This is a genomic window from Pseudomonas sp. lyk4-R2A-8, from assembly GCF_030209095.1.
Taxonomy (GTDB): domain Bacteria; phylum Pseudomonadota; class Gammaproteobacteria; order Pseudomonadales; family Pseudomonadaceae; genus Aquipseudomonas; species Aquipseudomonas quebecensis.
In genome coordinates, this window is sequence record NZ_JARVSS010000011.1 from 227468 (window position 1) to 341077 (window position 113610).

Genomic DNA, 113610 nt, shown 5'->3' on the forward strand with positions numbered 1-113610 from the left:
ATTCAATCGCGATGCGCTGACGGCCCGTGACGGCAATGGCAAGGAAGTGGAAATCGGCATCGGCAAAGTGGTGCACGCTTACCAGCCCAACGCCATGGGCACCATGACCAAGATCGGCTTCTACTTCAGCAAAGTCTGGGAATTTCTCAGCGATGACCCGCGGGAAGCCAACACCGAAGGCGGGATCTTCCCGGCTATTTTCGGCACCGTAATGATGACCCTGATCATGGCGATGATCGTCACCCCGTTCGGTGTGCTGGCGGCGGTGTACCTACGCGAATACGCCAAGCAGAACACCCTGACCCGCATCATCCGCATCGCCGTGAACAACCTGGCGGGTGTACCGGCCATCGTCTACGGCGTGTTCGGCCTGGGTTTCTTCGTGTATGTATTGGGGGGCTCGGTCGACCGCTTGTTCTTCGCCGAAGCACTGCCGGCGCCGACCTTCGGTACACCGGGCCTGCTGTGGGCCTCGCTGACCCTGGCGCTGCTGGCGGTACCGGTGGTGATCGTGGCCACCGAAGAAGGCCTGGCTCGGATCCCGCGCACCGTGCGTGAAGGTTCGCTGGCGCTGGGCGCGACCAAGGCGGAGACGCTGTGGAAGATCGTACTGCCGATGGCCAGCCCGGCCATGATGACCGGCATGATCCTCGCCGTGGCCCGCGCCGCCGGTGAAGTGGCGCCACTGATGCTGGTAGGCGTGGTGAAACTGGCGCCGTCGCTGCCGCTGGACGGCAACTACCCGTACTTGCACCTGGACCAGAAGATCATGCACCTGGGCTTCCATATTTATGACGTCGGCTTCCAGAGCCCCAACGTCGAAGCCGCGCGACCGCTGGTGTACGCCACCGCGCTGTTGCTGGTGCTGGTGATCGCCACGCTCAACCTGTCGGCGGTGTGGATTCGTAACCACCTGCGCGAGAAGTACAAGGCGTTGGACAGCTGAATCTATTAGCCACAAGCGGCAAGCTACAAGCCGCTTTTGCTCAAATCTTGCAGCTTGCAGCTAAAAGCTTGCAGCTTCGAACGGAGTGAGACCATGCAACACGAAACCCATTCCCACGGCATCAACATGTCTGCCCTGGGTCGCGACAAGCAGAGCCTGAGCCTGGCCCAGGAAACCGTGGCCATCGAAGTGCCGGGCCTGAGCCTGTACTACGGTGAAAAGCAGGCGCTGTTCGATGTCAGCATGAACATTCCCAAGCAGCGCGTGACCGCCTTCATCGGCCCGTCGGGCTGCGGCAAGTCCACGCTGCTGCGTACCTTCAACCGCATGAACGATCTGGTGGACGGCTGCCGCGTGGAAGGTGCCATCAACCTCTACGGCAGCAACATCTACCGCAAGGGCGAGGACGTGGCCGAGCTGCGTCGCCGGGTCGGCATGGTGTTCCAGAAGCCCAACCCGTTCCCCAAGACCATCTATGAAAACGTGGTCTATGGCCTGCGCATCCAGGGCATCAATAAAAAGCGCATCCTTGACGAAGCCGTCGAGTGGGCGCTCAAGGGCGCGGCGCTGTGGGACGAGGTCAAGGACCGCCTGCACGATTCGGCGCTCGGTTTGTCCGGCGGTCAGCAGCAACGGCTGGTGATCGCGCGAACCATCGCCGTGGAGCCGGAAGTGCTGCTGCTGGACGAACCCTGCTCGGCCCTTGACCCGATCTCGACGCTGAAAGTGGAAGAACTGATCTACGAGCTTAAATCCAAGTTCACCATCGTCATCGTGACCCACAACATGCAACAGGCGGCGCGCGTTTCCGACTACACCGCGTTCATGTACATGGGCAAGCTGGTGGAGTTCGGCGACACCGATACCCTGTTCACCAATCCGGCAAAGAAACAGACCGAAGACTACATCACCGGTCGCTATGGCTAGTTGGGGCAGCTGCAAGCCGCCAGTTTCAAGCGGCAAGTAAAAGCAGTTCAACGGAACGACACACATCAGCTTGCGGCTTGTAGCTTGCGGCTTACAGCTTTTGCGGAGCAAACGCATGATTAGCAAAGAAGGCCTTACCCATCACATCTCTGCGCAGTTCAACGCCGAGCTTGAGGAAGTGCGCAGCCACCTCCTGGCGATGGGCGGGCTGGTGGAGAAGCAAGTCAACGATGCGGTCACCGCGCTGATCGAGGCCGACTCGGGCCTGGCCCAGCAGGTGCGGGAAATCGACGACCAGATCAACCAGATGGAACGCAACATCGACGAAGAATGCCTGCGCATTCTCGCCCGTCGCCAGCCGGCGGCATCGGATTTGCGTTTGATCATCAGCATCTCCAAGTCGGTGATCGACCTGGAGCGCATCGGCGACGAAGCCACCAAGATCGCGCGTCGTGCCATCCAACTCTGCGAAGAAGGCGAAGCGCCGCGTGGTTACGTAGAGGTGCGGCACATCGGCGACCAAGTGCGCAACATGGTGCGCGATGCCCTGGACGCGTTTGCTCGCTTCGACGCCGACCTGGCACTGTCGGTGGCCCAGTACGACAAGGTCATCGACCGCGAATACAAGACCGCCCTACGCGAGCTGGCTACCTACATGATGGAAGACCCGCGCTCTATCTCGCGGGTCTTGAGCATTATCTGGGTGCTGCGTTCGCTGGAGCGCATCGGCGACCACGCGCGCAATATCTCGGAGCTGGTGATTTACCTGGTGCGTGGTACCGACGTACGGCACATGGGGCTCAAGCGCATGAAAGCCGAAGTTGAGGGCTCAGCCGACCAAATCCCTAATGTTCCGGGCGAACCTGACGATAAGTAAGTTGCCCGAGAAATTAACGCCCGGCCTTTGGTCGGGCGTTTTTGTTTGTGGCATCTGAATTATTTGCGCGGCGGGTGAAAGAAAGTCCCGACGTGACTGCAGAGTTTTTGGCAAAATGCCATCAGTCAGGCGTTCTGCGTGCCGCGGTTTTTATAGGATAAAGGGTCGATGAGTAAAGTCAGTGTATTGGTGGTGGATGACGCCTCGTTTATCCGCGACCTGGTGAAGAAGTGCCTGCGTAATTACTTCCCCGGGATCAAGCTTGAAGATGCGGTGAACGGCAAGAAGGCCCAGACCATCCTGATGCGCGAGTCGTTCGACCTGGTGCTGTGCGATTGGGAAATGCCGGAAATGTCCGGGCTGGAGCTGCTGACCTGGTGCCGCGAGCAGGCCCATCTGAAGGCCATGCCGTTTGTGATGGTGACCAGCCGGGGTGACAAGGAGAACGTAGTCCAGGCGATTCAGGCCGGCGTGTCCGGCTACGTCAGCAAGCCGTTTACCAACGAGCAATTGTTGAACAAGGTCAAGCAGGCCCTGCACAAGGTTGGCCGTCTCGATGCTTTGGTCGCCAGTGCGCCAACCAAGATGAATTCGGCGTTCGGTAATGACTCGCTCAGCGCCCTGACCGGCGGTAAGCCCGAAGCCGTCAAGGGCGCCGCCCCCGTCGCCGCTGCCGCGCCCAATCGTGGCCTGCTCAACACGCCACCGGTACAAGCGCCGGCCGCATCGCCGGCCCAGTCCGGGCGTGGCCAGGGCCAGTTGCGGCTGTCCAGCGGCACTCAGCAATGCGTCATCAAGGCGCTGAGCATCAAGGAAGCGCTGCTGGTAGTACGCCGTGGCGAGATCCTGCCACAAGTGCTGGAAAGCGCAGTGCTGGACCTGGAACAAGGCGAGAACGCCGAAGTGGCGCGCCTCAACGGCTACCTGCACGCCATCGTCGCCTTCGAGCCCAAGCCGGACAGCGATTGGCTGCAACTGACCTTCCGCTTCATTGACCAGGACGCACAGAAGCTGGACTACATCTCGCGCCTGATCGCACGGGGCACGGCGCAGAAGCATTTTGTGCCGGGTGCCTGATTCTCAAGCGGCGCACGTGTGAGTGTGAGAGCCGGCTTGCTTGCGCATAAGGGGTGTCAGTCCCGGATCAGTGGCTGACACACCGCGTTGCGAGCAAGCCCGCTCCCACATTTGATTTTCATTGCAGCATACAACGTTGCCATGAGTGCTCAGCCCGTCGGCGGCCTAAGCCGGCTTTGCGTCGGGCAACTGACGGTCAATCCAGCAGCAGCACCTTGGCCAGTACGATCTTCGGCCCTTTCATCTTCTTGATGATGATCCGCAGGCCCTCAACCTCCAGCACCTCTTCTTCCTCCGGCACGCGCTTGAGCGTGTCGTAGATCAGCCCGGCCAGGGTCTCGGCTTCGATGTGGTCCAGGTCCACGCCCAGTAGGCGTTCTACCTTGAACAGCGGGGTGTCGCCGCGCACCAGCAGCTTGCCCGGCTGGTACGCAAGAATGCCGCGCTCGGCCTTGCGGTGTTCGTCCTGGATATCGCCGACCAGCACTTCCAGCACGTCTTCCATGGTCAGGTAGCCGATGATCTTGCCATCAGCTTCTTCCACCAGAGCGAAGTGAGCACCGCCCTTGCGAAACTGCTCCAGCAACTGCGACAACGGCATATGCCGAGACACGCGTTCCAGCGGACGGGTCAGCTCGGCCAGGTTGAAGGATTCGGGGATGTGGTCCAGTGCCGCCAGTTCCAGCAGCAGGTCCTTGATGTGCAACAGGCCCACGAACTCATTGCGCACCGCGTCGTATACCGGGTAGCGACTGAACTTGTGGCGGCGGAACAGCGCGAGAATTTCCTTGAGCGGAGCGTTGAAGTCCAGTGTCACCAGGTCTTCACGGGAATTGGCCCAGTCCACCACTTCCAGCTCGCCCATTTCAACGGCCGATGCCAGTACCCGCATGCCTTGGTCGCTCGGGTCCTGGCCACGGCTGGAGTGCAGGATCAGCTTGAGTTCTTCGCGGCTGTAATGATGCTCGTGGTGCGGGCCTGGCTCGCCTTGGCCGGCGATACGCAGGATCGCGTTGGCGCTGGCGTTGAGCAGGTAGATCGCCGGGTACATGGCCCAGTAGAACAAGTACAGCGGCACGGCCGTCCACAGCGACAGCAACTCGGGCTTGCGGATCGCCCAGGACTTGGGCGCCAGCTCGCCGACCACGATGTGCAGGTAGGAAATCACGAAGAACGCCGCAAAGAACGACACACCCTTGATCACTTCCGGCGACTCTACGCCCACCGCGCCCAACAGCGGCTCGAGGATGTGCGCAAACGCAGGCTCACCGACCCAGCCCAGCCCCAGGGAGGCGAGGGTGATACCCAGCTGGCACGCCGACAGATAAGCGTCGAGCTGGCTGTGTACGGTGCGCAGGATCTGCCCGCGCCAACCGTTGGTGTGGGCGATGGCTTCAACGCGGGTCGAGCGCAGTTTGACCATGGCGAATTCCGCCGCAACGAAAAAACCGTTGAGCAGTACCAGGATCAGAGCAAAAAGAATCATGCCGAAGTCGGCGAAGAGTGTGGCGAAGGTGATACCAGGGGAAGGGTCCATGATGGGGTTTTGCAGGTTCCATGTGTTCAATAAGGGGTGACATGCACGCCTGAAAGGCAGGCGCAAGTCGGCCAATGTAGCGGCTGACGGGGCGCTTGCCTAGTGCCCGCCGCCGGGTGGGACATGGAATGTATTTCCCGAGACGCTGAAGATCCACCGTGGAAGGGGGCTTGCCCACGATGGCGGTGGATCAGTTATGGATAAGTTGACTTCACTCCCGTCATCGGGGGCAAGCCCCCTCCCACATTAGTCTTATGGTGTTTTTGGGTTATTCATCTAGGCCGATCGCCCGCGAGCGGGTCATCTGAGCGGGCGGAAAGTGGCAGGTGAACGTACTGCCATGCCCCAGCACGCTGCTGATCTCCAGGCGCGCGCGATGGCGCAGCAGCACGTGCTTGACGATGGCGAGGCCCAGCCCGGTGCCGCCGGTGTTGGAGTTGCGGCTGGAGTCGACGCGGTAGAAACGCTCGGTCAGACGCGGCAGGTGCTTGGCATCGATGCCGATGCCGGAGTCCTGCACGCTCAGGTGCGCGCCTTGCTCGTCGGCCCACCAGCGGATGCGAATGGTGCCCTGATCCTGGGTGTATTTCACCGCGTTGAACACCAGGTTGGAGAACGCGCTGCGCAACTCGCCTTCGCTGCCCTTGAGCAGCACCGCCGGGTCGGCTTCCAGACTGATCTGCTGCCCGCGCTCGCCCGAGAGGGCCTTGGCGTCATTCTTGATGGTCTGCAGCAGGCTTTGCACCGCCACCGGATGGTTGTCGGAGGGGTAGTCGGTGGCCTCCAGCTTGGCCAGCAGCAACAGGTCGTTGAGCAGGGTCTGCATCCGCGAGCCCTGCTGCTGCATCTGCTGCAGCGCGCGGCTCCAGCGTGGGTTGATCTCATCGACGTTATCCAGCAGCGTCTCCAGGTAACCGCAGATCACCGTCAAAGGGGTGCGCAGCTCGTGGGACACGTTGGCGACGAAGTCCTTGCGCATCTGTTCCAACTGGTGGATACGCGTGACGTCACGCACCAGCATCAGGTGCTCGTTGTTGCCGTAACGCGTCAGGTACAGCTGGATACGCACACGGTCGTTGGTGGGTGAGGGGATTTCCAGCGCTTCGTCGTAATTGTCCTGCTCGAAATATTCCTTGAAACGTGGGTGGCGTACCAGGTTGGTCACCGGTTGGCCGCTGTCCTGGGGCGTCTTGAGGCCCAGCAGGGTTTCGGCGGCGCGGTTCCACCATTCCAGGTTGCCGTCGCTGTCGAGCATGATCACAGCGTCTTTGAGGGCCGCGGTGGATTCCTGCACGCGGTCGATCACCGCCTGCAGGCGCCCGCGTACCCGCTGGTCGCGACGTTGCAGGTGGTAGATGCTGTCGAACACTTCGCCCCACAGGCCGTAGCCGTCGGGTGGTGCTTCGTCGGGTTTGTGCTGGCGCAGCCATTCATGCAGGCGTAGCAGTTGCTTGAGGGTCCAGGCCAGGTACAGGCCGATGCCGATCGCCAGGCTCCAGCCGTAATAACCACTGATCAGGCCCACCAACAGGCAACCGGTGACCAACAGGAGCATGTGGCGGATCAAGGTGCCATGCCAATTCGAATTCACTTGAAAATACGTCCTTGGGGCAGCTTCAAGGTGCAAGCTGCAAGCTTCAAGTTAGAGCGATGCGGCGTTCTCTTGCCGCTTGTAGCTGACTGCTTGCTGCTCAACTTTTGGTCGAAAACCGATAGCCGGTACCGCGCACGGTTTGTACCAGATTCTCGTAGGCATCACCCAAGGCTTTGCGCAGGCGGCGAATATGGACGTCCACGGTGCGTTCTTCCACATACACGTTGCCGCCCCACACCTGGTCCAGCAGTTGACCGCGGGTGTAGGCGCGTTCCTGGTGGGTCATGAAAAATTGCAGCAGGCGGTATTCGGTGGGGCCCATCTCGGCCGGTTTGCCGTCGATGGTCACGCGGTGGCTGATCGGGTCCAGCAGCAGGCCGCCGACTTCAATCGGCGCTTCGCCGTCGGTAGGGCCGGCACGGCGCAACACAGCCTTGAGCCGTGCGACCAGTTCCCGTGGGGAAAAGGGTTTGGTGATGTAGTCATCGGCACCGACTTCCAGGCCCTGGATTTTGTTGTCTTCTTCGCCCTTGGCGGTAAGCATGATGATCGGGATATCCCCGGTCAGTTCGTCACGCTTGAGGCGTCGGGCCAACTCAATGCCGGACGTGCCGGGCAGCATCCAGTCCAACAGGATCAGGTCCGGCTTGCGGTCGACGATAATGGCATGGGCCTGCTGAGAGTTCTCTGCCTCCAGGCAGTCATAGCCGGCCATTTCCAACGCAACGGCGATCATCTCGCGGATGGGCGCTTCGTCGTCAACAATCAGAATGCTCCTGCCAACCATGCTCAAAATCCTCTTGTCATTTAACTGTCTTGCGCCGCATTAGATAACGGAATTATTGCAGTCGTGTGACAGTAATTTAGTCGCCTGGGCAATTAGCGGCACTCTGGACTACCCTTTGGGTCCGAATCCTGACAACCACAAAAGGAAGGTTCCGATGACTTACAGCACTGTTTCCTGGAAAGCCCTGATGGTAACGGCAGCGTTGACCCTGCCAGGCCTGGCGTTCGCGGCGGAGCCGGCGATGACCCAAGGTGGGTTGTTGGTGGATCACAAGGGGTTGACCCTTTACACCTTCGACAAGGACGCCGATGGCAAGTCCGTGTGCAAGGACCAGTGCGCGACCAACTGGCCGCCGCTGAAGGCAGAGTCCACTGACAAGTCGACAGGCGATTGGACGGTCATCACCCGCGACGACCAGACCAGCCAGTGGGCCTACAAAGGCAAGCCGGTGTACACCTACAAGGATGACAAAAAGGCCGGTGACAAGTCCGGCGATGGCAAGGGTGGCGTGTGGCATGTAATCAAGCCCTGATTTCTGGGCGCTGCTCAAACCATCGGGGGCAAGCTCCCTGCCACATTTGAATGTCTTCACACATCAAAAGGTGGGAGGGGGCTTGCCCCCGATGAGGCCCGATCAGACAGCGCAAAAACCTCAGCGAAACGCGTAATCCGCCACAATCCCGAGAAAAATCGCCAGCCCGGCCCAATGGTTGTGCAAGAACGCCTTGAAGCACTTCATGCGATCGCGATCGCGGGTGTACCAGGACTCCCAGGCAAAACACCCAGCCGCCGCCAATAAGCCCAGGTGGAACCAGCCCCCCAGGTCAAACCGTGCGCCGGCCAGCAACAGGCACGCCAGTGAAAGGCCTTGCAGCGTCAGGATGATCACGCGGTCAGCATCGCCAAACAGAATGGCGGTGGATTTCACGCCGATCTTCAAATCGTCATCGCGGTCAGTCATGGCGTAGTAGGTATCGTAGGCCACCGTCCACAGCAGGTTGGCGATATACAGCAGCCAGGCCGTGGCGGGCAGATGACCGGTCTCGGCAGTGAATGCCATGGGCATGCCCCAGGAAAACGCCGCCCCCAGCACCACCTGCGGGTAATAGGTGTAGCGCTTCATGAACGGGTAGCTGACCGCCAGCGCCAGGCCGCCCAGCGACAGCCAGATGGTGGTGGCGTTGGTCAGCAATACCAGCAGGAAACTGATCAGCATCAGTACCGCAAAGAACACCAGCGCCTCTTTGGAACTGATTTTGCCGCTGGCCAACGGGCGCTGCGCGGTGCGCTTCACATGGCCGTCGACCTTGCGATCAGCCCAGTCGTTGATCACGCAACCGGCAGCGCGCGTCAGCGTAACGCCCAGCACGAAAATCACGATATTGATCAGCGAGGGCGAGCCCTTGCCGGCAATCCACAATGCCCACAGTGTCGGCCACATCAACAGGTAGATACCGATGGGCTTGTCCATGCGGGTCAACTGAACGAAGTCCCAGGCCCTGGGATTCAGGCGGTTCAGGGATTGGAGGAGGCGTTGGTACATCAGCGGTTCTCCGAAGGGGCGTGCAGTGCATCCCAGAAGCTCGGCAGGAAGACTTCCGCCACCAGCACGCTCAGTGCGCCCCGGTCGAAACGTGAGCGGCGGGCCCATAACCCATCGACCTGATCCACCGTAGGCAGCCAGTGCCGGGGGTAGTGGCACACTTCAATGGCCTGGCGGGTGAACGCGCGGTCGCAGAACAGCAATTCACCCAGCGAACGGCTGCCCAATTCGTCCATCTGCAGCCCGTCGCCCTGCAAGGCACTGCGCGCCGCCACGCTGCGGGCAAATACCCAGGGCTGGCCATGCCCGCGCAGATACACCTCGCGTACCCAACCGATACTGGCCGGGGGCAGCTCCAGCGCGGCGCACTCGTCCTCGCGCAGCGGCTGCCAGCCCTCCAACAGCGGCGTCACGCTGAAGCCACCGTTGGACAACCCGGTCAACCGCCGCGTCAGTGAGCCTTCGTCGAACAACCAGTCGAGGGTCGACGGCGCGGGCGCAGGGTTCAGAAGGCTCTGGGGCAGCCATCGGCAGACAGCGGGGCGGGTGAGTGAGTGCGGCACGGCGAGTCAGTATTGGCAGCAAAAGAGGCGGCGAGCTTACCATGGCGTCCCGGTCTTTTGCCGGGCTCAACCGTCCCGTTGAGTCGATCGCGCTTGCATCTGCAGGCCCCGATCAGTACAAAACGCCCTGAGCCGCGTGGCAACGCTGGATCCATCGACCGCCGGCCAATATGCCTGGACCCTGAGGAAGCGAGTAATGAAGAAGTGGCAATGTATCGTCTGTGGCCTTATCTACAACGAAGCGGACGGCTGGCCTGATGACGGCATCGCGCCGGGCACTGCTTGGCAGGACGTCCCGGAAGACTGGCTGTGCCCGGATTGCGGCGTGGGCAAAATGGATTTCGAAATGATCGAAATCGGCTGATCTGAAAATTAAGAAACGTACTACAAGGAGAAAGGAATGAACGCACCTGTCGTGATCATCGGCACAGGGTTGGCCGGTTACAACGTGGCCCGAGAGTTTCGCAAGCTCGACAGCGAGACCCCATTGCTGCTGATCACCGCGGATGACGGGCGCTCCTACTCCAAGCCCATGCTCTCCACCGGTTTTGGCAAGAATAAGGAAGCCGATGGCCTGAGCATGGCTGAACCTGGCGCCATGGCCGAGCAACTTAAGGCCGAAGTGCGTACCCACACCCGCGTCAGCGGCATCGACCCTGGCCACAAGCGCCTGTGGATCGGCGAGGAAGCGGTAGCCTACCGTGACCTGATCCTGGCCTGGGGCGCCGAAACCGTGCGCGTACCGGTCGAGGGCGACGCCGCCGAGCTGATTTTCCCGATCAACGACCTTGAAGACTACGCGCGCTTTCGCGCCGCTGCCGCCGGCAAGCGCCGCGTGCTGGTACTTGGCGCCGGCCTGATCGGCTGCGAATTCGCCAATGACCTGATCCTGGGCGGCTATGAAATCGACCTGGTCGCGCCGTGCGAGCAAGTCATGCCGACCTTGCTGCACCCGTCAGCGGCGGCGGCGGTGCAAGCCGGCCTGGAAAGCCTTGGCGCGCGTTTCCACCTGGGCCCGGTGCTCAACCGCCTGCAACGCACGGCTGACGGCCTGGAAGCGCACCTGTCTGACGGCGAAGTGATCCACTGCGACCTGGTGGTCTCGGCCATCGGCCTGCGCCCACGCATCGACCTGGCCGCCGCCGCTGGCCTGCAGATCAACCGCGGCATCATGGTTGATCGCCACCTCAAAACGTCCCACGCCAACATCTACGCCCTGGGCGACTGCGCCGAGGTCGACGGTCTTAACCTGCTGTACGTCATGCCCCTGATGACTTGCGCCCGCGCCCTGGCCCAGACGCTGGCCGGCAACGCCACGGCCGTCAGCTACGGGCCGATGCCCGTCACCGTTAAAACGCCGGTCTGCCCGCTGGTGGTCTCCCCTCCGCCACGCGGCGCCGAGGGCGTGTGGAGCGTCGAAGGGCAGGGCGCTGATATCAAGGCGCTGTGCCGCGACGCCAGCGGCCGGCTGCTGGGCTACGCGCTGACGGGCACCGCCGTGATGGAAAAACTCGCGCTCAACAAAGAACTTCCGCCGTTGCTGGCATAAATACCGGTCGTTCTGTCGGATTCAGCACATTTTTCCACTTAGAAAGGTCGCCGCCAGACTGGCGCGGCGTTCGAGGGCATGCCATCCTCACTTCCGTCTGCCGCAGAGTAGAGCCTGCGGCGCTTTGGGCGCCGCTCCGTCAGAGAGCGGCACGGACATAACAACAAAAAACCGTCAAAGAGGCTTCACTTATGCGTAAACCAGAACTCGCAGCCGCCATCGCTGAAAAAGCCGATCTCACCAAGGAACAGGCCAACCGCGTCCTTAACGCCGTTCTCGAAGAAATCACCGGCGCCCTGCACCGCAAGGACAGCGTCACCCTGGTGGGCTTCGGCACCTTCCTGCAACGCCACCGCGGCGCCCGCACCGGCAAAAACCCGCAAACCGGCGAGCCTGTGAAGATCAAGGCGAGCAACACCGTTGCGTTCAAGCCGGGTAAGTCGCTTAAAGACACTGTTAACGCGTAAGGGCGTTACCGTCTCGAAGGGGGCGGGGTGGTAGGGAAAAATGGGCACGCCGACTGGGTTGGGTGCCCATTTTTTGTGGGGTGCTGTACGGCGTTGGGCTTTTGATCTGGAGATAAAGGGGCGAATTATTTTATTGATCAAATAGATCCTTCCCGTTGGGACGCACTCAGACTTGAATACCCTTGGAGCAGTCTATAAATCGAAGACCCTTTAGCTGGGATGCTTCGCACTGCTGCTTGAACTGTTGGGAAACAAAGATGCGTTGTGAACTTTCCTTCGCCCTTACGATATGGTGACTGCCTAAAGTCGCAGACGGCAAGCTTTGAAGGGTCGTGAAGGCCAGCGGACCGTCAGGCATAAAGCTGAAAATGGGACCATGCTGAGAGTTATTCAAATCAATACAAGGTAATGTCTGGACCACGTTGAATACATAGTAGCCGTCCAGCTTCTCTTCTTTTAGGTAAACGTCAGCAGGAAAAAGCTGGACGTCTTCAGGAAAGTCACGTAGCACGTTAGCCAGTGCCTCACTTACAAATTCGATCGTGTCACTTTGAAGAAGATCGAAAGACAGCAGGCGAGACGTGCTGACCTTTTTTTTATTTCTAAAGGTTGGAGTTTTAGTGATTGATAATTGTTGTTCCCCGCTGATGAAAAATAGATGGTCGGGAGAAGCTTTCTGGTCGTATTTGAACCAGTAACTTTCCGAGTATTGTTCACTGATTTCTAATAAGTGCATATTATTTCCCGCAAGAACCTAAGGGGTAAGATTTATTTAAAGTCCCTATCCGGATTAAATAGATTCGTCCCCTTTATTGTTAACTTTATGCCTGGTTTTTATAGGGAGTAAATGATTGATTGGCGATGTAGAAGCCTAGCCCTTTGTCACCTTTGAACCGGTTTTCTATCATGGCATCAGCCAAATCTTGGGAAATCAAAAGGTCGCCAGAATCACGCTCACGGGCAATCCCATCCATTCCTGCGGCGGTATCACGAAGCCAAATTTCATTGAAGTACAGTATTGAGCCACTGTCAGAGAGCTCCGGTACCGACTTGCTGTGATCAACAGCGCTAATCGCTTGGGCAGCATTGACGATGTAATAGCCGTCATCCACGGCCTCTCCGTTTGCAGTAATACTAGCGGGTTTCAAGAGCTGAATATGATGGTTAGCTTTCTGCATGAGAAAATCTGCCAACCTCTGGCTCACCAACGGTATGTCACCCAGCAACCATAAGCAGTCATACGCCAATAGCTTTTTCTTTTGGCATGGGAAAAATATTTTTGGTCTATCCATGTCGGCGGGATAAGGCTCGCCTGACAGTAGCGATAAATAATCAAAGTTCGATCCCGCAGTCTCATACGAGCCGATCTCGGCATCGTATGAGCCCAGCAGTTTTTCGCTGTGATAGATAGGCGCTTTCCAGCTTAAGATCATTTCTAGATATCCTAATTATAATGTGCGCCTGGGCGCGCATTTTTATTCAATTGTCTCTCGCCAGAGCGGAGTAATCTTCGCTCATCGGACACGATTTTATCTAGGGCTTTGCGGTATTGGGCCTGATCCCAGTTTTCACGTTTGCCAACCTTTTGTACTCGATCCATTTTGCTTCCAAGGTTTTGATTGACCCTGGCTGCATGGCGTCCTTGGTGAATAGACCGACGTCCGTCAGTCATCGCCCGAGTCTTGTTGGGCAGGAATATTTTATTTTGCCGACTTTGCAAATCGAATCCTGCCAATTTAAGCAGAGGGTGATTTTTAGTACTGGCATGCTTGTCGCTCAGTATGTGGTGGTCTTGGTATCCCTGTTTTTTCAGGCGTCCAATGCGTCGGTTTATGGATGAGGTACAGCTCCAGCCCAGTGGGTCAACCCATCCATATGGATTGGCGGCATACAAATAAAGATTGATGCCCCCCTCCAACCCAATCGGATCCGGCGTAGTAAACCGCCCCACATCCGGATCATAAAACCTGAACGTGTTGTAGTGCAGCCCCGTCTCCCGATCCAGGTACTGCCCCTGAAACCTCAGGTTCTGCTCTTCAATGTAATAAGGCTCGCGCACCTCTTCCAGCGTGTTGCCCCACACCCGATATGTCGCCTGCCAAACCGTGTGTCCATCCGCTTCGGTGAGTTGTTCCGGCAAGCCGTTCAGGTCGTTGTGGTAATAGCGGATTTTTTGCAGAGGCCCGGTGCCGTCAACACGGGCAATAGGCTCGTAGCCTTCGTCTTGGTAAATGTAAAGACTGGTCTGACTGTGTCTATGCTCCTGCAACAACCGCAGGCCATCCCACACAAAACGCGTTTCCCCCAGCGGATACCCGTCACCGCCGTGCTCGGTTTTCGCGATGCGTCGGCCCAGCGGGTCGTAGGTCATTCTGACCACGCTGCCGTTTTCATTGCGTACTTCGATCAGACGGCTTTCGGCGTCGTAGGCAAAGCGTTGCAGGCCGCGCGCGGTGCTGCGTTTTTCGATTGTGCGGCCAAAGGCGTCATAGCGATAACGCTTGTCTTGGTAGGTCAGCAGCTTGTTGTGCACCACCAGCCCGGCACCCGCCTGCGGGCCGTCCAGCAGGTTGGCGGCGGCGTCGTAGGCGAAGGTTTCGCGTTGGCCGTGCAGGCTGTCCTGGCTGGCGATGATGCGGCCGGTGGCGTCGTAGTGCAGCAGTTGGCGGTGTTGTGTGGCGGGCTGCTGGTCGAGTTTGCCGATCAGGTTGTCGGCGGGGTCGTATTCGAATTGTTTCTGTGCGGCTGCCGGTAGCAGCGACGGTTGGCCCGCCAGACGACGTTGACGTGCGCGCAGACGGCCGCTGCGGTCGTATTCGCTGCGGGTGCTGAGCTGGCCTTGGGTGCGCAGCACTTCGCGGTGCAGGCGGTCGCGTTCGAAGTCGCTGATCACCTGACCGTCGAGGTTGATCTGATGCAGGTGGCCGCTGCCGTAGTACAGGCGGTTGAGCCAGCGGGCGTCGGGCAGTTGGGTCTGGATCAGGTTGCCGAGTTCGTCGTAGTGGTGGTGCAGGCTGCCCGCCGAGCTCTGTTCGGCGAGTAACTGGCCAAGGGCGTCATAGGCGAAACTTAGGGCCTGGGTATTGCCTTGCAGGTCGGTGAACGTCACCGCGGTCAGCTGGTCCACGGCGTCGTAGCTGTAATCGGTGCGGCCATCGTCGGTGGTCTTGGCGATCAGGCGGCCAACCGCGTCGCGCTCCAATCGATGCACGATGGGCGCGGGCGGTGTCTCGGGGACGACGGCCAAGCCGCTGCCATACGGGGCCGGAACAGCGGTCACCGCAATCACATTGTCCAGCGGATCGTAGTGGTAGCACTTGGCGCTGCCATCCAGGTCCTGCTGCTCGGTCAGTCGGTCCCCGGCGTCCCAGGCAAACCGATAACGCTCGCCGTTTTCGTTGATCAGCGCTTGCAGGCGCCCATAGCTGTCATAGCCGAACTGCACCTGCCGACCATGGGCGTCGATGCGCTGGCGCACCTGGCCGCGACGGTTGTGCTGGTACAGGGTGGTATGCCCGGCCGGATCGGTGTAACCCACCAGTTGGCCGCTGGCGTTGCGCTGGTACTGCTCGGTGCGCCCGTCCGGCAATTGGCTGCTGAGCAGGCGCCCCTGGGCGTCATAGCTGAACAGGGTGCGCTCGCCGAGGGCGTCGGTGATGATCTGCAAGTTGCCGCGCTCGTCGTAGCTGAAGCGCGTTGGATAGCCGGAGCAATCCACGTGCTCGACCAACTGCCCGAACGGGTTCCAGCGCAGCGTCTTGCTTTTGCCGGTGGCGTCGATGATTTCTACGGGCTGGCCGTGATCGTCATAGCGATAGCGGGTGACATAGCCCAGCGGGTCGGTTTCGGCGATGCAGTTGCCGCGCTGATCGTAGCGATACGCCCAGCTATTGTCGGTGGCGTCGGTCTCCACCAGTGGCAGTGCCCAATGCTCAAGCCACAAGGTCGAGTCGCTGCGGCCCAGCGGGTCAGTCTCGCCGATCAGGTTGCCGGCGTCGTCGTAGCTATACGTATAGCGCCCGCCCAGCGGATCGGTGGCACTGAGCAATTGGCGCTCGTCGTTCCACTCGAACAGCCAGGTTTGCCCGAGGTTGTCGCTGTACCGAACGATCTGGTGCTGGGTGTTCCAGTGGCGGGTACTGACGCGTTGCAAGCCGTCGGTAATCCGCGTGATACCGGCCTGCAAGTCATAGTCGAACTGGTAGGTGTCGCCTTCATCGGTCCAGTGCCGGACCACGCGCCATTCCGCGTTTTCAACCAAGGCCCACTCGTAAAAGCAGCGCAACCCGGTCGGTAACTGGTGTTCCACCATGCGCCGGCCAGCATCGTAGCTGAAGCGCCGCTGCACCTGGCCAGTGGCATCGCGGACCTCAGCCAGGTTGCCGATAGCGTCGTAGCCGTAGCTGACCAGCACTTCGCGGCGCTGGTCGGGGTACAGCCGTTCGAGCCGCACCACGTGGCCTTGATCGCGGATCAACTCCACTTGCACCAGATCGAACGTATCGCGCAGCCGGATCAGCCGCCCGGCGTCGTCATAATCGACGTGAATGCGGTTTTCGTTACGGTCGCCGAGTTGGCTGAGGCGCAGCAACGCCGGGTTGGCAGAGGGTTCAAACAAGCGATACAGCCCGTCATCGCTCTCGATCAGCAACTGCCCGTTGAGATGTCGGCGCACGGCCAGCCCCTCACCGGCGCTGAACACCGCGCCGCCCAGGGGGATGCTGCCCATGTCGATAGGCCGGCCCTGTTCATCGGTGTAGATCAGTGTTTCACCGCCGTCGGGGTGAGGCTGGATGGCGACGCACACTTCATACGGCACGCTCCAGCCTGGGCCGAACAGGCTGCCCGTGCGTTCGTCACGGCTGTTGTAGAACCGCTGCCAATCAATCGGCAGGATGCCGGGCAGGACGAAGTCCAGCTCATCATCGCCGCCCAACACCTTGGCGCCGGTGGCCGCATGCACCGGGTTCGACGAGCCCATCGCCGCGTTGGCCATCGCCCCCATCGCACTGCTGACGGCCATCGAAGCCGCGCCGCCGATCAACATACAGGGCAACTTGCTGAAGAACTTGCCCTTGCCGCCCTTGAGCATCAGCAACGCCGTCACCGCCAGCCCGACGCCCGGTGTCTTGCCGCTGCGGATCTCACGCACCACCACCGAGCCGCCGCCAATCGTCACGTTGGAGGAGATCAGCCCCGACGACACCACCGTCGCGTCGCACGTACTGCGGTCACCGCTGCGCACCGCCGGCTGGCCATTGATGGTGACTTTTTCCGAACCCTCGGCCAGAAACTGCGGCGGCATCGGCGGATGCTTTGTGCACGTCACCTGATCCAGCGGCTTGGGTTCGGCGCCGGGGGCGGGCGTGGCCACCGTGGGGCGCCACATCTGCGAGAAGAAACTCTCGGCCATGTCCAGGAAGCTGGCTTCCGGCTCGGGCGCGGGCTCTTCCAGCTCAGTGCCGGCGGGTGCGACGTGAGAGGTGATCGCCCCGGCGGCGCGCGCGGCCGGAATATTATTGGTCAGGGTGTTGGTGGAACCGGTGAGGATGTTCGCCTGCACCGTGGGCGGAAACAGGGCGTTGCTGAAGCTCTCGCATAAATTCGATAAGCCTTTGTCCGCGCCGGTCTTGCTCATGGCCAGGCCGACAACCGTGCCCACCACGGCGCCCAACAGGAAACAACCGAGCCCGCCGGTGGCCACGGTAATCCCGGTGGCGGCAACCACCGCCGCGGTCGCCACCGCCGTGATCGCGATGTTAGCCGCCACTTCCAGCACACCGCCGAGGATGTCGGCCATCATCGAGGTGTGGGAGAGCGCATCGCCCATGCGGGCGGCCCAGAGTGCGTCAGACATGCAGGCAACTCATCAGGAAATAGCGTCGAACGACAGCGAATTTTTAATCAGCGCCCAATGCGCCGCCTCGGCATCCCCAAGCTTGTCCGCCTTCACATAACTCAAGGCGAGCATCTTGCGCGTGCCCGGTATCACCAGCGCCAGCTGATACTGGAACACCTTGTCGTTGCCCTTGTTGAACTGGCTGCGCAGCTCGATGCCTTCCACTTCCTGCGCGGCGCCCAAGCGCACGTCCACGCCCGGTTGATAGCGCAGCTCCTGCACTTGTTTTTCCAGGCGCTGGAGTTGGTCGTTGAAGTTGCTGTGCAGGGTTTCGCCGTCGGCCAGCAGGCTGCGGCTGACGATCAGGGATGTGCCCAGCTCAGGGAATTTGAGGATATTGATCGTCGCGTCCTGCAGCTCGCTCGCCGGCAGTTGGAACTGGAATTCGTTGATTCGGTACGTCATGGCAAACGGGTCTCGTCAGGAGCTTTTCGGCGCGGGGAACGCGGCTTTGATATTGGCGTCGATGCTGGCTTTCTGGCCCTGTCCATCGGGCGTGGCGCCAGGGCCGCCGCCGTTATTGAGGTGCAGCACGCCCTTGGTATTGAACTCGGCGTCGCCGCTGGCATAGAAGCTGATGTTCACGCCGGTGAGGTTGATCTGCCCGCTGGCATTCAACTCCAGGATGCTTTCGCCGCAGACCAGGCGCAGGTTTTCGCCCACCTCGATCACATAGCTCTGGCTGATGCTGTCGGTCTTGCGCTGGCCCACCGAGAGGATGTCTTCCTGCTTGACGATGCGCAGGCGGTTGTTGCCGATGGTCACCGTCTCGTTATGGCCGATGCTTTTGTTGCGGTCATGCCCGACGGAGTGGCTCTCATCCACCTCCACCACAATGTCCTGGTTACGCTCGGCATGGATATACAACTGCTCCAACCCCTTCTTGTCCTCCATACGGATTTCATTGAAGTTGGCTGGCGTGCCGCCCTTGCTCGAACGACTTTTCATGCCGCTCTGGGTCGCGTTCTCGGGCAAGTCATAGGGCACGGTCTGCTCGGCGTTGTACACGCGGCCGGTGATGATCGGCCGGTCCGGGTCGCCTTCCAGAAAGCTCACAATCACTTCCTGGCCAATCCGTGGAATCTGCATCGAGCCCCAGTTCTTGCCGGCCCAGGATTGCGACACACGAATCCAGCACGAGCTGTTTTCGTTGGATTGGTCGTGACGGTCCCAATAGAAATGCACTTTCACGCGGCCGTACTGGTCGGTCCAGATCTCCTCGCCTTTGGGGCCGACCACCAGCGCGGTCTGCGGGCCTTTGACGATGGGCCGGTGAGTGGTGGCCAACGGGCGGAAGCTTTGCTGGGCGTCGATGCAGGTCAGGCTGCTTTCGAACTGCGCCGAGGCCGAGCCGCCGCCGCTTTCGAGGTTTTCCTGGACGATGTAGTAGCGGATGCCAACGATCAGGTATTCGCGATTCTGGTCCTGGCGGCTGAAGCCGGTGAGGCTGAACAGGTGGCCCGAACCCAGGCCGCGCGCATTACCGGCAAACTCGATTTGTTCGTGCAGGGTTTGCAGCGCTTCGATGCGGGTGCGCGCGTAGTGTTCGCCGTCTTCGCTTTGCACGTAGGTGCCGGGGTAGTCGTACAGCGGATAGTCGCCGGCAGTGTGCGGGCGCGGCATGGCCGAGCGCACGTCGATGCTGGCGCTGGGGCGCTGGAAGTCATAGTCGTTGAGCTCCAGCGAGCCCGGCTGCACCTCCTGCGCCAGGTGCCAGTTATGCATGTGGTCGCGTTCGCGCTGTTGCTCGTCCTTGGGGTAATACGGCACCGACGCGTAGCCCGGCACCGTGGTGTGGGCGCCGTAGGCGTCGGCCAGCACCAGCACATGGCGGTCCTGTTCATGGCGGAAGAAGTAGTAGATGCCTTCCTGTTCCATCAGGCGGCTGACGAAATCGAAGCTGGTCTCGCGGTACTGCACGCAGTATTCCCACTCGCGGTACGGCCGGCTCAGGGCGTCTTCGAAGTCGGAAAAGCCCAGGTCGCGGAACACCTGCTTGATGATCTGCGGGATGCTCAGGTTCTGGAAAATCCGGCAATCCGAGGTGCGGGTCAGCAGCCACAGCCACGGGCGCAGCGTCACCTGGTAACTGGCGAACTGGCCTTGGTCGATGTTCTGGCTGCAGCGCGCGACGATACCGTGGAAGTGCCGCTCGCCGCCGTCCGCCAATTGCAGGCCGACGCTCATGGGTTTGCCGAGCAACTGGTTGAGGTCGATGTTGGCGTCCAGGGACGTCAGCTGCAGCTCGTAATTGAACAGGCGGCCAAGCTCTTCACCGCCGCCCATTTCATTGAGCAGCAGCACATCCGGCCCGAGAGGGCTGGTGATCTTGGCCAGGCGTGAGGCTTGGTTGAATAGCATCGAAGTACCCTAATAACTGAAGGAACCCAGTCCAAATGTGGGAGGGGGCTTGCCCCCGATAGCAGTGTGTCAGTTGATGCATGCAGTGACTGATTCACCGCTATCGGGGGCAAGCCCCCTCCCACATTTAAACCTTATTTCAACAGTCGTTATTCGGCGTCGTTGAAGTCGTAGTGCAGCTCATTATCCCGACTGCTGATCCGCACCCCCGCCAGTGCCTTGCCTTCGAGCATGCGCGTGAGGAACTCACGGCTCATGTCCGGCAGCAGGCTGTTGGTGAGGATGGTGTCGATCATGCGTCCGCCGCTTTCGGTCTCGGTGCAGCGCGAGACGATCAGGTCGACCACCGCGTCGTCGTAGTCGAAGGCAACCTTGTGGGTATTCTCCACGCGCTTTTTGATGCGGTTCAGTTGCAGGCGGGTGATCGCCTTGAGCATTTCATCGCTCAGCGGGTAGTACGGAATGGTTACCAGACGGCCGAGCAAGGCAGGCGGGAAGATCTCCAGCAGCGGCTGGCGCAGGGCCTTGGCGATTTCTTCCGGCTCGGGGATGTTCGCCGGGTCTTTGCAGACCTGGGAAATCAACTCGGTACCGGCGTTGGTGGTCAGCAGGATCAAGGTGTTCTTAAAGTCGATCACACGGCCTTCGCCGTCTTCCATCACGCCCTTGTCGAACACCTGGAAGAAGATCTCATGCACGTCCGGGTGGGCTTTTTCCACCTCGTCCAGCAGCACTACGCTGTAGGGCTTGCGCCGTACCGCTTCGGTCAGCACGCCGCCTTCGCCGTAGCCGATGTAGCCCGGTGGCGCGCCCTTGAGGGTCGACACGGTGTGGGCTTCCTGGAACTCGCTCATGTTGATGGTGATCACATTCTGCTCGCCGCCATACATGGCTTCGGCCAGGGCCAGGGCGGTTTCGGTCTTGCCCACGCCGGAGGTGCCGGCCAGCATGAACACACCGATCGGCTTGCTCGGGTTGTCGAGGCCGGCGCGGGAGGTCTGGATGCGCTTGGCGATCATCTGCAAGGCATGGTCCTGGCCGATGATGCGTTTTTTCAGGTGCTGATCCAGGTTCAGCACGGTTTCCAATTCGTTGCGTGCCATGCGGCCCACCGGAATGCCCGTCCAGTCGGCGACCACCGAGGCTACGGCCTGGTAATCCACGGTCGGCAGGATCAACGGAGTTTCGCCTTGCAGCGCAGTGAGGCGTTGTTGCAAGTCGACCAATTGAGCGCGCAATTCGTCGTTGCCACTGTCCACCACCCCGGCCTTTTCACGCAGCGTTGCTCGGGTCGCGAGCAACTCATCCACCAGGGTTTTTTCTTCGGCCCAACGGCTTTCGAGAGTGGCCAGACGCTCACGTTCGGCGCTCAGCAAGGCTTCGCTGTTGCTCTGGCGCGCGCCGGTGTCGATGCCGATGGCGTGCTCGCGGGCGATGATCTGCAGCTCGGTTTCCAGGGCTTCGATGCGACGACGGCTGTCGTCCACTTCCGCCGGTACCGCGTGCAGGCTGATGGCGACGCGGGCGCAGGCGGTGTCCAGCAGGCTTACGGATTTGTCCGGCAACTGGCGCGCCGGAATGTAGCGGTGGGACAGCTTCACCGAGGCTTCCAGGGCTTCGTCGAGGATCTGCACCTGGTGGTGCTTCTCCATGGTCGAGGCCACGCCGCGCATCATCAGCAGCGCCTTGTCTTCCGACGGCTCGGCCACCTGCACCACCTGGAAGCGGCGGGTCAGGGCCGGGTCTTTCTCGATGTGCTTCTTGTACTCGGCCCAGGTGGTGGCGGCCACGGTGCGCAGGGTGCCGCGCGCCAATGCGGGTTTGAGCAGGTTGGCCGCGTCGCCCGTCCCGGCGGCGCCACCGGCACCCACCAGGGTGTGGGCTTCGTCGATGAACAGGATGATCGGCTTGGGCGAGGCCTGCACGTCTTCAATCACCTGGCGCAGGCGCTGTTCGAACTCGCCTTTCATGCTGGCGCCGGCTTGCAGCAGGCCCACATCCAGGCTGCGTAGTTCCACGTCCTTGAGCGCGGGCGGCACGTCACCGGCGACAATGCGCAGGGCGAAGCCTTCGACTACGGCGGTCTTGCCGACGCCGGCTTCACCGGTGAGGATCGGGTTGTTCTGGCGGCGACGCATGAGGATGTCGACCAACTGGCGAATTTCTTCGTCACGCCCCACGATCGGGTCGAGCTTGCCGCTGCGCGCCTGCTCGGTCAGGTCCACGGTAAAACGCTTGAGCGCTTCCTGCTTGCCCATTGCGCTGGGTGCCATGGCGCCGCTGGCTTCGCCTGGGACGGCTCCGGCGTTGAAACCGTCGCTGGCGGTCAGGGCGTTTTCCGGCGAGTCGCCGACGTATTCGTCAAAGCGCTCGCTCAGGGCCTCGGCCTTGATTTTGTCGAACTCGCCGGACAGGCCCAGCAACGCATGGCGCAGGCTCGGCGTCTTGAGAATGCCCAGCACCAGGTAACCGGTGCGCACCTGGCTTTCGCCGAACATCAGGCTGCCGTACACCCAGCCGCGTTCCACGGCTTCTTCCACGTGGGACGACAGGTCGGTGATCGAGGTCGAGCCGCGCGGCAGGCGGTCCAGGGCTTCGGTCAGGTCGCGGGCCAGGCGCGCCGGTTCGACGTTGAACTGGCGGATGATGCGGTGCAGGTCCGAGTCCTGCAGTTGCAGCAACTGGTGGAACCAGTGGGCCAGTTCCACGTAAGGATTGCCCCGCAACTTGCAGAACACGGTGGCGGCTTCGATGGCTTTGTAGGCCACGCTGTTGAGTTTGCCGAACAGTGCGGCGCGACTGATTTCACCCATGCTCTGGATTCCTTGAGGTGGTGGCTTGATCGGCGTAATGCCGGGCCAGGATTAAGTCGTTGGCGTCAACCGCAGGTTGGCCGAGCCACGTGTTGAAGCCCAGGCGGAACTGGCCGTTAAGCCGCAGCGCCGGGACTTCGGGTTGTTGCAGGACCAGGTTCAGGTCCCAGTCCAATTCGTGGCCCAGGTACTCGGCCACCCATGCCACCAGTTCGTTGAACGGCTGGTGGCCGGGCAGCATGCCCATGTAGTCATCGAGCGTGAGCGGGCCCAGGCGGATACGGAATTTATGCTGGCGGTCCCATACATGGCTGCCCAGGCACAGGTCCACGCCCAGCCGGGTGGCGTTGACGCCCACACGGCTGCGTTCGGGCAGTTCGAGCCATTGGCCGACGTATTCCTCGATCTCTACCGGCAGGCCGAAGTACTCGCTGAGGATGGCTTTCAGCCCGTCCGGATAGCGGGTCTGTGCCGACAGGTGGCCGCTGTAATGCAGCTTGGCCGTGTCGGGAATCAGCCCCTGGTTGAGCAGGCTCGGCATGCCGCGACCGCTCAAGGCGGCGAGGCGCGCGGACCAGTAGTCATCGTCCGGGCGGTCGTGGCTGACCGTCGGCCGCGCCTCGGCCCAGGCCCGGTAAAACAGGCTGAGCAGGCGATGGTGGAACACGTCCAGGAACGCTTTGCTGGTGCTGTCGGCGTTGTTGCGCTGACGCTCGCGCACGTATTCGGTGATGTGCAGCGGCAGCGGGCCGTTGGGGCCGCCGAGGCCGAAAAAGAACTGCTCCAGCCGCGCCGGCCGGCCATCGCCGCCCGGCGCCACCGAGGCCAGGGTTGCCGGGGCGAAGGTGCAGTCGGCCTGTTGCCCAAGGCGCAACGGGTCGTCCGCCAGACGCAGGGAATGGCCCAGGCGCGGCAGGTGCGGTGACTCGCATTCGATGCGCCGCAGGGCCTGGAAGAAATCGTATTCCCAGGGCTCCTGGTGCATCGCTTCCAGGGTACTCACAGGGTCGGACGACGTCCGGGCTTGGCTTTCCATCGCATGATCTCGCCGCGTTCGGTGGTACGGATCACCGTCTCGGTAAAGCTGTTGATCGACACGTAGCGTGCCAGGAAGCGCTCCAGTACCGCACCGAGCAGGAATACGCCGGTGCCACGAAACGCGTTTTCATCGAATTCCAGTGTAATTTCCAAGCCTCGGCCAAACACGATCGGGCCGGGCATCGGCAGGCGCCGGGTCACCGCTTTGCTGCTGACTTCGCGCAGGCCTTCGATCTGCAACTGCAGGGCGGCGTCGTTGCTGTCGCCATACAGGCGCAACAGTTCGCGTAAGGCGCCGGCGCCCTGGCCCTGTTCGCTCAGGGACAGGTAATTGAGCGACAGCTGGCTGATCAGGCGCCACGCCTTGGCGTCATGGGCATGGCTGGCACGCGGGCGGCTCGGGCCGGCAACGCAGCGCACGGCCAGTACCGGCGCGCTGTCGGCCAGGGTGAAGTCGGTCTTGCCGTTGCCCACGCTCATGAACAGCGGCAGGTCGCGGTTGGTGCACAGCGCGGTCACGCCGAGTTGGCGCAGGTCGTGGCGATACGGCGCTTGTTGGCTGTCCACCAGGCTGACGAAGGTCTCGCTGCCCACATACGTGGAGCGCGGGCCATTGCGGCGCTGGTCGCTGGAGAGCACGCGGGGCTCGCGCCGCACCGTGTAGTAAGCCTTGTCACGGCCATAGCGCGATGGGTCGCGCACCGCATAAAACGGCAGGAACGGCTGCTCCGGCCCGGTGCCATGGCCGGTCAGGCCGGTGAGGGAATGCACCTCGAAATCCATCGGCCGGGTGCGGTCGGCGATCACGTGGTGTTCGTTGACGCGGTCGGACAAGTGAATACGGTCCAGGCGCTTGGGGAACAGGTTGATCGCCGGGGTGCAGAACGGCAGGAACTGCGCCGCGCCGACGCTGCCTTCCAGGCTCGGCTCGTGACGGTCAAACAGTACGATCAATTCCAGCTCCTGGCCGTCGCAGCGCTTGACCGCACGGCTCAGCTCGGCGAACTCCACGAACAGGAACCGCTGGGGCAGGGCGAAGTATTCCTGCAACAACCGATAACCCTGGAACGCTCGCGCCACTACCGGCATGGCCGCATCGGCGTCGTCGAACCCGCGTGAGCGCAGTGCGTCCTGCGGTAGACGCTCGACCCAATCGCCACCGGGCTTGCGTGCGAATACCGCGCAGGCGTTGCCCAGCAGTTGTTCGTAAAGGCGGAACGGTTGCTCGTCGGCACCGCTGAGGTACAGCGGCAGGCTGTCCAGATCGAGGCTGTTGAACGGCAGTTCGGCGCCGGTGCGCAAGGTCAGGCGCAGACCGGCCTTGGCCTTCGGCTCGCTGGCGGCCAGGCGCCCGAGCACGGTGGCCGGGTTGCCGAAGTACTCGGCGTTGCTCACCTGCAGTGGCCACAGCGTTACCGGGTGCGCGGTGCGGTACTCGCAGCAGGTCTGGGTCTCGCGGCCCAGGGCGGCGCGCAGGACGGTGTCGCGCGGCAGCGGGAAACCACCGACCAGGGAACCTTCGTCGGGGTCGGTCTGCAACTGCACCACGGTCATCGACGGCGTCGGCGCCAGGTAGTGCGGGTAGGCGATTTCCAGCAGGTTGTGGGTGAACGTCGGGTACTCGGCGTCGAGCTTGAGCTGCACGCGGGCGGTGAGGTAGGCAAAGCCTTCGAGCAGGCGTTCGACGTACGGGTCGGCGCAGTCCATACCGGACAGGGTCAGCCGACTGGCGATCTTTGGGTATTCCTTGGCGAACTCGGCGGCGCTTTCGCGCACGTGGTGCAATTCCTGGTTGTACAGCTCCAGCAGGCGCGGGTTCATGGGCGCCTCCGCTGGTCGGCATTGACCACGCGTACATGGCCGGATTCCAGGTCCAGGTCGGTCTGCAGCAGCAGGCGCAACGGCACCGGTTGAGCCCACAGGTCGCCTTCGATTTCGAAACTCAGGGCGTTGTGGTTCATCTCGCCCTGGCCGACCCGGGCTTTGACGCGCAGGGTATGGCGCAGAATGCGCGGTTCGAATGTGGCGATAGCCTGATAAATCAGGGCCTCCAGCGCTTTGATATCCACGCTGGACACGCTGTTGCCCGCCAGCGCCGGCAGGCCGTAATTGACCACGGAGGTGCCGGCCGGGGTGTGCAGCGTTGCATCGGCGTCGAGCAACGACGTGGTGTTAAGCAGCCACGCCAGGTCGCGCAGCACCGAGGCTTTCAATTGAGTCAGGGACAGCACGCGTTTGTCGGCGCTTTCCTTGGGGTTGGTTGGGTCGTCGTCGGTCAGCCGATCCAGCAGGGACGGTTGCAGACGGTCGCGGGAAGCGATTTCAGTTACCACCAAAGCAGCTCCACGGACGGATTGCGAGAGGAACAAGATGCTGCATGTGAGGCTGTAGTGCCGTGGCGCGGGGCCACGGCACAAGGGCTATCAGCGCTTGGTGTTGGAACGGATGTTCCAGCCAAACTTGACCGCGCCGCCGTCTTTGGTGCCGTCGGCTTTCTGCGGCTGGTAGTCCACCATCACTTGGGCGAAGTTCAGGGTGACGTTCTCGGTCAGGCGGTCATCGGTGCCCGAACCGCCGGTGCTCAGCGACGTTACCAGCACTTCTTCCAGGTTGATCACCATGTACTCGACCTGGCTTTCACCACCGGCCTTGCGCACGGTCAGCTTGACCTTGTCGATGTGCTTGCCGCTGGCGCACAGCATCATCAGGTTTGGCGACGCCTTGTCGACGTACTTGGTCAGCGACAGGTCCTGGATGTTCACCTTGCCCGCGCCGCCGCCACCGCCAACGTGCATGTTGCCGGACTGGGACATGCCCCAGCTCCAGTTCAGCACGTCGATTTCGTCTTTGTGGGCCTTGTCCATGGACTCGCCCTTGATGTCGCCGATCTTGATGAAAATATCAACAGCCATGTTTTCTCCCTGTGTGGCTCTTGCCACTGAATTTGAGTGACTCCAAATGGGCAGTGCTTTTGTGTGGGTGGGGCTTGCCCCCGATGCAGGCACCTCGGTGTGTCAGTCACACCCCAGTGATGCTATCGGGGGCAAGCCCCCTCCCACAGAAGAGCCAGCTCATCCGTGGGTCAGGCGCTTTTCGCCGAAGGCAGCTTCGACACCAGACGCAACGACACGGTCAGCCCTTCGAGCTGGTAGTGCGGGCGTAGATAGAACTTGGAGTTGTAGTAACCCGGGTTGCCTTCTACTTCTTCGACGATCACTTCGGCGGCTGCCAATGGGTGCTGGGCCTTGGTGGTTTCGGTGGAGTGCGCCGGATCGCCGTCCACGTAGTTGAGGATCCAGTCCTGCAACCAGCGCTGCATCTCGTCCTTCTCTTTGAAGGAACCGATCTTGTCGCGCACGATGCACTTCAAGTAATGAGCGAAACGGCAAGTGGCGAACAGGTACGGCAGGCGCGCGGCCAGGTTGGCGTTGGCGGTGGCGTCCGGGTCGTCGTATTCGGCCGGTTTCTGCAACGATTGCGCGCCGATGAAGGCGGCGAAATCGGTGTTTTTCTTGTGCAGCAGCGGCATGAAACCGTTCTTCGCCAGTTCCGCTTCACGGCGGTCGCTGATGGCGATCTCGGTCGGGCACTTCATGTCCACGCCGCCGTCATCGGTCGGGAACGTGTGGGCCGGCAGGTTTTCCACTTCACCGCCAGATTCAATGCCACGGATGCGCGAGCACCAGCCGTAGTGTTTGAACGAACGGTTGATGTTCACCGCCATCGCGTAAGCGGCGTTGGCCCAGGTGTACTTGGAGCTGTCGGCGCCGTCGGTGTTTTCTTCGAACGCGAAGGCTTCCACCGGGTCGGTCTTGGCGCCGTACGGCAGGCGCGCCAGGAAGCGCGGCATGGTCAGGCCGATGTAGCGCGAGTCTTCCGATTCGCGCAGCGAACGCCAGCCGGCGTATTCCGGAGTGGTGAAGATCTTGGTCAGGTCGCGCGGGTTCGACAGTTCCTGCCACGAGCCCATGCCCATCACGGTCGGCGACGCCGCGGCGATGAACGGGGAGTGCATGGCCGCGCAGACTTTCGACAGCTCGCCGAGCAGTTCGACGTCGGGTGGCGACTGGTCGAAGTAGTAGTCGCCCACCAGGCAGCCGTATGGCTCGCCGCCGAACTGGCCGTATTCTTCTTCGTACATTTTCTTGAAGATCGGGCTCTGGTCCCACGCAGTGCCCTTGAATTTCTTCAGGGTCTTGTGCAGGTCCGGCTTGGAGATGTTGAGCACACGGATCTTGAGCTGCTCATCGGTCTCGGTGTTGTTGACCAGATAGTGCAGGCCACGCCAGGCGCTTTCCAGCTGCTGGAAGTCCGGGTGGTGGATGATCTGGTTGACCTGGGCGGTCAGCTTGGCATCGATCGCGGCGATGATCGATTCGATCGACTTGATCGCATCGTTGGACACCAGGTCGGTCTGCGCCAGGGCTTGTTCGGCCAAGGTGCGCACGGCGGTTTCCACGGCTTCGCGGGCACGTTCGGTCTTGGGTTTGAATTCCTGCATCAGCAGGGATGCGAACTCGCTGGTTTCTTCAGTAGCGCCCAGGCTCTGGACGCCTTCGCGTGCGGTGTTGTCGGTCATGATTACTGATCCCCTGCAGGCTTCGGCGCGCTGGCAAGTGCCTGAAGCAGTGCCGGGTCCTTGATTGCCTTCATGATGATTTCTTCAGCGCCGGTCTTGCCGTCCATGTAGGTCAGCAGGTTGGCCAACTGAGTGCGGGCTTCGAGCAGCTGGTTCAGCGCGTCGACCTTGCGGGCCACGGCGGCCGGGCTGAAGTCGTCCATGCTTTCGAAGGTCATGTCCAGGCTCAGGTTGCCTTCGCCGGTCAGTTCGTTCGGCACGTGGAATGCCACGCGCGGCTGCATGGCCTTGAGGCGGGAGTCGAAGTTGTCGACATCCACTTCAAGGAATTTGCGGTCGGCCACCGGCGCCAGAGGCTCGGCAGGCTTACCGGCGAGGTCGGCCATCACGCCCATCACGAAGGGCAGCTGGACCTTTTTCTCGGCGCCGTAGAGCTCGACGTCGTACTCGATCTGCACTCGAGGCGCGCGGTTGCGCGCGATGAATTTCTGAGAACTTTGCTTCGCCACGTTGCTGCTCCTGGTCGCTTGAGCGACGGTGTTGTTACTGCACAGCCGGGCGGTTTATTCGCCGTCCGGGCCACGCAGGTTTTCAAATTGGGACATGCCGTCGGGAATCAGGTTGCGCACGATTGCTTCGAAATCGGCATGGACCAGATTTTTGGCCCGGTTCAATAACACCGGCAGCGGGCTCGAGGGCTCGTGCCGGGTGTAGTACGCGAGGATCTTGTCAAGGCTGCGCAGCACGTCGTCGCGGCTGGCGATATCGCCGACCGGGCGTGGCGCCGCTGGGGCAGGGGCGAAGTCGGCCGAGGGGGCATTGTCTTCACTGACGGCCTCGGGTTCGCTGCTGCTGTCGGTGCCCGGCACCGCTTGATTGAGTATTTGCAGCGCTTGCTTGAGCGGCTGCTTCAACGCGCTGAGGTCCACGCCCTGGGCGGAGCCGACCTGCTCGTTGACCTGTTGTTCAATGGCTTCGCAGGCAGCCCGCGCGGCGCTCAAGGCCTCGCGGGTGGCTTGCAGGTGATCGGGGTCGCTGTCGAGGAACGCCGCGTTGAGTTGCTGGGCGCCCAGTTGTTCATCCGGGAAGTGCATCAGGCCGCTGGCGTTGAGCGCCGCGCGCAGGCTCACCGGGCCGAACGTGCGCGAGCGGGTGAGGATGCTTTCGCGCAGCAGGCGGATGGTTGCGTCGCTGGTCAGGCCGGCCAGTGCATTGATGCGCACGGTGGGGTCGTTATCGTCGTCGGCGTCCAGGCGCGGGTGCAGGTCGGCCCAGTATTGGCGCAACAACGCGTCGATCAGCGTGAGGACTTCGGCCAGCCCGGCCACGCCTTGCAGGGCCAGGGAACTTTGCAGCAGAAAGTGAGTGATGCGCAGGTCTTTGCTGCGCTGCAGCAAGTCGAGGCTCTGCTGCTGGATGCTGCGCCATTCCGGCGGTTCGGCGGGCAGGATGGCATCACCCATGCTGCGCTCGGGTTGCCCCTTGGCGTCACGCTCAAGCTGGAGAAAGTCCGCGTCATATTCCATGTCTTCGCCACACGGCGAGTTCGCGGAAACGGCGGCGAGCAGCAAAGGCACATCCACTGAAATCGATCTCCCTATCCGCCCGTTAAGATGACGGGCTATTCATGCATTAGTTGCGCAAGGAACTTTGCATGTTTTCTTGGTCATATAAGCACAGTGCTATTAATGTGCCATCATTGGTGTTCAAGAAGTTGTGCATTTTTGGTGTAGTACTTATGCCTTGTCAAGGTAAGCTATTCGCCCTCTGTGACAGATGTGCGGTGCTTAACAACCTGTGCGACTGACGGGTCGAAGCACGCACCGAGGCAGGATTTTTGTCAGGCGGCCCAGTTAACATCAGCGATCATGCTGACAACAGCGGGTTGTAAAGGGTCGATTGCATGGCCCGATGGGATTTCCCGGGAATGTTCAGCCCGGGAATCGACTGCGCGCGAAGTATCAGCAAGGAGGCAAGATGTCGCTGTGTTTGACTATCACTAGTTATCACAAGATTACCCCCGGGCAGTGCCCCGAAAAGTCCATGAACCAGGGCTCGATGGCGATCGGCCGCAGCTCGGATAATGACTGGGTATTGCCCGACCCCGAGCGCCTCGTGTCTTCGCAACACTGCGTTATTCAATACAAAGACGGCCGTTATTATTTAACCGATAACAGCACCAACGGCGTGGAGTTGGTCAACGCCGGCATCCGCATGCGCCGCGGCAACAGCGAGCTGCTGCAGGATGGCGAACTGATCCGTATCGGCGATTACGAAATCCAGGCACGCATCGATTTCAGCGTGCAAGCCGTTGAAAGCCAGCCCTTTGCCGGTGAGTCGCCGAACAGTTTCGAAGCGCTGATGGGCGCCGTGGCCGGCCCCGTGACGCCCGCGCCGATGCCGCAGCCAGCGATCGCGCCGCAGTTCCAGGGTGCGTCGTCGATGGACACCCTGCCGGACCTGTTCGACTTCCTCAGCCCCACCGCCGTGCCGCCGCCGACCGTGGCCGATCATGTGCCCAGTGAACAACACGACTTCCGCCCGCCGACGCCGGTGAGCGTGCCGGTGCCCGAGGCGCCGGTGGCGTCCGGTTCAGTGATCCCCGAAGATTGGGACCTGCTCAGCGACGCGCCGCCGCCGATTATCAGCGCGCCGGCACCGACTCCATCGCCGCCACCGCCAGTGACGCCATCCGCGCCCATGCCCGAGGTGGCACCGCCGGTGGTCAATGCCGGGCAACCGGACCTGCTGCAAGCCTTCCTGCGCGGTGCCGGCCTCGACCAATTGCGCCTGGATAAGGCCGACGCCTGCGCGCAGATGGAAAGCATCGGTCGCAGCTACCGGCTGATGGTCGAAGGCTTGATCGACGTCCTGCGCGCCCGGGCCAGCCTCAAAGGCGAGTTCCGCATGCAGCAGACCATGATCCAGCCCGCTGAAAACAATCCGTTGAAGTTCGCACCGAATGCCGACGAAGCGTTACTGCTGCTGCTGCGTCACGGCAACCAGGCGTTTATGGCGCCCGATGTCGCGGTAAAGGAAAGTTTCGACGACCTGCGCGCCCACCAACTGGCGGTGATGGCCGGTGTGGAAGCGGCGATCAAGCACCTGCTCAAGCGCTTCGAACCGGCGCAACTGGAAGAACGCATGGGCAAGCCCGGTGGGCTGTCGAGTATTTTCAACGGGTCACGCCAGGCCCAGTACTGGCAGCAGTTCACCGAGCTCTACGGCAATATTTCCCGTGAGGCCCAGGAAGACTTCCAGGACCTGTTCGGCCGCGAGTTCAGTCGGGCCTATGAAGAACACAGCGCACGACAGCGGCGCTGAACCGCACACACGGATTAACGGATAGCTAAGTACGTCATTGAGGACGCAGGATGATTCCCAGGTTTTTACTCGCAGTCGCCACCGCGCTTCTGCTGACGGCGTGTGCCAAAGACGCCGCCAAACCCGAAGCCGCCGCCGAGGCTGAAGCGGATACGGCTGCGGTCGAATTGCACTTTCACGCCATTGCCGGGCTCAACCCCGGCGCCAATGGCCAGGCCGCCCCGGTGCGCGTGCGGATTTTCGAACTGAAGAATGCCGCCACCTTTGCCCGCTCCGACTATTTCGCCCTGGCCGACCGTGCGCAATCGACCCTGGGCCTGGACTTGTTGGACCAGGACGAAGTGATGGTGCAGCCCGGTCAGCAACTGAGCATTCAGCGTGACCTCGACCCGTCGACGCGCCAGATCGGCTTGCTGGTGGGCTACCGCGAACTCGATCGCGCGCAGTGGCGCACGGTGATCAATGTGCCGGCGCGTCAGTACACCGAATACCAGATCAGCCTCGATGTGCGCGCGGTGCGCGCCGACGTCGTGGTTACCCCATCCAGCCCTGCCCAATAAGCAATCGGAGCCCCCATGTCCTGGAACAATCGCGTGGTCTGGTCGGAAGGCATGTTCATCGGAACGCAGCACTTCCAGCAGCATGACCGTTACCTGGAAAACCTGATCGACGCCCGCAGCCGCCCGCTGTCCGCCGGTGCCTGGGGCTTTTCCGAGTTGCTGATCGACCAGGGCCTGTTGGCCCAGGGCAAGCTGGCCATCGTCTCGGCGCGGGGCCTGCTGCCTGACGGCACACCGTTCAATATTCCCCAGGACGACCTGGCGCCCAGCCCGCTGAACATCGATGACAACCTGCGCGACGGCCTGGTCTACCTGGCCTTGCCACTCAAGCGGGCCGGCGTGCGCGACACCGTCGACGAGGGCGAAGCCCTGGAAGCCGCGCGTTACGTGAGCCAGGTGCGCGAAGTACGCGATGACAACGCACCGTTCGAAAACCGCGCGCCGGTGGCCGTGGGTTCTCGGGCGCTGCGCCTGCTCACCGCCCAGGATGGCATCAGCGATTACGCCGCCATCGGTGTGGTACGCATCAAGGAAAAACGCGCCGACCGCGCGCTGGTGCTCGATGACAGCTACATCCCACCGGTGCTGGACGTGGCCGCGAGCAAACCGCTCACCGCGTTTCGCAGCGAATTGCTGGGCCTGCTGCACCAGCGTGGCGAGGCCCTGGCCGGCCGCGTGGTGGCCTCGGGCGCCGGCGGCGCCTCGGAGATCGCCGACTTCATGCTGCTGCAACTGGTCAACCGCGCCCAGCCGCTGATCCAGCATTTCAGCCAGTTGAGCCCGCTGCACCCGGAGCGTTTCTTCAGTGAACTGGTGAGCCTGGCCGGGGAGTTTTCCACGTTCTCCACCTCGGGCCGTCGTCCTCAGGAATACCCGCAATACCAGCACGACGATCTGGCCGTCAGCTTCGCCCCGGTAATGGCGGCATTGCGCGAAGCGTTGTCGATGCTGATTGACAGTAAAGCCACGCCAATCCCGATTGTGGAAAAAGCTTATGGCATCCACGTGGCAATGCTGGCCGACAAAACCCTGCTCGACAACGCCAGTTTCATCCTGGTGGTGCGTGCCGATGTACCCGGCGAAACCCTGCGCGCGCGCTTCGGCCAGCAGAGCAAGGTAGGGTCGGTTGAACACATCCGCGACATGGTCAACCTGCAGTTGCCGGGCATCGGTCTGGTGCCGTTGCCGGTGGCGCCACGCCAACTGCCGTATCACGCAGGCTCGACTTACTACGAGCTGGACCGGGGCAGCGAGCACTGGCAGCAACTGAGCAACTCCGGTGGTTTTGCTTTCCACATCGCCGGGCAGTTCCCGGGCTTGAACCTGGCCTTCTGGGCGATCCGAGGATAATCCGCGATGCATCCCAATGATGACGACCGCACCCAGTTCATGCCGCGCCCGGGGGGCCGTGCGCCGGAACCCGCGCGTGCAGAGCCCGCGCCTTTGTCAGTGCCGGCCGCGCCGATGCTCACCGGCAAGAGCCAGGGCCTCAACCCGCTGGAAAGCGCCGCCGGCCCGTTGCTGGCATTGCTGACGCGGCTGCGCAACACCATCGCCCACCCGGCGCCGGCCAGCCTGCGCGCGCAACTGTTGGCCTACCTGCGCCAGTTCGAAGAGCGTGCCGAGGCCGCCGGCGTGGCGCGCAACGAAGTGCTGCTGGCGCGCTACGCGCTGTGCACCGCTCTGGATGAGGCGGTGTTGAGCACGCCGTGGGGCAGCACCAGCGAGTGGGGCAAGCAGAGCCTGTTGATCACCGTGCATAACGAAGCCTGGGGTGGTGAAAAAGTCTTCCAGCTGCTCGACCATTGTCTGCAAAGCCCACGGGAGCGCCTGTACCTGCTGGAGCTGTTGTACCTGTGCATGTGCCTGGGCTTCGAAGGTCGCTACCGCGTGATGAATGACGGCCGCAGCCAGTTGGAAGCCCTGCGCGAACGCACCGCCGCAGCCATTCGCAGTGCCCGTGGCGAGCACGAGCGCGAGCTGTCGCCGCATTGGCGCGGTGTGACCGTGGCGCGAGATCGCCTGGCGCAATTCATGCCGCCGTGGATCGCCGTGGCCATCGGCCTGGCGCTGCTGCTGGCGCTGCTGTTCGTGTTGCGCATGCTGCTGGCGGCGCAGGCCGAACCGGTGTTCAAGAATATCCATGCCCTGGGCGAGATCCCGGTGCAGGCCATCGACCGTCCGGTGGCGCAGCCCAAGGTCATTGAGCGGCCGCGTCTGGCCGGCTTCCTGGCGGAAGACATCAAGGCCGGGCGCGTCGCGGTAGAAGACAAGGTCGACCGCTCTGTGGTGACCATTCGTGGCGACGAGTTGTTCGCGTCCGCCAGCTCCAGCATCGTCGATGACTACCAGCCGTTGATGCTGCGCATTGCCGACGCCGTGCGTAAGGTCAAGGGCCAGGTCCGCGTCACGGGCCACAGCGACAACCGTCCGATTGCCACGCTGCGCTTCCCGTCCAACTGGGCGTTGTCGGAAGCGCGGGCCAAGTCGGTGCTGGAGATTCTTGCCGCCAAGACCGGCCAGGCCGAACGCTTCAGTGCCGAGGGCAGAAGCGACACCGAGCCGCTGGCCACCAACAGCACAGCCGAAGGCCGCGCCCGCAATCGTCGGGTTGAAATCACCGTATTGGCGGAGGGCGTCGAGTGAAGGCGTTTTTCAGTTTCATGATTCGCTGGGTGATCCCGGTGCTGGGCCTGATCGCCCTGAGCCTGATCATCTGGTTTGTCGGGCCGCTGCTCGACGTGCTGGTGCCGGAAGGCCGCCGCTGGGCGTTGATCGTCCTGATGTTCGCGGTGTGGATCGCCTACCGCGTGTTCCGCATTATCCAGGCGCGCCGCCAGGCCGCCGAAGTGATGCGCAGCCTGGCGGCGGATACGCCGGTGGACCCCAACAGCGTGGCCACCGCCGAAGAACTCGCCACCCTGCGCCAGCGCATGGACGAGGCCCTGACGCTGCTCAAGAAAGCCAAACTGGGCGGCGACGAGCGGCGCAACCTCTACGAACTGCCGTGGTACGTGATCATCGGCCCGCCGGGTTCGGGCAAGACCACCGCGCTGGTCAACTCCGGCCTGCACTTTCCGCTGGCCGCGCAGCTGGGCGCCGGTGCGGTGCGCGGTGTCGGCGGTACGCGTAACTGCGACTGGTGGTTCACCGACCAGGCCGTACTGCTCGACACCGCCGGTCGCTATACCACCCAGGACAGCAACTCCACGGTGGATAAAGCTGCGTGGCTGGGCTTTCTCGACCTGCTGAAAAAACAACGCTCGCGCCGCCCCATCGACGGCGCATTCATTGCGATCAGCCTCTCGGATCTGCTGCTCGGCACCGACGCCGAGCGCGCCGCCCACGCGGCGGCGATTCGCCTGCGGATCCAGGAGCTGTATACGCAATTGGGCGTGCGCTTTCCGATCTACCTGATGCTGACCAAGCTCGATCTGGTCCCCGGCTTCATGGAGTTCTTCGACAACCTGAGCAAGGAAGAGCGCGCCCAGGTGTGGGGCATGACCTTTGCCCTGGACGACGGTAAAAACAATGACAGCCCGCTGGCGCACCTGCAGAGCGAGTTCGCCGGACTCGAACAGCGTCTCAACGAGCGCCTGGTGGAACGTCTGCAACAAGAGCGCGACCCGGCGCGGCGCGACCTGATCTACGGCTTCGCGCAGCAATTCGGCGCCTTGAAGGATTGCCTGCAGAGTTTCCTTGAGGGCGTGTTTAAACCCAACGCCTTTGAAGAGCGTGTATTGCTGCGTGGCGTGTACTTCACCAGTGGCACCCAGGAAGGCAGCCCGATTGACCGCCTGATCGGCGCCATGGCCCAGAGCATGAACCTGGACCGCCAGCACCTGGCGCGCCAGAGCGGCACCGGGCGCAGTTATTTCATCGAAAAACTCTTTACCGCCGTGGCCTTTGCCGAGCGTGGGCTGGTGGGTGTGAACCCGAAAGTCGAACGCCGGCGCAAGTGGATTGCGCGCGGTGTACTCGCGGCCACCGTGGCTTTGGTGATCGTGGTCAGCAGCCTGTGGTGGGTGAGCTATCGCGCCAACCAGGCCTATATCGCCCAGGTCGACCAGAAGGTCGCGCCCCTGGGCCAGACCGTACAGAACCTCAGCCCGGCGCAGCGCGACGTGCTCGCGGTGCTGCCGCTGCTCAATGCGGTGAAAAACCTGGCGGGGGATTCGCCGAGTTGGTCCGAGGGCCTGGGGTTGTACCAGGGCGACATGCTCGAAGCCGAGTCCGCCAGCGTCTACCGCAAATTGTTGATCGCCGTATTCGCCCCGCGACTGGTGACGCGCATCGAGGAGCAACTGCACGGCGGCGGCAACTCCGACTTCCTCTACGAAGGCCTCAAGGCTTACCTGATGCTTGCCGACAGCGAGCATTACGACCCGGATTTCATCAAGGCGTGGATCGCCCTGGACTGGGACCGCAACCTGCCACGGGATCTGCCGGCCGATCAACGCCAGGCACTGGCCGGGCATTTGCAGGCCCTGTTCGAACGGCATCCGCCGAACGCACGCCTGGACCCACGCCTGATCGACGACCTGCGCCGCCAACTGCAACAGTTGCCGGTGGCGCAGCGTGTGTATGACCGGGTCAAACGCCAGAAACTGCCCGAAGGCATCCCGGACTTTCGCATCAACGAAGCCGCCGGGCGTGATGCCGCGCTGGTGTTCAGCCGCAAGAGCGGCAAGCCCCTGGGCGAGCCGTTGAGTGGGTTCTTTACCGCCAAGGGTTATCGTCAGGCATTCCTGCTGAGCAGCCTGAACCAGACCGGCACGCTGGCCGAAGAACAGTGGGTGCTGGGCCGCGAGCAGGCCGATCAGCAGAACGTGGTGAGCCTGGCCGCCGATGTGCGCCGCCTGTATTTCCAGGACTACCAGCGCCAATGGGACGCCTTGCTCGCCGACATCGACTTTGTGCCGATCACCAGCGTGGCCCAGGCCGCCGATGTGCTGCGGGTGATTTCCGGGCCGACCTCGCCGCTGAAAAAGCTGCTGGTGGCGGTGGCCAAGGAAACCGACCTGCAAGCCGAAGAACGCCAATTGGCGGCCAAAGGCGCGCCGGTGGAAGGCGGCGTCGACAAGCTCAAGGAGCGCCTCGGCAGCTTGCTGGGTCAGGAGCAACCCACAACCAACGCGCCGGCGGCGACGGACGATCCGGTCACCGCGCACTTCGCCGAACTCAACAGCATCGTCAGTAAAAATGAAGGCGAGCCGGCGGCCATCGACGGCCTGTTGGCGGACATGAATGCGCTGTATGTGCAGGTCAGCGCGATGGTCGGCGCCAGTGGCGACGCGCTGCTCGGCGAGGCCAAGAACCAGGCAGCGGCTGCGGCTACGCGCGTCAGCCTGAATGCCGAACGCCAGCCGCCGCTGGTGCAGGGCATGGTCAAGTCGGTGGTCAACTCCACCACCAACAGCATGATGGGCGGGGTGCGTAACCAACTGAACGCGGCCTGGGTCAGCGAAGTGGTCAACGTGTATCGCCAGTCGCTGGCGGGGCGTTATCCGATGTCGCCCGGCAGCGCGCGGGACGCCACGCTGGATGATTTCGGCCAGTTCTTCGGCGTCGGCGGGGTGATGGACAATTATTTCCGCAAATACCTGCAGCCCTACGTGGACACCTCCGCGCAAACCTGGCGCTGGCAGCCGGGCGCGGCGCAGAAACTGGGGATCGCGCCGGGCGTGCTGCAGACCTTCCAGCGCGCCGCGACGATTCGCGATGCGTTCTTCCGCTCCGGGGGCACCCAACCGATTGTGCGTTTCGAGCTTAAGCCGGTGTCGATGGACCCAAGCATCACCCAGTTCCTGCTCGACCTGGACGGCCAGCAACTGAGCTACGACCATGGCCCGAGTCGTCCGGTGGCGATGCAATGGCCGAACCCCGGCAGTATTGGCGTGGTGCGTATCTCCATCATGCCGCCGTCGGCCAGTGGCCGTTCCGGCGTAACCCTCGACGGCCCGTGGGCCTGGTTCCGCCTGCTGGAACAGTCGGACCTGACCCCCGGCAACTCACCGGACCGTTTCAACCTGCGCCTGCGCGTCGATGGCGCGAGCATCGCTTACGAGCTGCGCGCCAACAGTGCCTTCAACCCGTTCAAGAGCCGCGTGCTCAGCGGCTTCAGCCTGCCGGAGCGGCTATGACGACGTTGGGCTTCTACGGCAAATTGGCCAGCCGTGGCGATTTCGTCAGCCGCGCCTTGCCCCAGAGCTTTATCGGCCCGTGGGACAGTTGGCTGGCGGCGGGGTTGCTCGCCAGCCAGAACAGCCTGGGCGCTGGCTGGCTCAATGCGTACCTGGTCAGCCCGCTGTGGCGCTTTGTGCTGGCGCCGGGCGTCTGCGGGCCGGACGCCGCCGCCGGGGTGGTGATGCCGAGCATCGACCGGGTCGGGCGGTACTTCCCGCTGGCGGTGGTGGCGCTGCTGGATCACAACACCAACCCCGCCTCGCTGGTGGGCGGGCCGGACGCCTGGTTCGAGCAGGTCGAAGCGTTGCTGCTGGGTACCCTGGACAGCGGCGCGACCTTTGAAGGCTTCAACGAGGGGCTCGACCGTCTGGGTGTGCCGACCGCCGAGCCGCGCGCCCTCGACGGCCGTTTCGCCGGTCTGCAGCGCGTCGTCGCGACCGAGCCCCAAGGCCGCCTGGCCGCGCTGGCCGAACAGGCATGCGAAGGCGCCAGCCTGTGGTGGGGGCGCGGCTCGCAACAGATTTCTCCTGGTTTATTGCGGTGTCAGGGCCTGCCTGCCGCCAGCGATTTTGCGCAGTTTTTGCTCGGACAAGAAGGTGTGGTGTAGATGGGGTCGACGTACAAATCCGCGAGCAAAAGCCATGTGGGCATGGTGCGGCAGGTCAATGAAGATGCGTGCCTGGACCTGCCGGAGAACCGCCTGTGGGTGGTGGCCGATGGCATGGGCGGACATGCGGCGGGCGATTACGTCAGCAGCCTGATCGTCGACAGCCTGCGCAACGTGCCGCTGGGTCGCTCGCTGGATGAATACACGGCGGCACTGCGCAACGACCTGGTCCGTATCAACGCCGCCGTGCGCGAGGAAACCGCCAATCGTGGCGTGACCATGATGGGCAGCACCGTGGTGGTCTTCGCTGCCCGTGGCCTGCGCGGCGTGTGCCTGTGGGCCGGCGACAGTCGCCTGTATCGCCTGCGCGACGGCGTGCTCGAAGGCATTTCCCGCGACCACAGCTACGTGCAGGACCTGCAAGACAGCGGTTTGCTCAGCGAAGCCGACGCTCGTGTGCATCCGCGCGCCAACATCGTCACCCGCGCCATCGGTGTGGAGGCGCACCTGGACCTGGCGGTGGTCGACTTGTTGATCGCCCCCGGCGACACTTACCTGCTGTGCAGCGACGGCCTCAACAAAACCGTCGAAGACCATGAGATCCGTGAAGTGCTGGGCCATGACGCGCCGGATGAAATCGTGCGCAGCCTGGTGCATCTGGGCCTCAACCGAGGCGCGCCGGATAACATCACCGCCATTGTCGTGAAGGTATCGGCATGAACATCCTGATTCCGGGTTATGACATCGAAGGCGAGATCGGCGAAGGCGCCATGGCCACTGTGTACCTGGCCACCCAGCGTTCGCTGGAGCGCAAGGTGGCGTTGAAGGTGATGGCGGCGGCCCTGGCGGCCGACCCGAGTTTCTGCGAGCGCTTCCTGCGCGAGGGCAAGACCCTGGCGCGCCTTTCGCACCCGCACACCGTGACCATCCATGACATCGGCAATGTCGGTGAGCTGTACTACATGGCCATGGAATACCTGCCCAACGGCACGCTCAAGGAGCGCATCGCCGCCGGCATGACGCCGGAGCAGGGCGTGACGCTAATCCGCCAGATCGCCTCGGCGTTGGGTTACGCCCATGCCCAGGGCCTGGTGCACCGTGACGTCAAGCCGGCGAACATCCTGTTCCGCGCCGACGGCACGGCGGTGTTGTCCGACTTCGGCATCGCCAAATCCCTTGACGACCGCACCCAGTTCACCCAGGCCGGTTTCGCCGTAGGCACCCCGAGCTACATGAGCCCCGAGCAGGCACGCGGGCAGGAGATCGACGGGCGCGCCGACCTCTACGCCCTGGGCGTGGTGCTGTATGAAATCCTGGTTGGCGAGCTGCCGTATAACGGCACCGATGCGCTCTCCACCGCCCTGGCGCACCTGACCGAACCGTTGCCGGAGTTGCCGGTGCACCACGGACGTTATCAAGCGGTGTTGCGCAAACTGTTGGCCAAGGACCCCGCCGATCGCTTCCCGGATGCGGCGGCGTTGCTGCTGGCGCTGGATCAACTGCCGGCCGATTCGCCGGAGGCGACCCTGGTGCGCCCGGCGCCGTTGCCGCTCAGTTTCGATCTGGCGGGGATTACGCCGCAATCCATCGAAATCCCCACCGACAAGCCCCAGCCCGCGCCGCCTCCGGTGCGTCAGCCGGTGGTCACGCCAACCCAGCACGGCGAGCAGCGGCGTGGACCGGTGCTGGCCTTGGCGGCCGTGGCGGTCGCGGTGGCATTGGCCATCGGCGGGGGCAGTTACTGGTGGATGAGTCGCAGCGATACGCCAGCGGCCGCGCCCACCGCCAGCCTGCCGAAACCGCCAGCGACGCCGACCGCGCCGCCAGAGGCGAAACCGGCAGTGGCCGAAGCGGACGGCGGCGGCCGCCCGTTGCTGATGGCGGGCAAGAAAACCCTGTTCCAGCGCGTGCTGAGCAAGCCTGGCGCGAAACTCTCCAGCGATGCCGGCGGTGCACCGGGCAAAACGCTGCCGGCGTTCTCCGTGCTCTACGTGTACCAGCGTAAAGACATCGACGGCCAACCGTGGGTGCGCGTCGGCGCCGCCACCGATGGTCGCAGCGACGGGTGGTTACCGGCTGCCCAGGTCAGCGACTGGAAGCAGAGCCTGGTGCTCAAGTTCACCGAACGCTCGGGCCGTGCGCCGGTGATGTTCCTGCGTCAATCCGGCGAAGTCGAGAAGTTGCTCGCCGACCCCGCCGCCGCCAAAGGCGTGCTGGTCAAGGCGCAGAAAAACCGCGAAGACAACGGCCAGGTGCTGGCCCTGGAACCGTCCGCCAGCGCCGTGCCGCAGAACCAGTTCTACCTGCTGCCGATCTTCGATTCCAAAGAGAGTTTCGACGAAAACGGCCAGCCGGTGCAGTTGCTTAACGTGGCCTCCATCGACCCAGGTAGCAGCCCGGTGGCCAAGCCGTCGACGCCGGTGCTCAACGCCAACGCCGATGCATTTCGCACCGCCGTGGTACTGGTGGTGGACACCACCGTGTCGATGCAGCCCTATATCGACCAGGTCCGCGACGTGGTGCACGAACTGCAAACCCGTATCGCCGAACGCGGCGAGCTGGACAGCGTCAGCTTCGGGCTGGTGGGTTTTCGCAACAGCATCAAGAAAACGCCCGGCCTGGAATACGTGGCCAAGACCTTGATCACCCTCGACCAGGGCCGCGACCCGCAGCGTTTTCTCGACATGGCGCGCCAGGTCAAGGCCTCGACGGTTTCCAGCCATTCGTTCAACGAGGACGCGTTTGCCGGGGTGATGCAGGCGGTCGAAGGCATGGACTGGTCCGGCTACGGTGGCCGCATCATCCTGTTGGTAACCGACGCCGGCGCGCTGCGCAAGAACGACCCGTTCGCCGCCACCCAGATGAACGAAGCCGAAGTGCGCCAGGCCGCGTTGGGCAAGCAGATCAAAATCTACGCCCTGCACCTGCGCACCGACGCCGGCAAGAAAACCCACGCCGGCGCCGAAAGCCAGTACCGCATCCTTACCGCCGACGCCAACCCACAGATCGGCGACCTTTACACACCGGTGCCCGGCGGCGATGTGCGCAAGCTGGGCGAGCGTGTGGATGAGATCGGCACGGTGTTCGCCAACCTCGTGCACCAAGTGCGCAGCAATACGCCGCAAGCGGTGCCGACACTCAGCGCCGCGCCGAGCCTGGCGGACAAATCCGCGGCGGTCGGTTATGCGATGCACATGGACTTTCTCGGCCGCAAAACCGCGAGCCAGGCGCCGCAACTGGTCAGCGCCTGGACCGCCGACCGCGACCTGACCAACCCGGCGCTGCCGGCGTTCCAGGTGTGCGTGATGCTGACCAAACTGCAGCTCAACGACCTGCAGCAATCGCTGAAACTGATCGTCGACGCGGCGCGCAAAACCCAGACCTCGCCCAAGGACTTCTTCCAGGAAATCGCCAGTGCGTCGGCTTATATGAGCCGCGACCCGCAGGCCCTGCGCAAGGGCGGCAATCTGGCCGACGGCGGCATCCTCGGCGAATACCTGGAAGGCCTGCCGTACCGCAGCAAGTCGCTGAACATGACCCAGGATTTGTGGTTGTCATTGAGCGTGGCCGAGCAGGAAGACTTCATCGACGAGCTGGATTCGAAAATCCGCCTCTACGAAACCTTCCACAACGACGTGGCCAACTGGGTCCGCTTTGGCGATGCCGAGCCGGGTGATGCGTTGTACCGCGTGCCATTGTCGACGCTGCCGTGATGCTGAACCTGAGCGCGGTGCACAAGAGCCGGGGCGCCGGCAGCCAGCGCTACAGCCTGGTGATTCCGGCACTGCACCTGCGCGCGGGCGAGCAAGTGGCGATTGTCGGGCCCAGCGGCTGCGGCAAAAGCACCTTGCTGGACCTGCTCGCACTGGTGCTGGCGCCGGATCAGGTGGGCCGGTTTGAGTTCAATCAGCAGGATATCGCCGGGTTGTGGCGCGCCGATCAGCAATCGGCCCTGGCCCGGTTGCGCAGTCAGCACCTGGGTTATGTGCTGCAGACCGGTGGGCTGCTGGGGTTCCTGGATGTGCGCGGCAATATCGCGTTGTCCCGCCAACTGCTCGGCCTGAAGGACGACGGCAGCGTGGCGCGCCTGGCCGAACACTTGGAGATCAGCGATCAGTTGGCCAAGAAACCCTCGGCATTGTCGGTGGGCCAGCGCCAGCGCGTCAGTTGCGCCCGGGCCCTGGCCCACGCGCCGCAACTGGTATTGGCGGATGAGCCCACGGCGTCTCTCGACCCGCTGAATGCCGAGCGGGTCATGCAAGCGTTGCTGGCCCAGGCCCGCGAACACCGTGCCGCCTGTGTGATCGCCACCCACGATGAGCCCCTGGCGCGCGCCAGTGGCTTGCAGGTGCGGCGTATTCGTTGCCGGCGCGACAGCGACGGCGGCGTCACGGCGACGCTGGGGGAGGCCGGCTGATGCGCTTTCCTTTGGTGGCGTCGCTCGCCTGGCAGGACTACCGCAACGACACCTGGCTGTCGGCCTGCTCGGTGCTGGCGCTGGTGGCGGTGATCGCGCCGTTGCTGGTGTTGTTCGGCCTGAAATTCGGACTGGTCAGCAGTTTGACCCAACGTTTGGAGACGGACCCGGCCACCCGTGAAATTATTCCGCTGGGCGGTGGTCGATTCAGCAGCGAGTTTATCGAGCAACTGGGTCAACGGCCGGACGTGGCGTTCGCCATCCCGCGTACGCGGCAGATTGCGGCGACGGCGCAGGTGGGCACTTTGGTGCTGGAGATGCTGCCGACCGCGCCGGGCGATCCCCTGCTCGGCGGCTTGCCGGTGCCTCGGGGGCTGGAGCAGATCGTCCTGAGCCACACCGCCGCCGAGAAACTTGCGGCGCGGCCCGGTGACTGGCTGGAGACCAGTTTCGCGCGGCAAGTGGCCGGGCGTGTCGAGGCCCGCCATACACGGCTGCAGGTGCTGGCGGTGTTGCCCCTGGAGGCGTTTGCCCGCGACGGATTGTTCGCCGGGCTGGGCCTGCTCGAGGCGGCGGAAGATTATCGCGACGGCCGGGCGGTGCCGGCGCTGGGATGGGAGGGCGAGGCCGTGGGCACGAATGAGCAGCGCGTCTACCCGGCGTTTCGTTTGTATGCGCGTAGCCTCAACGACGTGGAACCGTTACGGGTGTTTTTTGCCAGACAGAACATGCTGGTGTCGACCCAGGCATTGAACATTGCTCAGGTGCAATCTCTGAGTCGTAACCTGTCCATCGTGTTCTGGATCATCGCCGGGTTGGCCTTGGCCGGGGCGTTTGCGGCGATCTTTGCCGGCGCCCTGGCCGCTGTCGCGCGCAAGCGACGGGAGTTGTCGGTGCTGCGCCTGCTGGGTTTTTCCACCGGCGCGCTGTTGCTGTTTGTAGTGCTGCAGGCGCTGTACAGCGCAAGCCTTGCCGCCGTGCTCAGCGCCGGGTTATATGGCCTGGCCGAGGCGGGGTTGAATCAATTATTCGTGCAGGTGCCGGGCGAACACGCCAGCCACCTGCTGGCGCATCACTATGGCCTGGCCCTGGTTGCCGTGCTCGGCATCAGCGCCGTGGCGGCGGCGTGTGGCGGTTGGCGCGTGGCGCGTATCCAGGCTTCTGAAGGGATCAGAGATGTATAAGTTATTGGGCGCCTGTGTGGCGCTGAGCCTGGCCTCGCTGGCCTGGGCCGATGAAGCCAGCGACAAACTCGACAACCCCAAACCGTTGCCGGATGACGTGAGCCTGCCGCTGCCGTGCGAAGGCAATATGGTCTTCCGCTACGCCTATGTGCTGGCCCAAGGCACTCTGGACGACCGCGAGATCAGCCTTGGCTATCCGTTCAGTGAAGGCGAAGCGGGTTATCAACAGTCGTTTATTTCCGGCTACCGTCGCGACTTTATCAACGGTCAGTTCACCCTCAAGGACCTGCCCAAGGACTGGAGCAAGGTCATCACGCCGTTGATGCCCAAGACCGACGCCAAGACGCCGCTCAAGCCGATGCTGTACTTCATCGGCAAGTACGAAGTGACGGCGCGCCAGTACGCCCAGGTGATGGCCCAGGCGCAATCCCTGGCCAGCGGCGAACCGGCTCCGGCCTGTGATGCGCCGACCGGCATGGCCGCGCGTTTGCCCAAGGTGAAGTTATCGAGGTTCGAGGCCGAACGGTTCTCGGCGGTCTACAGCGCCTGGCTGCTCAAATATCACCGCGATGCGCTGCCGGTCAGTGGTCGCGGTTCGTCCGAGGATGATGGCGGTGTAGGATTTGTGCGCCTGCCCACCGAAGTGGAGTGGGAATTTGCCGCCCGTGGCGCCCAGGCCGTGAGCCGGCAGGACCTGGAAGGCCGCCTGTTCCCGCGCCGCGCCGAAGGCAGCGACAGTGACGGCCCGCTGGGCGACTACGCCGTCTTCAACCAAGTGGCCGGCGGCACCGGCCAGGCGGCGCGGTTGATGCCCATCGGCACCAAGCTGCCCAACCCGATCGGCATGTTCGATGTGATTGGCAACGCTGCGGAAATGGTCCAGGAATCCTTCCAGCTGGTCCACGCCGGGCGCCGCCAGGGCACCTACGGCGGGTTTGTGGTCAAGGGCGGCAACTACCTGGAAGGCGAGGGCACGTTGTTCACCGGCATGCGCCGCGAGTATCCGCTGTTCGCCGCCGATGGCACCGAGCAAAGCAACGAGACCACCGGTTTCCGCGTGGCGATTGGCGCACTGTCGGCGCCGCGTTCGCGCTACAAGGAGCTGTTTGCGCAGTGGCAGAAAGAAGGCCGCCTGGCTTCGCTGACCGACGCCATCGACGACGCTCAGGACCCGACTAAGCGCCTGGACAGCATCATCGCCGCCAGCGTCGACCCCAAGTTGCAAGCCGAATTGGGGCTGGTCAACGAGGAGCTCAAGCGCAACGTGTCGCTGATAGCCCAGCAACGCGAAGAGGCGGCGGGTAATCTGATCCAGTCGGCAGCCCTGGTGGCCGAGACCATCAGTAACTACAACATTCGTTTGATGAACCTGCAGAAGAGTCGTCAGCAGGCCGTCGACGCCAAGGACGACGCCAGTGCGCAGCTGTTCGCCACGGCCATCGATAACGGCCGCAGCGCGCTCGATGGCGCAGTGGCGATCTATATTGACAACCTGGCCACCGGCACGCGCTATACCGATGCGGTGATCCAGGCGCAGTTTCAAAGGATCAAGGAAGAGTTGGATCGCAAGCCGGTGCTCGGTAAGAGCCTGGTGACGCGCGCAACACTGTTCGTTCGCCATGTCGGCAACTACCGCAAGCAACAGCGGGCCGACCCGGCAACGATCTTGAAGGAATTGCTCGCAGCGAGCGGTCAGCGGTCTTGATCGTTGGCTGTATGGCGAGCTTGGAAGGGACTCAGGCGGCATGGGCCGTGCTGGGCAAGTCAAACTTAGAAGAGAACACAACTTATGCTTTTTTCCCGTAAGGCGGTTTCCAAGCGTCACCTGCTGCTGATCGCAGCCGGTTTCAGCACCGTGCTGACAGGTTGCGCCACGTCGCCAGCCTCCAAGGTCGCGTCCAGCACCAAGGTCGAGTATTACCCAAGCTGCTACGAGCCGGTGCAGCACCTGCGTGCGACCGATTCGGACATGACCAAGTCGGTTGTGACCGGCGCGGCCATCGGTGCCGCCGGCGGTGCACTGCTCGGCGTGTTGAGCGGTGACAAGGAAAAACGTGGCCGTAACGCGGCCATCGGCGCTGCCGGCGGTGCCCTGGCCGGCGGCGCGGCGGGTTACTACACCGAGCGTCAGAAGCAGATTGCCGACGACAACCAGCGCATTGCGTCCTACGCGGCTGACGTCAACAAGAGCGCGTCCGACATCGACCGCAGCACCGCCTACGCCAAAGCTTCGCAGCAGTGCTACCAGAGCGCGTTCACCAAGCTCGTCGCGGACCGCAAGGCCAAGACCGTCAACGACACCGAAGGCCGCAAGCGCCTGGCGGAAATCGTCGCCGGCCTGAAGGAATCCAACGACCTGATCGTGGCAGTCAACGGCAAAGCTGCTGAAGACCTGAACAACTACACCCAGGCCTACGAGAAAGACCTGCAACAGGTGGGCGTGCAGCGCAACGACGTGGTGACGGTGGCCACCGCCGATACCACCCCGGTCGTTGCTCCGACCAAGGGCAAGAAGGCTGTCAAACCGGCCAAGAAACCGGTATTGCCGGTGGTGCCGAAAGAAGCCGTCGCGACCGAGAAAACCCTGCAGACCGCGCAGACCAAGCAAGCTGAAAGCAAGCAGGTCGCCAACGCCGGTAAGGCACAGATCGAAGGCACCTGCCGCGATCCAAACCTGGCCGACTGGGCGCCGGTGCCTTGCCCTAACGTTTAAGTAACATGTTGCTATAAGCGCTAAACGCCAGCCGATCTCCCGCTAAAGCGTGAGATCGGTGGCGTTCTTCCGGCAAATCGCTACACTGCTGCGGCCATTCAATAATTACACCGAGGCCGTGTGCATGAAATTTCGTCTTCTGTTGTGGGTGCTGGGCCTGATGATGGGCAAAGCCAGCCGCACCAACCCTGCCTTTCAGCAACAGCTGGGTGACAAAGACCTGGCGTTTCAGTTGCAGACCCTCGACGGCAAGGTTGCCCGTCACTTCATTGTTAAAGACCAGCGCATCACCAGCCGTTCGGGTGTTCACCCGGCGCCGGCGTTTGCCATTGCCTTTAAAGATGCCGCCTACGGCTTCGCCACGATGCAGGCGAAGAACAAGCAACTGGCGTTCATGACGGGGATTCAGGACAAGTCGATCCAGATCAAGGGCAACCCGGCGCTGGTGATCTGGTTCCAGGGCTTGACCAAGTACTTGAAGCCGAAGAAAAAGAAATAGGGCTTTTCAGCTAGGCCGAGTTGGATTCATCGGGGGCAAGCCCCCTCCCACATTTGGAATGCATTCCTATGTGGGAGGGGGCTTGCCCCCGATTGCTATATGACAGGCGCCACATTCAACCCTGAGTGAATTGCGAGGCCAATTCGCGCAGCAAGACTTCGGCGTCCAGTACTTTACCCACCACTTCGTCAGCTTTGTCCCGGCTCAAGCCCAGACGCTCAAGCAGCGCATCCGGGATGGTTTCGTCCGGCCCGGAACCGATCCCCCGGCTGCGCAGCAGGCACACGGCCAGGCACACCAGGTTCGGGTACTCGGCGTAGTTGCCGTCGTAGGTCGGGTCATGCTGAAAACGCAGGGCCGTGGACAGTTCGTCCGGCATGTCCCAATAGCGCATCAGCCAGGCGCCGATCTGCTCGCGGCTGATGCCCAGCAGGTGCTGCTCCACATAGCTGTGGCACAGATGCGGGTTGACTTCCAGATGCCGACAGATCAGCGAGAAGTGCGGCGGGAATACGTGGGCCAGCAGCAGATAGCCGAAGTTGTGCAGCAAGCCGGCCAGGTAAGTCAGGCCGGCTTCAGGGCGCTGCGCCCTTGGCATGGCGCGGGTCAGGCCTTCGATCACGGCGGCGGTGTAGATCGATTGATGCCAGTACGGCGTGGCCTGGTGTGGGTTGTCCTTGGGCAGGCTCAGGGTTTTGCCCAGGGCCAGGCCGAGCGCCAGGTTGATCACCAGATCGAAACCCAACACGCGCACGATAGCGTCTTCCACGGAGCGGATCTTGCCCGGCGACGCGTAGTACGGCGACGCGGCCCAGCTCACCACTTGCGCCGCCAGGGCGGGGTCGGTTTCCACTACGCCGGTGATGTCGTCGATGGTCGCGTTGGGGTCGACTCGCAGCTTGATGATCTTCTGCGCGGTGTCGGCCAGCGGCGGAATCTCGATGGTTGCTTCCAGGCGTTGCTGGATACGGCGCGCAGTGAAGGCCTGCATCGCCTGGGTGATTTCCTCGCGGTCATCATTGGGGCGGTCGAGGTTCGGGCGAATATTGCTCAGTGGCTCGCCGAACTGCGCGGCGCTGGCCTTGGTGAGCAGGGTCTTGAAGGCTGCGGTGTCGATTTGCAGCAACAGCCCGGCTTCGCCCGAATGCACCAGCAGGCTCGGTTGATTGAGCAGGCTGCCTTCATACAGACAGGGCGAACTGGTGAGCGGCGGCAGGCCTGGCAGCAGGCTCAGGTTGTGTTTATCCAGCATGCGCTTGACGCGCTCCGGCGCCACGGCGGTGAGGCGACGGCCGGTGAGTTCGGCGAGGCGGTTGAGGTCCAGTAACTGGCTCTGCGGGAACAGCACCATCAATGCGCCCACCGCATCTTCGAGCAGCACGGCCTGGACCTTTTGCGCAGGATTCAGGCCCGGTTGTTCGGCGACTTCCGCGTAGCTGACGGCTAGCTTGGCGAGCAGGTCCCGAATGACCGGCGGAGCGGTCAGCGGGGCTGTGGCATGGGCAACTTCTGACATGGCCTGATCCAATTTCGTACAGTCATCGAAGTATAACCAGCTTGGTACAAGTGTTGGTCGGATAAGTGCTGTTTGTGACCAGGTTGGTGATCCGCGACGGTTTTTCCTTCGACAGCGTTAAACCTGGCCGTATTGCTGGCCGTGTCGCAGCCAGCGGTCCAGCAACGGGCTGACGTGATCCGGCCAGCGTTCCAGCAGGGCTTGGGCGGCATCGCGCACGGCGGGCAGCAGGTCGGCGTCACGCATCAGATCGGCTACCTTGAATTGCAGCAGGCCGGTCTGGCGGGTGCCGAGCATTTCACCGGGGCCGCGCAGTTCGAGGTCTTTTTCGGCAATCACAAAACCGTCGTTGGTTTCGCGCATGATGCCCAGGCGCTGGCGGCCGATCTGCGACAGCGGCGGGTGGTACAGCAGCACGCAGTGGCTGGCGGCGCTGCCTCGGCCCACGCGCCCGCGCAGCTGGTGCAACTGCGCCAGGCCCAGGCGTTCGGGGTTCTCGATGATCATCAGGCTGGCATTGGGCACGTCCACGCCAACCTCGATCACCGTGGTGGCGACCAGCAGTTGCAGGTTGCCGGCCTTGAATTCGGCCATCACCGCCGCTTTTTCCGCCGGTTTCATACGGCCATGGATCAGCCCGACCTTGAGCTCGCCCAGGGCGCTGGTGAGGTCTTCATAGGTAGTCCCGGCGGCCTGACAGGTCAGTTCCTCGGACTCTTCGATCAGGGTGCAGACCCAATAGGCCTGGCGGCCTTCGGCGCAGGCACCGCGCACGCGTTCGATCACCTCGACCCGCCGCGTGTCGGTGACCAGCACGGTGTTGACCGGCGTGCGGCCGGGCGGCAGTTCATCGAGGATCGAGGTGTCGAGGTCGGCGTAGGCGCTCATCGCCAGGGTGCGCGGGATCGGCGTGGCGGTCATGATCAGTTGGTGCGGGCTCATGCGCCCGCCCACGCCTTTCTGGCGCAGGGCCAGACGCTGTTGCACGCCGAAGCGGTGTTGTTCGTCGATGATCACCAGGGCCAGGTTCTTGAACTGCACTTCGTCCTGGAACAGTGCGTGGGTGCCCACCACCATCGGTGCGCCAGCGGCGATCTGCTCCAGCGCGGCGGCGCGGTTCTTGCCCTTGAGCTTGCCGGCCAGCCAGGCGACTTCCAGGCCCAGCGGCTCCAGCCAGCGCTTGAAAGTGATGAAGTGCTGTTCGGCGAGAATCTCGGTAGGCGCCATCAGCGCCACCTGGTAACCGGCTTCCAGCGCCTGCAGCGCGGCGAGGGCGGCGACCACCGTCTTGCCTGCGCCGACGTCGCCCTGGATCAGGCGCAGCATGGGTTCCTGCTGGCTGAGGTCGTAGGCGATTTCGTTGCCCACGCGCTGCTGGGCGCCGGTCGGCGCAAACCCGAGGTTGGCCAGGTATTGCGCGGGCAGGCGCGTGGCCTTGGGCATTGCCGGCGCGCGCAGCGAGCGCATGCTTTCGCGCAGGCGTTGCTGGGACAGTTGGTGGGTCAGCAGCTCTTCGAAGGCCAGGCGATGCTGGGCCCAATGATGACCCAGGGCCAGCTCGTCCACGTCGGCGTCGGCGGGCGGGTGATGCAGGTAGCGAATCGCATCGGCCAGCGGCGCCAGTTGATAGTCGCGGGCCAGCTCCAGGGGCAGCCAGTCCGGCAGGCTGGTCGGGCCGAGCATCGTCAGCGTCTGCATGCACAATTGGCGCAGGCGTTGTTGAGTCAGGCCTTCGGTGAGCGGGTAGATCGGAGTGAGGGTGGTGTCTACCGGCGGCGGTTCGTCGCCGGTGATTGCACGGTATTCCGGGTGGTAGATTTCCAGGCCCGAGGCGCCGGGGCGGGCTTCGCCGTAACAGCGCACGCGAGTACCGCGTTTAAGGCCTTCTTTCTGTGCATTGCTGAAATGGTAGAAGCGCAGGCTAAGGCCGCCGGTACCATCCTGCAGGCGCACCACCAGGCTGCGGCGCTTGCCCATTACCACGTCGGCGCCGCTGACCGTACCTTCGACCACCGCGTCCTGCCCAGGGCGAAGCTGGCCGATGGGCACCACGCGAGTGCGGTCCTGATAACGCAGGGGCAGGTGGAACAGTACGTCCTGAAGGTTCTCCAGGCCGACCTTGGCCAACTTCTCGGCCATGGCGTCCCCGACACCCTTGAGTGCCGTCACCGGCACCTGCGACAGCTCAGTCATACGACGGATCAGCTCGCGGCGGCAGGCGGCTTGGCCACCGAGCACAGGCGGACCGAGTCGGCGAGGATCTCAATCGCCTTGGGCCGTGGGAAACTGGCGCGCCAGGCGATCGCCACGGTACGGAACGGCACCGGTGGCGTCAGTGGGCGCACTTCGATCACGCCAGGGGCGTAATGATGACTGTCCACCGCCGACAACGGCAGGATCGAGATGCCCAGGCCCGAAGCGACCATGTGGCGAATGGTTTCCAGGGAGCTGGATTCCACCGTGGTGTGCTTGGCGCCGTCGTTGCCTTTGGTGAGGGTCGGGCAGGCTTCCAGCACCTGGTCGCGGAAACAGTGGCCTTCGCCGAGCAGCAGCAGGCTCTTGTCGTTGAGCAGAGCGGCGTCGATGGTGGCTTTTTTGGTCCACGGGTGGGAAGCGGGCATCAGCACCTGGAACGGCTCGTCGTAGAGCTGCAGGGTGAGCACATCCGCTTCGTTGAACGGCAGGGCGATGATGATTGCGTCCAGCTCGCCGTTGCGCAGTTTGTCGCGCAGTACGTGGGTGAAGTTTTCTTCGATATACAACGGCATCTGCGGCGCGACGCGGTGCAGTTGCGGGATCAGGTGCGGGAACAGGTACGGGCCGACGGTGTAGATGGCCCCGACCTTGAGCGGCGCGGTGAGCTGGTTCTTGCCGGCCTGGGCCAGCTCGCGAATGCTTTGCGCCTGTTCCAGCACCTTCTGGGCCTGGGCGACGATACCTTCGCCTACTGGCGTGAGGCGCACGGCGCTCTTGCTGCGCTCGAAAATCAGCACACCGAGTTCGTCTTCAAGCTTTTTCACGCCCACCGACAGCGTCGGCTGGCTGACATGGCAGCGCTCGGCCGCATGGCCAAAGTGTTGCTCTTGGGCGAGGGTCACGATGTAGCGTAATTCTGTAAGAGTCATAGCGGGCGTCCATGAGGTTGCGAGCCAAGCATACCGGCTGCAATCGATAGACGCACGTTATCAGAAGTTTGTAAGGGATTGAGTGGGAAGTGCCGAGGATTTTCCTGAAAGTGGCGAGGGTTACCCCTCGCCATGCTCATGTTCAGCGACGACGCTTTTCGATGTTGTACACGAACGGTGCAACGATCTCGATGCTGCCGCTCTTGACCATATCGGCCGGCGGTTTGGGCAGCGGCTGGGCACGACGGATCATGTCCAGGGTGGCGCGGTCCAGGTCGGCGTTGCCGGAGAGCCCCACCAACTCGTACGACAGCACATTGCCTTCAGCGTCGACCACGAACTTCAGGCGGTTCAAGCCTTCCTTGCCACGTGCCTGCGCGCCTGGCGGGTACTTCTTGTACTTCTGCAAGTGCGCCAGCAAAGTGCCTTCCCAGGACGCCTTGGCCGCGAGCTGTTGCGGCGACGGCCCCGGAGCAGGCTGTGCCGATTTCTGCGGTGGCGCCTGGGTCGGCGGCGTATCGCTCGGCGGCTCCTCGGACGGTTTCTCCTTGGGTGGCTCGGGCTTTTTTTCCACCGGCTTGGGCGGCTGGGGTTTGGGCTTGGGCTTGACCGGCTTGGGCACCTGGATCGTCGGCTTGGGCGCCTCGGCCATTTTCGGCAGCGGCAACTCTTCCACCGGCGCGGGCGGTTGCGGCGGCGTCACCACCTTCGGCGGGGCCGGCGGTGGTGGTGGCGCAGGCGCAGGCGCAGGCGCCAGGTCGATGACCATGGCCGCCGGCGGCAATTGCACCGTACGCGGCGCCGACCAATGGAGTGCGATGGCAATCGCGATGGCATGCACGCCCAGCACGACGGCGAGGCTGGTGCCATAACGCGTCAGTTTGTGGCGCGTCGTGATCATTTCTTGGCTGCCGTCTCAAGTCCAACCAGGCCAACCTTGAGGTAGCCGGCCGCGCGCAGGGCATCCATCACGCTCATCAGATCGCCGTAGTCCACGCCTTTGTCAGCCTGGAAGAAGATCGTCGTGTCTTTCTTGCCTTGGGTCTTGGCGTCGAGCACCGGGCCCAGGGTTTCGGTCTTGACTTCTTCTTCACCCAGGAACAGGCGTTGATCCGCCTTGACGCTGAGGAAGATCGGCTTTTCCGGGCGTGGCGCCGGTTTGGCGCTGGAGGCGGGCAGGTCGACCTTGATGTCCACAGTTGCCAGCGGTGCGGCCACCATGAAGATGATCAGCAGCACCAGCATCACGTCGATAAACGGCGTGACGTTGATTTCGTGGTTCTCGACGAGTTCGTCGTCGCCTTGATTCAAATGCAGGCCCATGGCCGATTACCCCACTTTCACCATGTGCGGTTGCGAGCTGCGCTCGGTAGGCAGGTGATCGAGGTCGCGGCTGACCAGCAGCAGAACCTCCGCCGACGCGTCCGATACCTGAGCCTTGTAGCCGGCAATCGAACGGGCGAAGACGTTGTAAATCACCACCGCAGGAATCGCGGCGACCAACCCGAGGGCGGTTGCCAGCAAGGCTTCGGCGATGCCGGGGGCAACGACGGCGAGGTTGGTGGTCTGGGTTTTGGCGATGCCGATGAAGCTGTTCATGATGCCCCACACGGTGCCGAACAGACCGACGAACGGCGCAGTTGAACCGATGGTCGCCAGCACGCCGGTGCCGCTGCTCATGTTGCGACCGCAGGCGGCCACCAGGCGCTCCAGGCGGAACGCTACGCGCTCCTTGATGCCTTCTTTTTCGCGGGTGTTGGCCGACAGGCGCATCTCTTCCAGCGCATCGTGCACCAGGGTATTGGCCAGGGTGCCTTTCTTGGTGGCGCTTTCGCTGGCTTCCTTGAGGGTGGCGGCCTTTTTCAGATGGACGATTTCAGTGCGCAGACGGCGCTTGGCGCCCAACAGCTCGAAGCCTTTGGCAATCCAGATGGTCCAGGTGATGATCGAGGCAATGGCCAGGCCGATCATCACGGCCTTCACTACCACGTCTGCGTTCTGGTACATGCCCCATGGCGACAGGTCATGGGCCATGCCCAGGGTGTTGTTCTCTTCAAGCACTACGCCGGTGTCGTCCGCGGCCGCTGCGGCCGGATCGGTGGCGGCCGGCGCGGCAACCGGTGCAGCCGGTGCGGCGGCGCTCTGCTCGGCGGCAGTGGGCGTGGCTGGCGCGGTGGCGTCGGCGAATGCGGCGGTCGGTGCCAGCAGAACGCTGAACAGCACCGCAGCAATCGCGCGCCAGGCGCGGGAAGAACTGTGAGGCTTGGTTGGCGAAGCGGGGGTTGTATTACGTGTCATGCTGGCCGGACCTGAGAGAAAGAATGAGTGATTGTCCTGCCAGACCCTGAGCAAGGGTCGAGGACAAATGGGCGGTCATTATTGCAAGTAATTCTTGTTAACAGAAGTAATACAGTAACTTTATTTGCCGTTTTTCTGGCCGTCGGTCAACCGGCAGCGCTAACCTAGACCTTTCGATACGGAGTTTTATGATGTCCGCGCCTTCTGTTGTGATTGTCGGATGTGGCGATGTGGGGAGTCGGTTAGCCAGCCAATTGCTCGCCTCGGAATGGGAGGTGCATGGTCTGCGGCGTGACATTTCGCGCTTGCCCGACGGAGTGATCGGCATTGCCGGCGACCTGTTCAAAAAGGACTGCCCGGACACCTGGCCGATCGGCGCAGTGGATTACCTGGTGTATTGCGCTGCCGCGACCGATCACGATGAAGCCGGCTATCGCGCGGCGTACGTGCAGGGGTTGCAGCATGTGCTGGAGTGGCTCGGCGATTACGGCCAGCAACCCAAACATCTACTGTTTGTGTCCAGCAGCAGTGTGTATGGGCAGCAGAACGGCGAGTGGGTCGACGAAACGTCTGAAACTCAGGCCAAAGGCTACTCCGGTCAGATCATGCTCGAAGCCGAGCAGGTCGCCTTGAACAGCGGCATTGCGGCCAGCATCGTGCGGTTGACCGGTATTTATGGCCCTGGCCGCGAATGGTTGCTGACCCAGGTGCGCAAGGGTTACCGGGTGGCGGTCGATCCGCCCTTATATGGCAACCGGATCCACGCGGATGATGCGGCGGGCTTGCTCGCATTCCTGCTGCGCCATGTGGAGCAGGGCGGTTCGCTGGATAAGGTCTACATCGGTGTGGACGACGCGCCGGCGCCGCTGGCCGAGGTGGTGGCCTGGTTGCGCGATTACCTGGGCGTGACGCAGTGGTCCGACGAGGCGAGCGTGCGGCGTGCGGGGAGCAAGCAATGCAGTAATGCGCGCATCAAGGCCTTGGGATGGACGCCGACATACCCGACGTATCGGGAAGGCTACGCGGCGATCCTCAAGGGCTGAAACACGGTCTGAAAATGGTGGGAAGGGGTTTGCCCTCTCCCACATTCACTTTCATTCAGGGCGGTTATTGTTTTTCCAGCAGCCATTGGCGAGGGCCCGGCGTAAACGAAGGTACTTCGTCCGCCTGCGCCGTATTGACCGCCTGGAAAATCTCCAACTGCTTGTCTTTGCGCATGAAAATCCAGGGGTTGCCCTGACCATTGAGTTGCAGCCAGATGCTGTCATAGCCGCCGCTCATGGAAGCGCAATCGCCGGCCAGGCACAGTGAATACCGATCGACCCTGGGCAGGCCGACAACCTTGCCATCGGCCTGGAACTGCACGATGGCGCCGTTGCCGAAGCCGTCGGTGATCTTCCAGTCGCCGCCCAGGTAGGCGGCGTACAACGCCCGTTCGAAGTTGGCGCCCAGTGGCGCGCCTTCCGGGGCGGGGTCCTTGGCGCGAGCGAACAATTGCTCGGGCTCGTTATCGTTGGCCACCTGCAGCAGTTGCTTGCCTTTGCGCTTGAGTTCGGTGGCGGAGCTGCCGTAGAAGCCCACGCTCCAGGCGCCGGATTGTTCCGTAAGCAGTTTGCCTTCCGCCACTTCAAAACCGTTGTAGTAGCGCGCTTGGGAGGCCTTGGTATTGACCTCCCATTCCAGATTCGGGCCGAAGCTTTGCAGCGCTTCACGCAAAGGGCCGCCCTTGGCTGCCGCATCGATGGCGGCCTGGTTGATCCAGGTACCGCTTACATCCTGATCGGCGGGGTTGCTGGCGCAGCCGCCGAGCAACAGGGCGAGCAATGAAGAGGCTACAAGCGCTTTGCGCATGATGAAATCCTTTTAAAACGAAGTCGGCGCAGCCTGTGGGGGCTGCGCCGGGTGTTTTACTCGATGACCAGAATCGCGTCCATCTCAACCTGCGCGCCCTTTGGCAGAGCTGCCACGCCGATGGCGGCGCGGGCTGGGTAAGGCTGTTCGAAGTACTTGCCCATGATCTCGTTGACCTTGGCGAAGTGGCTCAGGTCGGTGAGAAAGATGTTCAGCTTGACGATGTCCTTGAACGAACCGCCGGCGGCCTCGGCCACGGACTTGAGGTTTTCGAAGACTTGCACGGTCTGGGCTTCGAAGCCTTCCACCAGTTCCATGGTCTTTGGGTCCAGTGGGATCTGGCCGGACATGTAGACGGTGTTGCCTGCCTTGATTGCCTGGGAGTAAGTACCGATGGCGGCCGGGGCTTTGTCGCTGGTGATAACAGTCTTGGTCATGAATGACTCCTTGTAATAGGCAGTGGCAGGGTATGACGTACTAGGCACGCATGCGGGTGATGCGGATGACTCCCGTCAAGGCGCGCAGCTTCTTGATCACGCGGGCCAGGTGCACGCGATCGTGCACGCTGACCACCAGTTGGACCACGCTGATGCGACCATCGCGTTCGTCCATGCTGATCTTCTCGATGTTGCCGTCGGCCGCATTGACGCTGCTGGCCAGCAGAGCGATCAGGCCGCGCTGGTGTTCCAGCTCTACGCGCAGCTCGACATTGAACTCGCCGGTGACATCCTTGGCCCACGAGAGCTGGATGCATTTTTCCGGGTTGTGGCGGATTTCGGAGATGTTGCGGCAGTTGTCCAGGTGCACCACCATGCCTTTGCCGGCGGACAAGTGGCCGACGATCGGATCGCCCGGGATCGGTGTGCAGCATTTGGCGTAGCTGAGCACCAGGCCCTCGGTGCCGCGAATCGCCAGTGGGCCTTCCGGGCTTGGCAGTTGTTCGCCTTCGCCCAGCAGGCGGCGGGCGACCACATAGGCCATGCGGTTGCCCAGGCCGATGTCTTCGAGCAGGTCTTCGATGGTTTCCTGGCGATATTCGTGAAGCATCGCCTGCACGCGCTCCTGAGGAATTTTGTCCAGGGCGCTGTCGAAGCCGTTGAGCACCTTGTTCAGCAGGCGTTCGCCCAGGCTGATGGACTCGGAACGGCGCTGCAGTTTGAGAGCATGGCGAATGTGTGTGCGGGCTTTGCCGGTGACCACGAAATTGAGCCATGCCGGATTCGGGCGGGCGCCCGGTGCGCTGACGATCTCTACGGTGGAGCCGCTTTGCAGCGGCTCCGACAGCGGGGCCAGGCGCCGGTTGATCCGACAGGCTATGCAGCTATTGCCCACATCGGTGTGCACCGCGTAGGCGAAATCGACCGCTGTGGAGCCCTTGGGCAGCTCCATGATCCGGCCTTTGGGCGTGAACACGTAGACCTCGTCCGGGAACAGGTCGATTTTCACGCTTTCGATAAATTCGAGGGAGTTGCCCGCGCGTTGCTGCATTTCCAGCACGCCTTTGACCCACTGGCGAGCACGGGCGTGGGTGCCCTTGGGCTGTTCGTCGCCACTGGATTTGTACAGCCAATGGGCGGCGATGCCGTTGTTGGCCATCTCTTCCATTTCCCGAGTGCGGATCTGGATCTCGATCGGCACGCCATGCATCCCGAACAGCGTGGTATGCAGCGACTGATAGCCGTTGGCTTTGGGAATGGCGATGTAGTCCTTGAAGCGGCCGGGCAGGGGCTTGTACAAATTATGTACAGCGCCGAGTACGCGGTAGCAGGTGTCCACCTTGTCGACGATGATCCGGAACGCATACACGTCCATGATTTCGTTAAAGGCCCGACGTTTGCCGCGCATCTTCTTATAGATGCCGTAGATGTGCTTCTGTCGGCCACTGACCTCGCCTTCGATCTCGTCAATCGCCAGGCAATGGCTCAATGACTCTTCGATCTTGTTGACGATTTCCTTGCGGTTGCCCCGGGCGCGCTTGACCGCCTGGTAGATGCGCGCCGAACGCATCGGGTGCATCGCCTTGAAGCCGAGGTCTTCGAACTCGATGCGAATGGCGTGCATGCCCAGCCGGTTAGCGATGGGGGCGTAGATTTCCAGGGTTTCCTTGGCGATGCGCCGGCGTTTTTCGCCGGACAGCACTTCCAGCGTGCGCATGTTGTGCAGCCGGTCGGCCAGCTTGACCAGGATCACGCGGATATCGCGGGCCATGGCCATGGCCATCTTCTGGAAGTTTTCCGCCTGGGCTTCGGCCTTGGTCTCGAAGTTCATCTGGGTCAGTTTGCTGACCCCGTCGACCAGTTCGGCCACGGTTTCGCCGAACTGGGAGCTGAGCGCTTCCTTGGCGATACCGGTGTCTTCGATCACGTCATGCAGCATCGCGGCCATCAGGCTCTGATGGTCCATGTGCATGTCCGCAAGAATATTGGCCACCGCAAGAGGATGGGTGACATACGCCTCGCCGCTGCGACGGCGTTGGCCGTCGTGGGCTTGTTCGGCGTAGAAATACGCTCGGCGGACCAGATTGACCTGGTCTGGGCCGAGGTAGGCCGATAAGCGATCGGCGAGGGCGTCTATGCTCGGCAAAGTGTGAACTCCTGCCGATGGCTGTGACCCCGCGCCGTGCTACGTCGACCAGGCATAGGCTTAGACGGCCTCGTTGGACTCGTCCTCGAACGCTGCGAACAGCGGTTCGTCTTCAACGATTTCGGCATTGGCGATGAACTCGTAGCTCATCAGGCCTTCGGCGATTTCACGCAGGGCGACAACGGTCGGCTTGTCGTTTTCCCACTGGACCAGGGGCTCTTTGCCGCCAGTGGCCAGTTGACGGGCACGCTTGGTAGAGAGCATGACCAGCTCAAAGCGGTTATCCACGTGTTCTAGGCAGTCTTCAACGGTTACGCGGGCCATGGTATTCCTCGGAGCGAATGCAAGATGCGCGCTGCCCGGTTGGGCGAGCGGACTGAGCAGTTTAAAAAATCACCAGCGTTTAGGGAAGCGCTGATTTTTCGCGGAACCTCGCCAAACCGCTGCAAGCGCCAATGTAAAGCCCTTGCAGGGGTTTTGGAAAGCGTCAATCAGCCGAGCAATTCGGCCAGTAATTTGCCAAAACGCTGCTGTTGCCGCTTCTGCTGGAGCTGATTGGCACGGAAAATCGCCTTCAAGTCATCCAGCGCGTGGGAAAAATCGTCGTTGATAATCAGGTAATCGTAGTCGACGTAGTGGCTCATTTCGCTGACCGCCTCACGCATACGGCCGTCGATGATCTCGTCGCTGTCCTGGCCGCGATTGGTCAGGCGCTGGTGCAAGGCTTCCAGCGAGGGCGGCAGGATAAAGATCGAGCGCGCGTTAGGCATCAATTTGCGCACCTGCTCGGCGCCCTGCCAGTCGATTTCCAGAATCAGGTCGTGGCCTTCGTCCAGGGTCTGCTGCAGGTGGCTTTGCGAGGTGCCATAGAGGTTGCCGAACACTTCGGCGCGCTCCAGGAAGTCACCGTGTTCGATCATCTTCACGAACTCGGTGCGCTCGACGAAGTGATAGTGCACGCCATTCACTTCACCCGGGCGCATGGCACGAGTGGTGTGGGAAACCGAGATGCGGATTTGATCGTTGGTGTCGGTCAGGGCCTTGACCAGACTGCTCTTGCCCGCGCCCGAAGGGGCGGAAATGATGTAAAGGGTGCCGGTGCTATGGGTCATGGAGGTTGCCTTACTCAATATTCTGTACTTGTTCGCGCATCTGCTCGATCAACACTTTGAGGTTGACCGCCGCCTGTGTGCTGCGCGGATCGAAGGCTTTGGAGCCCAGTGTATTGGCTTCGCGGTTGAGTTCCTGCATCAGGAAGTCCAGGCGCCGACCAGCGGCACCGCCGGACTTGAGTACGCGGCGCACTTCCAGGATGTGGGTACTCAGACGGTCGAGCTCTTCGGCAACGTCGCTTTTCTGTGCCAGCAGCACCATTTCCTGCTCAAGGCGCATCGGATCGAGGTCAGCCTTCATGTCGGCGAAACGGTCGAGCACCTTCTGGCGCTGTGTGGCGAGCATCTGTGGCACCAGGTCGCGCAGGATCAGCACATCCTCTTCGATCGAGGTCAGGCGCTCGTTGATCAGGCGCGCCAGCTCGGCACCTTCACGCTCACGACCGGCCTTGAGCTCCTTCAAGCCCAGGTTGAACAGGGCGAGGGCCTCGGCATTGAGGGCCTGCGGGTCGGCAGCGTCGGCCACCAATACACCGGGCCAGGCCAGCACTTCCAGAGGGTTGAGCGGGGCCGGCCGCTGGATCAGGCCGGCAATGGTTTCGGCGGCGGCGACCAGTTGTGCCGCGCGGTCACGGTCGACCTGCAGCGGTTTGCCGGCAGTTTCTTCGGTAAAGCGCAGGGTGCATTCCAGCTTGCCGCGGGAAATGCCCTGGCGCAGCGCTTCGCGCACGGCGCCTTCGAGGTCGCGGAACGACTCCGGCAGGCGCAGGTGCGGCTCCAGGTAGCGGCTGTTGACCGAGCGCAATTCCCAGCTCAGGGTGCCCTGGACGCCGGCTTTTTCGACGCGGGCGAAGGCGGTCATGCTGTGCACCATGCGGGTACCTCGCGTTGCAGTCCCGCGATCACGGGCTGATGGGTAAATGAAGCAGGCAGGCTGCGAAGGCGCAGGATTGTAGCGCAGTGGGACGAATGCGCCCAAACAAAGGGCGACGGGCCGAGCATTCGTAACTGAATTTTTAGAAGTGCCCCGAAGCGGTTCGCGGCTCTATAATGCCCGGCAGTTTTCGTCCTCAGTACAGGTATCCCCTATGAAACGTCCAAGTGGTCGCGTTGCCGATCAGCTCCGCTCGATCCGCATCACCCGCAACTACACCAAACACGCCGAGGGATCCGTACTGGTCGAGTTTGGCGATACCAAGGTCATCTGCACCGTCAGCGTCGAAAATGGCGTGCCGCGTTTCCTCAAGGGCCAGGGCCAGGGCTGGTTGACCGCCGAATACGGCATGTTGCCGCGCGCCACCGGCGAGCGTAACCAGCGTGAGGCCAGCCGAGGCAAGCAGGGCGGTCGTACCTTGGAAATCCAGCGCCTGATCGGTCGCTCCCTGCGCGCCGCCCTGGATATGTCCAAGCTGGGCGACGTGACCCTGTATGTCGATTGCGACGTAATCCAGGCCGACGGCGGTACTCGCACCGCGTCCATTACCGGCGCCATGGTGGCCCTGGTCGACGCCCTGAAAGTGATCAAGAAGCGTGGCGGCCTCAAGGCCGGCGATCCACTCAAACAGATGATTGCCGCGGTGTCGGTCGGCATGTATCAGGGCGAGCCTGTGCTGGACCTGGATTACCTGGAAGACTCTGCCGCCGAAACCGACCTCAACGTGGTGATGACCAGCACCGGTGGTTTCATCGAAGTGCAGGGCACCGCTGAAGGCGCGCCATTCCAGCCGGCCGACCTGAACGCCATGCTGGCCTTGGCCCAGAAAGGCATGAGCGAAATTTTCGAACTGCAGAACGCCGCCCTGGCCGACTGAAACCGCCTCAAGGAGAAGCGCCATGAATGACAGCCAAATGCCGGTACCTACGCCTTCCTACGAGGTTCGGCAGAGTGCAATGTTGTGCCACCTCGCGGCGTTCCTCGGGTTTGTGTTCCCTTTCGGCAGTGTCGTGGGGCCGCTGATCCTGTGGCAGATGAAGAAGGAAGTGGACCCGTTCATCGACGATCAGGGGAAGGAAGCCTTGAACTTTCAGATCACCGTGGCTATCGCCTGGTTGGTCTGCATCGTGCTCGCGTTCGCCGTGATTGGGTTTTTCCTGATGATGGCCCTGGCGATTGCCACGGTGGTGCTGACCATCATCGGCGGCATCAAGGCCAACAACGGCATCGCTTATCGCTATCCGCTGACCTGGCGTCTGGTTAAATAATGACCGCCCACAAAAAAACCGACAGTGATGTCGGTTTTTTTGTGCCTGGAAAAAGACCTTAGATGGTCAGTGTCCAGTCGTAGTCCACGATCAACGGCGCATGCTGCGAGAAACGCGGCTGGCGCGGCAAGCGCGCGCTGCGAACGAACCGGCGCAGGCCTGGGGTCAGCAGCTGGTAGTCGAAACGCCAGCCCAGGTTGAGCATTTCGGCCTGTTCGTTGTCCGGCCACCAGCTGTACTGGTCGCCTTCACGGCTGACTTCGCGCAGGGCATCGACATAACCCATGTTGCCGACAATCTCGTCCATCCAGGCCCGTTCCGGCGCCAGGAAGCCTGGAGATTGCTGGCTGTCGCGCCAATTCTTGATATCCAGCTTCTGTTGCGCCACGTACAGCGAGCCACAATAAATGTACTCGCGACGTTTGCGCCGCTGCTTATCCAGGTAACGGGCGAAATCGTCCATTAGCTTGAATTTCTGGTTCAAGTCTTCATCGCCGTTCTGCCCTGATGGAAGCAGCAAGGTCGCGATGCTGACCTTGTCGAAATCGGCTTGCAGGTAGCGCCCGTAGCGGTCGGCTGTCTCGAAGCCGAGGCCGCTGATGACCGCCTTGGGTTGCAACCGCGAGTACAAAGCCACGCCACCTTGAGTGGGCACTTCGGCATCGCAGGCATAAAGGAAGTAGCCATCCAATTGGAAGGCTGGGTCGTCCAGTTCAAAGGCGGAGGCGCGGGTATCCTGCAGGCAGATGACGTCGGCATTCTGGGCTTGCAGCCAACTGAGCAAACCACGCTCGACTGCAGCCTGAATACCATTAACGTTCACACTGATGATCCGCATAAATGGCCCCAAAAATCGCGTGCGTGTATGATACACGCCGTCTACCTAATTAGCTAAATCCGTGGTATCTGAGGCTTTTTTCATGCAGGCGTATCAACGCGATTTCATTCGTTTTGCCATCGATCGCGGGGTTTTGCGCTTCGGTGAGTTCACCCTCAAGTCCGGGCGCACCAGCCCGTACTTCTTCAATGCCGGCTTGTTCAACTCCGGTTCCGCCCTGGCGCAGCTGGGTCGTTTCTACGCGGCGGCCATCGTTGAAAGCGGTATTGCCTTCGACGTGCTGTTTGGCCCTGCCTACAAAGGCATCCCTTTGGCTGCCGCTACGGCCGTGGCCCTGGCCGAGCATCATGGGCGCGATTTGCCGTGGTGCTTCAACCGCAAGGAAGCCAAGGCCCATGGCGAGGGCGGCAGCCTGGTAGGCGCGCCACTGACCGGTGATGTGCTGATCATCGACGACGTGATCACTGCCGGCACGGCGATCCGTGAAGTGATGCAGATCATCGCGTCCCAGGAAGGCGCCAAGGCCGCCGGTGTGCTGATCGCACTGAACCGCCAGGAGCGCGGCAACGGTGAATTGTCGGCGATCCAGGAAGTGGAGCGCGATTTCGGCATTCCAGTGGTAAGCATCGTGTCGCTGAACCAGGTGTTGCAGTTCCTGGAAGATGATCCGCAGCTTAAGCAGCACTTGCCTGCTGTTCGTGCATACCGCGAGCAGTTCGGCGTTCAGTAATCGCCGAACCATAAAAAAGCCCCGCTCAATCAGGTTGAGCGGGGCTTTTTGTTGTCAGCGGTTTAAGGACGCTTGCGATTACTGATCAGCGTGCCCACACCGGTATCGGTGAAAATTTCCAGCAGGATCGCATTCGGCACCCGGCCATCCAGGATCAGCGAGCTGCCAACCCCGCCCTGCACGGCCTCCAGTGCACAACGGATCTTGGGCAGCATGCCGCCGTAGATGGTGCCGTCGGCGATCAAGTCGTCCACTTGCTGGGTGGTCAGGCCGGTCAACACCTTGCCTTGCTTGTCCATCAGGCCGGCGATGTTGGTCAGCAGCATCAGCTTTTCAGCCTTCAGGGCCTCGGCCACCTTGCCGGCCACCAGGTCGGCGTTGATGTTGTAGGACTCACCGTTGGCACCTACGCCGATTGGCGCGATCACCGGGATGAAGTCGCCTTTGACCAGCAGGTTCAGCAGATCGGTATTGATGCCGATCACTTCGCCCACCTGGCCGATGTCGATGATTTCCGGCTGAGTCATTTCCGGCGTCTGGCGGGTCACTGTCAGTTTTTTCGCGCGGATCAGCTCCGCGTCCTTGCCGGTCAGGCCGATGGCGCTGCCGCCGTGACGGTTGATCAGGTTAACGATGTCTTTGTTTACCTGGCCGCCGAGGACCATCTCCACGACGTCCATGGTCTGCGCGTCAGTGACGCGCATGCCATCGATAAAGTGACTCTCGATCGACAACCGCTTGAGCAGGTCGCCGATTTGCGGGCCGCCGCCATGCACGACCACCGGGTTGATGCCCACCGCCTTCATCAGCACGATGTCGCGGGCGAAGCCGGTTTTGAGCTCGTCGCTTTCCATGGCATTGCCGCCATACTTGATTACCAGCGTCTTGCCGACGTAGCGTCGAATGTAAGGCAACGCTTCGGACAGGACCTTGGCGGTGTTGGCAGCGGCTTCGCGTTCGAGGGTCATTCAGGGCTCCGGTAAAAATCAGAACGGTAATTGGAGATCAGGGGCAACACGTTTCAACTGGGCGTGGAACACGTCCTTGATGCGCTGCAACTCAGCCTCGGTATCCGCCTCGAAACGCAGCACCAGCACCGGTGTGGTGTTGGAGGCGCGAACCAGGCCCCAGCCTTTGGCGTAATCGACTCGCACACCATCAATGGACGTCAGGTTGGCGCCTTCACCCCATTGCGCATCGTGCAGAGCGTCAATGATGCTGAATTTGCTCTCCTCGGTCACATGGATATTGATCTCTGGCGTGGAAATATCGTTCGGGAAGGTCTGAAACAGCTCTTCGGCGGTGGATTTTTCCTTGCTGAGGATTTCCAGCAGGCGCGCGGCGCTGTAAATGCCGTCGTCAAAGCCGAACCAGCGTTCCTTGAAGAACACGTGGCCGCTCATTTCGCCGGCGAGCAGGGCGCCGGTTTCCTTCATTTTCTTTTTGATCAACGAGTGACCGGTCTTCCACATGAGCGGGCGACCGCCATATTCCTTGATCAGCGGCGTAAGACGGCGGGTGCACTTCACGTCGAAGATGATCTCGGCGTTGGGGTTGCGCTTGACCACGTCGCGGGCGAACAGCATCAGCAGGCGGTCGGCGAACACGTTTACGCCGGTGTTGGTCACCACGCCCACACGATCGCCATCGCCGTCGAAGGCCAGGCCGACGTCAGCGCCGGTTTCCTTGACCTTGGCGATCAGGTCCACCAGGTTTTCAGGTTTGCCCGGGTCCGGGTGGTGATTGGGGAAGTTGCCGTCCACGTCGCAGAACAGCGGGACGACCTCGCAGTTCAGGGCTTCGAGCAATTGCGGGGCGATCACACCGGCCGCGCCGTTGCCGCAGTCCACCACCACCTTCAGGCGGCGCTCCAGTTTGACGTCGCCGGTGATTTCATCGGAGTAGCGCTGCAGGATGTCGACCTTGGTGATGCTGCCCTGACCGCTGGTCAGGTCATTGGTTTTAAGGCGTGTGTGCAGGGCCTGGATCTGTTCATTGGCCAGGGTGTCGCCGGCAATGACAATCTTGAAGCCGTTGTAGTCCGACGGGTTGTGGCTGCCAGTGAGCATTACGCCGGACTTGCCGGCCAGGACGTTTGCCGCGTAGTACAGCGCCGGTGTCGGCACCAGGCCCACATCGCTGACATGGCAGCCGCTGTCGGCCAAGCCCTGGATGAGTTGCTCCACCAGCTCCGGACCGGACAAGCGCCCATCGCGGCCGACGCAGACATTGGGCTCGCCTTGGGCCAGACTTTGGGCACCGATGGCGCGGCCAATCCAGTAAGCGGTTTCGGCGGTCAGGGTTTTGGGTACGACGCCGCGAATATCGTAGGCGCGAAAAATGCTGTCTGGGAACGTCGGGGCTACACGGGCTGCGGTACTCATCGCGGGGGGAAACTCCATCTGAAGGGGGGGCAAGGCTGGCCTAATTTGGGGTGGCCGGCAGGCTCAAGCTGAAGGGTATGACGGCGTTTTCGGCAGAGAGTTCGTGGTGCAAAAATGCCATCGCCGCTCGCCCATCGTTGCCGTATCCGCATAATGCTTTGATTTTAATGGAGAAATATTGCCATTTAACTTCACGCATTCTTCGTCCTGAATGACCTTGCCAGGGGCGTTAAGCCGGACGTCAGTGTCCGGCCCGATTCAGCTTAGTCAGTGGCTGCCGGAATGCCCAAAACCGCCCGCACCGCGTTGGGTTTCGTCGAATTCCTCTACCAGTTCGAAGTGCGCCTGCACCACCGGCACCAGCACCAGTTGGGCAATGCGCTCGCCGACGGCGATGTTGAAGGCGGTTTGCCCACGGTTCCAGCACGACACCATCAGCTCGCCCTGATAGTCCGAATCGATCAGGCCCACCAGGTTGCCCAGCACGATGCCGTGCTTATGGCCCAGGCCGGAACGCGGCAGGATCAGTGCCGCCAGGCCCGGATCGCCCACGTAGATCGACAGGCCGGTGGGGATCAGCAGGGTCTGGCCCGGTTCAAGCACGGTGTCTTGCTTGAGCATGGCGCGCAGGTCCAGGCCGGCGGAGCCTGGTGTGGCGTAGGCCGGCAATGGGAAGTCGGTACCGAGGCGGGGGTCGAGGATCTTGGCTTGCAAAGCGTGCATGGAAATTAAACCTGGTTCAGCCGTTGGGCGATAAAAGAGATCAGTTGGCGGGCAATCTTGCCCTTGCTGGTCTGGGCGAAAAGGGTGGCGTGCAGCTCGCGGTCGATCACGCTGCAAGCGTTTTCCTCGCTGTTGAAGCCGATGCTCGGGTTGGCGACATCATTGGCAACGATCAAGTCGAGGTTTTTGTCTTTCAGCTTGCGCGCGGCATAGTCCAGCAGGTTTTCGGTCTCGGCGGCAAAGCCGACACTGAACGGGCGGTCCGGGCGTGTGGCGATGGTGGCCAGAATGTCCGGGTTGCGCACCATTTGCAGGAGCAGGCCATCGCCGCTGGTAGGGTCTTTCTTGAGTTTTTGCGGGGCGACGACTTCTGGACGGTAGTCCGCAACCGCTGCCGAGGCGATGAACAGGTCACATGGAATGGCCGCTTCGCAGGCCGCCAGCATGTCGCGGGCGCTGACCACATCAATGCGCGTCACGCGATCCGGCGTCGGCAAATGCACCGGGCCAGTGATGAGCGTGACACGTGCGCCTGCCTCAACCGCTGCTTCGGCCAGGGCAAACCCCATTTTCCCTGAGCTATGGTTGGTGATGTAGCGCACCGGGTCGATGTTTTCCTGGGTCGGGCCTGCGGTAATCAGCACGTGCTTACCGGTAAGGGCCAGGTGTTGGAAACACTCGGCGGCACACAGGGCCAAGTCGGTGGCTTCGAGCATGCGGCCCATGCCCACGTCACCGCAGGCCTGGCTGCCGGAGGCCGGGCCGAACACCTTCAGGCCACGGCTTTGCAGGAGTTGAGTGTTGGACTGGGTTGCCGGGTCGCGCCACATGGCCTGGTTCATGGCCGGAGCGATGGCAACGGTGGCGTCGGTGGCCAGTACCAGAGTGGTGAGCAGATCGTCGGCGATACCTTGGGCCAGGCGCGCAATCAGGTCGGCGGTGGCCGGGGCGATCAACACCAGGTCGGCCCATTTGGCCAGCTCGATATGGCCCATGGCGGCTTCGGCGGCGGGGTCGAGCAGGTCCAGGTGAACCGGGTGGCCGGACAGGGCCTGCATGGTCAGCGGGGTGATGAACTCACTGCCGCCGCGGGTCATGACCACGCGCACTTCGGCGCCTTGGTCGAGAAGCCTGCGAACCAACTCTGCGCTCTTGTAAGCGGCAATGCCGCCGCCGACGCCGAGAACGATGCGTTTCCGATACAGACGCTGCATTGGTTTGCCTTTCCAGTTCAGTGAAGCCAGTTCAGTGACGCCTGCGATGCCCCCTCCCCAGGTGAAATCGCAGGCAAAAAAGAGGGCCTACGATAACACAGCGACCGCCACGCAACAGCGGCGCACATGCACAGGGAGGTGGGATGAGTATTCGCGATTGGCCGGCGGCAGAGCGACCACGGGAGAAACTTTTGGAATGGGGCGCAGCGAGTCTGTCGGACGCCGAACTGCTGGCGATTTTTCTGCGCACGGGGGTGGCGGGGCGCAGCGCTGTGGACCTTGCGCGCCATTTGTTGGCGCAGTTCGGCGGCCTGCGCCCGTTGCTCGAGGCCAGCCAGGCGCTGTTCAACCAGCAATTGGGGCTGGGGCCGGCGAAGTATGCGCAACTGCAGGCCGTGCTGGAAATGTCCCGGCGGCACATGGCCGAACGGCTGCGCCATGACTCGGTGCTGGAAAGTCCGGTAGCGGTGCGCGACTACCTCAAGGCGCTGTTACGGCATGAGCCCCACGAGATATTCGGTTGCCTGTTCCTCGACTCGCGGCATCGGGTGCTGGGTTTCGAGGCGCTGTCCGAAGGCACCATCGATGCGGCGGTGGTTTATCCACGGCAAGTGGTCAAGCGCGCCTTGGCCTATAACGCGGCGGCGCTGATCCTGTGTCACAACCATCCTTCCGGCAGCCTTGAACCCAGCGCGGCTGATCGAAAATTGACCAAGCTGCTGCAAAAGGCTCTGGAAGTCGTGGATGTGCGGGTGCTGGACCACATCATCGTCGGGGATGGCGACCCGCTGTCGATGGCCGAGTATGGATGGATGTGACCCCGCCCGGTAAGGGCGGGGCACAGGCTCAAGGCTTGACGCTGACCTTGGAGAAGTCCTGGCGCCCGAACGGGCTGACCTGATACCCCTCGACGCCTTTGCGCGTCAGGGCGAAGGCGGTGGGGTGCGCCAGCGGCAACCAGAGCGCCTGTTGCTGGATCTGGGCCTGGGCCTGTTGATACAGCTTGCTGCGCACGCCTTGTTCGCTGGTGGTCTTGCCAGCATTGATCAGCTTGTCCAGGGTTGGGTCGCAATAGCGTGCGAAGTTGGTGCCGGACTTCACCGCTGCACAGGAAAACTGCGGGGTCAGGAAATTGTCCGGATCGCCGTTGTCGCCGGCCCAGCCCATGAACAGCAGGTCGTGCTCGCCGGCCTTGGCGCGGCGGATCAACTCGCCCCATTCGATGACGCGGATCTCGGCCTGGATGCCGACCTTGGCCAGATCGGCCTGCAGCAATTGCGCGCCCAGGTTGGGGTTGGGGTTCAGCAAGCTGCCGGTAGGGCGCGTCCAGATCGTGGTTTTGAAGCCATCCTTGAGGCCGGCGCGGTCCAGCAACGTCTTGGCTTTGGCGAGGTCTTGTGGATAGCCCGGCAACTCCTTGGCAAAACTCCAGGTGTTCGGCGGGTAAGGCCCGTTGGCGGCTTCGGCGGTGCCTTCGAACACGGCTTTGAGGTAACTGCCCTTGTCGAATGCCAGGTTGATGGCCTGGCGCACTTCGGGTTTGTCCAGCGGTGGATGCTGGCTGTTGATGGCCACAAAGGCGGTCATGAACGCGGCGGTTTTCTCGATTTTGAGGGCGGCATCCTTTTCGGCTTGCGCCACATCCAGAGGCTTGGGCGACAGGGCGATCTGGCATTCGTCGCGGTGCAACTTCTGCAGTCGCACATTGGCGTCCGGAGTGATCGCGAAGATCAAGTTATCCACAGCCGGTTTGCCGGCGAAATAATCCGGGTTGGCTTTGTAGCGCACCACGGCGTCTTTCTGAAACCGCACGAAAACGAACGGGCCGGTGCCGACAGGGTGGCTATTGAGCTTTTCCGGCGTGCCGGCCTTGAGCAGTTTGTCGGCGTACTCCGCCGGGTAGATCGAGGCGAAGCCCATGCTCAAGGCCGCAAGGAACGTGGAGTCGGCGTGGTCCAAGGTGAAGCGCACGGTGAGTGGGTCCAGAGCATCGATCTTCTTGACCAGAGCGGGCAATTGAAGCGATTGGGCATGGGGGAAACCGCTCTGGGCGATCTTATGCCAAGGGTTGGCCGGGTCGAGCATGCGCTCGAAGCTGAAGCGTACGTCTTCGGCCGTCAGCGTCCGGCTCGGTGTGAAATACTCGGTGCGGTGGAATTTCACATCGGGATGCAGCTTGAAGGTATAGGTCAGGCCGTCGGGCGAGACTTCCCAGCTGTCGGCCAGGCTTGGCACGAGCTTGCCGCTGGCGGCGTCGTAGTCGACCAGACGGTTCATCAGCACGTCGGCCGAGGCGTTGGTGGTGGTCAGCGAGTTGTACTGCACCACATCGAACCCTTCGGGGCTGGCCTCGGTGCAGACGCTCAGATTACTGGCGGCAGAGGCCAGCGGCGCAATAAAGAGAGGGGCAAGCAAGAGAGGCAGGGCTGCGAGGCGCATATTCGGTTTCCTTTGCAGATCGTAGGCCCATCTGCGAGTGCAGTCTGGAAAAGTCCTACCGTAGAGGTCTGATTGATAAATGACTAGCCCATTTTTGCCTGTGCTTTTGCGGCAAATGCTGTTTTGATGGCGCCTCGGTTCGTTTCGCCGTGCGCTCGGCACCGTGCATGAGGGCATAAACTGATTCTGTGCGACGAGCGGTCAGCGGTAAGGGCGGCCCCTCCTGGCAGCGGTTCGGGCGCCAGTGGCGTTGAATTAAGCTGGGAAAAATACACGGGCTGTTGTTGCGCCTGGGTCTTTCTGGTATAAAGCAGCGCTCTTTTCTAGGGGCCCGGTTCCTTCGCTTGTAGGTGTAGCCGGTAAGACCCTAAAGAAACGCGGCGCCTGGCGCCAAATGACTGAGAGATTAAGCGGCCAACCCATGCCGGGTTGGGCATGTGGTTTTAGAGGGCTGAGGCATGTCGAGAGTCTGTCAAGTTACCGGTAAGGGTCCGGTGACTGGGAATAACATTTCCCACGCAAATAACAAAACCCGTCGTCGTTTCCTGCCGAACCTGCAGCATCACCGCTTCTGGGTTGAAGAAGAGAAACGTTTCGTGCGTCTGCGCGTATCCGCCAAAGGCATGCGTATCATCGACAAGCGTGGCATCACTGCCGTGCTGGCCGACATCCGCCGCGCTGGCAAGGTTTGAGGAGCTATATCATGCGTGAATTGATTCGAATGATCTCTAGCGCCGGTACTGGTCACTTCTACACTACCGACAAGAACAAGCGTACTACCCCGGACAAGCTCGAAAAGAAAATGTTCGACCCGCGCGTTCGCAAGCACGTGATCTACAAAGAAGGCAAAATCAAGTAATTGATTTGCTTCCTTGTGAAAAAAAGCCCGTATCTCACGATACGGGCTTTTTTTTGCGTCCGATTTATTGATCAGGCTTTCTGTTCGAATACCACATAGATCTTGCGGCAAGGTTCGAGCACTTCCCAGGTTCCGCTGAATCCGGCGGGGATCACGAAACGGTCACCGGCGCGCAAGGTCTTGGCGTTGCCTTCGCCATCGCGCAGCACCGACACACCCTGCACGATTTCGCAGTACTCATGCTCGGTGTAATTAACCACCCATTGCCCCACTTCACCTTCCCAGACGCCCGCATTCATCTGGCCGCAGGGGCTGTTGTAATGGTTGTAGACGGTCTGCTCGGGATCGCCCTTGAGGATTTTTTCTGCGGCAGGGCGGTAGCGGTCTGGGGCGGTGTTGGCCTGGCTGAAGTCGACGATGTCCTGGATGCTCATATGCGTGTCCCGTCTGGCCTGCGGTTGGAGAGCCCAAAGTCTATGTTTATTAAAATGAACATCGCAAGGGCGTTTGCCGCCGTTATGTCAAATATATTGAAACATCCCTGGCCGCTGGTTTAGGGTGGCAGCTGCCTTTGAGCCGAGCAGTTGGCTGGCGGGCAAGAATTCTTTGAGGCTGCCGGGCGACATCACCTGGCCCTCGTATTCAATAAGAGGAGGACACTCGCATGACCACCCTGACCCGTGCCGACTGGGAACAACGCGCCAAGGATCTGAAGATCGAAGGCCGCGCCTATATCAATGGCGAGTACACCACCGCCGTTTCCGGCAGTACCTTCGAGTGCATCAGCCCGGTGGACGGCCGCCTGCTGACCACCGTTGCCAGCTGTGACGCCGACGATGCCCAGCGCGCCGTGGAAAACGCCCGCGCCACCTTCAATTCCGGTGTGTGGTCGCGCCTGGCACCGGCTAAACGCAAAGCCACCATGATCCGTTTCGCCGCGTTGCTCAAAGCCAACGCCGAAGAGCTGGCGCTGCTCGAAACCCTGGACATGGGCAAGCCCATCAGCGATTCCCTGAACATCGACGTGCCCGGTGCCGCCAACGCCTTGAGCTGGAGCGGGGAAGCCATCGACAAGATTTACGACGAAGTGGCGGCCACGCCTCATGACCAGCTGGGTCTGGTGACCCGTGAGCCGGTCGGCGTGGTGGGCGCCATCGTGCCGTGGAACTTCCCGTTGATGATGGCCTGCTGGAAACTCGGTCCGGCGCTGTCCACCGGTAACTCGGTGATCCTCAAGCCGTCCGAAAAATCTCCGCTGACCGCCATCCGCATCGCGGCCCTGGCCGTTGAAGCCGGTATCCCGAAAGGCGTGTTCAACGTTCTGCCAGGCTACGGTCACACTGTGGGTAACGCCTTGGCGTTGCACATGGATGTCGACACGCTGGTGTTCACGGGCTCCACCAAGATTGCCAAGCAACTGTTGATTCGTTCCGGCGAATCGAACATGAAGCGCGTATGGCTGGAAGCGGGCGGCAAGAGCCCGAACATCGTGTTTGCCGACGCTCCGGATCTGCAGGCCGCCGCCGAGTCGGCCGCCAGTGCCATCGCCTTCAACCAGGGTGAAGTGTGCACCGCCGGCTCGCGCCTGCTGGTGGAGCGTTCGATCAAGGACACCTTCCTGCCCCTGGTGATCGAGGCCCTCAAAGGCTGGAAGCCCGGCAACCCGCTGGATCCGGCGACCAACGTCGGTGCCCTGGTGGACACCCAGCAGATGAACACGGTGCTGTCCTACATCGAGGCGGGCCACGCCGACGGCGCCAAGCTGGTGGCGGGCGGCAAGCGCACCCTGGAAGAGACCGGCGGTACCTACGTCGAGCCGACGATTTTTGACGGTGTGACCAATGCGATGAGAATCGCCCAGGAAGAAATCTTCGGTCCAGTGCTGTCGGTGATCACCTTCGACAGCGCCGACGAAGCGATCAAGATCGCCAACGACACCCAATACGGCTTGGCCGCGGCGGTGTGGACTGCGGACATCTCCAAGGCGCACCTGACCGCCAAGGCGCTGCGCGCGGGTAGCGTGTGGGTCAACCAGTACGACGGCGGCGACATGACCGCGCCGTTCGGTGGCTTCAAGCAATCGGGTAACGGTCGCGACAAGTCGCTGCATGCGTTCGATAAGTACACCGAGCTGAAGGCTACCTGGATCAAGCTCTAAGCACCCCTGCAGGCCAAATGTGGGAGCGGGCTTGCCCGCGAATGCGGTATGACAGTCGCCGTTGTCGCGTCTGATACAGCGCATTCGCGAGCAAGCCCGCTCCCACACTGTTTTGTACGAACCCGTAGATATCCACAGGAGCGTGGCAATGCGTTGGGCGACTTACTTTGCCGTCCTGGCTTCGGTACTCAGCGTGGGCCTGGCGCTGGGCGTCAGCATGCCGCTGGTGTCCTTGCGCCTGGAAGGCTGGGGCTATGGCAGCTTCGCCATTGGCGTAATGGCGGCGATGCCAGCATTTGGTGTACTGCTCGGCGCCAAACTCTCCAGTCGCCTGGCGGCGTGGCTGGGCACCGCCAACCTGATGCGCCTGTGCCTGTGGGCCGGTGCGGTGTCCATCGGGTTGCTGGCGATCCTGCCCAGTTACCCGGTGTGGCTGGTGCTGCGCTTGATGATCGGCGTGATCCTGACCATCGTGTTTGTCCTCGGCGAAAGCTGGATCAATCAATTGGTGGTCGAGCAGTGGCGTGGACGGCTGGTGGCGTTGTACGGCTGCAGCTATGCGTTGAGCCAGTTGTCGGGGCCTTTGTTACTGGGCGTGATCGGCACCGGGCATGACTACGGCTTTTGGGTCGGCGTGGGGCTTCTGACGGTTGCGCCGCTGCTGTTGCTGGGGCGCTCCGGCGCGCCCACGGCCGAAGCGTTCAGCGTCACCTTTGTCGACCTGTGGCGTTTTTGCCGCAGCCTGCCGGCGATTGCGTGGGCGGTGGCGCTGTTTGCTGCGTTCGAAGCAATGATCCTGACGCTGCTGCCGGTGTATTGCCTGCAGCAGGGGTTCACCGCTGAAATTGCCCTGGCGATGGTCAGCGCCGTTGTCGTTGGCGATGCGCTGCTGCAGTTGCCCATCGGCGCGCTGGCCGATTACCTGCCGCGCCGAACATTGTTTCTGGGCTGTGCGCTGCTGTTACTGGTGTCGAGCCTGGCAATTCCTGCGTTGATGCACACGCTGTTGATCTGGCCGGTGTGGGTGCTGTTCGGCGCCAGTGCCGGCGGATTGTTCACGCTGTCGTTGATTCTGATCGGCGAGCGCTATCGCGATGATGCGCTGGTGCGGGCCAATGCCCATATCGCGCAGCTGTGGGGTATCGGGTGTCTGATTGGGCCGCTGGTGGCCGGCGCCGGCAGCCAGTGGATCAGCGGACACGCGCTGCCGTTGCTGATGGCGGCCGGGGCAGTGGGGCTGGTGCTGCTGTTACTGCGCCAAGGCGCTTTCGGCGCCACACAACCGTGTTCTTAAAGCATGCGCTCCAGGCCCACTGAGGTGGCGAACCATGCGTTGAAACGCCGCCACCAACTGCCTGGCTCGCGCGTCAGGGTGTGCAGTTGGCCGTTATCCTCGGTTACCCACACCACCTGGCCGTCTTGCAGTTTCGCCTCATAACTGAGTGCTGGCGCCATGCCCTGCAGCGCCAGGTTACGCACGTGCTCGGCCAGTTCGGGGCTGTCCACCAGCACGCCGACTTCGGTGTTCCACAGCACCGACCGTGGGTCGAAGTTGAACGAGCCGATAAACGATTTTTCGCGATCAAAGATCATCGCCTTGCTGTGCAGGCTCGAATCCGAACCGCGGAACGTGCCGCGCCGGAACAGGTGCGGTCCGCTGCCGGCGCTGGGGTCGCCGGGTTGACGGCGCAATTCGTACAGCTTTACGCCGTGTTCGAGCAACGCTTTGCGGTAGGGCGCGTAGCCGCCGTGTACGGCCGGCACGTCGGTGGCTTCCAGGGAGTTGGTCAACAGGCGCACCGAAACCCCGGCGTCGGCGCGTCCAGTCAGGTACACCAGGCCGGGCTGGCCGGGCACAAAATACGCTGAGATCATCACCAGTTCGCGGTTGACTCGTTCCAGCTCCGGCGCCAGTTGGGTGGTCAGCAGCAGTTGCGGGTCCGGGTCCGCCTTGGCCAGCACCTTGCTCGGTGCGTCCCACAGCGCCTGGTTCCAGGCCCAGATCAGTTCGCGGCGCCAGATGTCCATGCGTGGCTGAGTCTTGTAGGTGCGCAAGCGGTTGTACAGCGCGTGGTTCTGCTGGCGTGATTCGGCGAGCGACGCCTCCAGGCGCACGCGTGCGACGGCCAGGTCGCCTTTTGACGGCGGGTTGGAAACGAAGTCGTCGATGGGCTTGCTCAGGGCGCTGTTCCAGTACTGATCGAAGCTGTGCCCCAGTTGCTCGGCCACCGGCCCCACGCTGAGCATGTCGATGTCGGTGAAATTCAGATTGGGCTCGGCGTCGAAATACTCATCGCCCAGATTGCGCCCGCCGACAATCGCCACGCTGTTGTCCGCCAGCCACAATTTGTTGTGCATGCGTCGGTGTTGCAGCGACAGGTTGAACAGGCGCCCCATGGCCCGCGTGGCCCCCGTGCTCCGTCCCAGATGCAGCGGGTTGAACAGGCGAATCTCGATCTTGGGGTGGGCGGCGAGGGTGGCGATGATCTGGTCGAGGCCGTCGCTGGTGGTGTCGTCCAGCAGGATGCGTACGCGCACGCCACGGTCGGCGGCCTTGAGCAGCTCGTCCACCAGCATGCGAGTGCTGATGCCGTCGTGCACGATGTAGTACTGCAGGTCGAGGCTGGTCTGGGCGTTGCGGATTAGTTCGGCGCGGGCCATGAACGCTTCGCTGCTGTTGGGCAGCAGGCGAAAACCCGAACGGCCCTGGTAAGGCGCGGCCTGGGCCTGGATCGAACGGCCGAACGAAGACGCCGTCGCGGGCAGGGCGTCGCTGGGGATGCGCGGGGCATGCACCGTTGCGCAGCCAGCCAAGGCCAGGGCGAGTACCAATGTGAACAGCTGGGCAGGTCGCAATCTCAAGGGGATGTGTCTCGCTGAGGGGGCGCGGCGTTGGACAACACGCTTTGCAAAATGTCATGGGCGTTGATTGGAACGCGCAGGCTGATCAGGCAGCACACTTGCCTTTGATTTGGAGACATTCCCTACAGATCAGCGCGGGGCGCTGCCCGGATTATTTCGACGTCGCCGATGCCCCGCGGCGCATCTGTGCCTACGGGGTGCGGCGCGTCCGACTAATCCAATCAAGAAAAAACCAACATGAAAAAACAACCTATCTTGACCGCCCTCATCATCGCGATGGCGCCGCTTGCGGCCAATGCCGCCAGTGTCGACCTGACCGTCAGCGGTACGGTCGTGCCCACCTCCTGCGTACCGTCCTTTGCGGGCGGCTCCCATGTGAACCTGGGCCAGGTCGAAGCTTCCCGTTTGAACCAGGAGCGCCAGACCGATCTGCCGCCGCGCGATATCAACCTGATCATTGCCTGCGACGCCCCGGCGCCGGTGGAAATTGCCGTCGTGGATAACCGCGCGGAAACCAAGGCCCCCGGCATGCTCTTCAAAAACAACCCGAGCGTGGGCCTGTATTACGGCCTGGGCAGTGTCCAGGGCGTGCCGATCGGCGGGTTTGGTCTGTCGGTGGGGCAGCCCACCACCGACGGCACGGCCCAGACGTTCCTGGTGCGTACGCCGGAAAACCCGGTATGGCGCGTGCCGACCAGCGGCCTGGTATCCAATTCGCCGACGTCCTACTCCTGGGGTGAGAGTGCGGCCTCGGGCCCGGTTGCAGCCCGTTTGCACGCATTTCCGATGCAGGTGCTGCCAGCGATTCGCCGTGCGTCGGCGCTGCCGGAGACCACTGATTCGTACGAGCTCTCCGGGTCCGTCACGTTTAACGTCTTCTACCTCTGAGGCAGTGCGCGCCAGGCATGACGGGGCGCTGACCCGGTCGGCCTGAATACGCGACTCAGCCAAACGAAACACGTCGGGCGGCATGGCTGTTACGCCGCCTTGACGTGCCCTGGAGCACTGCATGAAATCCCATGATTGTTTTCGCGCGTTGAGCGCCGTTGCCCTGTCGTGCCTGGCGTTTGCCAGTCTGTCGACGATGGCGGCAGGCATGGTGCCGCAAACCCCGGTTGTCATCGTGGACGAGGCGACGGGGGACGCTACGTTGATCGTCAAGAACACCGATGACCAGCCGGCGTTGCTCTACAGCAGCATCGAACACATCGCTGAGGACCCGGCACCGATCCTGTTGCTGACGCCGCCTGTGATCAGGGTCGAAGCCGGGCAGAGCCAGCAGGTCAGGTTTGTCCTGCACAGCGAAACGCCACTGACCACCGAGCGCCTCAAGCGCGCGGTATTCGAGGGCATCAAGCCGCGCCAGAGCGCCGAGGGTGCCCATGTGAGCCTGGGCGTACGGCAGAACATCCCGGTGATCCTGCGGCCCGCCAACCTGCCCATCGAGCGCGCGCCCTGGAAGCTCTTGGTCTGGCGCGTGACCGAGGGCAAGGTACAGGTGAGCAATCCCAGCCCCTATGTGGTTCGTTTATCCAAATCCGTCAGCCTGCTGCCGGGTGGCGAAGTGCTGGACCTGGGGCGCACTTATATTCTGCCGGGGGAGGTGCTGACGCCGGCAGGTGACGCTTTCCTGGGCACCCACGTGCGACTGTTCCCGGCGACCACTTATGGGTTCGCGGTCAGCAGCCATGACGCGCCGCTGAGCGCGCAGTAATGCCACGTGGGTTTGGCCCTTGGCCGGTCTCGCGCCTGGCGGTGGCGATGTTTATCGGCACAACAGCGAATGCATTCGGTGAAACAGCGGTGGAATTCGACCTCTCGGTGGTGCAGGCGCGCGGCCTTGATCCGAAGCTCGCCGAGTACTTTAGAACAGCCCCGCGCTTCACCGCCGGGCAAAGTCGGGTCGCCCTGAGGGTCAACGGTGTGTCCGCCGGACAGGTGCTGACCACCTTCGATGAGCAAGGCCGGCTGTGCCTGGATGCCGCGCTGCTTGAGCAGGCAGGTATCGATGAGGCGTTCATACCGTACGCCGCGTCGACGCAATGCGCGATGCCGGCCGAGACGCTTGCCGGCGTACAAGTGCAGCTTGATCCTGGCACCCAGCAGGTGTCGTTGCTGGTGCCCACGGGACTGCTGCGCAACGGCGCGCGCGCGTCCAAAACCTGGACGACGGGCGGCACGGCCGGGGTGGTGAACTATACGGCGCTGGTGTCCGCCAGCGCAGGGCCTGCCTATTCCAGCCAGTTTCGTCACGTGGGGGTGGAATGGGGCTTCAACGCCAATGATTGGGTGGTGCGCAGCCGCCAAAGTTACACCCGATCGAACGACGCCTCGCAGGTCGAAAACCTTTACACCCACGCCTCAAGGACCTTGGAGCGCTACCAGGCCACTGTCCAGGTGGGCCAGCTCACACTGCGCTCGCCGCTGTTTGCAGGCGGGGCCTTCACCGGGATCCAGATGTTGCCCGAAGCAGGCCTCGCCCAACGGTTCGATGGGCAGTTGGGCGATGGCACGCAGGTCGAAGGCATTGCCTACGGGCCTGCCCGTGTCGAGGTGCGTCAAAGCGGTGCGCTGATCCACACCACGCTGGTTCCCAGCGGGCCTTTCGTCCTGCGCGATGTGCCCCTGCTGAGCGGGCGGCTGGACCTTGAAGTCAGCGTGATAGAGGACGGTGCCGAGCCCCGCCGTTTCTGGGTGCCCGTCGACAGCCTGCGCCCACTGGCGATTGCGGCGTCCCCCGGGTTTGCCCTGGCGGCGGGGCATGTTCGCCGATTTGCCGACGATACGCGCGAAAAGCCGTCGTTTGCGGTCGGTAGCAAGGATTGGCTGTTGAGCCCTTCGACGTTGCTGACGGGAGGATGGATGGGCGCCGGTGACTATCAATCCCTCGGCCTTGGCGTTCAGCACGCGTTGGGCCGCGACACCACGGTGAGCGCGCAGCACCTGGGCTCTCATGTCGCGACGGCGGGGGCGGGGCACAGTCTTAACGCTGCCGTGAACACATCGCTCGGCGCCGGTGTTTCCGCCGGCTTGACCTGGACGCGACGCAGCCAGGGGTTTCGGGCTCTGGATGACGTCGCGCTGGATGCCCGCGATAGCAATCCCTATGAGCGGGCGGAGCAACAATGGGGGACGTCGTTGAGCTATTCCGATCAGGCGTGGGGTGCCCTGACGTCTTCCGTGTCGCAGTACCGCCTGGCGGGCGCCGCAGATCGCACGAGCGTGAATGTCGCCTGGTCACGCGCCTTTGCCGACGCCAGCCTGTCGTTGAGCGTTCGCCATGACAGCGGCGGCGATGACCGGGGGATCGGTGTCTACACAAGCCTGACCCTGCCGTTCGGGCATCGCCGCGTGAGCGTTTCGGCGCGCCATGACGAGCGGCAGGGCACGCGCACCGGCGCGCGTTACAACGAGCACATCAGCGATACCGCCAGCTACAGCCTTGCCGCGGATCGCAGCGATACCGGCCGCACCGATCTTTCCGCGCGCCTGAGCCTGCTGCCGCGCTACACCAGTGTTGAGCTGGGGCATGCGCGCGGCGGTCTGGGGCAACGCAGCTATGACCTGTCGCTCAATGGCGGCCTGGCGCTGCACGCGCACGGCGTGACGCCTTCGCCATACGCCGTGCGCGATACATTTGGTGTGATCAAGGTCGGCGAGGGCGCCGGCGTCAAAGTCAATACACCCCAGGGGCCGGTCTGGACCGATAGCTCGGGGCATGCCGTGGCGGCGAGCCTGCCGGCATTTTCCGCGAGCCGGTTGGAGGTCGATCCTCGCAGCCTCAAACGGAACACCGACGTGCTCAATGGGTTCCGGGAGATCGAGGCCGGGCGTGGCGCTGTGCCACGGGTCGAATTTGCCCTGGCCAGTGCCCGGCGCCTGTTGCTGCGCGTGCGCACCGACGCGGGGGGGTGGGTGCCCAAGGGCGGCGCGGTGTATGACAGTGCCACGGGTGCCTACCTTACCAACGTGGTTGACGCCGGTCTGGTGTACCTGGCCGACGCACCGGAGCAATTGAAGCTGTACGTCTCCATGGCCGACGACCGGCGCTGCGTTATCGAGTTGGATACCCGGCGCATTGCGCAAACCGCGGCGCCGTATCAAAGCGCCGAAACGACCTGTAGCCAAAGGAGCCCGTAATGGCAGGCACAACGATGAAGGGCGTCCTCTGCGCCGTGGCGCTCTGCTACGGCCCGGCTGCGCAAGTCCAGGCTGAGTGCAGCTTGCAGTTGAGTTCGCCTCAGGTGGTGTTCGAACCAGGCCCGCGTTCGGCGCTGCGACCCGGCAGCGCTGGCGGTGACCTGAGTTTTGGCGTGCGGCGTGTGTGGTTGAATGCGCAGTGCCGGCAATCGCAGCCGATGAGCTTGCGGTTCGAGGCTCCTGCGGCGAACGCCCAGGCCTATCGCTTCGGCGTGGGTCGTTTGCAGGTGCGCGTGCGTGCCGCGCGAGTGGATGGGCGCTTGATCGAAGACTGGCGCGGCGCGGATGCAGCTGCACGCGACAACGTATTGCGCCCAGGCGACCGCGTGCGGCCCTGGCACAATGGCCAGGCGCTGGCAGGTCGCCATTTGCAGTTGGAGCTGGAGGTCGAGCCGCTGGTGCCTCGGCAGGCGGCGAATGTCAGGGATATCACGCGGTTTGCAACAGTGGGGCGCTTTGAGCTGGAGTGAGGGTCAGTCGCTTGCCAGCATCGCCGTCGCGGCCGCTCCGACCTTGCGCACCGCTTCTTCAATCTGCGGGGTGGGTTTGGCCGAGTAATTCATGCGCAGGCAATTGCGGTACTTGCCCGACGCGGAAAAAATGCTGCCGACCGCCACCTGTACCCCTTGCTGCATCAACGTGCGGTTGAGCTTGAGGGTATCGAAGCCCTCCGGCAGTTCTACCCACAGCATAAAGCTGCCCTGTGGCCGACTGGCGCGTGTGCCAGCCGGGAAATAGCGGCTGACCCAATCGAGCATCAGGTCGCGATTGCGCTGATATTGCGTGCGCATCCGCCGCAAATGCGGTTCGAAGTGGCCACCCTTGAGAAATTCCGCGATGGCGATCTGCGGCTGCGTGGCGGTGGAACCGGTGCTGATGTATTTCATGTGCAGCACGCGTTCCAAATACCGGCCCGGCGCAACCCAGCCAATGCGCAGGCCTGGGGCGAGGGTTTTGGAGAACGAACTGCACAGCAGCACGCGACCGTCTTCGTCGAAGGACTTGATCGTGCGCGGGCGCGGGTAGCTGTAGGCCAATTCGCCATACACATCGTCTTCGATGATGGCCACGTCAAAGCGCTGGGCCAGGGTCAGCAGCGCGCGTTTGCGCGCTTCCGGCATGATGTAGCCCAAGGGGTTGTTACAGTTGGGGGTCAGCTGGATGACCTTGATCGGCCATTGTTCGAGGGCCAGCTCCAGGGCTTCGAGGCTGATGCCGGTGAGCGGATCGGTGGGGATCTCCAGGGCTTTCATGCCCAGCCCCTTGAGGGTCTGCATGGCGCCATGGAAGCTCGGTGAGTCCACCGCGACGATGTCGCCCGGCTCACAGATGGCGTGGATGCTGGCCGATAACGCTTCGTGGCAGCCGGTGGTGATCACGATGTCTTCGGCGCCCAGTTGGCAGCCGGAATCCAATGACAGCCGGGCGATCTGCTCGCGCAGTTCCATACAGCCCAGGATGTTGTCGTAGTACAACCCCGGCAGATCCTGGCGCCGGCTGACGCGGGCCAGGCTGCGCAGCAAGGGTTTGAGGGTGGGCGACAGTACATCGGGCATGCCACGGCCCATCTGTATGACGTCTTTGCGCGGCACAGCGCGAATCAGTTCCAGCACCTGGTCCCACTGGGAGATTTCCACCGGGCGCTGTGCCGGCCGTCCTACCTCCGGCAACGCAGGCAGCTCACGGCTCGCGGGCACGAAGTAACCAGACTTGGGTTTAGGTGTCGCCAGGCCGTGGTCTTCCAGCAGGCGATAGGCCTGTTGCACGGTGCTCAGGCTCACCCCATGTTCCACGCTTAACGCCCGTACGGAGGGCAACCGGTCGCCTGGGCGATAGAAGCCTTGTTCGATGCGAGTGCCCAGCAGCTCGGCGAGGTTGACGTAGAGGGTCATGGCGGTCGCTCCAGGGGAACAGTACAGATCCTGGGAAAATACAGGATTCAACCTTCAAGTGGCAGTATCTGTATGGATTTAATAAGCGCTTGTTGAATCTGTAATGGTTTGGTCCGCTCGTTCATTCTAGTCACTTATGGCAACCGACAAATGAGGGGCAGCAAAAATGAACGGTATGAGCGATGTGCGCCTGAGGTTATACAGTCAGGAGCTGGAGGCTGACCAAGCTCGGGCCGCAACGCCGGGCGATATCAGCCGTTGGGGGCTGTTCTGGCGCCGTCGCCACACTCGCAAGGCCTTGCTGCACTTGACCGGCGAGCAACTGCGCGACATCGGCTTGAGTAACGAACAGGCGCTGGAGGAAGGCCTGAAACCGTTCTGGCGTGATTGATCAGACCAGCTCTTTGAGGCGGTGCCAAAGCATGCCCAATGCCAGCAGCGGCGAGCGCAGATGCTTGCCGCCGGGAAAGGTCATGTGCGGCACCTGGGCGAACAGATCGAAACGCCCGTGCTGCTGGCCGCTGATTGCTTCGGCCAGCAGCTTGCCCGCCAGGTGTGTGGCATTGAGGCCATGGCCGGCGTAGGCCTGGGCGTAATACACATTGGGCTGATCGCTCAGGCGCCCGATCTGCGGCAGGCGATTGGCGCCGATGCCGATCATGCCGCCCCATTGATAATCGATCTTCACGTCGGCCAGTTGCGGGAACACCTGCAGCATTTTCGGACGCATATACGCGCCGATGTCCTTGGGGTCCCGACCGGAATAATGGCAGGCCCCGCCGAACAGCAGGCGCCGGTCGGCCGACAGGCGGAAGTAGTCCACGGTCACCCGCTGATCGCAGACGGCCATGTTGCGCGGCAGTAATTGAGTGGCCTGGGCCTGGCTCAAGGGTTCGGTGGCGATGATGTAGCTGCCGGCGGGCAGTACCTTGCCGCTCAGATGAGGGTTGAGGCCATTGAGATAAGCGTTGCAGGCCAACACCAGCGTCTTGGCGCGTACCGTGCCCTGGGCGGTGTGGACTTGGACTTCGGGGCCGTAGTCGATACGCGTCACTGGCGATTGCTCGAACAGCTTTACGCCTTGTTGCGCGGCGGCGGCGGCTTCGCCGATAGCCAGGTTCAGCGGATGCAGGTGGCCGGAGCCCATGTCGATCATGCCGCCCACATAGCGCCCTGAACCGATCACACTGTCCATTTCGTTGGCTTGCAGCAGGCGCACTTCATGACGATAGCCGAGGCTGCGCAGTTCTTCGGCATCTTCGGCCAGGCCTTGCAGGTCGCGAGGTTTGTTGGCGAGGTCGCAATAGCCCCACGTCAGGTCGCACGCGATCTGAAAGCGTTCAACGCGCTCGCGCACGATCTCCACGGCCTCAAGGCCCATCAGTTTCATCTGTCGGACCCCGTCGGTGCCGATGATGCTGGCGAACTGGTCCAGGCCATGACCGACCCCGCGGATCAATTGCCCGCCGTTACGCCCGCTGGCGCCCCAGGCGATTCTGCGGGCCTCCAGCAGCACCACGCTGAACCCGCGCTCGGCCAGTTCCAGGGCGGTATTGAGTCCGGAAAAGCCACCGCCAACCACACACACATCGGCTGTCACCTCGCCCGTCAGCGCCGGGTGGTCGGGCTGCGGCAGGCTGCTGGCGGCGTAGTAGGAATCAGTGTGGCGGGCGCTTGTGATCATTTGGAGCATCCCTGTTTGGAAAATTTGACGCAGGATACAGCGGTCGGACGATGCTGTCTGCGCAGGGCAATTTGCGGCAGAATCCACGCCTGTTCGCCGTGGGGTACGTGTTTCGATGAGTTGCAACCGTCAGAAGATCAGCGCATTGCGCCGTCAGATTCCTTCGTTCGAATGTGTGCCGGGGTGCCATGACTGTTGTGGGCCGGTGACCACCTCGCCCGAAGAAATGTCGCGCCTGCCGCGCAAGACTGCTGCCGAGCAGGAGGCCGCCATGGACGAGCTGAACTGCGTTCATCTGGGCCCCACGGGCTGCACGGTGTATGACGAGCGGCCGCTGATCTGTCGGCTGTTCGGCACCACCGAAACCTTGCCATGCCCCAATGGCCGTCGGCCGGTGGAGCTGATTCACCCACGGGTGGAAAAACAGATCCACGAATACATGGCCAGCACCCGGCAGGTATTGGTTTAGTCCGGGATCGGCAGGTTAAGGCTCTCTTTAACCTCTTCCATCACGATGTAGCTCTTGGATTCGCGCACGTGGGGCAGCTTGAGCAGGATGTCGCCCAGTAATTTACGGTAGGAGGCCATCTCGGAAATCCGCGCCTTCACCAGATAGTCAAAGTCACCGGATACCAGGTGGCACTCCAGCACATGGGGCAGTTTCAGCACGGCGCGGCGGAACTCCTCAAAGGTGTCGCCGGACTTGTAATCCAGGCTGATCTCGACAAATACCAGCAAACTCCCCTTCAAGTGCTGCGGGTTGAGCCGCGCGTTGTAGCCCATGATGATTCCCTCGCGCTCCAGGCGCCGTACGCGCTCGGTGCAGGGTGTGGTCGAGAGGCCGACTTTTTCCCCCAGCTCAGTGAACGAGATGCGCCCATCGGTTTGCAGGATGCGCAGGATATTGCGGTCGATCTTGTCCAGCTCCCGCTTGGTCTGGGTGTTGGTACGCATAGGGGATACGCCTCTGTTAAAACGGTTTTTGCCGAGAATTGTCGCCAAATATAGGCATTTATATAGTGAAATGCACTGGCGATTGCTTTTTATACTGCGCCCATCATTGCTCGAATAACACACGTCGGCGGCCAAGCCGCGATGAGGATATAAAAATGCGCGTTCTGGTCTTGGGTAGCGGCGTCATTGGGGTAACCAGTGCGTACTATTTGGCGCGGGCCGGTTTTGAAGTGGTGGTGGTCGACCGCCAGCCCGCCGCTGCCATGGAAACCAGTTTCGCCAACGCCGGCCAGGTGTCCCCAGGCTATGCCTCGCCCTGGGCCGCGCCGGGCGTGCCGCTCAAGGCAATCAAATGGCTGCTGCAACGCCACGCGCCATTGGCGATCAAAGCCACCGCCGATATCGATCAATACCTGTGGATGGCCCAGATGCTGCGCAACTGCACCGCCAGCCGGTATGCGGTGAACAAAGAGCGCATGGTGCGTTTGTCCGAATACAGCCGTGATTGCCTCGATGAGCTGCGCGCCGAGACCGGCATTGCCTACGAAGGCCGAAGCCTGGGGACCACCCAACTGTTCCGCACTCAGGCGCAGTTGGACGGCGCCGCCAAGGACATCGCTGTACTCAAAGAGTCCGGTGTACCGTTCGAGCTGCTTGATCGTGCTGGCATTGCCCGCGTGGAACCTGCTCTGGCCAGCGTCACCGACATCCTCGCCGGTGCTCTGCGCCTGCCCAACGACCAGACCGGCGACTGCCAGATGTTCACGACGCGCCTGGCCGACATGTGCAGGCAATTGGGCGTTGAGTTCCGCTTCGAACAGGATATCCAGCGCCTCGACCACGCGGGCGAGCGCATCAACGGTGTATGGATCGACGGCAAGCTGGAAACAGCCGATCGTTATGTCCTCGCCTTGGGCAGTTATTCGCCGAAGTTGCTCAAGCCGCTGGGTATCAAGGCACCGGTGTACCCGCTCAAGGGTTATTCGTTGACCGTGCCGATCACCAACCCGGCGATGGCGCCCACCTCGACCATCCTCGACGAGACCTACAAGGTCGCGATTACCCGTTTCGACAACCGCATCCGCGTCGGTGGCATGGCTGAGATCGCCGGTTTTGACCTGTCGCTGAACCCGCGCCGACGCGAAACCCTGGAGATGATCGTCAACGACCTTTATCCTCAAGGCGGCGATCTGGCCCAGGCTTCGTTCTGGACCGGCCTGCGTCCGACCACGCCCGACGGTACGCCGATTGTCGGTGCCACACCGTTCAAGAACCTGTTCCTGAATACCGGCCACGGCACCCTCGGTTGGACCATGGCCTGTGGCTCCGGTCGTTTGCTGGCCGACCTGATGGCCAGGAAAACCCCGCAGATCAGCGCCGCGGGCCTCGATATTTCCCGTTACGGCAACCACCAGGAGTCCGCAAAACATGTCAATCCAGCGCCAGCTCACCAATGAGCGCATGAGCCAGATCGTTGTTCACAGCGGTACCGTGTACCTGGCCGGGCAAGTCGGCGATGACATGAGCGCCGGGATTGAACAGCAGACTCGCGAGACGCTCGCCAATATCGAGCGCTTGCTGGACCTGGCCGGCACCGACAAAACCAGACTGCTGTCGGTGACGATTTACCTGAAGGACATCGACGCCGATTTCGCCGGCATGAATGCAGTGTGGGACGCGTGGCTGCCCAAAGGCGTTGCCCCGGCACGCGCCACCGTTGAAGCCAAGCTGTGCGAACCGCACATCCTGGTAGAGCTGTCCGTGGTGGCCGCGCTGCCTTAGATTCAGATCCCTCTCCCGGCGCCGAGGCTGTTGATCGGTGCCGGTTTTTTTTCACTCCGCCGCCTAGAAGCCTGCCGCCATGCGTCCAGCCCGTGCCCTGATCGACCTCCAAGCCTTGCGCCACAACTACCAATTGGCCCGTGAAGTCACGGGCGCCAAGGCGCTTGCCGTGATCAAGGCCGATGCCTACGGCCATGGCGCCGTGCGGGTGGCCCAGGCGCTGGAGGCGCAGGCCGATGGTTTTGCCGTGGCCTGCATCGAGGAAGCACTGGAACTGCGTGCCGCCGGCATTCGTGGGCCGGTGCTGCTGCTGGAAGGCTTTTTTGAAGCCGACGAGCTACCGCTGATCATCGAGCATGATTTCTGGTGTGTGGTGCATTCGCTGTGGCAACTGGAAGCTATCGAACAGGCTCGCTTGAGCAAACCGCTGACCGTGTGGTTGAAACTGGATTCGGGCATGCATCGTGTCGGCCTGCATCCCAAGGATTATCACGAGGCTTACCAACGCCTGCTGGCCACCGGCAGCGTTGCAAAAATCGTCTTGATGAGCCACTTCGCACGTGCCGATGAGCTCGATTGCGTGAGCAGCGATGAGCAAGTGGCGGTGTTTGACGCGGCGCGCCAGGGCCTGGCGGCCGAGGTGAGCCTGCGCAATTCGCCGTCGGTGATGGGCTGGCCGAATGTGTCCAGCGACTGGGTGCGCCCCGGCATCATGCTGTACGGCGCCACGCCGTTTGGCGAAGACCAGGCCGTGGCCGCGCGCCTGCAGCCGGTAATGACCCTGGAATCGAAAGTGATCTGCGTGCGTGAGCTGCCGGCGGGTGAGCCAGTGGGCTACGGCGCCAGGTTCATCACGCCCAAACCCATGCGGATCGGTGTGGTCGCCATGGGTTACGCCGATGGCTACCCACGTCACGCTCCCACCGGGACGCCAGTGCTGGTGGCTGGGCAGCGCAGCCGGTTGCTGGGGCGCGTGTCCATGGACATGCTTTGTATCGACCTGACGGACGTGCCTCAGGCCGGCCTGGGCTCGACGGTGGAGTTGTGGGGAAAAAACATCCTGGCCAGCGACGTCGCCGTCGCCGCCGACACCATCCCCTACCAGATTTTCTGCAACCTGCGGCGGGTGCCAAGGCTCTACTCCGAGGCCTGAGCGCCGTTACGAATGGAGCTGGTCGGGATTTAGGCCAAAGTGTTGTAAATACTGAACGCTGTCGCCATGATAACGCTCAATTACAACAAGCCTGAATCCTAGGAGGCACCTGCATTGGACGTCGGCGAACGACTGCAATCCATCCGTAAACTCAAAGGTCTTTCCCAGCGTGAGCTCGCCAAGCGCGCGGGTGTCACCAACAGCACCATTTCGATGATCGAAAAAAACAGTGTCAGCCCCTCGATCAGCTCCTTGCGCAAGGTGCTGGGCGGCATTCCGATGTCCATGGTCGAGTTCTTTTCCGAAGAGATCCTCCAGGAAATACCGACGCAGATCGTCTATAAAGCCAATGAGCTGATCGATATCTCCGACGGCGCGGTCACCATGAAGCTGGTGGGCCGGGCGCACCCCAGCCGGGCTATCGCGTTCCTCAACGAGATCTATCCGCCGGGCGCCGACACCGGTGAGGAAATGCTCACCCACGAAGGTGAGGAAACCGGGATTTTGCTTGAGGGCCGCTTGGAGTTGGTGGTCGGTCTTGAAACTTTTGTGCTCGAAGCGGGCGATAGCTACTACTTTGAAAGCACCAAGCCCCACCGTTTCCGCAACCCGTTCGACGTGCCGGCGCGACTAATCAGCGCAGCCACACCCGCGAACTTTTAACACAAGAGGCGTCCTGCCAGCGTTGCAGAGCCGCCCGTGGCAGTATCCGCGAGGCTGAATCTCCCTTTATTTAATAGGGTTGTTTCGGCCAGGCGGGCTAACCGTTATACTTTCGCCGCCTGCGAAACCGTGGCCGCAGGCGTGAATAGCCACCATTGAGGGTGAACGCGTGAACCTAATTATGAAAATGCTGGCTGCACCAGCAACCGTACTGGCCCTCTGGGCTGTCAGCGCTCAAGCTGCGACCAACGATGAGATCGCCAAGCGCCTGGAGCCTGTCGGCCAGGTGTGCGTCCAGGGCCAGGAATGCAAGGGCATGGAGGTGGCCGTGACGGCGGGCGGCGGCGGTGCGAAAACGCCGGATGACATCATCGCCAAGCATTGCAATGCATGCCACGGCACAGGTTTGCTGGGCGCGCCGAAAATCGGCGATACCGCGGCCTGGAAAGAGCGCGCCGATCACCAGGGCGGCCTTGATGGCATCCTGGCCAAAGCCATTACCGGTATCAACGCCATGCCGCCCAAAGGTACCTGCGCCGATTGCTCCGATGAGGAGCTCAAGGGCGCCATCAAGAAGATGTCCGGTCTGTAACCCGGCTAGCTTCGCCAAAAATGCCGCTTCCGAGCGGCTTTTTTGTGCGTGCAATTGATAGGTCGAGGCTGGTTATTGCAGCAAAGACCCTGCAAGCTCGGTCCAACTCCAATTCATGGAATGTCAGGAGGGTCGGATGGTGCAGTTGTGTTCAATCGAGCAAGCAGTTGATGACGTACTGGCGCGGTTGCCGGCGCATATCCATATGGGCCTGCCGCTGGGCCTGGGCAAGCCCAATCTGTTTGTCAACGCGCTGTACCGGCGTATCGCCAAGCTGCCGGAGCGGGCACTGACGATCTACACCGCCTTGAGCCTGGGCCGCCCGACATTGGGCGACGGTTTGCAGAAGCGCTTTCTCGAACCCTTCATCGAGCGTGTGTTCGGCGATTACCCCGAGCTGGATTTCCTCGCCGGCCTGCACACAGACAGCTTGCCGGCCAATATCCGCGTGCAGCAATTCTTCATGCAACCCGGCAGCCTGCTGCACAGTGCATCGGCGCAGCAGGACTACGTCAGCAGCAATTACAGCCACGCCGCCCGCGACATCAACGCTGCCGGCCTGAACCTGGTGGCGCAGCTGGTCGCCAGCAGTGCCGAACACCCCGACCGTCTGAGTCTGAGCTGCAACCCCGACATTACCCTCGACCTGCTGCCGATGATCGCCAGGCGCCGTGACGCGGGTGAAACCATCCTGATCGTCGGTCAGGTTCACACCGACTTACCCTACATGCCCGGGGATTCCGAGCTGGGCATGGACGCATTCGACTACCTGCTCGACGAAAAGGACAGCACCACGCTGTTTTCCACACCCAATATGCCGGTGGGTTTCCAGGATCACTTTATCGGCCTGCACACCAGCACCCTGGTACGCGACGGCGGCACGTTGCAGATTGGTATCGGCTCGATGGGCGATGCACTCACGGCCGCACTGCTGGCGCGTCAGGCGGACAACGAGGCCTATCGCTTGCTGCTGACGGACCTGGATGTATACCGCTGGGCGCCGTTGATCAGCCGTGAAGGCGGGGTTGCGCCGTTCGCCCGTGGCCTGTACGGCTGCAGCGAAATGTTCGTGAATGGCCTGCTGGTACTGGCCGACGCGGGCATCGTGCGGCGCAAGGTGTACCCGGATGTCGCCACTCAAGAACAGGCCAACGCGGGCTTGCTCGATGACGCCGCGCAGACCGATGGCGTGTCGATCCACGGCGGTTTCTTTCTAGGGCCTCGGAGTTTTTACCAGCGCTTGCAGGAAATGACCCACGCCAAGCGCCTTGAATTCAACATGACAGGTATCAGTTACATCAACGAGCTGTACGGTCAGGAGGCACTCAAGCGCCTGCAGCGCCAGGATGCGCGCTTTATCAACAGCGCGATCATGGTGACGCTGCTGGGCGCGGGCGTGGCCGACCAGTTGGAAGACGGCCATGTACTCAGCGGGGTCGGTGGGCAATACAACTTTGTCGCCCAGGGCCATGCGCTGGAGGGCGCGCGCTCGATCCTGATCCTGCGGAGCTGGCGCGAATCGGCCGGGGAGGTCAGTTCCAATATCGTCTGGGACTACGGTCACTGCACCATTCCCCGGCACCTGCGGGACATCGTCATTACCGAATACGGCATCGCGGACTTACGCGGTCAGACGGACGCCAAGGTGATCGAGGCGTTGCTCAGCATCACCGACTCGCGCTTCCAGAATGACCTGATCCAACAGGCGCAGAAGGCCGGCAAATTGCCCAAGGATTTCCAGCTGGATCCGCGGTTCAGCGACAACACGCCCGAACGGTTGCAGGGTATCCAGGCGCGACATCGACGCTTGTTCCCCGAATATCCGCTGGGCAGCGATTTCACTCAGGAGGAGCGAGATCTGTTGCGGGCGCTGAACTGGCTCAAGAGCAAATTCAAGCTGACGGAGATTCTCGAGTTGGGCAAGGCTGCATTGGATGCGCCGGAACCGGAAGCGTTTCCAGAGCATTTGAGGCGGATGCAGTTGGACAAGCCTGAGGGTTTGAAGGAGGACCTCTATCAGCGCCTGTTACTCGCTGGCTTACAAGCAACCGCGCACTAAAACCAACACAAGGCCAACTGTGGAAGGGGGCTTGCCCCCGATAGCGGCGTATCAGTCCCAAATGTGTTGGCTGAACCACTGTTATCGGGGGCAAGCCCCCTCCCACATTTTGATCCGTGTTCACCTCGTAGCAAATTACTCGATGAAGGTGACGACGCCACCGGCCAACGACTTCACGCGCGCCAGCGACTCAACCCGATAACCCTGCGCGTCCAGCTCGGCGCGGCCACCCTGGAAAGACTTCTCGATCACGATCCCCAAACCGGCCACGGTTGCGCCGGCCTGCTTGATGATCGAAATCAGTGCCTGGGACGCCTTGCCGTTGGCCAGGAAGTCGTCGATCACCAGGACGCGGTCGCTGCTGGTGAGGTGACGCGGCGAGATGGCCACGGTGCTTTCGGTTTTCTTGGTGAACGAATACACCGTCGCCGACAGCAGGTTTTCGGTCAGGGTCAGGGATTGCTGCTTGCGCGCGAAAATCACCGGCACGCCCAGGTTCAGGCCGGTCATGATCGCCGGGGCGATGCCCGAGGCCTCAATGGTGACGATCTTGGTGATGCCCGAGTCCTTGAACAACGCGGCGAACTCGTCGCCGATCAGTTTCATCAGCGCCGGGTCGATCTGGTGGTTCAGAAACGCATCGACCTTGAGTACCTGATCGGAAAGCACGATGCCTTCTTCGCGAATTTTCTTGTGCAGTGCTTCCACGGAAAGCTTCCTCTAATGGCGCGTTGTGCGCCGAAAGTAGATTAAAAAGTAGTCGATTCTAGCGCTTTAACATCGCGCGTATGTCCGCCAGGGCGGTATTGCCGCGAACGGCCTTCACCTCGGTCGGGGTGTCGTCATTGCCTTCCCAGGCCAGGTCGTCCGGCGGCAGTTCGTCGAGGAACCGGCTGGGGGCACAATCGATGATTTCGCCGTATTGCTTGCGCTTGGCGGCAAAGGTGAAGGCCAGGGTCTGACGCGCGCGGGTAATGCCCACGTAGGCCAGGCGCCGTTCTTCCTCGATGGTGTCGGCTTCGATGCTGGAGCGGTGCGGGAGGATTTCCTCTTCCATGCCCATGATGAACACGTAGGGGAATTCCAGACCCTTGGACGCATGCAAGGTCATCATTTGTACACCTTCGGCGCCGTCTTCCTCTTCCTGCTGGCGTTCGAGCATGTCACGCAGTACCAGCTTGCCGATGGCGTCTTCGACGGTCATTTCGCCGTCTTCGTCTTTTTCCAGGGTGTTCTTCAGCGCCTCGATCAGGAACCAGACGTTGCCCATACGGTAATCCGCGGCCTTGTCGCTGGAGCTGTTGGTGCGCAGCCAGTTTTCATAGTCGATGTCCATGACCATGCTGCGCAGGGCGCTGATCGGGTCTTCGCCGGCGCATTGCTCGCGCACCTTGTCCATAAAGCGTTTGAAGCGCGACAGGCGGTCGGTGAAGCGCGTGTCCAGGTGTTCGCCCAGGCCGATTTCGTCGGTGGCGGCGTACATCGAGATCTTACGTTCGGTAGCGTAGTTGCCGAGCTTTTCCAGGGTCGTCGAACCGATCTCCCGGCGTGGCACGTTGATGACGCGCAGGAAGGCGTTGTCGTCGTCCGGGTTTACGATCAGGCGGAAGTACGCCATCAGGTCTTTGACTTCCTGGCGTCCGAAAAAGCTGTTGCCGCCCGACAGGCGATACGGCACCTGGTGATGCTGCAACTTCAACTCGATCAGCTTGGCCTGGTAGTTGCCCCGATACAGGATCGCAAAATCGCTATAGGGCCGGTCGGTGCGCAAGTGCAGGCTGAGGATCTCGACGGCCACGCGCTCGGCTTCGGCGTCTTCGTTGCGGCAACGGATCACGCGGATCTCGTCGCCGTGGCCCATCTCGCTCCACAGCTGTTTTTCGAACTCGTGGGGGTTGTTGGAGATCAGCACGTTGGCGCAGCGCAGGATGCGGCTGGTGGAGCGGTAGTTCTGCTCCAGCATCACCACTTTCAAGGATGGGTAATCCTCCTTGAGCAGCATCAGGTTTTCCGGACGAGCGCCGCGCCAGGCGTAAATCGACTGGTCATCGTCGCCCACCACGGTGAACTGGTTGCGCGTGCCGATCAGCAGCTTCACCAGCAGGTATTGGCTGGCGTTGGTGTCCTGGTATTCGTCGACCAGCAGGTAGCGCACCTTGTTCTGCCATTTTTCCAGGATGTCCTTGTGTTCCTGGAACAGTTTGACCGGCAGCAGGATAAGGTCGTCGAAGTCCACGGCGTTGAACGCTTTGAGCGTGCGCTGGTAGTGGGTGTAAACGATGGCGGCGGTCTGTTCCTTGGGGTTGCGCGCGTTTTCAAGGGCTTCGGGCGGCAGGACCAGATCGTTTTTCCAGGCGCCGATCATGTTTTTGATCTCGTCGACGCCGTCGTCGCCCGCGTATTCCTTCTGCATGATGTCGGTCATCAAGGCTTTGACGTCGGTCTCGTCAAAGATCGAAAAGCCTGGCTTGTAGCCCAGCCGCACATGCTCCTTGCGGATGATGTTTAGCCCCAGGTTGTGGAAGGTACACACGGTGAGGCCACGGCCTTCGCCACCCTTGAGCAGGGTGCCGACGCGCTCTTTCATTTCCCGCGCGGCCTTATTGGTAAAGGTCATCGCGACGATGTACTGGGCGCGGATGCCGCAGTTCTGGATCAGGTGCGCGATCTTGCGGGTAATCACGCTGGTCTTGCCGGAGCCTGCGCCGGCGAGCACCAATAGAGGGCCGCCGACGTAGTTCACGGCTTCTTGCTGCCGGGGGTTGAGTCGGGACATACGGAATGTGTGGGGTCGTTGATCAAAAGGGCGGGCATTTTAACAGGCTGGCAAGATTCTGCTGCTCTGGATCGACGGTGTGACGTACCACTCGATCTAAATTTGCCGGTTTTGCTACTTTGCCGCAGGATGTCGGGGCTTCTTGTGGTTAAAGCGCTGACAAATGATTACAGCCTGCGTGTTTGATAACTCTTATCATTGGTGATTATCAGGCCGCACGTCATAATGCCCGCCGCCAACGAAATTTTGCAGAGTCTAGGGAGCTAGCTTGTCTACGCCTGTCGAACCCTTGCGTTTGCTGCTTCTGGCCGATACGCCTGAGTGGGCAGCGTTGTTGCGCGAGTGCCTGGCGCCGATGGGCGATGGGGCTGTGCTGATCAGCGCGCCAAACTGGGACTCCGTGAGTCGTCTGTTCGATGACGACCAGAGCGCGGTGCTGTTGACCACACCGATGCTGCAACCCGCCCCCGGCCGTTGCAGCCTGCCCTGCGTGCTCCTGCTGGAGCAGGAACCGCTGGTTGCGCCGTTAGGCGTCAGCGATTGGCTGGTGCGCGATGGCGTGGCCGTCGACACGCTGCGCCGCTGCCTGCGCCATGTTCGCGAGCGCGGTGTGCTGGAAACAACCCTGCAACGCCTGGCCGAACAGGACCCGCTGACCGGCATCGCCAACCGTCAGGGCTTCCTGACCTTGCTGGCCGCGCGACTGGCCGAGAACGACGGTCGCGGCCTGGCTCTCGGTCACCTGGACCTGGACAATTTCCGACATGCCAACGACGCCCTTGGCCACCAGGCCGGCGACCGCCTGATTCTGCAGGTAGTGTCGCGGCTCAAGAGCCAACTCGAAGTCGGCGACCAACTCGCCCGCCTGGGCAGCGATGAATTCGCTCTGTTGATAGATACCCGCCGCGCGCCCCAACGTGCCGAGTGGATGGCCGAACGCATCACGCAAGTCATGGCCGAACCTTACTGGGTGGATGGCGAAAGCCTGCTGATCGGCTGCAGCCTGGGCGTGGCCCATGCCCGCGCTCGCGCCGGCGCCGACCCGCTGATGTGGCACGCCCATATCGCCATGCAGCAGGCCAAGAGCACCCAGGGCTGCACCTTTCATATCTTCAACGAACGCATCAACCGCAACGCCCGCAGCCTGGCCGACCTGGAAAGCGAACTGCGTCGTGCCCTGCGGCGTGATGAGCTGGAGCTGCACTACCAACCGCGCCTGGACCTGGACGACGGCCACATTGTCGGCCTCGAAGCCTTGGTGCGCTGGCGCCACGGCGAACGTGGCCTGTTGCCGCCCAGCGAGTTCGTACCGCTGGCCGAACAAAGCGGCCTGATCGTACCGCTTGGCTATTGGGTGATCTCCCGTGCCCTGCGCGACATGCAGGACTTGCGCGAACGCGGCCTGCCGCCGCTGCACATGGCGGTGAACCTGTCGTTTCGCCAGTTTCAGGACAGCCAACTGCTTTCCACCCTCAGCCGTCTGATTGCGGAACGTGGGGTAGAGGCGCAGTGGCTGGAATTCGAGCTGACCGAAACCGCTGTGATGCGCCGCAGCGATTTGGTCAAACAGACCATGGATGCCCTCGGTCGCCTGGGCGTGCGGTTTTCCCTGGATGACTTCGGTACCGGTTTCTCTTCGTTCGTGCACCTCAACAGCCTGCCGATTGCCCTGTTGAAGATCGACAAGAGTTTTGTCGGCGGCATGGAGGAGCGTGAAGAAAACCGCAAATTGGTACACGCCATGATCAACCTGGCCCACAACCTCAACCTGGAGGTGGTGGCCGAAGGCGTGGAAACCCAGGAACAACTGGCGCTGTTGCGGTTATTTGGCTGCGATCAGGCCCAGGGCTACCTGATCAGCAAGCCATTGCCATTGCCTGAGCTGGTGGCTTACCTGACCGTCGGCGATGGCCAGCAGGCCATGCCGGGCGCGGTTATGTAGCGCGGTGGAGCCGGTGAAGTCGGCCTTTCAGTCTGCTTGCGCAGCCTGAAACACGCCTTGAGTCGCAGGTTCCTGATGAATCATGCGTTTCATCTTTGCTTCAAACGCCCACGTCAGGCTCACCGCCGCGCAGGCCAGCCCCAGCGCCAGGCCCCACCACACGCCGGTTGGCCCCCAGCCCAGGGTGAACGCCATCAACCATGCCGACGGCGCCCCGATCAGCCAATAGCAACCCAGCCCCACCAGGAAGGTGGTCTTGGCGTCCTTGAGCCCACGAATACAGCCCATGGCGATCGTCTGCACGCCGTCGAACAGTTCGAACCAGGCCGCCACGGCCAGCAGGCTGACGGCCAATACAATGACGTCATGGAATGCCGGGTCGTTATGGTCGAGGAACAGTCCGATCAGAGGGTCGGAGTACAGCCACAGCACGGCGGCAAAACCCAGCATCACCAAGGCACCGAAACCGATCCCGACGCGCCCCGCCAGGCGTGCCTGCAGCAACTGCCCGGCCCCGTAATGCTGCCCGATGCGCATGGTCACCGCGTAGGACATACCCGCCGGCACCATGAACGCCACCGAGACGATCTGCAGGGCGATCTGATGCGCGGCCAGTTGCGTGCTGCCCATGGTGCCCATGCACAGTGCCGCGAAGGCAAACAATCCGACTTCCACCGCATAGGTGCCGCCGATCGGCAGGCCCAGGCGCCACAATTCGCGCAGGTAATGGGTGTTCAGACGCAGCAGGCCGCTGCTCAGCGGGTAAGCCGCATACGCGCGATTGCTACGGATGTACCACATCAGTGCCAGCGCCATGCCATTGGCGACGATCGCGGTGACCAGACCAATGCCCATCAGGCCCAGTTTCGGCAAGCCGAACAGACCTTCAATCAGCGCGTGGTTTAGCAAGTAGTTAAGCACCGTGCCGCCAAGGCTGATCACCATGACCGGCGTGGCCTTGCCGATGGCGCTGGTGAAACCGCGCAACGCCATGAAGCTCAGGTAGCCGGGCAGGGCGAAGGGCAGGATCGTCAGGAATTGCCCCGCAGAATGCACATTGGTTTCGGTCTGGCCGAACAGCAGCAACACGGGCTTGAGGTTCCACAGCAGCAGGCCGGCTGCCAGGGCCATCAGCCAGGCGAGCCAGAGCCCGGCCTGGGTCAGGCGCGTGGCGCCTTCGATGTCGCCCGCGCCGTGGCGGATGGCTACCAGCGTACCCACGGCGGCGATCACACCGATGCAGAAGATCGACACGAACGAATAGCTCGCCGCGCCCAAGCCGCCGCCGGCCAAGGCTTCGGGGCTCAGGCGCGCCATCATCAGCGTATCGGTCAGCACCATCAACATGTGGGCCAACTGCGAAGCGATCAGCGGCCCTGACAGCCGCAGGATGGCCCAGAGTTCGGTACGTGCCGGATGCTGCATGATCATCACGCTCGAAAAGTCATGGAATGGGGGGAGGGTTGATTCTCGGCGCTCCCGGCCTATTGCACAAAGGGATAAATGCGATCGTTCACATGATTAAAACTCATGCATCTGTGGATTCTGGTACGGTTCTCTTATTGCGTTGTCGGAGCTTTCCTTATGTCTCGTCGTCTTCCTCCGCTGTATGCCCTGAGGGCATTCGAGGCTGCCTCCCGGCATAACTCATTCACCCGGGCGGCGGATGAGCTGTCGATCACGCAAAGCGCCGTGAGCCGGCATATCCGCACCCTCGAAGAGCATTTTGCCTGTCGCCTGTTCCAGCGCAGCGGGCGCCATCTGCAACTCACCGAAGCCGCACGGCTGTTGCTGCCTGGCGTACGCGAAGGCTTTGCCGCGCTGGAGCGGGCCTGCCACACCCTGAACACCGATGACGACATCCTGCGCATGAAGGCGCCCTCGACCCTGACCATGCGTTGGTTGCTGGCGCGGCTCAGCCGCTTCCGGCATTTGCAGCCGGGCAACGAGGTGCAATTGACGAGCGCATGGATGAGCGTCGATGAAGTGGACTTCAATCAGGAACCGTTCGACTGCGCGGTGCTGCTGAGCAACGGCCATTTTCCGACGGACTGGGAGGCGTGCCACTTGTTTCCCGAGATGCTGATTCCGGTTGGCGCGCCGAACCTGCTGGACGATGGTCCCTGGGATGTGGCGCGCCTGGCCACGGCCGAGCTGCTGCACCCCACGCCCGATCGGCGTGACTGGCGCTATTGGCTGGAGCGCATGGGGCTGTCGTCTCAAGTGTCGCTCAAGGGCGGACAGGTCTTCGACACGTTGGAGTTGGGCATGATTGCCGCGGCGCGTGGGTATGGGGTTTCCATGGGGGACCTGCTTATGGTCGCCGAAGACGTCGCCCAGGGCCGGTTGAGCCTGCCGTGGCCGACCGCCGTGGCCAGTGGAGAAAACTATTACCTGGTTTGGCCAAAGACCCGTCCCGGTGGCGAACGCCTGCGACGCCTGGCGGATTTTCTTCAGAGTGAAGTTCAGGCCATGCTCCTGCCGACGGTGGAACGCCTGGATTGAAGCCCGCAGCGCCTGCTGCGCAACCGTTTGCGTGATACCCCTGCGATCTGCTCAAGTATTTGCTCATCCCGCCGAAGTAGCAGTATTGGAGCCACTGTGCGCCGACGTACCCCACTGGATAATTTGCCGAGCATCGCTAAGAGATCAGGATGATCCTGGCCTCGGCCAGGAGCTGTCATGTCTCAACCTCGCGCTCGGATCGCCTCACAACTGGGTATTGCCCTCGCCTTGATCCTGGCTGTCGCCATCGGCGGCAGCACTGTTTTTGCCTTGCGTTCCCTGGATGCCGCCAACCTTGATACCCGCGAGGAACACTTGGCCAGTGAGGCACGCTTGCTCGCCGATCAGCTCAACACGTTCCACAGCACGTTGCGTGAAAGCACCCAGCGCCTGACCGGGCTGTTCGAGCAGCGTTTCAGTGCCGGTTTGAGCGTGCGCGCGGACCAGCCGATTGCCGTCGCCGGTGTGCAGACCCCGAGCCTGTACCTGGGCAGCGATGTGTTGAACAACAACTTCAACGAAGTGGACGAGTTCAAACAGATGTCCGGCGGCGTCGCTACGGTGTTCGTGCGCAGTGGCGATGACTTTATCCGGGTCAGCACTTCCCTGACCAAGCAGGACGGCAGCCGCGCGATTGGCACCGTGCTGGACCGTCAGGGTCCGGCCTATGCGCGAGTATTCAGCGGACAGCCTTATATTGGTCGGGCAGTACTTTTCGATCGCTCCTACATGACGCAGTACAGCCCGGTGCGGGACGCCGGCGGTAAAGTCATCGCCGTGCTGTTCATCGGCTTCGACTACACGGACGCGCAGAGTGCCCAGTTCGAGAATCTCAAGCGCTTCCGTATCGGCCAGACCGGTTCGCTGGCCTTGCTGGATGAACAGAAACACTGGCTGGTGCCACCGGCCGGCGTACAGACCCCGGAGCAGGCGGTGCCGGTAATGCTGGACTTGGCCAAAACCCCGGGCAAGGGGCGGTTCTGGAGCGATAAGAGCGAAGATTTCTACAGTGTATCGGTGCCCTTCGACGGTGGCCCCTGGGCGGTCGTTGCCAGCATGCCCAAGGCGGAAATTCGTGCGGTTACCTGGGCCGTCGGCCTGCGCCTGGTCATCGGCAGTGTGTTGGCGATGTTGCTGGCGGTGGGCGCTACGGTCTGGTTGCTGCGCAGCAAGCTGGCGCCGCTGGGCGATCTGGTGCGCCAGGCTGAAGCCTTGGGTGCGGGGGACTTGAGTGCACGCCTGAACGTTTCCAGTCACGACGAAATCGGCCAACTGGCGCGCGCCTTCAACCAGATGGGTGAGGCGCTGTCGACCATGGTGTCGCATATCCGCAAGGCCGCAGAAGAAGTTAATGGCCGTGCACAGGCGCTGTCCGGTTTGTCCGGCGGCGCCTATGAAGGCATGGAGCAGCAGTCCGGCGAAATCACCAGCATGGCCGGCGCGGTGGAAGAGTTCAGTGCGACGTCGCTGAACATTGCCGACAACATGGGCAACACCGAACGCCTGGCTCAGGAGAACGCCCAGCAAACCCGCATCGGTCGCAACTCGATGCAGGAGGCCTCATCTTCGCTGGAGCATATCGCCACGGCGTTGAACAGCACCGCCACAGTGATCAACACCCTGGGCCAGCGCTCCCAGGAAATCGGTGGGATCGTCGGCGTGATCACGGCCATCGCCGAACAGACCAACCTGCTGGCGCTCAACGCAGCCATCGAGGCGGCACGTGCTGGTGAACAGGGGCGTGGTTTCGCCGTGGTGGCGGACGAAGTGCGCAACCTGGCTTCGCGTACCCGCGAAGCCACCGACGAAATTTCCGCAATGATTCAAAGCATCCAGAAGGAAACCGGTAACGCCATCAGCACCATGGAGCAGGGCAAGGTGCTGATGCAGGAAGGCCTGTCGCGCAATGCCGATGTGGCCTCGGCCCTGGCGCGAATCGACGAGCAAAGCCGCTCGGCCGGCCAGCAGTTCGCCGCAATTACCACCGCCACCCAGGAGCAGAGCAGCACCGCAACGCTGCTCAGCAGTAATCTGCAGAGCATTGCGCTGGCCAACAGCGAACAACGCGAAGTGGTGTCGAACCTGGCGATCACCGCCAAGGAGCTGGAGACCCTGGCGTCGGGCTTGCGGCATGAGGTGGACCGCTTCCGCTGAAGCGCTGGCGGGTAAAAACGAGGTTCAAGTGACCGCCGCAGGGCGGTATTGCAGTGCCTCCTGCAGATGCTCGCGAGTGATCGCCTCTGCCTGCTCCAGGTCGGCCAAGGTACGGGCGACCTTGAGCAGCCGGTGAGCCGCGCGCAAGGACAGTGTCAGCCGCTCGCAGGCATGTTCCAGCCAGCTTTCATCGGCCTTCGCCAGCCTGCAATGCTCACGCAGCCCTGGCAGATCCAGAAACGCGTTGGCGCAGCCCTGGCGTTTTTCCTGCCGTTCTCGAGCGTCGGCAACCTGTGCGGCCGCCGTCGCGGTGTTATCGCCGGGCGCTTGGGTGGGGTTCAGCGCCGTGGTTTCACGCGCGACCGTCAGGTGCAGATCGATCCGGTCCAGCAGCGGCCCGGACAGTTTGTTGCGATAGCGCTGGATCTGCTCCGGCGTACAGCGACAACGGCCGGTAGGATCGCCCAGATACCCACAGGGGCAGGGATTCATCGCTGCGACCAGTTGAAAGCGCGCCGGGAAGCTCACTCGGTCGCGCGCGCGGGAAATCACGATATGCCCTGACTCCAGCGGCTCACGCAAAACCTCCAGCACCTTGCGATCAAATTCCGGCAGTTCATCCAGAAACAACACGCCGTGATGCGCCAGGGTAATTTCCCCCGGCTGGGGTTTTGAGCCGCCGCCCACCAAGGCCGGCCCGGAGGCTGAGTGGTGCGGTTGGCGAAACGGTCGATGGGGCCAGTGGCTCAACGGCGCCAGGCTGACCACCGACTGGATCGCAGCGACTTCCAAGGCTTCCTGCTCACTCAGGGGCGGCAGCAGGCCGGGCAGGCGGCTGGCGAGCAAGGTCTTGCCGGTGCCCGGCGGGCCGCTCAGCAGCAGGTTGTGTGCGCCGGCCGCGGCGATCAGCAATGCCCGCTTGGCCGTCATCTGGCCCTGCACTTCGCTCAGGTCCGGGTACGGTTTGCTCAGGTACAGCAAACCGTCGGATGTGTAGGGCTCAATCGGCACGTGCCCATTGAGGTGCGCCACGACCTGCAGCAAGTGATCCACTGCAATCACTTTCAAGCCCGATGCCAGGCATGCTTCCTCCGCATTCGCACGCGGCACTATCACAGTGCGCCCGGCCTTGCGCGCAGCCAGCGCTGCCGGCAACACGCCTTTGACGGCGCGTACCTCGCCGGACAGCGCCAATTCGCCCAGGCATTCCACGTCGTCGAGCATCAACGTCGGCACCTGCACACTCGCGGCCAGGATGCCTAGGGCAATCGCCAGATCAAAACGCCCGCCATCCTTGGGCAGGTCGGCGGGCGCGAGGTTGAGGGTGATGCGGCGGGCCGGGTATTGCAGCGCGGAGTTGAGAATGGCGCTGCGCACGCGGTCCTTGCTTTCTTTGACTGCGGTTTCGGGCAAGCCCACCAGCGTCAGGGACGGCAGGCCGTTGGCCATGTGCACTTCGACGGTGACGGCGGGGGCTTCGACACCGATTTGGGCGCGGCTGTGGACGATGGCCAGTGACATGCTCGTTCCTTGAAAAATGAGGGCCGCTTCCTGCGGTTTTTCAAGGGTAGACGAGGCAAGTCAGCGCGGGGTGGGGAGGTTTTACAGAACGTATCTTGGGCGTGGCGACGTGAGCCTGCTCGCGAAGATCTGCGCGAACAAGCTCGCTTGTGCAAAGGAGTGTGGGTTATTTCTGGTCAGGCGTCAGCCGCGCTTCCAGCTCCGCCACCTTCGCCTCCAGGCTCTCCAGCCGTGCCCGCGTGCGGGCGAGCACGACCATCTGGCTGTCGAATTCTTCACGGCTGACCAGGTCGAGCTTGCTGAAACCGCTTTGCAGCAAGGCCTTGAACTGGCTTTCGATTTCATTGCGGGGCAGCGGAGTTTCGCCGCTGAACAGGCGAGAGGCGTGGCCGCTCAGGGCATCGAGGAAATCTTTGGGCGCGAGCATGGGAAATTTTCCGGAAAACAGTTGGCGGGCAGTGTATCACGCACCGTCTATAGTCTTTTTCACGGCCTTGGGCGCACGCTTTTCGCGCAGGGCTCCGGCGGGCTGCGCACCGTTTTTGTGCGCATCAGGCTCGCCACATCGCCCCGCAGGTGGGCATAAGTGAGCAAAGGATTGATTTCAGTGAGTTTCACGGAGCTGGCAAGGTTTCTGCTTAGACGATCATGACCCATGCACTGATGCAGTCGCTGTGACGAATGCAGTGCGCCGATGGATCAGGGGTACAGGTTTGTCACCAGTGGTTAGCTGGCGTCGCAACGGCATGCCGAGGCGACGACGCGTTACAAAGCCAGGCACTGCGCTTAGACTTGAGACGGGTTTGTTTTCCTGGGGCAAGTCCACCAATTCGGGAGAGAGTTTTCATGAAGCTAGTCACTGCCATCATCAAGCCGTTCAAGTTGGACGATGTACGCGAGTCGTTGTCCGAGATCGGCGTGCAGGGCATTACCGTTACTGAGGTCAAAGGCTTCGGTCGGCAGAAGGGTCACACCGAGCTGTATCGCGGCGCGGAATATGTAGTGGATTTCCTGCCGAAGGTGAAGATTGATGTCGCCATTGACGACAAGGATCTTGACCGGGTTATCGAGGCGATAACCAAGGCTGCCAACACCGGTAAGATCGGTGACGGCAAGATCTTTGTGGTCAATCTGGAACAGGCTATTCGCATCCGTACCGGCGAAACCGATACCGACGCAATCTAAGCCGCCAAACCCCAACGCCCCAGGAGAAAACAATATGACTCTGCGTAAATTCGCAGGGCTCGGAGCCCTGTTGTCCATCGTAATGCCAAGCCTGGCCATGGCGGCAGACGAAGTGGCTGCTCCAGTCCTCAACTCCGGCGACACGGCGTGGATGCTCACATCCACCGCGCTGGTGCTGTTCATGACCATCCCTGGCCTGGCGCTGTTCTACGGCGGCATGGTTCGCTCCAAAAATATTCTTTCGGTGATGATGCAGTGCTTCGCCATCACTGGCCTGATCAGCATCCTGTGGGTTATCTACGGTTACAGCATCGCGTTCGATACCACCGGTATGGAACAGGGCGTGGTCAACTTCAATTCCTTCGTCGGCGGCATGGGCAAGGCGTTCCTGGCCGGTGTCACCCCAGCCAGCATTACCGGCCCGGCGGCACTGTTCCCTGAGGCGGTGTTCATCACCTTCCAGATGACCTTCGCGATCATCACACCGGCGCTGATCGTCGGCGCGTTTGCTGAGCGTATGAAGTTCTCCGCCATGCTGATCTTCATGGCCATCTGGTTCACTCTGGTCTACGCACCGATCGCACACATGGTGTGGAGCGGCAACGGCGGCCTGCTGTGGGACTGGGGCGTGCTGGACTTCGCCGGTGGCACCGTGGTGCACATCAACGCGGGTGTGGCTGGCCTGGTGGCGTGCATCGTGCTCGGCAAGCGTAAAGGTTACCCAACCACGCCGATGGCGCCGCACAACCTGGGTTACACCCTGATCGGCGCGGCCATGCTGTGGATTGGTTGGTTTGGTTTCAACGCAGGTTCCGCGGCGGCCGCCAACGGTACCGCCGGCATGGCGATGCTGGTCACTCAGATCGCTACCGCTGCCGCAGCACTGGGCTGGATGTTCGCCGAGTGGATCACCCACGGTAAACCGAGCGCACTGGGCATCGCCTCGGGCGTGGTGGCGGGCCTGGTTGCCGTCACCCCGGCCGCAGGCACCGTGGGCCCGATGGGCGCCCTGGTGATTGGCCTGGTGGCCGGTGTGATCTGCTTCTTCTGCGCCACCAGCCTCAAGCGCAAGCTGGGCTATGACGACTCCCTGGACGCGTTCGGGGTGCACGGTATCGGCGGTATCGTCGGCGCGATCCTTACCGGTGTGTTCGCAGCGCCTGCATGGGGCGGCTTCGGTACCGTGACGGACGTAGCGGCACAGGTCTGGATCCAGTGCAAAGGCGTGGGCTTCACCGTGATCTACACGGCGATCGTCACCTACGTCATCCTCAAGGTGCTGGATATGGTCATGGGGCTGCGCGTTACCGAAGAGGAAGAAGCGGTCGGCCTCGATCTGGCGCAACACAACGAGCGCGGCTACAACTTGTAAGTACGCGGAAAAAAAGATGCCCGGCTTGCCGGGCATTTTTTTGCCTGGCGTTTGTCAGTCATACAGGCTCCGGCGGTTTTTGCGTCATGTTTGCGTCGGGACGTATAGAGCATTTTTCAGCATGCGAATGTCTTACAGGCATGTAGGCGTATTCGACACTTTGTTTTTTCCCAGAGCGCGCTAGAATGCGCGCCGATGGGCGGAGAACTGTATGTGGCAACAGACCCTGATTACCCTGCGGGCCAAGCCCCGGGGCTTTCACCTGGTGACCGACGAGTTGCTTGCCGGCTTGCCTGAATTAAAGGCGTGTCGCGTAGGACTGTTGCACCTGTGGTTGCAGCACACTTCGGCCTCGTTGACCGTCAACGAGAACGCCGACCCGGCGGTTCGCCGTGACTTCGAACGGTTTTTCAACTTGCTGGTGCCGCAAGGCCGCGCAGGGTTTGAACACAACGACGAAGGTCCGGACGATCTGCCGGCGCACTTCAAGGCCAGTCTCCTGGGCTGTCAGCTGAGTTTGCCGGTGAAGGCCGGCCGTTTGGCGATCGGGACGTGGCAGGGCGTTTACCTGGGCGAGCACCGTGATCATGGCGGTGCTCGCAAAGTCCTCGCCACCCTGCAGGGTGATGAGGCGTAAGCCACTGGTAATCCAGTGGATGTGATTTTTTTCCGGCGAGCTCGACAGAGGGTGAAGCTGGGCTATAACTAATCTGCTTTTCGCAAGTCATGAGGTAGAACATGAGCGACGATGATCTGGAAAACGACGACCTTGAAGTCGGTGACGAAGACGAGGCTGATGATAGCCTCGAAGCGGCGGCGGTTGACGACGTGCCTGACGAGGCCGATGACAGTGTAGGCGATGACGCTGCTCCCAAGGCCAAAGGCAAAGCCAAGGCCGCAGTGTCGGTCGATGAGTTGCCGAGCGTTGAGGCCAAGAACAAAGAGCGTGATGCCCTGGCCCGTGCGATGGAAGAGTTTCTCGCGAAAGGCGGCAAAGTGGTCGAGGTCGAGCCCAACGTGGTAGCCGATCCACCCAAGAAACCGGATAACAAGTACGGCAGCCGTCCTATCTGAGGCCAGCCACCTGCTTGTAAGAAAGAGCCCGCCGTCGCTGCGGGCTTTTTCATGCCTGATGATTTATTGAGTCTTATGCGATTCAACTGTGGAAGGTGGGCTTGCCCCCGGTAGCGGTGTATCAGTCCCCGGCTCCCAAAGTTAAATCTCCACGGTTATTGCCAGTTACGGAGCAGTTCCGGCAACTCCGTCAGGCTGCGAATCTGCGCATCCGGGCGCTTATCCGCCGCCCAAGTCTTGCCCGTCGGGTTGAACCACACTGCACGCAGCCCCGCCTGTTGCGCGCCGGCAATGTCGTCCCCAGGATGATCGCCCACATGCACCGCCGCACTGGCATCCACTCCGCCCCGTTGCAATGCCTCTTGAAACAACCGCGCATCCGGCTTGGCGATGCCGATATCTTCGGCGCGCAGCGCGAAGTGAAAGTAGTCCGCCAGGCCTACACGCTGCACGTCGGCGTTGCCGTTGGTGATGACCCCCAGCAGATACTGGCGACGCAGCGCCTGCAGCATAGGCTCGGCTTCTGGGAAGACCGTCAGTTGATGACGTGCATGGATGAACGCTTCAAAGCACACATCAGCCATTTCGGTGGCTTCGGGCTGTGGATAACCGGCCTCTTCGAATGCATGCATCAATACCCGATGGCGCAACAGGCTGATGCGGTGCTTTAGCTCCGGGTGGCGTTGCAGCACCTGTTGGCGCAGGCTGGCGAAGTGCTCCAGGGGCAGGTCGCCCACTTTGGATGCATGGGTCGCCAACCATTCGCGCATCGATGCTTCGGCGCTGATGATGACGGGCACGTTGTCCCAGAGTGTGTCATCCAGGTCGAAAGTGATCAGCTTGATACTCATGAGTCGCTGTCCTTGATGCGTTTGGCTCGTGGATGGGCGCTGTCGTACACCGTTGCCAGGTGTTGGAAATCCAGATGGGTGTAGATCTGCGTGGTCTTGATGTCGGAGTGGCCGAGCAGTTCCTGCACGGCGCGCAGGTCCTGGGACGACTCCAGCAGGTGGCTGGCGAAGGAGTGTCGCAGCATGTGCGGGTGCAGGTTCTGCCCCAGCTCGCGTTCGCCCGCGGCCTTGACCCGGACCTGAATGGCCCGTGGGCCGAGGCGCCGACCTTTTTGGCTGATAAACACGGCGTCATCTACCGGGTTGGCCAGCGCACGCAGCGCCAGCCATTGCTGCAACGCTTGGCGAGCCTTGCTGCCCACAGGCAAAACGCGGGTCTTGCTGCCCTTGCCAAGCACTTGCACCAGGCCGTCCGCCAGGTCCAGTTGGTCGAGGTTCAGGCTGGTCAGCTCCGACAGGCGCAGGCCCGAGGAATAGAACAGCTCAAGGATGGCCTGGTCACGGTGAGCGAGGAAGTCATCTTCCACGGCGCCTTCCAGCAACTGCAGGGCGCGATCGGTATCCAGGGTTTTGGGCAGTCGTCGTTCACCCTTGGGCGGTGACAGGCCGGTGGCCGGGTCGTGATCGCACAGGCCCTCGCGATTGAGGTAATGGTAAAGCCCGCGCACCGCCGACAGCAGGCGAGCCAGGCTGCGCGAGGACTGCCCCTGCTGGTGCAGCCGCGCGATCAGGCTGCGCAGGTTTTGAATGTCCAAGGCTTTCCAGCTGGCAACCTGATGCTTTTCGCAGTAGCCCAGGACCTTATTCAAATCCCGCCGGTAGGCTTGCAGCGTATGGGGCGACACCTGGCGCTCGTTGCGCAGGTGAGCGCAGTAAGCGTCCAGTTGCCGTTCCATGGCTAGCGCACCGCGCGCAGGGCGGTGGTGAAGCGCGGCAGGACGCGGCCAAGCACTTCGGCGATGTAGGTCAGGAACAGCGTGCCCACCGAGCTTTTGTAATGCGCAGGGTCGCGGCTGCCGATGGCCAGTACGCCATGCAGGCCTTGATGGCTGAGGGCGACCACGGCGGTGGAGCCGATCTGTTTGCGCTGTTCGGCACCGAACAGAAAGTCGAGCTCGTGCTCGCGCAAGGTGCCGCTGATGGTCTTGCCTTCGGACAGCAGGCCGCCGATGGCAGTCTGGGCTTCGCTGCCGCTGACCCAGCGGCCCACCGGCATCGGGTTGTCGCTGAACAGGATCAGGCTGACAAAGGGCACCTGGAAATCCTGGCGCAGGCTGTCTTCCACGGCCATCACTGTTTCTTCCAGGCTGGCGGCGTCCAGGAGTGTGAGGATCAGGCGACGGGTCTTGTCGAACAGGCGGTCGTTATCGCGGGCCACGTCCATCAGGTGCGAGAGCTTGTGGCGCATTTCAATGTTGCGCTCACGCAGGATTTTCATCTGCCGCTCCACCAGCGACACGGTGTCGCCACGCTGGTGCGGGATGCGCAGGGCCGGCAGCAGTTCGTCGTGTTCGACGAAGAAATCCGGATGAGCCTCAAGGTACGCCGCGACGGCAGCGGCCTCCAGAGTTTCGCCCGGGGATGCTTGTGCGGGTACTTGAGGCTTATCGGTCATTGGATTGGCTCTCTCATAGACGGACCTGTCCTTCGTATACGCGCGTGGCCGGCCCGGTCATTATCACCGGGTGGCCCGGGCCTGCCCATTCGATGGACAAACGTCCGCCGGGCAGGTCGATCAGCAGCGGCGAATCCATCCACCCCTGGCTGATCGCGGCGACGGCAGCGGCGCAAGCACCGGTGCCGCACGCCTGGGTTTCGCCGGCGCCGCGTTCCCATACGCGCAGTTGCGCGCGGTTACGCTCGATCACCTGCAAAAAGCCCACATTGACCCGCGCCGGAAAGCGCGGATGGTGTTCTATTTTCGGCCCCAGATCGTGCACGGGCGCGTTGTTGATGTCGTTGACGCGCAGCACGGCGTGGGGATTGCCCATCGACACGGCCGCCAGGTCCAGCACGTTGCCATCGACGTCTACCGCATAGCTGGTCGCCTGCTCGCTGGCCTGGAACGGAATGTCCGCCGGTACCAGGCGTGGCGCGCCCATGTTGACGCTGATCTGGCCGTCATTGCGTATGTCCAGTTCGATCACGCCGCTCTTGGTCTCGACGCGAATCTGTCGCTTGGCGGTCAGGCGCTTGTCCAGCACGAAGCGCGCGAAGCAGCGCGCGCCGTTGCCGCACTGTTCCACTTCGGAGCCGTCGGAGTTGAAGATCCGATAACGGAAATCCACCTCCGGATTGGTCGGGGCCTCGACAATCAGCAGTTGGTCGAAACCGATGCCGGTATGACGGTCGCCCCATTGTTTGGCGTGCTTGGGCAGGATGTGCGCGTGCTGGCTGACCAGGTCGAGAACCATGAAATCATTGCCCAGCCCGTGCATCTTGGTAAAACGCAGCAGCATGGCTTACTCCGGCAGCAGGCTTTCGCCAGCATACAACTCGGCTACCGTCTCGCGGCGACGCACTTCAAACGCTTGATCACCGTCCACCAGCACCTCGGCGGTACGGCCGCGGGTGTTGTAGTTGGAACTCATGACAAACCCGTAGGCACCGGCCGAATGCACGGCCAGCAGATCGCCTTCTTCCAGGGCGAGCTGACGATCCTTGGCCAGGAAGTCGCCGGTCTCACAGATCGGGCCGACGATGTCATAGGCGCGCGCAGCGCTGTTGCGAGGCGTTACCGCTGTGACATTCATCCAGGCCTGGTACAGCGCCGGGCGGATCAGGTCGTTCATCGCCGCATCGACGATGGCGAAATCCTTGTGTTCGGTGTGCTTGAGGTACTCGACCTGGGTCAGCAGCACGCCGGCGTTGGCGACAATGTAACGGCCCGGCTCGAACATCAGCGTCAGGTCGCGGCCTTCGATGCGCTCGCGCACGGCCTGGATGTAGTCGGCAATCAGCGGCGGCTCTTCGTCGCGGTAACGCACGCCGACACCACCACCCAGATCGATGTGGCGCAGGTAGATACCGCATTCGCCCAGGCGGTCGATCAGCGCCAGCAGGCGGTCGAGCGCATCGAGGAATGGTGGCAGTGTGGTCAGTTGCGAGCCGATATGGCAGTCGACGCCCAGCACTTCCAGGTTCGGCAACTGGGCGGCGCGGATGTACACATCCTCGGCGTCGGCAATCGCGATGCCGAACTTGTTCTCTTTGAGACCGGTGGAGATGTAGGGGTGGGTGCCGGCGTCGACGTCCGGGTTGACGCGCAGGGAGATCGGCGCGCGAACGTCCATCTCGGCGGCCACCTTTTGCAGGCGTTCCAGCTCTTCGGTGGACTCGACGTTAAAGCAATGCACGCCGACTTCCAGGGCGCGGCGCATGTCTTCACGGCTCTTGCCGACGCCGGAAAACACGATCTTGTCGGCCTGGCCGCCGGCGGCCAGCACCCGTTCCAGCTCGCCACGGGACACGATGTCGAAACCGGCGCCCAGACGCGCCAGGACATTGAGCACACCCAGGTTCGAGTTGGCCTTGACCGCGTAGCACACCAGATGCGGCACGCCATTCAACGGATCGGTAAACGAGCGGTACTGCGCTTCGATGTGCGCACGCGAGTACACGTACGTCGGGGTGCCAAAGCGTTCGGCAACCGCGGACAGCGCCACGCCTTCCGCGAACAGCTCGCCGTCCCGGTAGTTAAAAGCGTCCATGGGGTTCCCTTATTCGAAGGTGTCGTGCTTATGCGCTTTGGCTGGCTTTTGCGACGATTGCGCCTGATCGTTAGGGTCTTTGCTGTCATCGGGCAGGTACAACGGGCCCTTCTGACCACAGGCACTAACGAGGCAGGCGACCGCGACGAGCGCAGCAAGGGAAGAGATCAGGCGCTTCATGGCGAAATCCTTGAATATGCATTAATTGCGCCCGAGTATACCGACCACCCGCCACCTTGCCTATGCGCTGGAATACCCGTCCGGCGGGGGTTTGCCGAGATGGTAGGGAAGCGGACTACGCTGGAAGGGGATATTTCATACCGCCATCTGCGATGAAATCGGTATCCTTTGCAATCGGCGAGGCTCGCCCGTATCGTGCGGCGCTTGAGCAAAACCAGACACTTTTGAGGTTGCCACAATGAGTTTGACCGAAGCCCGTTTTCACGACCTGGTGGATGCCACCCAGGAGAAGCTGGAAGATATTTTCGACGACAGCGACCTGGACGTGGATCTGGAACAATCGGCCGGTGTGTTGACTGTCAAGTTCGAGAGTGGCCAGCAACTGATCTTCAGTCGCCAGGAACCGCTGCGTCAGCTTTGGCTGGCGGCGCGCTCCGGTGGCATCCACTTTGACTACGACGAAGAAAGCCGCAAATGGCAGTGCGATAAGAGTGAAGAGTTGTTGGGCGAGATGCTCGCGCGCCTGGTCCAGGACTATACCGGCGAAGAGCTGGACTTCGACGAGATCTGATCGTGAGCCAGCCCGCCCCCGTACGCCCGCCCAAGCCGTTGTTCAGCAACGTCAGCCCGGCGGTGCCGTCACCTTGTATCAGTTTGTGTCGCCTGGATGAGCAAAAAGTCTGCCTCGGGTGCTTTCGCCATGTGGAAGACATCCGCGAATGGCGCTCGGCCGACGACGATCGACGCCGTGTGATCTGCGCCCAGGCCGAGCGACGCAAGGCCCACGCCTGAGGCTGTCTTGTTTATTTGTGACGCTGTGTTAGTGTCCGGGTACGCCTCCACTCATCGAGGCCCGTGAGAACCCCGCCTTTTTCTGGCGGGGTTTTGCTTTTTTGTGCAGAAAAAAGGAGTCTGCCTGAATCATGACCACCGCACCGTCCATCATCCTCACCCGCCTTGACGTGCAGCGTCTGGAGCAACTGATCGACCGTTTGGGCGACGAGTCTCCCGGCGTCGAAGCGTTGCAGGCCGAACTCGACCGCGCCGAAGAGGTGGTTGGCCACGATGAAGTGCCCGCGGGTGTCGTGACCATGAACTCCAGCGTGCATTGCCGCGAGCAAGGCAGCGGCAAGGACTACCACCTGACCCTGGTCTACCCGAAGCATGCGAATGCCGACGAAGGCAAGATTTCGATCATGGCGCCAGTGGGCAGCGCGTTGCTCGGCCTGCAAGTGGGCCAGCACATCGACTGGCCGGCACCCGGCGGCAAGACTCTCAAGCTTGAATTGCTCAGCGTTGAAGGCCAGCCCAAGGATGGGGGCGCCTTCCCGCTCTAAATCTGGCGCAGCGCCTCATTGAGCGACAGCTCCAGCTCGGCCTTATAGCGCAGGTACAGATTACTCGGGCTCTGCACATCGCCGAGCAGGCCCGACAAGTCCAGGTCGGTGATGTAGCAGCGGTAGCGCTCGGTTTCGCGGCGCTGCCCGACGATCTCCCGGGCGACCACGGTGAACAGTTGGTCGCCGAACTCCAGTTCGGAAAACTCGCGCTGATTGCAGTAGAGGGTGATGCCCACCTGACCGGGTGCCGCCTTGCTGATAATGGCCTGCACGTCATAGAACGGTTTGTTCTCCGAGGCCAAGGGCACAGGCCGAGGCTCGATGCCACGGGCGCGTCCGCTGCCGGATGGCAACAGCTGGTAATACAGCGTCTGTACGGCGCTCATCGGCTGTTGCGGGTCCAGCGGCGACAGCGCGTCGCGGCGGTAGATGATCGATTGTAAAAAGCGCTGCAACGGCACCAACAGGCTTTGCTCATCATGGAAAGGCAGGCGCTGTTGCCAGAGTGCGTTGAATTCATCCAGCACATACAGCTCCGCGAACCCTTCGTTGACCCGGTAGAACACCTGCACACAGTCCGCCATACCCATGGGTAACAGTAGCGCCAGGTCGTGGTCTTCCAAAGCCATGGCGTCCAGGTGCAACGGACTGTAGCTGGCCAGTTCCTCGCTGAGGTACGCGATCAACGCCTCTTGAGTGGCCAATGAAACGTGGACGGCCTGGCCCGGCGTCAACTCCATCACGTGGTAATGCTGCTGCACTTGCAACAGGTAGCGATGGTTGGAGCGACCCAGCAGCAGGTTCTGCGCGGTGTCGAAGACTTCTTCCACGCGCTGCGCGATAAATTGTGCACGGTTGTGACAGAAGCAGCGCACCCGCAGGCGCGGCAGGTGATTCGGCGGTAATTGGTTGAGGTAATCGCGCAGGCAGTCGAGCAGCGCGTGCGGCCCGTCGTAGCGGCTGACCATGACCTCGTTCCAGCTGTTGAGGGTCACCTGGTCCAATGTCAGCACCAGGTTGTCGCGCACCCCGGCATAGCTCAGGGAGTCGGTGCGCTCGGTGGTCATCAGGATATTCAGG

105 protein-coding genes and 2 pseudogenes (2 of these 107 only partly in view) are annotated in these 113610 nt (G+C 62.2%); 53 read left to right on the forward strand and 54 right to left on the reverse strand.

Going from position 1 to position 113610, the window contains the following annotated elements; all coding sequences use genetic code 11:
• The 4 genes from pstA to QRN10_RS11980 all read left to right on the forward strand — a co-directional run.
• Window positions 1-946, forward strand: partial view of a phosphate ABC transporter permease PstA gene (pstA, locus tag QRN10_RS11965; protein ID WP_253509805.1) — the 3' portion only. Its footprint begins 725 nt before the window's first position; the window shows 946 of its 1671 coding nt (coding positions 726-1671); its start codon lies off the left edge, out of view; its stop codon occupies window positions 944-946.
• Between the two features lie 93 nt (window positions 947-1039).
• Entirely contained in the window at window positions 1040-1873 is an 834-nt protein-coding gene (pstB, locus tag QRN10_RS11970; protein WP_016971675.1) for a phosphate ABC transporter ATP-binding protein PstB, read from the forward strand.
• A 115-nt stretch (window positions 1874-1988) separates the two neighbouring features.
• Complete coding sequence (gene phoU, locus QRN10_RS11975) at window positions 1989-2750, forward strand: phosphate signaling complex protein PhoU (protein WP_053127580.1); 762 nt, start codon at window positions 1989-1991, stop codon at window positions 2748-2750.
• Window positions 2751-2918: 168 nt separating this feature from the next.
• Window positions 2919-3827 carry a response regulator gene (locus tag QRN10_RS11980; protein ID WP_181076214.1) on the forward strand — a complete coding sequence of 303 codons (909 nt, stop codon included), beginning with the start codon at window positions 2919-2921 and terminating at the stop codon, window positions 3825-3827.
• 196 nt (window positions 3828-4023) lie between these two features.
• Here QRN10_RS11980 and QRN10_RS11985 read toward each other — a convergent pair whose 3' ends face one another.
• From QRN10_RS11985 to phoB, 3 genes are all read right to left on the reverse strand, one after another.
• The gene (locus QRN10_RS11985) at window positions 4024-5364 is read right to left on the reverse strand and encodes a hemolysin family protein (protein WP_053127585.1); all 1341 of its coding nucleotides are present in this window, start codon (window positions 5362-5364) and stop codon (window positions 4024-4026) included.
• A gap of 268 nt (window positions 5365-5632) precedes the next feature.
• Window positions 5633-6919 (reverse strand): phosphate regulon sensor histidine kinase PhoR, encoded by a 1287-nt coding sequence (gene phoR, locus QRN10_RS11990; protein ID WP_219855147.1) that lies wholly within the window; start codon window positions 6917-6919, stop codon window positions 5633-5635.
• A 136-nt stretch (window positions 6920-7055) separates the two neighbouring features.
• Entirely contained in the window at window positions 7056-7745 is a 690-nt protein-coding gene (gene phoB / locus QRN10_RS11995; RefSeq protein WP_016703132.1) for a phosphate regulon transcriptional regulator PhoB, read from the reverse strand.
• A 154-nt stretch (window positions 7746-7899) separates the two neighbouring features.
• On the opposite strand from phoB, the gene QRN10_RS12000 reads away from it, so the two are divergent.
• Complete coding sequence (locus QRN10_RS12000; protein ID WP_181076217.1) at window positions 7900-8277, forward strand: COG4315 family predicted lipoprotein; 378 nt, start codon at window positions 7900-7902, stop codon at window positions 8275-8277.
• Window positions 8278-8397: 120 nt separating this feature from the next.
• On the opposite strand, the gene ubiA is transcribed toward QRN10_RS12000, so the two are convergent.
• Window positions 8398-9288, reverse strand: coding sequence for a 4-hydroxybenzoate octaprenyltransferase (gene ubiA, locus QRN10_RS12005; RefSeq protein WP_266245116.1), 891 nt, complete (start codon window positions 9286-9288; stop codon window positions 8398-8400).
• Complete coding sequence (locus QRN10_RS12010) at window positions 9288-9851, reverse strand: chorismate--pyruvate lyase family protein (protein WP_285428455.1); 564 nt, start codon at window positions 9849-9851, stop codon at window positions 9288-9290. The genes ubiA and QRN10_RS12010 overlap by 1 nt, the downstream gene beginning before the upstream one ends.
• Window positions 9852-10047: 196 nt before the next feature.
• On the opposite strand from QRN10_RS12010, the gene QRN10_RS12015 reads away from it, so the two are divergent.
• The 3 genes from QRN10_RS12015 to QRN10_RS12025 all read left to right on the forward strand — a co-directional run bounded on the left by QRN10_RS12015 (window position 10048) and on the right by QRN10_RS12025 (window position 11867).
• A complete protein-coding gene (locus QRN10_RS12015; protein WP_122849948.1) occupies window positions 10048-10215 on the forward strand; it encodes a rubredoxin in 168 nt (55 codons plus the stop codon).
• A 36-nt stretch (window positions 10216-10251) separates the two neighbouring features.
• Window positions 10252-11400 carry an NAD(P)/FAD-dependent oxidoreductase gene (locus tag QRN10_RS12020; protein ID WP_181076222.1) on the forward strand — a complete coding sequence of 383 codons (1149 nt, stop codon included), beginning with the start codon at window positions 10252-10254 and terminating at the stop codon, window positions 11398-11400.
• 191 nt (window positions 11401-11591) lie between these two features.
• On the forward strand, window positions 11592-11867 hold the full coding sequence (locus QRN10_RS12025) for an HU family DNA-binding protein (RefSeq protein ID WP_003176958.1): 276 nt from the start codon (window positions 11592-11594) through the stop codon (window positions 11865-11867).
• Window positions 11868-12033: 166 nt separating this feature from the next.
• Here the strand turns inward: QRN10_RS12025 and QRN10_RS12030 are convergent, their stop codons facing one another.
• The 13 genes from QRN10_RS12030 to tssA all read right to left on the reverse strand — a co-directional run bounded on the left by QRN10_RS12030 (window position 12034) and on the right by tssA (window position 30140).
• Window positions 12034-12603, reverse strand: a complete 570-nt coding sequence (locus QRN10_RS12030; RefSeq protein WP_123479192.1) for an imm11 family protein — start codon at window positions 12601-12603, stop codon at window positions 12034-12036.
• A gap of 85 nt (window positions 12604-12688) precedes the next feature.
• Entirely contained in the window at window positions 12689-13300 is a 612-nt protein-coding gene (locus QRN10_RS12035; protein WP_094064410.1) for a hypothetical protein, read from the reverse strand.
• Between the two features lie 11 nt (window positions 13301-13311).
• On the reverse strand, window positions 13312-17724 hold the full coding sequence (locus QRN10_RS12040; protein ID WP_285428456.1) for an RHS repeat-associated core domain-containing protein: 4413 nt from the start codon (window positions 17722-17724) through the stop codon (window positions 13312-13314).
• A 12-nt stretch (window positions 17725-17736) separates the two neighbouring features.
• On the reverse strand, window positions 17737-18171 hold the full coding sequence (locus QRN10_RS12045; protein ID WP_065879244.1) for a DcrB-related protein: 435 nt from the start codon (window positions 18169-18171) through the stop codon (window positions 17737-17739).
• Window positions 18172-18186: 15 nt separating this feature from the next.
• The gene (locus QRN10_RS12050; RefSeq protein ID WP_181076225.1) at window positions 18187-20127 is read right to left on the reverse strand and encodes a type VI secretion system Vgr family protein; all 1941 of its coding nucleotides are present in this window, start codon (window positions 20125-20127) and stop codon (window positions 18187-18189) included.
• A 149-nt stretch (window positions 20128-20276) separates the two neighbouring features.
• The gene (gene tssH / locus QRN10_RS12055) at window positions 20277-22940 is read right to left on the reverse strand and encodes a type VI secretion system ATPase TssH (RefSeq protein ID WP_253509800.1); all 2664 of its coding nucleotides are present in this window, start codon (window positions 22938-22940) and stop codon (window positions 20277-20279) included.
• Complete coding sequence (tssG, locus tag QRN10_RS12060) at window positions 22933-23976, reverse strand: type VI secretion system baseplate subunit TssG (RefSeq protein WP_181076228.1); 1044 nt, start codon at window positions 23974-23976, stop codon at window positions 22933-22935. The genes tssH and tssG overlap by 8 nt, the downstream gene beginning before the upstream one ends.
• Window positions 23940-25799, reverse strand: a complete 1860-nt coding sequence (gene tssF / locus QRN10_RS12065) for a type VI secretion system baseplate subunit TssF (protein ID WP_034101508.1) — start codon at window positions 25797-25799, stop codon at window positions 23940-23942. Before tssF ends, tssG begins: the two co-directional genes overlap by 37 nt.
• Entirely contained in the window at window positions 25796-26311 is a 516-nt protein-coding gene (gene tssE, locus QRN10_RS12070) for a type VI secretion system baseplate subunit TssE (protein WP_042945974.1), read from the reverse strand. Before tssE ends, tssF begins: the two co-directional genes overlap by 4 nt.
• Before the next feature lie 90 nt (window positions 26312-26401).
• Window positions 26402-26890: an Hcp family type VI secretion system effector gene (locus QRN10_RS12075; protein ID WP_017526783.1), complete on the reverse strand. Its 489-nt coding sequence runs from the start codon at window positions 26888-26890 to the stop codon at window positions 26402-26404.
• A 170-nt stretch (window positions 26891-27060) separates the two neighbouring features.
• On the reverse strand, window positions 27061-28557 hold the full coding sequence (gene tssC, locus QRN10_RS12080; RefSeq protein ID WP_181076229.1) for a type VI secretion system contractile sheath large subunit: 1497 nt from the start codon (window positions 28555-28557) through the stop codon (window positions 27061-27063).
• Window positions 28558-28559: 2 nt separating this feature from the next.
• Entirely contained in the window at window positions 28560-29066 is a 507-nt protein-coding gene (gene tssB / locus QRN10_RS12085) for a type VI secretion system contractile sheath small subunit (RefSeq protein ID WP_034101506.1), read from the reverse strand.
• Between the two features lie 54 nt (window positions 29067-29120).
• Window positions 29121-30140, reverse strand: coding sequence for a type VI secretion system protein TssA (tssA, locus tag QRN10_RS12090; RefSeq protein WP_181076231.1), 1020 nt, complete (start codon window positions 30138-30140; stop codon window positions 29121-29123).
• 394 nt (window positions 30141-30534) lie between these two features.
• On the opposite strand from tssA, the gene tagH reads away from it, so the two are divergent.
• From tagH to QRN10_RS12155, 13 genes are all read left to right on the forward strand, one after another.
• Window positions 30535-31881, forward strand: a complete 1347-nt coding sequence (gene tagH, locus QRN10_RS12095; protein WP_285428458.1) for a type VI secretion system-associated FHA domain protein TagH — start codon at window positions 30535-30537, stop codon at window positions 31879-31881.
• 50 nt (window positions 31882-31931) lie between these two features.
• Complete coding sequence (gene tssJ / locus QRN10_RS12100) at window positions 31932-32441, forward strand: type VI secretion system lipoprotein TssJ (protein WP_181076234.1); 510 nt, start codon at window positions 31932-31934, stop codon at window positions 32439-32441.
• A 15-nt stretch (window positions 32442-32456) separates the two neighbouring features.
• Window positions 32457-33791: a type VI secretion system baseplate subunit TssK gene (gene tssK / locus QRN10_RS12105; RefSeq protein ID WP_253509797.1), complete on the forward strand. Its 1335-nt coding sequence runs from the start codon at window positions 32457-32459 to the stop codon at window positions 33789-33791.
• A 6-nt stretch (window positions 33792-33797) separates the two neighbouring features.
• Complete coding sequence (locus QRN10_RS12110) at window positions 33798-35087, forward strand: DotU family type VI secretion system protein (protein ID WP_181076237.1); 1290 nt, start codon at window positions 33798-33800, stop codon at window positions 35085-35087.
• Window positions 35084-38584 (forward strand): type VI secretion system membrane subunit TssM, encoded by a 3501-nt coding sequence (gene tssM, locus QRN10_RS12115; RefSeq protein WP_253509796.1) that lies wholly within the window; start codon window positions 35084-35086, stop codon window positions 38582-38584. Before QRN10_RS12110 ends, tssM begins: the two co-directional genes overlap by 4 nt.
• Window positions 38581-39234, forward strand: coding sequence for a type VI secretion system-associated protein TagF (tagF, locus tag QRN10_RS12120; RefSeq protein ID WP_181076241.1), 654 nt, complete (start codon window positions 38581-38583; stop codon window positions 39232-39234). The genes tssM and tagF overlap by 4 nt, the downstream gene beginning before the upstream one ends.
• Entirely contained in the window at window positions 39235-39954 is a 720-nt protein-coding gene (locus QRN10_RS12125) for a PP2C family protein-serine/threonine phosphatase (protein WP_181076242.1), read from the forward strand.
• Window positions 39951-42947, forward strand: a complete 2997-nt coding sequence (locus QRN10_RS12130; protein WP_285428459.1) for a serine/threonine-protein kinase — start codon at window positions 39951-39953, stop codon at window positions 42945-42947. The genes QRN10_RS12125 and QRN10_RS12130 overlap by 4 nt, the downstream gene beginning before the upstream one ends.
• On the forward strand, window positions 42947-43651 hold the full coding sequence (locus QRN10_RS12135) for an ABC transporter ATP-binding protein (RefSeq protein ID WP_181076575.1): 705 nt from the start codon (window positions 42947-42949) through the stop codon (window positions 43649-43651). Before QRN10_RS12130 ends, QRN10_RS12135 begins: the two co-directional genes overlap by 1 nt.
• Window positions 43651-44835 (forward strand): ABC transporter permease family protein, encoded by a 1185-nt coding sequence (locus tag QRN10_RS12140; protein WP_285428460.1) that lies wholly within the window; start codon window positions 43651-43653, stop codon window positions 44833-44835. The genes QRN10_RS12135 and QRN10_RS12140 overlap by 1 nt, the downstream gene beginning before the upstream one ends.
• The gene (locus QRN10_RS12145; protein WP_181076247.1) at window positions 44828-46540 is read left to right on the forward strand and encodes a formylglycine-generating enzyme family protein; all 1713 of its coding nucleotides are present in this window, start codon (window positions 44828-44830) and stop codon (window positions 46538-46540) included. Before QRN10_RS12140 ends, QRN10_RS12145 begins: the two co-directional genes overlap by 8 nt.
• Before the next feature lie 84 nt (window positions 46541-46624).
• Window positions 46625-47548, forward strand: coding sequence for a type VI secretion system-associated lipoprotein TagQ (tagQ, locus tag QRN10_RS12150; RefSeq protein WP_181076249.1), 924 nt, complete (start codon window positions 46625-46627; stop codon window positions 47546-47548).
• 124 nt (window positions 47549-47672) lie between these two features.
• Entirely contained in the window at window positions 47673-48047 is a 375-nt protein-coding gene (locus tag QRN10_RS12155; RefSeq protein WP_003195530.1) for a hypothetical protein, read from the forward strand.
• 115 nt (window positions 48048-48162) lie between these two features.
• Here the strand turns inward: QRN10_RS12155 and QRN10_RS12160 are convergent, their stop codons facing one another.
• From QRN10_RS12160 to exbB, 6 genes are all read right to left on the reverse strand, one after another.
• Window positions 48163-49563 carry an aminoacyl-tRNA deacylase and HDOD domain-containing protein gene (locus QRN10_RS12160; protein WP_285428461.1) on the reverse strand — a complete coding sequence of 467 codons (1401 nt, stop codon included), beginning with the start codon at window positions 49561-49563 and terminating at the stop codon, window positions 48163-48165.
• A 117-nt stretch (window positions 49564-49680) separates the two neighbouring features.
• Window positions 49681-51756 (reverse strand): ATP-dependent DNA helicase RecG, encoded by a 2076-nt coding sequence (gene recG / locus QRN10_RS12165; protein ID WP_285428462.1) that lies wholly within the window; start codon window positions 51754-51756, stop codon window positions 49681-49683.
• An 8-nt stretch (window positions 51757-51764) separates the two neighbouring features.
• Window positions 51765-52688 carry a hydrogen peroxide-inducible genes activator gene (locus QRN10_RS12170; RefSeq protein ID WP_181076254.1) on the reverse strand — a complete coding sequence of 308 codons (924 nt, stop codon included), beginning with the start codon at window positions 52686-52688 and terminating at the stop codon, window positions 51765-51767.
• A gap of 142 nt (window positions 52689-52830) precedes the next feature.
• Complete coding sequence (locus QRN10_RS12175) at window positions 52831-53589, reverse strand: TonB family protein (protein WP_285428463.1); 759 nt, start codon at window positions 53587-53589, stop codon at window positions 52831-52833.
• Window positions 53586-54011: a TonB system transport protein ExbD gene (gene exbD / locus QRN10_RS12180; protein ID WP_017526806.1), complete on the reverse strand. Its 426-nt coding sequence runs from the start codon at window positions 54009-54011 to the stop codon at window positions 53586-53588. Before exbD ends, QRN10_RS12175 begins: the two co-directional genes overlap by 4 nt.
• Before the next feature lie 6 nt (window positions 54012-54017).
• Window positions 54018-54986, reverse strand: coding sequence for a tonB-system energizer ExbB (gene exbB / locus QRN10_RS12185; RefSeq protein ID WP_285428464.1), 969 nt, complete (start codon window positions 54984-54986; stop codon window positions 54018-54020).
• A 191-nt stretch (window positions 54987-55177) separates the two neighbouring features.
• Here exbB and QRN10_RS12190 point away from each other — a divergent pair, with 191 nt between their 5' ends.
• On the forward strand, window positions 55178-56029 hold the full coding sequence (locus QRN10_RS12190) for an SDR family oxidoreductase (RefSeq protein ID WP_181076257.1): 852 nt from the start codon (window positions 55178-55180) through the stop codon (window positions 56027-56029).
• A 64-nt stretch (window positions 56030-56093) separates the two neighbouring features.
• On the opposite strand, the gene QRN10_RS12195 is transcribed toward QRN10_RS12190, so the two are convergent.
• The 6 genes from QRN10_RS12195 to QRN10_RS12220 form a co-directional block, all read right to left on the reverse strand.
• On the reverse strand, window positions 56094-56837 hold the full coding sequence (locus tag QRN10_RS12195) for a hypothetical protein (RefSeq protein WP_253509791.1): 744 nt from the start codon (window positions 56835-56837) through the stop codon (window positions 56094-56096).
• A gap of 56 nt (window positions 56838-56893) precedes the next feature.
• Complete coding sequence (gene ridA, locus QRN10_RS12200; protein WP_003176922.1) at window positions 56894-57274, reverse strand: deaminase RidA; 381 nt, start codon at window positions 57272-57274, stop codon at window positions 56894-56896.
• A 40-nt stretch (window positions 57275-57314) separates the two neighbouring features.
• The gene (spoT, locus tag QRN10_RS12205) at window positions 57315-59420 is read right to left on the reverse strand and encodes a bifunctional GTP diphosphokinase/guanosine-3',5'-bis pyrophosphate 3'-pyrophosphohydrolase (RefSeq protein WP_181076261.1); all 2106 of its coding nucleotides are present in this window, start codon (window positions 59418-59420) and stop codon (window positions 57315-57317) included.
• A gap of 60 nt (window positions 59421-59480) precedes the next feature.
• Complete coding sequence (gene rpoZ, locus QRN10_RS12210; RefSeq protein WP_003176920.1) at window positions 59481-59744, reverse strand: DNA-directed RNA polymerase subunit omega; 264 nt, start codon at window positions 59742-59744, stop codon at window positions 59481-59483.
• Between the two features lie 167 nt (window positions 59745-59911).
• Entirely contained in the window at window positions 59912-60532 is a 621-nt protein-coding gene (gene gmk / locus QRN10_RS12215; protein WP_181076262.1) for a guanylate kinase, read from the reverse strand.
• A 10-nt stretch (window positions 60533-60542) separates the two neighbouring features.
• On the reverse strand, window positions 60543-61406 hold the full coding sequence (locus QRN10_RS12220) for a YicC/YloC family endoribonuclease (protein ID WP_181076264.1): 864 nt from the start codon (window positions 61404-61406) through the stop codon (window positions 60543-60545).
• A 214-nt stretch (window positions 61407-61620) separates the two neighbouring features.
• Between QRN10_RS12220 and rph the strand changes: the two genes are divergently transcribed.
• Complete coding sequence (rph, locus tag QRN10_RS12225; protein ID WP_034101482.1) at window positions 61621-62343, forward strand: ribonuclease PH; 723 nt, start codon at window positions 61621-61623, stop codon at window positions 62341-62343.
• Window positions 62344-62365: 22 nt separating this feature from the next.
• Window positions 62366-62734 carry a DUF4870 domain-containing protein gene (locus tag QRN10_RS12230; protein WP_181076266.1) on the forward strand — a complete coding sequence of 123 codons (369 nt, stop codon included), beginning with the start codon at window positions 62366-62368 and terminating at the stop codon, window positions 62732-62734.
• A gap of 58 nt (window positions 62735-62792) precedes the next feature.
• Here QRN10_RS12230 and crc read toward each other — a convergent pair whose 3' ends face one another.
• The gene (crc, locus tag QRN10_RS12235) at window positions 62793-63572 is read right to left on the reverse strand and encodes a catabolite repression control protein Crc (protein WP_003195493.1); all 780 of its coding nucleotides are present in this window, start codon (window positions 63570-63572) and stop codon (window positions 62793-62795) included.
• An 82-nt stretch (window positions 63573-63654) separates the two neighbouring features.
• Between crc and pyrE the strand changes: the two genes are divergently transcribed.
• Window positions 63655-64302, forward strand: coding sequence for an orotate phosphoribosyltransferase (gene pyrE / locus QRN10_RS12240; protein WP_266245062.1), 648 nt, complete (start codon window positions 63655-63657; stop codon window positions 64300-64302).
• 62 nt (window positions 64303-64364) lie between these two features.
• On the opposite strand, the gene argB is transcribed toward pyrE, so the two are convergent.
• The 5 genes and pseudogenes from argB to coaBC form a co-directional block, all read right to left on the reverse strand.
• Window positions 64365-65270 (reverse strand): acetylglutamate kinase, encoded by a 906-nt coding sequence (gene argB, locus QRN10_RS12245; RefSeq protein WP_003176913.1) that lies wholly within the window; start codon window positions 65268-65270, stop codon window positions 64365-64367.
• Between the two features lie 18 nt (window positions 65271-65288).
• Window positions 65289-66710 (reverse strand): annotated as a pseudogene (locus QRN10_RS12250) (phosphomannomutase/phosphoglucomutase); the annotation flags it as partial.
• Between the two features lie 16 nt (window positions 66711-66726).
• Window positions 66727-66885 (reverse strand): hypothetical protein, encoded by a 159-nt coding sequence (locus QRN10_RS12255; protein WP_253509789.1) that lies wholly within the window; start codon window positions 66883-66885, stop codon window positions 66727-66729.
• Window positions 66886-66953: 68 nt separating this feature from the next.
• On the reverse strand, window positions 66954-67409 hold the full coding sequence (gene dut, locus QRN10_RS12260; RefSeq protein WP_181076270.1) for a dUTP diphosphatase: 456 nt from the start codon (window positions 67407-67409) through the stop codon (window positions 66954-66956).
• Between the two features lie 5 nt (window positions 67410-67414).
• Window positions 67415-68623 carry a bifunctional phosphopantothenoylcysteine decarboxylase/phosphopantothenate--cysteine ligase CoaBC gene (coaBC, locus tag QRN10_RS12265; protein ID WP_181076272.1) on the reverse strand — a complete coding sequence of 403 codons (1209 nt, stop codon included), beginning with the start codon at window positions 68621-68623 and terminating at the stop codon, window positions 67415-67417.
• A gap of 143 nt (window positions 68624-68766) precedes the next feature.
• Here coaBC and radC point away from each other — a divergent pair, with 143 nt between their 5' ends.
• Window positions 68767-69441 (forward strand): RadC family protein, encoded by a 675-nt coding sequence (radC, locus tag QRN10_RS12270; protein ID WP_181076273.1) that lies wholly within the window; start codon window positions 68767-68769, stop codon window positions 69439-69441.
• Between the two features lie 28 nt (window positions 69442-69469).
• Here the strand turns inward: radC and QRN10_RS12275 are convergent, their stop codons facing one another.
• Complete coding sequence (locus QRN10_RS12275; RefSeq protein ID WP_181076275.1) at window positions 69470-71062, reverse strand: ABC transporter substrate-binding protein; 1593 nt, start codon at window positions 71060-71062, stop codon at window positions 69470-69472.
• Window positions 71063-71520: 458 nt separating this feature from the next.
• Here QRN10_RS12275 and rpmB point away from each other — a divergent pair, with 458 nt between their 5' ends.
• Both rpmB and rpmG read left to right on the forward strand, forming a co-directional pair.
• Window positions 71521-71754 (forward strand): 50S ribosomal protein L28, encoded by a 234-nt coding sequence (rpmB, locus tag QRN10_RS12280; RefSeq protein ID WP_181076277.1) that lies wholly within the window; start codon window positions 71521-71523, stop codon window positions 71752-71754.
• Window positions 71755-71765: 11 nt separating this feature from the next.
• On the forward strand, window positions 71766-71921 hold the full coding sequence (gene rpmG / locus QRN10_RS12285) for a 50S ribosomal protein L33 (protein ID WP_003176906.1): 156 nt from the start codon (window positions 71766-71768) through the stop codon (window positions 71919-71921).
• A gap of 71 nt (window positions 71922-71992) precedes the next feature.
• On the opposite strand, the gene QRN10_RS12290 is transcribed toward rpmG, so the two are convergent.
• Complete coding sequence (locus tag QRN10_RS12290; protein WP_285428465.1) at window positions 71993-72355, reverse strand: cupin domain-containing protein; 363 nt, start codon at window positions 72353-72355, stop codon at window positions 71993-71995.
• Between the two features lie 230 nt (window positions 72356-72585).
• Here QRN10_RS12290 and QRN10_RS12295 point away from each other — a divergent pair, with 230 nt between their 5' ends.
• Window positions 72586-74079, forward strand: a complete 1494-nt coding sequence (locus QRN10_RS12295) for an aldehyde dehydrogenase (RefSeq protein WP_285428466.1) — start codon at window positions 72586-72588, stop codon at window positions 74077-74079.
• A gap of 148 nt (window positions 74080-74227) precedes the next feature.
• On the forward strand, window positions 74228-75373 hold the full coding sequence (locus QRN10_RS12300) for an MFS transporter (protein ID WP_285428467.1): 1146 nt from the start codon (window positions 74228-74230) through the stop codon (window positions 75371-75373).
• Here QRN10_RS12300 and QRN10_RS12305 read toward each other — a convergent pair.
• Window positions 75370-76935: a phospholipase D family protein gene (locus QRN10_RS12305; protein WP_181076576.1), complete on the reverse strand. Its 1566-nt coding sequence runs from the start codon at window positions 76933-76935 to the stop codon at window positions 75370-75372. The genes QRN10_RS12300 and QRN10_RS12305 overlap by 4 nt on opposite strands.
• A gap of 243 nt (window positions 76936-77178) precedes the next feature.
• Between QRN10_RS12305 and QRN10_RS12310 the strand changes: the two genes are divergently transcribed.
• From QRN10_RS12310 to QRN10_RS12325, 4 genes are all read left to right on the forward strand, one after another.
• Window positions 77179-77829: a DUF1120 domain-containing protein gene (locus QRN10_RS12310; protein WP_253509786.1), complete on the forward strand. Its 651-nt coding sequence runs from the start codon at window positions 77179-77181 to the stop codon at window positions 77827-77829.
• Window positions 77830-77950: 121 nt separating this feature from the next.
• The gene (locus QRN10_RS12315; protein ID WP_285428468.1) at window positions 77951-78655 is read left to right on the forward strand and encodes a fimbria/pilus chaperone family protein; all 705 of its coding nucleotides are present in this window, start codon (window positions 77951-77953) and stop codon (window positions 78653-78655) included.
• Window positions 78655-81081, forward strand: coding sequence for a fimbria/pilus outer membrane usher protein (locus QRN10_RS12320; protein ID WP_285428469.1), 2427 nt, complete (start codon window positions 78655-78657; stop codon window positions 81079-81081). Before QRN10_RS12315 ends, QRN10_RS12320 begins: the two co-directional genes overlap by 1 nt.
• A complete protein-coding gene (locus QRN10_RS12325; protein ID WP_285428470.1) occupies window positions 81081-81611 on the forward strand; it encodes a DUF1120 domain-containing protein in 531 nt (176 codons plus the stop codon). The genes QRN10_RS12320 and QRN10_RS12325 overlap by 1 nt, the downstream gene beginning before the upstream one ends.
• A gap of 3 nt (window positions 81612-81614) precedes the next feature.
• On the opposite strand, the gene QRN10_RS12330 is transcribed toward QRN10_RS12325, so the two are convergent.
• A complete protein-coding gene (locus tag QRN10_RS12330; RefSeq protein ID WP_181076287.1) occupies window positions 81615-83033 on the reverse strand; it encodes an aminotransferase-like domain-containing protein in 1419 nt (472 codons plus the stop codon).
• A 166-nt stretch (window positions 83034-83199) separates the two neighbouring features.
• Between QRN10_RS12330 and QRN10_RS12335 the strand changes: the two genes are divergently transcribed.
• Window positions 83200-83424 (forward strand): DUF1127 domain-containing protein, encoded by a 225-nt coding sequence (locus QRN10_RS12335; protein ID WP_285428471.1) that lies wholly within the window; start codon window positions 83200-83202, stop codon window positions 83422-83424.
• Here QRN10_RS12335 and QRN10_RS12340 read toward each other — a convergent pair whose 3' ends face one another.
• Window positions 83425-84717 (reverse strand): NAD(P)/FAD-dependent oxidoreductase, encoded by a 1293-nt coding sequence (locus QRN10_RS12340; RefSeq protein ID WP_502941401.1) that lies wholly within the window; start codon window positions 84715-84717, stop codon window positions 83425-83427.
• Window positions 84718-84832: 115 nt separating this feature from the next.
• Here QRN10_RS12340 and QRN10_RS12345 point away from each other — a divergent pair, with 115 nt between their 5' ends.
• Complete coding sequence (locus tag QRN10_RS12345) at window positions 84833-85186, forward strand: YkgJ family cysteine cluster protein (RefSeq protein ID WP_253509781.1); 354 nt, start codon at window positions 84833-84835, stop codon at window positions 85184-85186.
• Here QRN10_RS12345 and QRN10_RS12350 read toward each other — a convergent pair.
• Entirely contained in the window at window positions 85183-85671 is a 489-nt protein-coding gene (locus QRN10_RS12350) for an Lrp/AsnC ligand binding domain-containing protein (RefSeq protein ID WP_003176896.1), read from the reverse strand. The two genes, QRN10_RS12345 and QRN10_RS12350, sit on opposite strands and share 4 nt — an antisense overlap.
• 155 nt (window positions 85672-85826) lie before the next feature.
• Here QRN10_RS12350 and dadA point away from each other — a divergent pair, with 155 nt between their 5' ends.
• The 6 genes from dadA to QRN10_RS12380 all read left to right on the forward strand — a co-directional run bounded on the left by dadA (window position 85827) and on the right by QRN10_RS12380 (window position 91920).
• Entirely contained in the window at window positions 85827-87128 is a 1302-nt protein-coding gene (gene dadA, locus QRN10_RS12355; RefSeq protein ID WP_181076294.1) for a D-amino acid dehydrogenase, read from the forward strand.
• Window positions 87100-87453, forward strand: coding sequence for a RidA family protein (locus tag QRN10_RS12360; RefSeq protein WP_181076295.1), 354 nt, complete (start codon window positions 87100-87102; stop codon window positions 87451-87453). The genes dadA and QRN10_RS12360 overlap by 29 nt, the downstream gene beginning before the upstream one ends.
• A gap of 79 nt (window positions 87454-87532) precedes the next feature.
• On the forward strand, window positions 87533-88606 hold the full coding sequence (alr, locus tag QRN10_RS12365; protein ID WP_181076296.1) for an alanine racemase: 1074 nt from the start codon (window positions 87533-87535) through the stop codon (window positions 88604-88606).
• Window positions 88607-88720: 114 nt separating this feature from the next.
• A complete protein-coding gene (locus QRN10_RS12370) occupies window positions 88721-89269 on the forward strand; it encodes a cupin domain-containing protein (protein ID WP_005792468.1) in 549 nt (182 codons plus the stop codon).
• 181 nt (window positions 89270-89450) lie between these two features.
• A complete protein-coding gene (locus tag QRN10_RS12375; RefSeq protein WP_305437754.1) occupies window positions 89451-89861 on the forward strand; it encodes a c-type cytochrome in 411 nt (136 codons plus the stop codon).
• Between the two features lie 136 nt (window positions 89862-89997).
• Entirely contained in the window at window positions 89998-91920 is a 1923-nt protein-coding gene (locus QRN10_RS12380; protein WP_181076298.1) for an acetyl-CoA hydrolase/transferase C-terminal domain-containing protein, read from the forward strand.
• A gap of 135 nt (window positions 91921-92055) precedes the next feature.
• Here QRN10_RS12380 and QRN10_RS12385 read toward each other — a convergent pair whose 3' ends face one another.
• Both QRN10_RS12385 and rep read right to left on the reverse strand, forming a co-directional pair.
• Window positions 92056-92628, reverse strand: coding sequence for a xanthine phosphoribosyltransferase (locus QRN10_RS12385; protein ID WP_003195447.1), 573 nt, complete (start codon window positions 92626-92628; stop codon window positions 92056-92058).
• 58 nt (window positions 92629-92686) lie between these two features.
• Window positions 92687-94696, reverse strand: a complete 2010-nt coding sequence (gene rep, locus QRN10_RS12390; protein WP_181076301.1) for a DNA helicase Rep — start codon at window positions 94694-94696, stop codon at window positions 92687-92689.
• 268 nt (window positions 94697-94964) lie between these two features.
• On the opposite strand from rep, the gene QRN10_RS12395 reads away from it, so the two are divergent.
• On the forward strand, window positions 94965-96638 hold the full coding sequence (locus QRN10_RS12395) for a putative bifunctional diguanylate cyclase/phosphodiesterase (RefSeq protein ID WP_181076303.1): 1674 nt from the start codon (window positions 94965-94967) through the stop codon (window positions 96636-96638).
• 27 nt (window positions 96639-96665) lie between these two features.
• Here QRN10_RS12395 and QRN10_RS12400 read toward each other — a convergent pair whose 3' ends face one another.
• Window positions 96666-98069: a NorM family multidrug efflux MATE transporter gene (locus QRN10_RS12400; protein WP_266247550.1), complete on the reverse strand. Its 1404-nt coding sequence runs from the start codon at window positions 98067-98069 to the stop codon at window positions 96666-96668.
• A 153-nt stretch (window positions 98070-98222) separates the two neighbouring features.
• On the opposite strand from QRN10_RS12400, the gene QRN10_RS12405 reads away from it, so the two are divergent.
• From QRN10_RS12405 to QRN10_RS25315, 3 genes and pseudogenes are all read left to right on the forward strand, one after another.
• Window positions 98223-99143, forward strand: coding sequence for a LysR substrate-binding domain-containing protein (locus tag QRN10_RS12405; RefSeq protein WP_266247436.1), 921 nt, complete (start codon window positions 98223-98225; stop codon window positions 99141-99143).
• A 177-nt stretch (window positions 99144-99320) separates the two neighbouring features.
• Window positions 99321-100394, forward strand: a pseudogene (locus QRN10_RS25310) (Cache 3/Cache 2 fusion domain-containing protein); the annotation flags it as partial.
• 180 nt (window positions 100395-100574) lie between these two features.
• Window positions 100575-101297, forward strand: a complete 723-nt coding sequence (locus QRN10_RS25315) for a methyl-accepting chemotaxis protein (protein ID WP_375139320.1) — start codon at window positions 100575-100577, stop codon at window positions 101295-101297.
• Between the two features lie 24 nt (window positions 101298-101321).
• On the opposite strand, the gene QRN10_RS12415 is transcribed toward QRN10_RS25315, so the two are convergent.
• Both QRN10_RS12415 and QRN10_RS12420 read right to left on the reverse strand, forming a co-directional pair.
• A complete protein-coding gene (locus tag QRN10_RS12415; protein ID WP_266247432.1) occupies window positions 101322-102818 on the reverse strand; it encodes a YifB family Mg chelatase-like AAA ATPase in 1497 nt (498 codons plus the stop codon).
• Between the two features lie 166 nt (window positions 102819-102984).
• Window positions 102985-103245, reverse strand: coding sequence for an accessory factor UbiK family protein (locus tag QRN10_RS12420; protein ID WP_034101453.1), 261 nt, complete (start codon window positions 103243-103245; stop codon window positions 102985-102987).
• Window positions 103246-103664: 419 nt separating this feature from the next.
• Here QRN10_RS12420 and glnK point away from each other — a divergent pair, with 419 nt between their 5' ends.
• From glnK to sutA, 4 genes are all read left to right on the forward strand, one after another.
• Window positions 103665-104003, forward strand: coding sequence for a P-II family nitrogen regulator (gene glnK / locus QRN10_RS12425; protein WP_002555808.1), 339 nt, complete (start codon window positions 103665-103667; stop codon window positions 104001-104003).
• A 34-nt stretch (window positions 104004-104037) separates the two neighbouring features.
• Entirely contained in the window at window positions 104038-105375 is a 1338-nt protein-coding gene (locus QRN10_RS12430; RefSeq protein WP_181076311.1) for an ammonium transporter, read from the forward strand.
• Window positions 105376-105586: 211 nt separating this feature from the next.
• Window positions 105587-106012, forward strand: coding sequence for a secondary thiamine-phosphate synthase enzyme YjbQ (locus QRN10_RS12435; protein WP_181076312.1), 426 nt, complete (start codon window positions 105587-105589; stop codon window positions 106010-106012).
• A 101-nt stretch (window positions 106013-106113) separates the two neighbouring features.
• Complete coding sequence (sutA, locus tag QRN10_RS12440; protein ID WP_181076313.1) at window positions 106114-106449, forward strand: dormancy-specific transcriptional regulator SutA; 336 nt, start codon at window positions 106114-106116, stop codon at window positions 106447-106449.
• 155 nt (window positions 106450-106604) lie between these two features.
• On the opposite strand, the gene QRN10_RS12445 is transcribed toward sutA, so the two are convergent.
• Genes QRN10_RS12445 through lptM form a run of 6 tightly spaced genes read right to left on the reverse strand, consistent with a single transcriptional unit; the run spans window position 106605 to window position 111190 of the window.
• Complete coding sequence (locus QRN10_RS12445) at window positions 106605-107300, reverse strand: HAD family hydrolase (RefSeq protein WP_253509777.1); 696 nt, start codon at window positions 107298-107300, stop codon at window positions 106605-106607.
• Entirely contained in the window at window positions 107297-108196 is a 900-nt protein-coding gene (gene xerC / locus QRN10_RS12450; RefSeq protein ID WP_285428475.1) for a tyrosine recombinase XerC, read from the reverse strand. Before xerC ends, QRN10_RS12445 begins: the two co-directional genes overlap by 4 nt.
• Before the next feature lie 2 nt (window positions 108197-108198).
• A complete protein-coding gene (locus QRN10_RS12455) occupies window positions 108199-108915 on the reverse strand; it encodes a DUF484 family protein (protein ID WP_181076316.1) in 717 nt (238 codons plus the stop codon).
• Between the two features lie 13 nt (window positions 108916-108928).
• Window positions 108929-109759 (reverse strand): diaminopimelate epimerase, encoded by an 831-nt coding sequence (dapF, locus tag QRN10_RS12460; protein WP_181076317.1) that lies wholly within the window; start codon window positions 109757-109759, stop codon window positions 108929-108931.
• A gap of 3 nt (window positions 109760-109762) precedes the next feature.
• A complete protein-coding gene (gene lysA, locus QRN10_RS12465; protein WP_285428476.1) occupies window positions 109763-111010 on the reverse strand; it encodes a diaminopimelate decarboxylase in 1248 nt (415 codons plus the stop codon).
• Window positions 111011-111019: 9 nt separating this feature from the next.
• Window positions 111020-111190, reverse strand: coding sequence for an LPS translocon maturation chaperone LptM (gene lptM / locus QRN10_RS12470; RefSeq protein WP_253509776.1), 171 nt, complete (start codon window positions 111188-111190; stop codon window positions 111020-111022).
• A gap of 238 nt (window positions 111191-111428) precedes the next feature.
• On the opposite strand from lptM, the gene cyaY reads away from it, so the two are divergent.
• The 3 genes from cyaY to rnk all read left to right on the forward strand — a co-directional run bounded on the left by cyaY (window position 111429) and on the right by rnk (window position 112527).
• A complete protein-coding gene (cyaY, locus tag QRN10_RS12475) occupies window positions 111429-111761 on the forward strand; it encodes an iron donor protein CyaY (protein ID WP_181076321.1) in 333 nt (110 codons plus the stop codon).
• Between the two features lie 2 nt (window positions 111762-111763).
• On the forward strand, window positions 111764-111982 hold the full coding sequence (locus tag QRN10_RS12480; protein WP_181076322.1) for a DUF1289 domain-containing protein: 219 nt from the start codon (window positions 111764-111766) through the stop codon (window positions 111980-111982).
• Window positions 111983-112113: 131 nt separating this feature from the next.
• The gene (gene rnk / locus QRN10_RS12485) at window positions 112114-112527 is read left to right on the forward strand and encodes a nucleoside diphosphate kinase regulator (protein ID WP_181076324.1); all 414 of its coding nucleotides are present in this window, start codon (window positions 112114-112116) and stop codon (window positions 112525-112527) included.
• On the opposite strand, the gene QRN10_RS12490 is transcribed toward rnk, so the two are convergent.
• Window positions 112524-113610: the 3' portion of a class I adenylate cyclase gene (locus tag QRN10_RS12490; protein WP_266247427.1), read on the reverse strand. It continues 1754 nt past the right edge of the window; 1087 of the gene's 2841 nt are visible here — the last part of the coding sequence; its start codon lies beyond the right edge, outside the window; it ends in the stop codon at window positions 112524-112526. The genes rnk and QRN10_RS12490 overlap by 4 nt on opposite strands.

Coding starts and splice junctions, on each gene's coding strand:
- pstB (WP_016971675.1), top strand. CDS start 1,040: ATGCAACACGAAACCCATTCCCACGGCATCAACATGTCTGCCCTGGGT.
- phoU (WP_053127580.1), top strand. CDS start 1,989: ATGATTAGCAAAGAAGGCCTTACCCATCACATCTCTGCGCAGTTCAAC.
- QRN10_RS11980 (WP_181076214.1), top strand. CDS start 2,919: ATGAGTAAAGTCAGTGTATTGGTGGTGGATGACGCCTCGTTTATCCGC.
- QRN10_RS11985 (WP_053127585.1), bottom strand. CDS start 5,364: ATGGACCCTTCCCCTGGTATCACCTTCGCCACACTCTTCGCCGACTTC.
- phoR (WP_219855147.1), bottom strand. CDS start 6,919: ATGCTCCTGTTGGTCACCGGTTGCCTGTTGGTGGGCCTGATCAGTGGT.
- phoB (WP_016703132.1), bottom strand. CDS start 7,745: ATGGTTGGCAGGAGCATTCTGATTGTTGACGACGAAGCGCCCATCCGC.
- QRN10_RS12000 (WP_181076217.1), top strand. CDS start 7,900: ATGACTTACAGCACTGTTTCCTGGAAAGCCCTGATGGTAACGGCAGCG.
- ubiA (WP_266245116.1), bottom strand. CDS start 9,288: ATGTACCAACGCCTCCTCCAATCCCTGAACCGCCTGAATCCCAGGGCC.
- QRN10_RS12015 (WP_122849948.1), top strand. CDS start 10,048: ATGAAGAAGTGGCAATGTATCGTCTGTGGCCTTATCTACAACGAAGCG.
- QRN10_RS12020 (WP_181076222.1), top strand. CDS start 10,252: ATGAACGCACCTGTCGTGATCATCGGCACAGGGTTGGCCGGTTACAAC.
- QRN10_RS12025 (WP_003176958.1), top strand. CDS start 11,592: ATGCGTAAACCAGAACTCGCAGCCGCCATCGCTGAAAAAGCCGATCTC.
- QRN10_RS12030 (WP_123479192.1), bottom strand. CDS start 12,603: ATGCACTTATTAGAAATCAGTGAACAATACTCGGAAAGTTACTGGTTC.
- QRN10_RS12035 (WP_094064410.1), bottom strand. CDS start 13,300: ATGATCTTAAGCTGGAAAGCGCCTATCTATCACAGCGAAAAACTGCTG.
- QRN10_RS12040 (WP_285428456.1), bottom strand. CDS start 17,724: ATGTCTGACGCACTCTGGGCCGCCCGCATGGGCGATGCGCTCTCCCAC.
- QRN10_RS12045 (WP_065879244.1), bottom strand. CDS start 18,171: ATGACGTACCGAATCAACGAATTCCAGTTCCAACTGCCGGCGAGCGAG.
- QRN10_RS12050 (WP_181076225.1), bottom strand. CDS start 20,127: ATGCTATTCAACCAAGCCTCACGCCTGGCCAAGATCACCAGCCCTCTC.
- tssH (WP_253509800.1), bottom strand. CDS start 22,940: ATGGGTGAAATCAGTCGCGCCGCACTGTTCGGCAAACTCAACAGCGTG.
- tssG (WP_181076228.1), bottom strand. CDS start 23,976: ATGGAAAGCCAAGCCCGGACGTCGTCCGACCCTGTGAGTACCCTGGAA.
- tssF (WP_034101508.1), bottom strand. CDS start 25,799: ATGAACCCGCGCCTGCTGGAGCTGTACAACCAGGAATTGCACCACGTG.
- QRN10_RS12075 (WP_017526783.1), bottom strand. CDS start 26,890: ATGGCTGTTGATATTTTCATCAAGATCGGCGACATCAAGGGCGAGTCC.
- tssC (WP_181076229.1), bottom strand. CDS start 28,557: ATGACCGACAACACCGCACGCGAAGGCGTCCAGAGCCTGGGCGCTACT.
- tagH (WP_285428458.1), top strand. CDS start 30,535: ATGTCGCTGTGTTTGACTATCACTAGTTATCACAAGATTACCCCCGGG.
- tssJ (WP_181076234.1), top strand. CDS start 31,932: ATGATTCCCAGGTTTTTACTCGCAGTCGCCACCGCGCTTCTGCTGACG.
- tssK (WP_253509797.1), top strand. CDS start 32,457: ATGTCCTGGAACAATCGCGTGGTCTGGTCGGAAGGCATGTTCATCGGA.
- QRN10_RS12110 (WP_181076237.1), top strand. CDS start 33,798: ATGCATCCCAATGATGACGACCGCACCCAGTTCATGCCGCGCCCGGGG.
- tagF (WP_181076241.1), top strand. CDS start 38,581: ATGACGACGTTGGGCTTCTACGGCAAATTGGCCAGCCGTGGCGATTTC.
- QRN10_RS12125 (WP_181076242.1), top strand. CDS start 39,235: ATGGGGTCGACGTACAAATCCGCGAGCAAAAGCCATGTGGGCATGGTG.
- QRN10_RS12130 (WP_285428459.1), top strand. CDS start 39,951: ATGAACATCCTGATTCCGGGTTATGACATCGAAGGCGAGATCGGCGAA.
- QRN10_RS12135 (WP_181076575.1), top strand. CDS start 42,947: ATGCTGAACCTGAGCGCGGTGCACAAGAGCCGGGGCGCCGGCAGCCAG.
- QRN10_RS12140 (WP_285428460.1), top strand. CDS start 43,651: ATGCGCTTTCCTTTGGTGGCGTCGCTCGCCTGGCAGGACTACCGCAAC.
- QRN10_RS12145 (WP_181076247.1), top strand. CDS start 44,828: ATGTATAAGTTATTGGGCGCCTGTGTGGCGCTGAGCCTGGCCTCGCTG.
- tagQ (WP_181076249.1), top strand. CDS start 46,625: ATGCTTTTTTCCCGTAAGGCGGTTTCCAAGCGTCACCTGCTGCTGATC.
- QRN10_RS12155 (WP_003195530.1), top strand. CDS start 47,673: ATGAAATTTCGTCTTCTGTTGTGGGTGCTGGGCCTGATGATGGGCAAA.
- QRN10_RS12160 (WP_285428461.1), bottom strand. CDS start 49,563: ATGTCAGAAGTTGCCCATGCCACAGCCCCGCTGACCGCTCCGCCGGTC.
- recG (WP_285428462.1), bottom strand. CDS start 51,756: ATGACTGAGCTGTCGCAGGTGCCGGTGACGGCACTCAAGGGTGTCGGG.
- QRN10_RS12170 (WP_181076254.1), bottom strand. CDS start 52,688: ATGACTCTTACAGAATTACGCTACATCGTGACCCTCGCCCAAGAGCAA.
- QRN10_RS12175 (WP_285428463.1), bottom strand. CDS start 53,589: ATGATCACGACGCGCCACAAACTGACGCGTTATGGCACCAGCCTCGCC.
- exbD (WP_017526806.1), bottom strand. CDS start 54,011: ATGGGCCTGCATTTGAATCAAGGCGACGACGAACTCGTCGAGAACCAC.
- exbB (WP_285428464.1), bottom strand. CDS start 54,986: ATGACACGTAATACAACCCCCGCTTCGCCAACCAAGCCTCACAGTTCT.
- QRN10_RS12190 (WP_181076257.1), top strand. CDS start 55,178: ATGTCCGCGCCTTCTGTTGTGATTGTCGGATGTGGCGATGTGGGGAGT.
- QRN10_RS12195 (WP_253509791.1), bottom strand. CDS start 56,837: ATGCGCAAAGCGCTTGTAGCCTCTTCATTGCTCGCCCTGTTGCTCGGC.
- ridA (WP_003176922.1), bottom strand. CDS start 57,274: ATGACCAAGACTGTTATCACCAGCGACAAAGCCCCGGCCGCCATCGGT.
- rpoZ (WP_003176920.1), bottom strand. CDS start 59,744: ATGGCCCGCGTAACCGTTGAAGACTGCCTAGAACACGTGGATAACCGC.
- gmk (WP_181076262.1), bottom strand. CDS start 60,532: ATGACCCATAGCACCGGCACCCTTTACATCATTTCCGCCCCTTCGGGC.
- QRN10_RS12220 (WP_181076264.1), bottom strand. CDS start 61,406: ATGGTGCACAGCATGACCGCCTTCGCCCGCGTCGAAAAAGCCGGCGTC.
- rph (WP_034101482.1), top strand. CDS start 61,621: ATGAAACGTCCAAGTGGTCGCGTTGCCGATCAGCTCCGCTCGATCCGC.
- QRN10_RS12230 (WP_181076266.1), top strand. CDS start 62,366: ATGAATGACAGCCAAATGCCGGTACCTACGCCTTCCTACGAGGTTCGG.
- crc (WP_003195493.1), bottom strand. CDS start 63,572: ATGCGGATCATCAGTGTGAACGTTAATGGTATTCAGGCTGCAGTCGAG.
- pyrE (WP_266245062.1), top strand. CDS start 63,655: ATGCAGGCGTATCAACGCGATTTCATTCGTTTTGCCATCGATCGCGGG.
- argB (WP_003176913.1), bottom strand. CDS start 65,270: ATGACCCTCGAACGCGAAGCCGCTGCCAACACCGCCAAGGTCCTGTCC.
- QRN10_RS12255 (WP_253509789.1), bottom strand. CDS start 66,885: ATGCGTGAAGTTAAATGGCAATATTTCTCCATTAAAATCAAAGCATTA.
- dut (WP_181076270.1), bottom strand. CDS start 67,409: ATGCACGCTTTGCAAGCCAAGATCCTCGACCCCCGCCTCGGTACCGAC.
- coaBC (WP_181076272.1), bottom strand. CDS start 68,623: ATGCAGCGTCTGTATCGGAAACGCATCGTTCTCGGCGTCGGCGGCGGC.
- radC (WP_181076273.1), top strand. CDS start 68,767: ATGAGTATTCGCGATTGGCCGGCGGCAGAGCGACCACGGGAGAAACTT.
- QRN10_RS12275 (WP_181076275.1), bottom strand. CDS start 71,062: ATGCGCCTCGCAGCCCTGCCTCTCTTGCTTGCCCCTCTCTTTATTGCG.
- rpmB (WP_181076277.1), top strand. CDS start 71,521: ATGTCGAGAGTCTGTCAAGTTACCGGTAAGGGTCCGGTGACTGGGAAT.
- rpmG (WP_003176906.1), top strand. CDS start 71,766: ATGCGTGAATTGATTCGAATGATCTCTAGCGCCGGTACTGGTCACTTC.
- QRN10_RS12290 (WP_285428465.1), bottom strand. CDS start 72,355: ATGAGCATCCAGGACATCGTCGACTTCAGCCAGGCCAACACCGCCCCA.
- QRN10_RS12295 (WP_285428466.1), top strand. CDS start 72,586: ATGACCACCCTGACCCGTGCCGACTGGGAACAACGCGCCAAGGATCTG.
- QRN10_RS12300 (WP_285428467.1), top strand. CDS start 74,228: ATGCGTTGGGCGACTTACTTTGCCGTCCTGGCTTCGGTACTCAGCGTG.
- QRN10_RS12310 (WP_253509786.1), top strand. CDS start 77,179: ATGAAAAAACAACCTATCTTGACCGCCCTCATCATCGCGATGGCGCCG.
- QRN10_RS12315 (WP_285428468.1), top strand. CDS start 77,951: ATGAAATCCCATGATTGTTTTCGCGCGTTGAGCGCCGTTGCCCTGTCG.
- QRN10_RS12320 (WP_285428469.1), top strand. CDS start 78,655: ATGCCACGTGGGTTTGGCCCTTGGCCGGTCTCGCGCCTGGCGGTGGCG.
- QRN10_RS12325 (WP_285428470.1), top strand. CDS start 81,081: ATGGCAGGCACAACGATGAAGGGCGTCCTCTGCGCCGTGGCGCTCTGC.
- QRN10_RS12330 (WP_181076287.1), bottom strand. CDS start 83,033: ATGACCCTCTACGTCAACCTCGCCGAGCTGCTGGGCACTCGCATCGAA.
- QRN10_RS12335 (WP_285428471.1), top strand. CDS start 83,200: ATGAACGGTATGAGCGATGTGCGCCTGAGGTTATACAGTCAGGAGCTG.
- QRN10_RS12340 (WP_502941401.1), bottom strand. CDS start 84,717: ATGATCACAAGCGCCCGCCACACTGATTCCTACTACGCCGCCAGCAGC.
- QRN10_RS12345 (WP_253509781.1), top strand. CDS start 84,833: ATGAGTTGCAACCGTCAGAAGATCAGCGCATTGCGCCGTCAGATTCCT.
- QRN10_RS12350 (WP_003176896.1), bottom strand. CDS start 85,671: ATGCGTACCAACACCCAGACCAAGCGGGAGCTGGACAAGATCGACCGC.
- dadA (WP_181076294.1), top strand. CDS start 85,827: ATGCGCGTTCTGGTCTTGGGTAGCGGCGTCATTGGGGTAACCAGTGCG.
- QRN10_RS12360 (WP_181076295.1), top strand. CDS start 87,100: ATGTCAATCCAGCGCCAGCTCACCAATGAGCGCATGAGCCAGATCGTT.
- alr (WP_181076296.1), top strand. CDS start 87,533: ATGCGTCCAGCCCGTGCCCTGATCGACCTCCAAGCCTTGCGCCACAAC.
- QRN10_RS12375 (WP_305437754.1), top strand. CDS start 89,451: ATGAAAATGCTGGCTGCACCAGCAACCGTACTGGCCCTCTGGGCTGTC.
- QRN10_RS12380 (WP_181076298.1), top strand. CDS start 89,998: ATGGTGCAGTTGTGTTCAATCGAGCAAGCAGTTGATGACGTACTGGCG.
- rep (WP_181076301.1), bottom strand. CDS start 94,696: ATGTCCCGACTCAACCCCCGGCAGCAAGAAGCCGTGAACTACGTCGGC.
- QRN10_RS12400 (WP_266247550.1), bottom strand. CDS start 98,069: ATGATCATGCAGCATCCGGCACGTACCGAACTCTGGGCCATCCTGCGG.
- QRN10_RS12405 (WP_266247436.1), top strand. CDS start 98,223: ATGTCTCGTCGTCTTCCTCCGCTGTATGCCCTGAGGGCATTCGAGGCT.
- QRN10_RS25315 (WP_375139320.1), top strand. CDS start 100,575: ATGGCCGGCGCGGTGGAAGAGTTCAGTGCGACGTCGCTGAACATTGCC.
- QRN10_RS12415 (WP_266247432.1), bottom strand. CDS start 102,818: ATGTCACTGGCCATCGTCCACAGCCGCGCCCAAATCGGTGTCGAAGCC.
- QRN10_RS12420 (WP_034101453.1), bottom strand. CDS start 103,245: ATGCTCGCGCCCAAAGATTTCCTCGATGCCCTGAGCGGCCACGCCTCT.
- glnK (WP_002555808.1), top strand. CDS start 103,665: ATGAAGCTAGTCACTGCCATCATCAAGCCGTTCAAGTTGGACGATGTA.
- QRN10_RS12430 (WP_181076311.1), top strand. CDS start 104,038: ATGACTCTGCGTAAATTCGCAGGGCTCGGAGCCCTGTTGTCCATCGTA.
- QRN10_RS12435 (WP_181076312.1), top strand. CDS start 105,587: ATGTGGCAACAGACCCTGATTACCCTGCGGGCCAAGCCCCGGGGCTTT.
- sutA (WP_181076313.1), top strand. CDS start 106,114: ATGAGCGACGATGATCTGGAAAACGACGACCTTGAAGTCGGTGACGAA.
- QRN10_RS12445 (WP_253509777.1), bottom strand. CDS start 107,300: ATGAGTATCAAGCTGATCACTTTCGACCTGGATGACACACTCTGGGAC.
- xerC (WP_285428475.1), bottom strand. CDS start 108,196: ATGGAACGGCAACTGGACGCTTACTGCGCTCACCTGCGCAACGAGCGC.
- QRN10_RS12455 (WP_181076316.1), bottom strand. CDS start 108,915: ATGACCGATAAGCCTCAAGTACCCGCACAAGCATCCCCGGGCGAAACT.
- dapF (WP_181076317.1), bottom strand. CDS start 109,759: ATGCTGCTGCGTTTTACCAAGATGCACGGGCTGGGCAATGATTTCATG.
- lysA (WP_285428476.1), bottom strand. CDS start 111,010: ATGGACGCTTTTAACTACCGGGACGGCGAGCTGTTCGCGGAAGGCGTG.
- lptM (WP_253509776.1), bottom strand. CDS start 111,190: ATGAAGCGCCTGATCTCTTCCCTTGCTGCGCTCGTCGCGGTCGCCTGC.
- cyaY (WP_181076321.1), top strand. CDS start 111,429: ATGAGTTTGACCGAAGCCCGTTTTCACGACCTGGTGGATGCCACCCAG.
- rnk (WP_181076324.1), top strand. CDS start 112,114: ATGACCACCGCACCGTCCATCATCCTCACCCGCCTTGACGTGCAGCGT.